Annotated in this window: 85 protein-coding genes, 4 tRNA genes and 2 pseudogenes (2 of these 91 only partly in view); 69 read left to right on the forward strand and 22 right to left on the reverse strand. The window is 57.8% G+C overall.

The window, feature by feature from the left end:
- The 13 genes from H8274_RS02775 to fdxA form a co-directional block, all read left to right on the forward strand.
- Positions 1-835, forward strand: partial view of a M18 family aminopeptidase gene (locus tag H8274_RS02775; RefSeq protein WP_185933778.1) — the 3' portion only. Its footprint begins 797 nt before the window's first position; the window shows 835 of its 1,632 coding nt (coding positions 798-1,632); its start codon lies beyond the left edge, outside the window; the stop codon is at positions 833-835.
- A 2-nt stretch (positions 836-837) separates the two neighbouring features.
- On the forward strand, positions 838-2,787 hold the full coding sequence (locus H8274_RS02780) for a class I adenylate-forming enzyme family protein (RefSeq protein WP_244924506.1): 1,950 nt from the start codon (positions 838-840) through the stop codon (positions 2,785-2,787).
- A gap of 264 nt (positions 2,788-3,051) precedes the next feature.
- On the forward strand, positions 3,052-4,023 hold the full coding sequence (locus H8274_RS02785) for an ABC transporter permease (RefSeq protein WP_049618957.1): 972 nt from the start codon (positions 3,052-3,054) through the stop codon (positions 4,021-4,023).
- Entirely contained in the window at positions 4,024-4,977 is a 954-nt protein-coding gene (locus tag H8274_RS02790) for an ABC transporter permease (protein ID WP_049618956.1), read from the forward strand.
- Positions 4,974-6,923, forward strand: coding sequence for an ABC transporter ATP-binding protein (locus tag H8274_RS02795; protein WP_244924507.1), 1,950 nt, complete (start codon positions 4,974-4,976; stop codon positions 6,921-6,923). The genes H8274_RS02790 and H8274_RS02795 overlap by 4 nt, the downstream gene beginning before the upstream one ends.
- Positions 6,924-7,237: 314 nt before the next feature.
- Positions 7,238-8,983: an ABC transporter family substrate-binding protein gene (locus tag H8274_RS02800; protein WP_185933779.1), complete on the forward strand. Its 1,746-nt coding sequence runs from the start codon at positions 7,238-7,240 to the stop codon at positions 8,981-8,983.
- A gap of 517 nt (positions 8,984-9,500) precedes the next feature.
- The gene (locus tag H8274_RS02805) at positions 9,501-11,246 is read left to right on the forward strand and encodes an ABC transporter family substrate-binding protein (protein WP_083078762.1); all 1,746 of its coding nucleotides are present in this window, start codon (positions 9,501-9,503) and stop codon (positions 11,244-11,246) included.
- 217 nt (positions 11,247-11,463) lie between these two features.
- Positions 11,464-12,072 carry a PH domain-containing protein gene (locus H8274_RS02810; protein ID WP_185933780.1) on the forward strand — a complete coding sequence of 203 codons (609 nt, stop codon included), beginning with the start codon at positions 11,464-11,466 and terminating at the stop codon, positions 12,070-12,072.
- Positions 12,073-12,430: 358 nt separating this feature from the next.
- On the forward strand, positions 12,431-14,449 hold the full coding sequence (locus H8274_RS02815; protein WP_185933781.1) for a GTP-binding protein TypA/BipA: 2,019 nt from the start codon (positions 12,431-12,433) through the stop codon (positions 14,447-14,449).
- A gap of 21 nt (positions 14,450-14,470) precedes the next feature.
- Positions 14,471-15,178, forward strand: a complete 708-nt coding sequence (locus tag H8274_RS02820; protein ID WP_185933782.1) for a hypothetical protein — start codon at positions 14,471-14,473, stop codon at positions 15,176-15,178.
- Between the two features lie 142 nt (positions 15,179-15,320).
- Entirely contained in the window at positions 15,321-17,876 is a 2,556-nt protein-coding gene (locus H8274_RS09870) for a VanW family protein (protein WP_276330071.1), read from the forward strand.
- Positions 17,877-18,048: 172 nt separating this feature from the next.
- Positions 18,049-18,246, forward strand: a complete 198-nt coding sequence (locus H8274_RS02830; RefSeq protein WP_185933783.1) for a hypothetical protein — start codon at positions 18,049-18,051, stop codon at positions 18,244-18,246.
- Positions 18,234-18,590: a ferredoxin gene (fdxA, locus tag H8274_RS02835; protein ID WP_049618952.1), complete on the forward strand. Its 357-nt coding sequence runs from the start codon at positions 18,234-18,236 to the stop codon at positions 18,588-18,590. Before H8274_RS02830 ends, fdxA begins: the two co-directional genes overlap by 13 nt.
- 221 nt (positions 18,591-18,811) lie before the next feature.
- Here fdxA and H8274_RS02840 read toward each other — a convergent pair whose 3' ends face one another.
- Both H8274_RS02840 and H8274_RS02845 read right to left on the reverse strand, forming a co-directional pair.
- Positions 18,812-20,092, reverse strand: coding sequence for a Maf family nucleotide pyrophosphatase (locus tag H8274_RS02840; protein ID WP_185933784.1), 1,281 nt, complete (start codon positions 20,090-20,092; stop codon positions 18,812-18,814).
- Entirely contained in the window at positions 20,089-21,798 is a 1,710-nt protein-coding gene (locus H8274_RS02845; protein WP_049618992.1) for a DUF885 domain-containing protein, read from the reverse strand. The genes H8274_RS02840 and H8274_RS02845 overlap by 4 nt, the downstream gene beginning before the upstream one ends.
- Before the next feature lie 203 nt (positions 21,799-22,001).
- On the opposite strand from H8274_RS02845, the gene H8274_RS02850 reads away from it, so the two are divergent.
- The 3 genes from H8274_RS02850 to H8274_RS02860 are packed head-to-tail and all read left to right on the forward strand — an operon-like array spanning position 22,002 to position 25,241.
- The gene (locus H8274_RS02850; protein ID WP_185933785.1) at positions 22,002-23,486 is read left to right on the forward strand and encodes an adenylate/guanylate cyclase domain-containing protein; all 1,485 of its coding nucleotides are present in this window, start codon (positions 22,002-22,004) and stop codon (positions 23,484-23,486) included.
- A 10-nt stretch (positions 23,487-23,496) separates the two neighbouring features.
- Positions 23,497-24,177, forward strand: coding sequence for a response regulator transcription factor (locus tag H8274_RS02855; RefSeq protein WP_065414880.1), 681 nt, complete (start codon positions 23,497-23,499; stop codon positions 24,175-24,177).
- Complete coding sequence (locus H8274_RS02860) at positions 24,177-25,241, forward strand: sensor histidine kinase (protein WP_185933786.1); 1,065 nt, start codon at positions 24,177-24,179, stop codon at positions 25,239-25,241. Before H8274_RS02855 ends, H8274_RS02860 begins: the two co-directional genes overlap by 1 nt.
- 103 nt (positions 25,242-25,344) lie before the next feature.
- On the opposite strand, the gene H8274_RS02865 is transcribed toward H8274_RS02860, so the two are convergent.
- From H8274_RS02865 to H8274_RS02875, 3 genes are all read right to left on the reverse strand, one after another.
- Positions 25,345-25,842, reverse strand: a complete 498-nt coding sequence (locus H8274_RS02865; RefSeq protein ID WP_185933787.1) for a GtrA family protein — start codon at positions 25,840-25,842, stop codon at positions 25,345-25,347.
- A 28-nt stretch (positions 25,843-25,870) separates the two neighbouring features.
- Positions 25,871-27,622 carry an LCP family protein gene (locus H8274_RS09715; protein WP_244924508.1) on the reverse strand — a complete coding sequence of 584 codons (1,752 nt, stop codon included), beginning with the start codon at positions 27,620-27,622 and terminating at the stop codon, positions 25,871-25,873.
- Positions 27,623-27,927: 305 nt separating this feature from the next.
- Complete coding sequence (locus tag H8274_RS02875; RefSeq protein WP_244924509.1) at positions 27,928-29,373, reverse strand: LCP family protein; 1,446 nt, start codon at positions 29,371-29,373, stop codon at positions 27,928-27,930.
- A 121-nt stretch (positions 29,374-29,494) separates the two neighbouring features.
- Between H8274_RS02875 and H8274_RS02880 the strand changes: the two genes are divergently transcribed.
- Positions 29,495-30,331: a glycosyltransferase family 2 protein gene (locus H8274_RS02880; protein ID WP_185933788.1), complete on the forward strand. Its 837-nt coding sequence runs from the start codon at positions 29,495-29,497 to the stop codon at positions 30,329-30,331.
- Between the two features lie 23 nt (positions 30,332-30,354).
- Here H8274_RS02880 and H8274_RS02885 read toward each other — a convergent pair whose 3' ends face one another.
- Positions 30,355-31,521, reverse strand: a complete 1,167-nt coding sequence (locus H8274_RS02885) for a nucleotide sugar dehydrogenase (RefSeq protein ID WP_065414882.1) — start codon at positions 31,519-31,521, stop codon at positions 30,355-30,357.
- A 280-nt stretch (positions 31,522-31,801) separates the two neighbouring features.
- Positions 31,802-32,491 carry a hypothetical protein gene (locus H8274_RS02890; RefSeq protein WP_185933789.1) on the reverse strand — a complete coding sequence of 230 codons (690 nt, stop codon included), beginning with the start codon at positions 32,489-32,491 and terminating at the stop codon, positions 31,802-31,804.
- 80 nt (positions 32,492-32,571) lie between these two features.
- Here H8274_RS02890 and H8274_RS09980 point away from each other — a divergent pair, with 80 nt between their 5' ends.
- Positions 32,572-32,808, forward strand: a complete 237-nt coding sequence (locus H8274_RS09980) for a hypothetical protein (protein ID WP_420807979.1) — start codon at positions 32,572-32,574, stop codon at positions 32,806-32,808.
- A gap of 238 nt (positions 32,809-33,046) precedes the next feature.
- Here H8274_RS09980 and H8274_RS02900 read toward each other — a convergent pair whose 3' ends face one another.
- Positions 33,047-34,270: a gamma-glutamylcyclotransferase family protein gene (locus H8274_RS02900; protein WP_185933791.1), complete on the reverse strand. Its 1,224-nt coding sequence runs from the start codon at positions 34,268-34,270 to the stop codon at positions 33,047-33,049.
- Positions 34,271-34,624: 354 nt separating this feature from the next.
- Here H8274_RS02900 and H8274_RS02905 point away from each other — a divergent pair, with 354 nt between their 5' ends.
- Positions 34,625-36,403, forward strand: a complete 1,779-nt coding sequence (locus H8274_RS02905) for a DUF2142 domain-containing protein (RefSeq protein ID WP_185933792.1) — start codon at positions 34,625-34,627, stop codon at positions 36,401-36,403.
- A 301-nt stretch (positions 36,404-36,704) separates the two neighbouring features.
- Here H8274_RS02905 and rfbB read toward each other — a convergent pair whose 3' ends face one another.
- The gene (gene rfbB / locus H8274_RS02910; RefSeq protein WP_065414887.1) at positions 36,705-37,697 is read right to left on the reverse strand and encodes a dTDP-glucose 4,6-dehydratase; all 993 of its coding nucleotides are present in this window, start codon (positions 37,695-37,697) and stop codon (positions 36,705-36,707) included.
- Positions 37,698-37,856: 159 nt separating this feature from the next.
- Positions 37,857-39,197: a polysaccharide biosynthesis protein gene (locus H8274_RS02915; protein WP_185933793.1), complete on the reverse strand. Its 1,341-nt coding sequence runs from the start codon at positions 39,195-39,197 to the stop codon at positions 37,857-37,859.
- A 93-nt stretch (positions 39,198-39,290) separates the two neighbouring features.
- Here H8274_RS02915 and H8274_RS02920 point away from each other — a divergent pair, with 93 nt between their 5' ends.
- Positions 39,291-40,151 carry a glycosyltransferase gene (locus H8274_RS02920; protein ID WP_185933794.1) on the forward strand — a complete coding sequence of 287 codons (861 nt, stop codon included), beginning with the start codon at positions 39,291-39,293 and terminating at the stop codon, positions 40,149-40,151.
- A gap of 273 nt (positions 40,152-40,424) precedes the next feature.
- Positions 40,425-41,315, forward strand: coding sequence for a glycosyltransferase family 2 protein (locus H8274_RS02925; RefSeq protein WP_082160107.1), 891 nt, complete (start codon positions 40,425-40,427; stop codon positions 41,313-41,315).
- 124 nt (positions 41,316-41,439) lie between these two features.
- Here the strand turns inward: H8274_RS02925 and H8274_RS02930 are convergent, their stop codons facing one another.
- Positions 41,440-41,847 carry a DUF2304 domain-containing protein gene (locus tag H8274_RS02930; protein WP_074663143.1) on the reverse strand — a complete coding sequence of 136 codons (408 nt, stop codon included), beginning with the start codon at positions 41,845-41,847 and terminating at the stop codon, positions 41,440-41,442.
- On the reverse strand, positions 41,844-42,602 hold the full coding sequence (locus H8274_RS02935; protein ID WP_049619909.1) for a glycosyltransferase family 2 protein: 759 nt from the start codon (positions 42,600-42,602) through the stop codon (positions 41,844-41,846). Before H8274_RS02935 ends, H8274_RS02930 begins: the two co-directional genes overlap by 4 nt.
- 142 nt (positions 42,603-42,744) lie before the next feature.
- Between H8274_RS02935 and H8274_RS02940 the strand changes: the two genes are divergently transcribed.
- From H8274_RS02940 to H8274_RS02950, 3 genes are all read left to right on the forward strand, one after another.
- Entirely contained in the window at positions 42,745-44,493 is a 1,749-nt protein-coding gene (locus H8274_RS02940) for a DUF2142 domain-containing protein (RefSeq protein WP_185933795.1), read from the forward strand.
- A gap of 397 nt (positions 44,494-44,890) precedes the next feature.
- On the forward strand, positions 44,891-47,797 hold the full coding sequence (locus H8274_RS02945) for a glycosyltransferase family protein (RefSeq protein ID WP_185933796.1): 2,907 nt from the start codon (positions 44,891-44,893) through the stop codon (positions 47,795-47,797).
- Positions 47,794-48,894, forward strand: coding sequence for a glycosyltransferase family 2 protein (locus H8274_RS02950; RefSeq protein ID WP_185933797.1), 1,101 nt, complete (start codon positions 47,794-47,796; stop codon positions 48,892-48,894). Before H8274_RS02945 ends, H8274_RS02950 begins: the two co-directional genes overlap by 4 nt.
- Here the strand turns inward: H8274_RS02950 and H8274_RS02955 are convergent.
- Together H8274_RS02955 and H8274_RS02960 are read right to left on the reverse strand one after the other, a co-directional pair.
- Positions 48,835-49,824, reverse strand: coding sequence for a glycosyltransferase family 2 protein (locus tag H8274_RS02955; RefSeq protein ID WP_082160109.1), 990 nt, complete (start codon positions 49,822-49,824; stop codon positions 48,835-48,837). The genes H8274_RS02950 and H8274_RS02955 overlap by 60 nt on opposite strands.
- The gene (locus H8274_RS02960) at positions 49,824-50,441 is read right to left on the reverse strand and encodes a dTDP-4-dehydrorhamnose 3,5-epimerase family protein (RefSeq protein WP_049619912.1); all 618 of its coding nucleotides are present in this window, start codon (positions 50,439-50,441) and stop codon (positions 49,824-49,826) included. The genes H8274_RS02955 and H8274_RS02960 overlap by 1 nt, the downstream gene beginning before the upstream one ends.
- Before the next feature lie 236 nt (positions 50,442-50,677).
- Here H8274_RS02960 and H8274_RS02965 point away from each other — a divergent pair, with 236 nt between their 5' ends.
- From H8274_RS02965 to H8274_RS03000, 8 genes are all read left to right on the forward strand, one after another.
- Positions 50,678-51,475 carry an ABC transporter permease gene (locus H8274_RS02965; protein ID WP_244924511.1) on the forward strand — a complete coding sequence of 266 codons (798 nt, stop codon included), beginning with the start codon at positions 50,678-50,680 and terminating at the stop codon, positions 51,473-51,475.
- Positions 51,476-51,477: 2 nt separating this feature from the next.
- Positions 51,478-52,776 (forward strand): ABC transporter ATP-binding protein, encoded by a 1,299-nt coding sequence (locus H8274_RS02970; RefSeq protein ID WP_065414893.1) that lies wholly within the window; start codon positions 51,478-51,480, stop codon positions 52,774-52,776.
- The gene (locus H8274_RS02975; protein WP_083078752.1) at positions 52,766-53,014 is read left to right on the forward strand and encodes a hypothetical protein; all 249 of its coding nucleotides are present in this window, start codon (positions 52,766-52,768) and stop codon (positions 53,012-53,014) included. Before H8274_RS02970 ends, H8274_RS02975 begins: the two co-directional genes overlap by 11 nt.
- On the forward strand, positions 53,011-53,844 hold the full coding sequence (locus H8274_RS02980; RefSeq protein ID WP_083330144.1) for a rhamnan synthesis F family protein: 834 nt from the start codon (positions 53,011-53,013) through the stop codon (positions 53,842-53,844). The genes H8274_RS02975 and H8274_RS02980 overlap by 4 nt, the downstream gene beginning before the upstream one ends.
- Complete coding sequence (locus H8274_RS02985) at positions 53,844-55,943, forward strand: glycoside hydrolase family 99-like domain-containing protein (RefSeq protein WP_185933798.1); 2,100 nt, start codon at positions 53,844-53,846, stop codon at positions 55,941-55,943. The genes H8274_RS02980 and H8274_RS02985 overlap by 1 nt, the downstream gene beginning before the upstream one ends.
- A gap of 184 nt (positions 55,944-56,127) precedes the next feature.
- Positions 56,128-57,009, forward strand: a complete 882-nt coding sequence (gene rfbD / locus H8274_RS02990; protein WP_049619919.1) for a dTDP-4-dehydrorhamnose reductase — start codon at positions 56,128-56,130, stop codon at positions 57,007-57,009.
- Positions 57,010-57,019: 10 nt separating this feature from the next.
- Complete coding sequence (locus H8274_RS02995; RefSeq protein WP_185933799.1) at positions 57,020-58,147, forward strand: glycosyltransferase family 4 protein; 1,128 nt, start codon at positions 57,020-57,022, stop codon at positions 58,145-58,147.
- Between the two features lie 229 nt (positions 58,148-58,376).
- Positions 58,377-59,378, forward strand: coding sequence for a lysylphosphatidylglycerol synthase transmembrane domain-containing protein (locus H8274_RS03000; protein WP_244924512.1), 1,002 nt, complete (start codon positions 58,377-58,379; stop codon positions 59,376-59,378).
- Positions 59,379-59,453: 75 nt separating this feature from the next.
- Here H8274_RS03000 and H8274_RS03005 read toward each other — a convergent pair whose 3' ends face one another.
- A complete protein-coding gene (locus tag H8274_RS03005; RefSeq protein ID WP_420807969.1) occupies positions 59,454-61,730 on the reverse strand; it encodes a DUF7657 domain-containing protein in 2,277 nt (758 codons plus the stop codon).
- 144 nt (positions 61,731-61,874) lie between these two features.
- Between H8274_RS03005 and H8274_RS03010 the strand changes: the two genes are divergently transcribed.
- From H8274_RS03010 to H8274_RS09990, 3 genes and pseudogenes are all read left to right on the forward strand, one after another.
- Positions 61,875-63,070, forward strand: a protein-coding gene (locus H8274_RS03010; protein ID WP_185933549.1) for an IS3 family transposase whose coding sequence is annotated in 2 segments (ribosomal slippage) — positions 61,875-62,157 and positions 62,157-63,070 — 1,197 coding nt in all. Because the reading frame shifts where the segments join, the coding sequence is not laid out codon by codon here.
- Positions 63,071-64,276: 1,206 nt separating this feature from the next.
- Positions 64,277-64,651 (forward strand): annotated as a pseudogene (locus tag H8274_RS09985) (family 78 glycoside hydrolase catalytic domain); the annotation flags it as partial.
- 45 nt (positions 64,652-64,696) lie between these two features.
- Positions 64,697-66,013: an alpha-L-rhamnosidase-related protein gene (locus H8274_RS09990; RefSeq protein ID WP_420807980.1), complete on the forward strand. Its 1,317-nt coding sequence runs from the start codon at positions 64,697-64,699 to the stop codon at positions 66,011-66,013.
- A 470-nt stretch (positions 66,014-66,483) separates the two neighbouring features.
- Here H8274_RS09990 and rfbA read toward each other — a convergent pair whose 3' ends face one another.
- Positions 66,484-67,374, reverse strand: a complete 891-nt coding sequence (gene rfbA / locus H8274_RS03020; protein WP_049619923.1) for a glucose-1-phosphate thymidylyltransferase RfbA — start codon at positions 67,372-67,374, stop codon at positions 66,484-66,486.
- Between the two features lie 378 nt (positions 67,375-67,752).
- On the opposite strand from rfbA, the gene H8274_RS03025 reads away from it, so the two are divergent.
- The 4 genes from H8274_RS03025 (at position 67,753) to H8274_RS03040 (ending at position 74,632) form a co-directional block, all read left to right on the forward strand.
- Positions 67,753-68,808, forward strand: a complete 1,056-nt coding sequence (locus H8274_RS03025; RefSeq protein WP_244924513.1) for a bile acid:sodium symporter family protein — start codon at positions 67,753-67,755, stop codon at positions 68,806-68,808.
- A gap of 321 nt (positions 68,809-69,129) precedes the next feature.
- A complete protein-coding gene (locus H8274_RS03030; RefSeq protein WP_049619943.1) occupies positions 69,130-69,411 on the forward strand; it encodes a WhiB family transcriptional regulator in 282 nt (93 codons plus the stop codon).
- Positions 69,411-72,884, forward strand: a complete 3,474-nt coding sequence (locus H8274_RS03035) for a glycosyltransferase (RefSeq protein ID WP_185933803.1) — start codon at positions 69,411-69,413, stop codon at positions 72,882-72,884. Before H8274_RS03030 ends, H8274_RS03035 begins: the two co-directional genes overlap by 1 nt.
- Positions 72,881-74,632 (forward strand): DUF5719 family protein, encoded by a 1,752-nt coding sequence (locus H8274_RS03040; RefSeq protein WP_185933804.1) that lies wholly within the window; start codon positions 72,881-72,883, stop codon positions 74,630-74,632. The genes H8274_RS03035 and H8274_RS03040 overlap by 4 nt, the downstream gene beginning before the upstream one ends.
- 109 nt (positions 74,633-74,741) lie before the next feature.
- Here the strand turns inward: H8274_RS03040 and H8274_RS03045 are convergent, their stop codons facing one another.
- The 3 genes from H8274_RS03045 to H8274_RS03055 all read right to left on the reverse strand — a co-directional run bounded on the left by H8274_RS03045 (position 74,742) and on the right by H8274_RS03055 (position 77,875).
- A complete protein-coding gene (locus H8274_RS03045) occupies positions 74,742-76,088 on the reverse strand; it encodes a ribokinase (protein ID WP_221884762.1) in 1,347 nt (448 codons plus the stop codon).
- Between the two features lie 313 nt (positions 76,089-76,401).
- Positions 76,402-77,358 (reverse strand): uridine-preferring nucleoside hydrolase UriH, encoded by a 957-nt coding sequence (gene uriH / locus H8274_RS03050; RefSeq protein WP_049619929.1) that lies wholly within the window; start codon positions 77,356-77,358, stop codon positions 76,402-76,404.
- Positions 77,359-77,440: 82 nt separating this feature from the next.
- Positions 77,441-77,875: a metallopeptidase family protein gene (locus H8274_RS03055; RefSeq protein WP_049619930.1), complete on the reverse strand. Its 435-nt coding sequence runs from the start codon at positions 77,873-77,875 to the stop codon at positions 77,441-77,443.
- Positions 77,876-78,079: 204 nt separating this feature from the next.
- Here H8274_RS03055 and H8274_RS09905 point away from each other — a divergent pair, with 204 nt between their 5' ends.
- The 15 genes and pseudogenes from H8274_RS09905 to H8274_RS03125 all read left to right on the forward strand — a co-directional run bounded on the left by H8274_RS09905 (position 78,080) and on the right by H8274_RS03125 (position 91,887).
- The gene (locus tag H8274_RS09905; protein ID WP_185933805.1) at positions 78,080-78,748 is read left to right on the forward strand and encodes a DUF3499 family protein; all 669 of its coding nucleotides are present in this window, start codon (positions 78,080-78,082) and stop codon (positions 78,746-78,748) included.
- Between the two features lie 87 nt (positions 78,749-78,835).
- On the forward strand, positions 78,836-79,552 hold the full coding sequence (gene mtrA, locus H8274_RS03065) for an MtrAB system response regulator MtrA (protein WP_049619945.1): 717 nt from the start codon (positions 78,836-78,838) through the stop codon (positions 79,550-79,552).
- A 92-nt stretch (positions 79,553-79,644) separates the two neighbouring features.
- Complete coding sequence (gene mtrB / locus H8274_RS03070; RefSeq protein WP_276330082.1) at positions 79,645-81,486, forward strand: MtrAB system histidine kinase MtrB; 1,842 nt, start codon at positions 79,645-79,647, stop codon at positions 81,484-81,486.
- A pseudogene (locus tag H8274_RS10080) lies at positions 81,483-81,791 on the forward strand (LpqB family beta-propeller domain-containing protein); the annotation flags it as partial. The gene mtrB and the pseudogene H8274_RS10080, both read left to right, overlap by 4 nt.
- A 216-nt stretch (positions 81,792-82,007) precedes the next feature.
- Entirely contained in the window at positions 82,008-83,453 is a 1,446-nt protein-coding gene (locus tag H8274_RS09995) for an LpqB family beta-propeller domain-containing protein (RefSeq protein ID WP_476692236.1), read from the forward strand.
- Positions 83,454-83,651: 198 nt separating this feature from the next.
- Entirely contained in the window at positions 83,652-84,812 is a 1,161-nt protein-coding gene (locus H8274_RS03080; protein WP_185933808.1) for a hypothetical protein, read from the forward strand.
- Positions 84,813-85,021: 209 nt separating this feature from the next.
- Positions 85,022-85,669, forward strand: a complete 648-nt coding sequence (hpf, locus tag H8274_RS03085) for a ribosome hibernation-promoting factor, HPF/YfiA family (protein ID WP_049619947.1) — start codon at positions 85,022-85,024, stop codon at positions 85,667-85,669.
- Between the two features lie 300 nt (positions 85,670-85,969).
- Positions 85,970-87,331, forward strand: a complete 1,362-nt coding sequence (locus tag H8274_RS03090) for an FAD-dependent oxidoreductase (RefSeq protein WP_185933809.1) — start codon at positions 85,970-85,972, stop codon at positions 87,329-87,331.
- 18 nt (positions 87,332-87,349) lie between these two features.
- Complete coding sequence (locus H8274_RS03095) at positions 87,350-88,399, forward strand: lipoate-protein ligase small subunit (RefSeq protein ID WP_049619934.1); 1,050 nt, start codon at positions 87,350-87,352, stop codon at positions 88,397-88,399.
- A gap of 439 nt (positions 88,400-88,838) precedes the next feature.
- Positions 88,839-88,920, forward strand: a tRNA-Tyr gene (locus H8274_RS03100).
- A gap of 74 nt (positions 88,921-88,994) precedes the next feature.
- Positions 88,995-89,070 (forward strand) — tRNA-Thr (locus H8274_RS03105).
- A 22-nt stretch (positions 89,071-89,092) separates the two neighbouring features.
- Positions 89,093-89,166 (forward strand) — tRNA-Met (locus H8274_RS03110).
- Between the two features lie 54 nt (positions 89,167-89,220).
- Positions 89,221-89,391 carry a 50S ribosomal protein L33 gene (rpmG, locus tag H8274_RS03115; RefSeq protein WP_049619935.1) on the forward strand — a complete coding sequence of 57 codons (171 nt, stop codon included), beginning with the start codon at positions 89,221-89,223 and terminating at the stop codon, positions 89,389-89,391.
- A 145-nt stretch (positions 89,392-89,536) separates the two neighbouring features.
- Positions 89,537-90,724 carry a UDP-N-acetylmuramate dehydrogenase gene (locus H8274_RS03120; protein WP_231583141.1) on the forward strand — a complete coding sequence of 396 codons (1,188 nt, stop codon included), beginning with the start codon at positions 89,537-89,539 and terminating at the stop codon, positions 90,722-90,724.
- A 305-nt stretch (positions 90,725-91,029) separates the two neighbouring features.
- On the forward strand, positions 91,030-91,887 hold the full coding sequence (locus tag H8274_RS03125) for a hypothetical protein (protein WP_185933810.1): 858 nt from the start codon (positions 91,030-91,032) through the stop codon (positions 91,885-91,887).
- A 121-nt stretch (positions 91,888-92,008) separates the two neighbouring features.
- Here H8274_RS03125 and H8274_RS03130 read toward each other — a convergent pair whose 3' ends face one another.
- Complete coding sequence (locus H8274_RS03130; RefSeq protein WP_185933811.1) at positions 92,009-93,049, reverse strand: adenosine deaminase; 1,041 nt, start codon at positions 93,047-93,049, stop codon at positions 92,009-92,011.
- A gap of 526 nt (positions 93,050-93,575) precedes the next feature.
- Between H8274_RS03130 and H8274_RS03135 the strand changes: the two genes are divergently transcribed.
- Together H8274_RS03135 and H8274_RS03140 are read left to right on the forward strand one after the other, a co-directional pair.
- Positions 93,576-94,832: a hypothetical protein gene (locus H8274_RS03135; protein WP_185933812.1), complete on the forward strand. Its 1,257-nt coding sequence runs from the start codon at positions 93,576-93,578 to the stop codon at positions 94,830-94,832.
- 428 nt (positions 94,833-95,260) lie between these two features.
- The gene (locus H8274_RS03140; protein ID WP_185933813.1) at positions 95,261-96,745 is read left to right on the forward strand and encodes a phosphotransferase; all 1,485 of its coding nucleotides are present in this window, start codon (positions 95,261-95,263) and stop codon (positions 96,743-96,745) included.
- A 26-nt stretch (positions 96,746-96,771) separates the two neighbouring features.
- Here the strand turns inward: H8274_RS03140 and H8274_RS03145 are convergent, their stop codons facing one another.
- Positions 96,772-97,989, reverse strand: a complete 1,218-nt coding sequence (locus tag H8274_RS03145) for a pyridoxal phosphate-dependent aminotransferase (RefSeq protein WP_185933814.1) — start codon at positions 97,987-97,989, stop codon at positions 96,772-96,774.
- A gap of 22 nt (positions 97,990-98,011) precedes the next feature.
- Positions 98,012-98,182 carry a hypothetical protein gene (locus H8274_RS03150; RefSeq protein ID WP_221884763.1) on the reverse strand — a complete coding sequence of 57 codons (171 nt, stop codon included), beginning with the start codon at positions 98,180-98,182 and terminating at the stop codon, positions 98,012-98,014.
- A 276-nt stretch (positions 98,183-98,458) separates the two neighbouring features.
- On the opposite strand from H8274_RS03150, the gene H8274_RS03155 reads away from it, so the two are divergent.
- The 13 genes from H8274_RS03155 to fusA all read left to right on the forward strand — a co-directional run.
- Positions 98,459-98,531: transfer RNA gene (locus H8274_RS03155), tRNA-Trp, on the forward strand.
- Between the two features lie 49 nt (positions 98,532-98,580).
- Positions 98,581-98,817 (forward strand): preprotein translocase subunit SecE, encoded by a 237-nt coding sequence (secE, locus tag H8274_RS03160; RefSeq protein ID WP_049618717.1) that lies wholly within the window; start codon positions 98,581-98,583, stop codon positions 98,815-98,817.
- A gap of 26 nt (positions 98,818-98,843) precedes the next feature.
- Complete coding sequence (nusG, locus tag H8274_RS03165; RefSeq protein ID WP_049618710.1) at positions 98,844-99,848, forward strand: transcription termination/antitermination protein NusG; 1,005 nt, start codon at positions 98,844-98,846, stop codon at positions 99,846-99,848.
- 138 nt (positions 99,849-99,986) lie between these two features.
- Positions 99,987-100,421, forward strand: coding sequence for a 50S ribosomal protein L11 (gene rplK / locus H8274_RS03170; protein ID WP_049618709.1), 435 nt, complete (start codon positions 99,987-99,989; stop codon positions 100,419-100,421).
- A gap of 105 nt (positions 100,422-100,526) precedes the next feature.
- Entirely contained in the window at positions 100,527-101,228 is a 702-nt protein-coding gene (gene rplA, locus H8274_RS03175; protein WP_049618708.1) for a 50S ribosomal protein L1, read from the forward strand.
- A gap of 292 nt (positions 101,229-101,520) precedes the next feature.
- A complete protein-coding gene (locus H8274_RS03180) occupies positions 101,521-102,894 on the forward strand; it encodes a glycosyltransferase family 39 protein (protein WP_049618707.1) in 1,374 nt (457 codons plus the stop codon).
- A gap of 440 nt (positions 102,895-103,334) precedes the next feature.
- Positions 103,335-103,865, forward strand: coding sequence for a 50S ribosomal protein L10 (gene rplJ, locus H8274_RS03185; protein ID WP_049618706.1), 531 nt, complete (start codon positions 103,335-103,337; stop codon positions 103,863-103,865).
- Between the two features lie 91 nt (positions 103,866-103,956).
- On the forward strand, positions 103,957-104,343 hold the full coding sequence (gene rplL, locus H8274_RS03190) for a 50S ribosomal protein L7/L12 (protein WP_049618705.1): 387 nt from the start codon (positions 103,957-103,959) through the stop codon (positions 104,341-104,343).
- A gap of 436 nt (positions 104,344-104,779) precedes the next feature.
- Positions 104,780-108,274: a DNA-directed RNA polymerase subunit beta gene (gene rpoB / locus H8274_RS03195; protein ID WP_049618704.1), complete on the forward strand. Its 3,495-nt coding sequence runs from the start codon at positions 104,780-104,782 to the stop codon at positions 108,272-108,274.
- Positions 108,275-108,368: 94 nt separating this feature from the next.
- Positions 108,369-112,382, forward strand: a complete 4,014-nt coding sequence (gene rpoC / locus H8274_RS03200) for a DNA-directed RNA polymerase subunit beta' (protein ID WP_185933816.1) — start codon at positions 108,369-108,371, stop codon at positions 112,380-112,382.
- A 265-nt stretch (positions 112,383-112,647) separates the two neighbouring features.
- Positions 112,648-113,019, forward strand: coding sequence for a 30S ribosomal protein S12 (gene rpsL / locus H8274_RS03205; RefSeq protein WP_049618702.1), 372 nt, complete (start codon positions 112,648-112,650; stop codon positions 113,017-113,019).
- Between the two features lie 2 nt (positions 113,020-113,021).
- Positions 113,022-113,492 (forward strand): 30S ribosomal protein S7, encoded by a 471-nt coding sequence (rpsG, locus tag H8274_RS03210; protein WP_049618701.1) that lies wholly within the window; start codon positions 113,022-113,024, stop codon positions 113,490-113,492.
- 49 nt (positions 113,493-113,541) lie between these two features.
- Positions 113,542-115,343 carry the 5' portion of an elongation factor G gene (fusA, locus tag H8274_RS03215; protein ID WP_074661395.1) on the forward strand. The gene runs 331 nt beyond the window's last position, so only the first 1,802 of its 2,133 coding nucleotides appear in the window; its start codon is at positions 113,542-113,544; the stop codon falls past the right edge of the window.

The raw sequence follows: 115,343 nt of genomic DNA on the forward strand, positions 1-115,343 counted from the left end.
GCCGGCCCTGAATGGGGATTACCTTTCCGGCCCCCGGCAAGACAATCTGGTTTCCGTCCACGCTTCTTTGCATGCTTTCTTGCGCTATGCGGCTAGTTCGCAAGCTCGGGAAGCGGATTTTGTGGCCGTGTTTGCTGCCTTCGACCATGAAGAAGTTGGTTCGGGTACTACGAGCGGCGCCGCCGGCCCGATTTTGGAAACTGTTTTGCAACGGTGTGCGATTTCGTTGGGCGCCAGCCCCGAAACGTACGCGCAAATGCTTGCCGGCTCCATTTGTATTTCCGCCGATTCCGGCCATTCGATGAACCCGAACTACGCGGAAAAGTATGACCCCGATCAGTACCCGGTAGCCGGCCACGGCCCGATGCTCAAATTCAACGCCCAGCAGCGGTACGCTTCCGATGCTGTTTCCGTGACCGCGGTATTGCAGGCCGCCCGGGCCACCGGCACCCCGGTACAAAACTTCGTTTCCAATAACGCGGTGCCCTGCGGAACCACGATCGGCCCGCTCACCGCCACCCGGCTCGGAATTTCCACGGTAGACGTGGGAATTCCTTTGCTTTCCATGCATTCAGCCCGGGAACTGAGTCATAATGCAGATACGTACTGGTTGCGCCGGCTCATAGAAGGCTTCTGGCTGGGCGAGGCGGCTCGCGAACCCGCGGCGCTTACTGAGGTGCCCGAGAACGCGGCGGCTACTAACGCACCCGGAGTAGCAGGTGCTGAGGTATCCGCGGGTGCGGCTGCTGGGGCAGCACCCGAGGTAGCAGCTGGCACGCCAGACCCATCCGTCGCAGCTACATCTGCGCCCGCACCGGCCGGGGAGGGCCAGTAACTATGGATATGGAATACTCGCCGATCTATAATTTCGCGCATTCGCTAGACCGCGCGGTTTTCGTACGTCCGGAAGCACCTTCGATCACCTACGGGGAGCAAACCTGGACGGTGCGAGAAGCCGCGGATACTTCGCGCCGGCTCGCCCAACTTTTGGTGCAGGCCGGCATTACCCGTGGCGACCGGGTGATGATGGTGGCGCGCAATTCGCCCTACCATTTCTTCCTGGCGGTGGCGTGCGCGCGGATCGGCGCTGTATTCGTTCCAGTTTCTTTCCGCCTCACGCACGTGGAGTTGCAGCGCCTCGTCGATTTTTGTGCTCCGCGCGTGATCGTGGTGGAACCGGAAGTGGGAGCCGCAGGTCCCTTCTCTTCACCGGGTACTTTGCTCAGCTTCGTGATCGACGACGACGTCCAAGCCCCACCGTTCACTCCCGCCCTCAAAAATGGGTACATCGCACTGACGGCATCGTTTGCCGGCTTTTCGGCAGATTTCCTTTCTGATGGTAAGCGCGGACTGTCGGCACTGAACACGAATGGTTACCCGGAAGGGGTGGCCGTTATGATGTTTCGTCCGGCCCTGCCGGAAGCTCCACGCGCGATTGAACTCACCTACGAAAACCTGTGGTGGGCGGATCGTAACGCCCAAGAATCCTTCGGCATCGGCGTCGACTCGGTGCTCCTACTCGCCTCTACCTGCTGTTCGATTGGCGGGCTGAACGGAGGGACGATTTTCCATTTCGCGCGCGGCGGGCACACGATTATTACGCGGAACTTTGAACCGGGCGGGCTGCTCGATGCGATCGAAATGCATGGCGTTAACAGTCTTTTCGCGGTTCCTACGGTTTATATGCTCATGTTGGAACACGAATCGTTCCTCCGCCGCAACCTAAGTTCTTTACACACCCCGCTAATCGGGGGTACGCCGGTGCAACCAGCTTTGCTGGGCCGGCTCGACGCCGCTGGAATTCATGCCATCAACGTGTGGGCGAGCGCGGAAACCGCGGGCCCGGGTGCTTTCCTGCCCTCGCGCTATTCGGCAGAAAAACCCGGTTCGGTAGGCCGGGCGGTGCCCTATCTAGAGGCGCGGATTACCGGCCGAGACGGCCACGAAGTAGCACCGGGAGAATGCGGGCATCTGGAATTTCGCGGCCCGGCAGTTTCGGACGGTTATTGGCATGGCGAGGCTTACACGGAAAAATCTTTCCACGACGGTTGGTTCCGCTCCGGCGATCTAGCGGTAATTGACCGCGACGGTTTTATTTCCCTGCACGGGAGAGTAACTTCCACGATTAAGTCCGGTGGAGAAACCATTTACCCGGAGGAAGTGGAAGATGTGTTACGGCAATATCCGGGCGTAGCCGAGGCCGTGGTATGTGGCGTCCCCGATGCCCTGTGGGGTGAACGGGTAGCGGCCGCCGTCAAAATGAATACCGGGGAGTATCCCGCCACCGGGCAGATACCTGCTTATACGGGTCAGATCCCGGTGCAAACCGGGGAGCGCCCGGTTTACCCAGGGGGAGGGGATCGCCCGGCATACCCGCAAACCGGCCGCATACCAGCCCAAACCGGGGAACGTCCGGTGCCTACCGGAACGTACCCGGCACCTATCGCCACGGGTTCCATAAGTGTTGCTACCGGCCCGGTGCGAATTCCGCGTTTGCGCGCTGAATATCACGAGGATGCAGGGCAGAACATTTATGCAGAACCGCAAGAATGTGGGGAAAATGGCACTCCTGCGAGCCTGGCAACCGCCTCGCATCCGGTAGAAGGGGTTAAGATTCCTACCTTGGAAGATATGCAGGCTTTTGCCGGTAGGATCTTGGGGCGGCACAAGTTGCCGCGAATTTTGGCCGTTGTCGATTCCTTACCACGGGATAGTAAAGGCAGGCCATCGCGCCAGGCCGCGCGCGAATACTTGCTAAAGCTCCGTTCGGGTCACCCTTCCGAATGAGTGGTGGAAGCTAGTAGCACTGAGAAAGCGCAAGTGATTAACCTGACCTCCCGTAGCGGAAGTTGAGTAAGTGCGCGAGCCTATAGGTAATCTTTACGGTTGCCAGGAAGATTCAATGCACTGCGCCACGCAAAGCTTCGAAATTTTCGCGGTAGGTGTAATCTTCCATGCATGGCTTTTGCGGGTCTTGGTTCTTTTGAGCTCACCCGGTTCTTTGAACTAACCCCGTGAAAGACTCAGGCCCGTAGTACAGGGGGAAACCGAGTGATTAGATACATAATCCGGAAGGTCGGATCCTGGCTGGTACTCGTGTTCTTAGCAGTGAACATGACGTACTTCATGGCATCCGCCTTCCTCGATCCAACATCGAATTATTCGGAAAGGCGTCCTCCGATTCCGCCGGAGCAAATCCAGCGTTATTTGGAACCGATGTACCTTTCCGATAACCAGCCGCTTCTCACCAAGTGGTGGCACTGGCTCACGTCCATTCTCACGAAGTGGGATTGGGGTGAAGGCTTCGTCGGCACCGGCGTGGTAAATGAGGAGATCGCTAACCGTGCCGTAGTCTCCGCGCAACTCTTGCTGGGCGCCACCATTATTGCGGTGGCTCTGGGCGTTGCTTTGGGCGTCTATACCGCGTCCCGCCAGTACAAGCTTGTGGATCGCGTGATTATGGGCTTCTCTGTGGTTTGCATGAACCTGCACACCGCAGTGGTTTCCGTGGTTATCGTTATGTTCGGCGTGTGGCTAAATAAGACCACTGGCACCACGGTTTTCTATGTCACCGGGGCCGCCGGGGGAGATGTGTCCTTCCTCGAATTCTTGCAGCGAGTCACGCTACCAACGCTTTCGCTCGTCATTATTAACTACGCGAGCTACCACATCACCCAGCGTTCGCTGTTGCTCGATAACATTGATCAAGATTATGTGCGTACTGCGCGCGCGAAGGGCCTTACCCGTAACCAGGCCATTCGCAAGCACGCTTTCCGCACTTCCCTCATCCCGATTGCCACCTCGGTTGCTTTCGCGATTCCGGGTATCTTCACCGGCGCAGTTGTGACCGAATCTATTTATGCCTGGCGTGGCATGGGCCAGTACCTGGTGCAAACGATCGCGAAGAACGATATCCATGGCGCGGTAGCTACGGCCGCCTTCAGTGCGGTGCTTACCGCTGTAGGTGCCATCCTTTCGGATATCTTCATCGTCATTGCCGATCCGCGAGTGAGGGTGAGCTAAATGAGCACTATCGATCCAAACTTAGGCACGTCTACCGGCGTCGCCTCGCGGCCGGCCGATGCCGCTTCCTATGAAGAATCGGCGATGGTGGAAATTACCAGCATGAAGAAGACGACCCTGTACCGGCGTCGTTTCATGCGCAATAAGCCGGCTGTATTGGGCGTCATTATCTTCGTGCTCTTGGCCCTGTTCGCGATTTTCGGGCGATACACCACCAAGTGGACCTACTACGAAGTTGATACCGGGCAGTTTTCGAAGCCGCCCAGCGCGGAACATTGGCTCGGCACTACCATGGCCGGCAATGATCTGTACGCGCAGCTCATTCACGGGCTCGGCCGTTCCATGGCAATCGGTCTTTCGGTAGCTATTTGCACCACGATCATTGCCTCGATCGTGGGTACGGCTGCTGCCTACCTGGGTGGCCGGTGGGAATCGGCGATTTTGACCGTGTTGCACTTCCTCTTGGTGATCCCGAGCTTCCTGCTTACCGCCCTCGTGGTGGCTAACCGCGGTGGTGACTGGAAGATCCTCACCGTGGTGCTCATACTTTTCGGGTGGATGTATAACGCCCGAGTCATATGGTCGCTGGCACTATCCGTGCGCGAACGCGAATATATTAAGGCCGCGCGTTTCATGGGTGTGCCGGGCTTCAAGGTCCTTACCCGCCATATGATCCCGAATATCGGTTCGCTCCTCCTCGTTTACGCGGTGCTCGGCGTGATTTCCGCCGTAATGTCCGAAACCTCGCTTTCCTTCCTCGGTTTGGGCGTGAAGCTCCCCGATGTTTCACTCGGTAACCTACTCGCCGACGGCGCCGGCTCCTTCCGTACCGCCAGCTGGGTGTTCTGGTTCCCCTCAATTACTTTGGTTCTTCTCACGGTGTCTATGCAGCTCATCGCTGATGGCCTGCGCGATGCACTAGACCCGAATTCTTCGGCTGGAGGTCGCTTGTGAGCACTGAAACAAATCCGCAAACCGCAGTAACCGCCGAGGCGGCGGCTCCTAGTGGACTGCGCGGGCACGCGGCGCGTATCGCCCCGCACACCCCGCACCCGCCTCTCGATCCGGAAAGTGCTGCGCGGTATGGCAACCCGGTGCTTTCGGTACGCGACCTCAAGGTGCGTTTCCCTTCGGAAGCGGGCGTTGTGCACGCCGTCAACGGGATGGACTTCGACCTTTACCCGGGCCGTTCCCTCGGTATCGTGGGTGAATCTGGTTCTGGAAAGTCCGTGACCTCGCTGGCGATTATGGGCCTGCTGCCCGAATACGCCTCCGTGGAAGGTTCGGCGCGTTTGGGCGATGCGGAACTTATCGGCCTGACAGATAAGGAAATGTCGCGGCATCGCGGTGCCGATATTGGCATGATCTTCCAGGATCCGCTTTCCGCGCTCACCCCGGTGTTCTCCATCGGTTACCAGTTGCGTGAAGCTCTGCAGGCGCACGACCGCAAGCTTTCTGACCGGGCCGCCAATGAGCGGGCCCGGGAACTGCTGGAACTGGTGGGTATCCCTAATCCGGAACGCGGCTTGAAATCCTATCCGCACGAGTTTTCGGGCGGTATGCGCCAGCGCGTGGTAATCGCGATTGCGATTGCCAACAATCCGCGCGTGATTATTGCTGATGAGCCGACGACGGCGCTAGATGTGACCATTCAAGCGCAGATCCTCGAGATTATCGCCAAGGCGCAGGAAGAAACCGGTTCGGCCCTGATTATGATCACCCACGATATGGGTGTGGTGGCCGGGGTGGCCGACGACGTCATCGTGATGAAGAATGGCGACCCGGTGGAGCGGGGCACGGTGGAAGATATTTTCTACCACCCGCAAAATCCGTACACCATCAAGCTGCTTTCGGCAGTACCGCGTATTGACCGCAAGTCGAACCAACCGCTGGTCACCTCGGAAGAAGAAGCGGTGGAATACCGCCGCCGGCTGGAAGCCGGTGAATTTGACGAAGAAACCGAAGCTACCGGCCCCAAGGATTTCTCCCAGGAACCGGTGGTTTTGGAAGTCAATCACCTCACCAAGAAGTTCCCAATCCTCAAAGGTGCGTTTATGAAGCGCCGTATCGGGTGGGTACACGCGGTGAATGATATTTCCTTCAACCTACACCGCGGAGAAACCATCGCGATTGTGGGCGAATCCGGGTCCGGTAAATCCACCACGCTCCTGGAAATCATGGACATGGGCGCGGGTAAGGATCTGGAAGGCGAAATCATTATCGCCGGCAAGGATGTGACCAAGCTGAGCCGGCGGGAACGGCGCAAGCTGCGCAGCCACATCCAGATGGTGTTCCAAGATCCGATGGGCGCACTCGATCCGCGCCTCACCGTCAAGGACATTATTGCCGAACCCCTGCAGTCGCTGGGTTGGGAAGGCGATATTGATAAGCGTGTTTCCGATCTGATGCACCTGGTGGAACTGCAACCGGAAATGATCGACCGGTTCCCAGCCGCTTTCTCCGGTGGGCAACGCCAGCGCATTGCTATCGCCCGTGCCCTAGCTACGGAGCCGGAAATTCTGGTACTTGACGAACCGGTTTCCGCGCTTGACGTGACGATCCAAGCGGGCGTGCTGAACCTATTGGAGAAGCTCAAGGTAGAACTTGGGGTTTCCTATGTGTTCGTCTCCCACGATTTGGCAGTGGTACACCATATTGCCGATAAAGTGGCTGTTATGTATTTAGGTGAGTTCGTGGAAACCGGACCTACCGAACAAGTATTCGCTAATCCGCAACACCCGTACACGCAGTCCTTGCTGTCCGCGGTGCCGATCCCAGATCCGAAGATCGAACGGCATCGGAAGCGGATCCACTTCGAATCGGACGCTACGAACGTGGTCTACGACGAAGGAAAAGAGCCTTCGGCTTACTTGGAAGCTAAGGCGAAAGCGAATAAGTAGCAGGCTCGCAAAGTAGTAAGCTACGTAAATAAGCTACGTAAAGTAGCAAGCTGGCAAACTAGTAAGCTCACAAACTAGCAAGCTCGCAAAGATGCGGCTACGCGGATTATCTCTCGAAGGTCCGCGTAGCCGCTGTCCAATATATGGGCATTTTAAAGTGAGAAAATGAACTTTAAGCGATCTGGCCCGCACTGGGCACTCACCTATGCTTATTGTTTAAACATTCTGACGCCCGGCGATCGTTCGAGCGTTAGGCCATGGGAATCCGCGGGTGGGTCCGCGGGGTGTACATGGCACTTATGAAGGGAATCGGAATGAAGAAAACTGGATTCATTGGGGCGCTCGCCGCAGTGTCCGTGGTCCTGGCCGCCTGCTCTGGTGGTGGATCGGGAAGCTCCAAGGCTGCCGATGGCGGAAATAAGGATGCCAAGGGCGCAGCTGAAGTGGTAAACGCAGATGGGGTGCAGTACCTCAAGGCGAACTACGCGGACCTCAAGCAGGGTGGCGCACTACGCCTCCCGCTCGGCGAACTCACCGCGCAACAGAATCGTTTCCAGCAGGAAATGACGGCAGATACCGATACGCTATGGGATTGGTACAACCCGCAGATTAGCGGTTTTGAAGCAAATGGCGAATTTGCTCCGAACCCGAACTATCTCGAATCTGCTACTTCGGAAGTTGTTGACGGAAACACGGTTGTGAAGTACAAGCTCAACCCGAAGGCGAAGTTCAACGACGATACACCGATCGATTATCAGGCATTCCAGACCACCTGGAAGGACAATAACGGTACCGATGAAGGCTTCATCGTGAACGGTACCGATGGTTACTCGCAGATTAAGTCCGTGGAAAAGGGCGATACGGATCAAGACGTCGTCGTTACCTTCGATGGGGCTTATCCGTGGTGGCAGGGTCTGTTCAACAGGGTTTTGCACCCGGCCGTGAATACGCCCGATGTATTCAACAATGCTTACAAGAACAATGTGAAGCCGGAGTGGGGCGCGGGCCCGTACAAGGTGGAAGAGTACAGCTTCCAGAACGGTACGATCTCCTTCGTACCGAATGAGAAGTGGTGGGGCGAAAAGCCGAAGCTGGACAAGGTGACTTTCCGGGCCATGGATTCCCAGGCCACCATTAACGCCTTCACCAATTCGGAAATCGACGTGGCCGGGGTTTCTACCGCTGAAAACTTGGCCGCAGTGGAACCGATGAGCGACATCAATATCTACACCTCGATGCTTCCGGCTAACTACATGCTTACGCTGAACTCGGCTTCGGATGCTTTCAAGGATCCGAAGGTGCGCGAAGCCGTGATGATGGGTGTGGACCGTTCCGCGATTGCGGACGTACGCTTCCAGGGCACCGGCTACAAGGAAGATCTTCCCGGTTCCTTCATTCAGTTCTCTACCCAGCCGGGCTATGAGGATAACTTCAGCGCTGTGGTAAAGCACGATCCGGAAGGGGCGAAGAAGGTCCTCGAGGAAGCCGGCTACACGAAGAATGCTAACGGCGTCTTCGAGAAGGATGGCAAGCCTCTTTCCGCCCGTTACGTTATTTTCGGTGATAACCAGACCACCAAGGCTATGGCCACAGTGGTTCAGCAGCAGATGAAGGATCTCGGCATCGATTTGCAGATCGATTCGCGCGCTTCTGCGGACTTCTCTTCCACGATGAAGAACAAGGACTTCGACATGGTGTTCTCTGGCTTTAGCTCCACCGATCCCTTCGGTGTGGCTTACTTCGGCCAGATCTTCTACTCGCCGGATGCTCCGCTCTTCTCTGGTCTGAACAAGTCTGGCACCGGTACACCTGAACTGGACGCTAAGATCGACGCTTTGGCCAAGATTTCTGATCCGAATGAACAGATCAAGCAGGGCAATGCGCTCGAAAAGGAAGCTTTGGCACAGTACGGCCTGCTCCCGGTTCTCAATGGCCCGGCGCAGTCGGCAATGAAGCGCGATCTCGCGAACTTCTCCACCGGTTCCTTCCGCACCAATTTCGTCGAGAACGTTGGCTATGTGGAAAACGCTCCGGAATGGAATGGCACGCAGCAAAAGTAATTGCTAAGCAAGCCTTATAGGCAGCCATAAAGCAATAAAACCCCGGTGCCCCGGCGGTAGTGATACGTAATTATCACGACCGCCGGGGCACCGCCATACCCGCCTAATAAAAGCCGCTCTCGTGCAATACCTGCCCACGAATAATATTCGTTCCCATACCGTGACCGGTTCCCATACGGTAGCCACTCGTGAACCGTAGGTTCCCTCACGCTGTAGCTGTTCGGACACGTGACTACTCACGAACCGCAGGCTCCCTCATACCGGCGCCATTCCCGTACCGCAGCCGCAGGTAGGTGTCGATTTTCCCCGAAATCTTAAAGATACGTGTCCAGTATGTGGACAAAAGAGATGAGAAAGTAAACTACAGGTAACGTATTCCCTCAATGGGGCTCACCTATACCTAATACTTACTGAATGGACATTTAAGTGGCTGGGAATATTCCCCTCAAGTCGCAGGTAGCGCGCTGCAAACCCGCGTTATTGGCTGAGACCCAAAACTTTCATGAAGGGAATCGGAATGAAAAAGACAGGATTGATTGGGGCCCTGACTGCGGTAACCCTGGTCCTTACCGCCTGCTCGGGAGGCGGATCGGGAAGCTCGAATGGCGCCGAAGGTGCAGGTAAAGGCACCGGCGGCGTTGAGATCGTAAATGCTGATGGCGTGCAGTATCTCAAGGCCGACTATGACTCTCTCAAGGAGGGTGGCGTACTGCGACTCCCGCTGGGTGAGCTGACCTCGCAACAGAACGTCTTCCAGCAGGAAATGACCTCTGATACGCGTGACGTATGGCAATGGTACAACCCGCAGATCAGCGGTTTTGAAGCAAATGGTGACTTTGCTCCAAACCCGAATTATCTGGAATCTGCTACTTCGGAAGTCGTTGATGGAAACACGGTTGTGAAGTACAAGATCAACGAGAAGGCGAAGTTTAACGACGATACGCCGATCGATTACAAGGCTTTCCAGACCACTTGGAAGTCGAATAACGGCTCCAACAAGGAATACATCGTCAATGGCACGGATGGCTATTCGCAGATCAAGTCCGTGGAAAAGGGTGATACGGATAAAGACGTCGTCGTTACCTTCGATGGTGCCTACCCGTGGTGGGAAGGTCTGTTCAACGATATCCTGCACCCCGCAGTAGATAGCCCGGAAGTTTTCAATAACGCTTACAAGAACGAAATCAAGCCGGAGTGGGGCGCGGGTCCGTACAAGGTGGAAGAGTACAGCTTCCAGAACGGTACGATCTCCTTCGTACCGAATGAGAAGTGGTGGGGTGAAAAGCCCAAGCTTGAAAAGGTAGTTTTCCGGGCCATGGAATCCCAGGCCACTATCAACGCCTTCACCAATTCGGAAATCGAAGTAGCTAGTGTGTCTACCGCTGAAAACCTGGCCGCGGTGGAACCGATGAGCGGCATCAATATTTACACCTCGATGACGCCGGCGAATTTCATGCTCTTCATGAACTCGGAATCGGATGCTTTCAAGGATCCGAAGGTGCGGGAGGCCGTATCTATGGCTGTGGATCGTTCCGCGATTGCGGACGTCCGCTTCCAGGGCACGGGCTACACGGAAGAGCTGCCGGGCTCCTTGGTGTATTACTCAAATCAGCCCGGTTACGAAGATAACTTCAGCGCGGTTGTGAAGCACGATCCGGAAGGGGCGAAGAAGGTCCTCGAGGAGGCTGGCTACACGAAGAATGCTAACGGCGTCTTTGAAAAGGATGGCAAGCCCCTTTCGGCCCGTTACGTTATCTTCGGTGATAACCAGACCACCAAGGCTATGGCCGCGGTGATCCAGCAGCAGATGAAGGACCTGGGTATTGATCTGCAGATCGATTCGCGTGCTTCTTCGGAGTTCTCGTCCACGTTGAAGAACAAGGACTTCGATATGAACTTCTCCGGGTTCCGTTCGAGCGATCCCTTCGGTGTGGCTTACTTCGGCCAGATGTACTACTCGCCGGATGCTCCGCTCTTCTCCGGCCTTAACACCTCTGGTACCGGTACGCCGGAACTGGATGCCAAGATCGACGCATTGGCGAAGGTCTCTGATCCGGACGAACAGATCAAGCAGGCTAATGAGCTCGAAAAGGAAGCTTTCAAGGAGTACGGCCTCATTCCGGTACTGAATGGCCCTTCGCAGTCGGCCATGAAGCGGGAATTGGCGAACTACTCCACCGGTTCCTTCCGTACTAATTTCAAGGAAAAGATTGGTTTCGTAGAGAACGCTCCCGAATGGGACGGCTCGAAGCAGGGCAAGTAACGCCTTGCAGAAGTAAGGCCTTGCGGAAGTAACGCCTTGTGCAAGTAAAGCCTAGAGCGCTCTTAGAAACGCGAATCTAATAACCTGAACGAGTGCCCCGGCGGGCAGTGACCAAAAGATCACGACCCGCCGGGGCACTCGCCTGTGGGAAAGAAGGTGGTGGCCTTCGGCATGTAGTGGTAGTCAGCGGCGGGCCGGCTGTGGAAGGATTACGGGCATGTCCTCCACCTATCGTCTTCGCTCAGCAACGCAAAAAGCGGCCGCTATTGGTTTCATCGCGGTGGGAATCTTGGCCGTGGTGGCACAGATCTTTTCCGGTTCGGGCTGGAAATACGTGCCTTCTACCGCCATTTTCGGTATCGGCATGGCCGTTTTGGGGTGGGCCGGATTCTGGTTGCCGGCAGTGACGATAGACAACCAAGCGGTGAGCTTCCAGAATACTTTCCGCACGGTACGGATACCTTTTTCCCAAATTAGCAGCGTCGATTCTCGTTTTGGCCTCACCGTAACGGATGTGCGCGGGCGGTCTTTCCGCTCGCGCTGCTTCGGCGCCACTGGCGTGGGGGCGCGTTTCAAAGCCACCGGAGAAGACGTTCCCGTCACCGCTTCCGGTCACATCGATATCACTACCTCCACCCGGTCGGCATTCAACCTCATCGAAGATCTACGCGATACCTTCCACGAACTTACGCGTAATTCTGCCGGCCAGCGCATTACCAGCAGCCCGGCCTGGGACCGCATTGCCGGCATCCTCGCCGGCCTGGCCATCGCGGGTTTCGGAATCTGGTGGACTAGCGCCCTTTCCCTGCAGGCACTGCCGCTGTAAAAGTGCTACCGGCGCGCGGTACGGCGTCGTACCTGCGGCTAGCGCGCCTGCCCGGAACCACCGCATCTTGCGCGCCTGCCCGGAACCGTATCCCGCGCCCGGTACTTTTACGCGCCCGGTACTTATACGCGCCCGCTACTTTTACGTACCGAGCTTTCGTGTACGGGATTTTTACGTGCTGGAAGCGGAAAATCAGGCTGCGTAACGCGTACGGTTGTAGCTGCGTAACGCGTATGGCAGTAACACTGCTAACACTCGCCGCCCGGGGCTTGCCGCATACGAGTAACATGGCCTGGGCGCTTCCCTCGGCACCGCGCCGCTTCTAGTGGAAGCAAGTGGAAGCAAGAAAGGCACATTTTTGAGCACTCGTAAAGATCTTCGTAATGTCGCGATCGTGGCGCATGTTGACCACGGTAAGACCACCCTAGTGGACGCCATGCTGTGGCAGGGCGGGGCCTTGGGGGATCGCGCGAACCCGGAAAAAACCGGTACGCGCGTGATGGATTCCGGGGAACTGGAACGTGAAAAAGGAATTACGATTCTGGCTAAAAACACGGCGATCCATTACCGAGGGCCTTCCGCTAGCGAATTTGGGGCACCGGACGGGGTAACGATTAACGTGGTCGATACGCCCGGGCACGCGGATTTTTCTGGAGAAGTGGAACGCGGTTTGTCGATGGTCGACGGCGTTGTACTCCTGGTGGATGCTTCGGAAGGGCCGCTTCCACAAACGCGGTTTGTACTCCGCAAGGCCTTGGAAGCGCACTTGCCGGTGGTGACGGTGATCAACAAGGTGGATCGGCCGGACGCGCGGATTGCGGCAGTGGAAGAGGAAACGGCGGACCTGCTTTTGCAGCTGGCTACGGATTTGGACAATCCGGATGAAGAAGCCCTGGAAAAGCTTTTGGACGTTCCCGTGATTTATGCTTCGGCGAAGGCGGGTTATGCGTCGCTGCAGCGGCCGGCAGATGGCGAACTTCCCGATAACCCCGATCTCGAACCGCTGTTCAAGGCGATTTTGGAATACATTCCGGCTCCCGAATTTGACGAAAACGCGCCTTTTGCCGCGCAGGTAACCAATCTGGACGCCTCGCCCTTCTTGGGCCGGCTCGCATTGTTGCGTATCTACTCCGGGCGGCTGGAAAAGGGTGCCACGGTAGGGTGGGTACGCCACCCGCAGGCAATTGTGGACGGTATTGAAGAACAAACTAGCGCGGAAGAACACCACGCGGAAAGTAAAGCTGCGGCGGCCGGCACCAACGGTACCGCCCCGCAGATTTCTTCCGTGCGGATTTCTGAGCTATTGGTAACCGAAGGGTTGGAGCGCCGCCCGGCACAGAGCGCTTATGCGGGCGATATTGTGGCCGTGGCTGGTATTGATGAGATTACGATCGGCGATTCTTTGGTGGATCTGGAAGATTCGCGCCCGCTCCCGCCCATCCACGTGGATCCGCCCGCAATTTCCATGACCATTGGTATTAATACTTCGCCTCTGGCTGGCCAGGGCGGGAAGGGCCACAAGCTCACCGCTGGGCAGGTAAAGGCCCGCCTGGAGCAAGAAACCGTGGGTAATGTTTCGATTCGGGTTTTGCCTACCGACCGGCCGGACGTGTGGGAAGTGCAAGACCGCGGCGAACTCGCGCTGGCGATTTTGGTGGAACAGATGCGGCGGGAGAATTTCGAGCTGACCGTGGGTAAACCGCAAGTGGTGACTCGCATGATCGACGGTAAACTCCATGAGCCGATGGAGCGGACCACGATTGATGTGCCCGAAGAATTCTTGGGTACCGTTACCCAGTTGATGGCGGCTCGCAAAGGACGCATGGAAACCATGGCGAATCATGGGAGCGGCTGGGTGCGGATGGAATTCGTGGTTCCGGCGCGCGGCATGATCGGTTTCCGTTCCCAGTTCCTCACCCAAACTCGCGGTACCGGTATTGCGGCTTCCATTTCTGATGGGTATGCGCCGTGGATGGGGGAGATCGAATCGCGCGCCACCGGTTCTTTGGTGGCCGACCGAGCCGGTCAAGTTACGTCTTATGCTCTGTTGCGGCTGGAGGATCGCGGTACTTTCTTCGTTTCCCCGGGCGATGAAGTGTATGAAGGCCAAGTGGTGGGCGAAAACCCGCGCGATGAGGATATGGACGTGAACGTGGTGCGGGCCAAGGAAATGACGAATATGCGTTCGGCGACGGCGGACGTGATGGAAGTCTTGCAGGCACCCCGGCAAATGACCCTCGAAGAATCCATTGAGTTCGCTTCCAATGACGAATGCATTGAGGTAACTCCGGAGAAGATCCGCATCCGCAAGGTCGAACTATCCGCGGTGGAACGCGGCAAGCTGGCTGGCCGGCGCAAGCGTGCCGCGAAGAAGTAGGGATTGGCTAGGCTGAGACCTATGACCTTTGGTGCGCATACACAACCGCCTGCCGGAGACTCGCCGGCCGGAAACCCGCCTGCTGGAAACCTGCCTGGCGGGGCCCCGCATCCAGGAAACTGGCCGAGCGGGGGCCCGCAAGCGGGAAATCTACCGGCCAGAAACCCGAACCTGCCGGCCGGCGTGCCGGTGGGCGCCGGTGTACCGGTAGAACCGGGGTTCCCAGCAGGCTCCGCCGTGCCGGCAGCCAATTCGGCCTTGCCGGAAGATCCATACGCGCGGAGTAAATCCCAGCCGGTGTGGTTGCGGGCTCTTATGGGCGCAATTTTGGGTGCCTTTGCGGGCATTTTGGGTGTGGTGACGCATGGCGGAATGGCCGGCCTACCCGGGTTGACTCTCAATATGATGTGGGTAGGCCCCATCATCGCTTTCGCGGTGCTCGCCACGGGCGCCTGGTATGCGCTCGATACCTGCAAGAATGCGGGCTGGTTGAGTTATTACGTGGTGGCCGAAGCGCTCACCTTTGCTTTTATGTGGCGGGCGCCCGCGAACGACGTCGTCTTGGTGAACGCAACGCTGGCAAATATTTGGCTTGTGCTTGCGCCCATCGCGGGGGTGGCACCGCTGGTGGTATATGCCGTGCGGCGCCGCCGCAATCTTCGGCGAGAGCAGCGCGAGTTTTACCGGCAGCAGGAAAACTCCGGCGCGAATATGGCAAAACAGGGCTAATAAGAAGCAGTACGCGAGTGCGCGGTGGCGTCTGCAAGGTGCGCCGCGCCCGCCCCTGCGCGCCGCGAGATCCAGGTGCGTGGGAACGGGGGGAACCGCGGCGTAAAAAGGTAGAATCTGGCGCGTAGCAGAGGGAGTTGAAGTGGCAGATTTTGAAAAAGACGGAAACCTTCCGCACTCGGTGCCCGAAAACCGGCCGGAAGCAGCCGCTGAAACGAGGGGTTCCGCCGCACAAGGGCATATAGCTGTACCAGCAGGAGCCGCTGCGCAAAAGCCGACCCCGGAAGCTGGGGAGGGTGCTACTGCGCAAACCGAGAGCCTGCCCGAAGCACGGCCAACCCCCGAAGTAGAGCGTACTTCTGAAACACAGCGAGCCCCCGAAGCAGGGCGCACCTCCGAAACGGAAAATGCCGCAACGCAAAAGTCGGCTGCTGAAACACCGGCTGCGGAAACGCCTGCTGCTGAAACATCGGCTGTTGAAACACCTGCTGCGGAAACGATGCTCCTTCCGGAGCCGCAACCAGCTGCCGCACCAGAGACCGGGCCGGCGGCAAAGCCAGAGGCGGCCATGCAAGCGGCGGCAATGCCTGAGGTAGCCACGCAAGCGGCGGCAAAGCCAGAGGCAGCAACACAAAAACTGCCGGTGGTTTCTCCCTACGCTAGCCTGAGTAGCGAAATTCGCGCGCAGGCCAACACCGAGGCCACGCAAGCTTTACCTGTTGCCGGTATTACCCCTGGGGCCGGCGGCGCGGGCACCGCGCCAACTGCCGCTTATCCGGCCGCGGCCTATCCGGTTTCCGCAACGGGCAGCGCGGGAGCCCCAACTGCGGCTTACCCGAATGCCGCTTATGCGAATGGTGGCTACCCAGCACCAGGATTGCAAGGGAACGCAGCTCCGGGAGGCGGCGCTCGCCCAGTTCCTGCATCCGCTTCGGCATCCGCGCCCGCCCTCTCGCCCGCACCCGCTCCGGCACCCGCTCCGGGATCCGCGCCCGCGCCGGCACCTGCGGTAGCAAATGCGCCTGCGCGGCGTTTGCGCTGGCCGTGGGTAGTGCTCACGCTGATTATCCTGCTGGCCGCGGCCTATACGGGCCTAGCATATTATGCTTCGGGCCGGGTGAGTCAGAATACGAAAGTTGCCGGTATTGAAATTGGTGGCCTCGATCCCGAGGCGGCGCAAGCTACCCTCACCAGCGCGTTTACAGAACGGCTCAATCGGGACGTTACCTACCTGGTAGATGGCCAGGTTTATACGGCCAATCCGGCAAGCTACGGCTTGCAAGTAGACGTGCCGCAGACTTTGCGGGGCTTGACTGAATTCTCTTTGGATCCGCGCCAAGTGTGGGCTCACTTTGTAAGCGAACATGAACTTGCGCCCGTATACACTTTTGACGAAGCTCAACTTGCCGCGCACACCGAAGAACTCATGGCGAGCACCGGCACCCCGGCTGTAAATGCCACCTTGCAATACGAGGGGATTGCGCCGATGATCACGCCCAGCCAGTCGGGGGCGGCCGTGCCGGCGGATGTTGCCCGGCAGGCGCTATTGGATGGCCCGCTACAGGGTCAGGAAAACGTGGAGCTGGCGGCCCAGCGGAGCGAACCGCAAATTACGGATGCCCTGGCCACCCAAGCGCAAAACGAATTAGCCACACCGCTGGTTTCCGGAGATGTACGGGTCAAGGTGGGAGAAGCCCAAGCCGTGCTCCAACCTGCCACCCTCGCCCAGGCGGCAAGCTTTGCTCCCGGTGAGGCGGGCCTGCAACTCCAACTTGACGGCAAAATCTTGGGAGATGAAGTGCGCAAGCAACTGCCGGATGCTTTGAAGCCGGGTGAAGACGCGCGCATCGAGATCGTAGACCACACCACGCCCACGATTATTCCTTCCGTGGACGGGCAGACGATTGACGATGCGGATCTGGCAGCCCAGGTTTCCCAAGTGGGAATCAAAACGGTAGCGGCGGAACGGGAAGCAAAACCGAAAGTGGAAGCAAGTCCGGCGTCGTTCACCACGGAAGATGCCGAAAAGATGGGGATCAAGGAAGTGGTGGCAGAAATTTCGACGCCGCTCACTAGCGATTCGGTACGTACCACGAATTTGCGGGTCGGTTGCCAGAAGGTAGCGGGAACGCTTGTCAAGCCGGGCGAAAAGTTCTCGCTCTTGCAAACTTTGGGGCCGATTACGCACGCGAATGGTTTTGTGGATTCGGGCGTGGTGGCCAACGGCTTCAATGACACAGCGCTGGGCGGCGGGCTGTCCCAGCTGTCTACGAATACTTTCAACATTGGTTATTTGGCTGGTATGGAAGATATTCAGCACAAGCCGCATTCGAAGTATTTTGAGCGCTATCCGATGGGCCGGGAAGCCACTTTGTGGGAAGGTTCGATCGATATGGTGTGGGGCAATCGCACGCCCTATGGCGCGGTGATTGACAGCTATATCGCGAACGGCCAAGTGGTTACTAAGCTTTGGTCCACCAAGTATTTTGACGTGAAGACTTCGACTTCTGCGCCGCGTAACTACACCCAACCCACGATGGTGCAAGATTCTGGGCCGGGTTGCGAACCGCAGGGCCGGGGCGGGCCTGGTTTCACCGTCACGGTGGCGCGGACCGTTACCGACCCGGAAGGGACAGTGGTTGAGGATTCTTCGTACAACTGGACTTACCAGCCCGTCAACGGGCGCACCTGCGACTAAGGTGAGGGGTGTGCCGAGCCCGCGAAATCAGCTAGGCTAACGCGGACAGCCGTGTGACTTGCACGGAAACCTACTTCGCGTTTGGTACCAAGCGCAGGAATACTGGGACAGCTGCGGTGTTTGCAAGAAACGCGAGCAGCATTGCTGCTCGCAGAAAACGTAGGCAGCCGCGTTGCTTGCAGACGGCACGGCCAAGTTGCTTGCAGACGGCACGGCCAAGTTGCTTGCAGACGGCACGGCCAAGTTGCTTGCAGGCGACACTGCCGAGAAACACAAGTATCCGCGCGGTGAGCTAACCGTAGTAGAAGAACTAGCCTTAGTAGTGAGTGAAAAAGTAGCGAGAAGGGAAGTGGACCGGTGGCTTATGTAATTGCGATGCCGTGCCTCGACGTCAAAGACAAAGCATGCGTCGATGAGTGCCCGGTGGATTGCATCTACGAAGGTAACCGGATGCTCTATATTAATCCGGAAGAATGCGTGGATTGCGGGGCGTGCGAACCTGTGTGCCCCACGGAGGCTATCTATTACGAAGATGACCTCCCCGCAGAGTGGAATGTGTTTGCAGAGCTCAGCGCCGAATTCTTCACTGATTTGGGCAGCCCGGGTGGGGCTCAAGAAGTCGGGCCGCAAGATTTCGACCCGCCCTATATTGCCAACCTGCCGGCAGACGCGAACGCGGAAATGGTCCGCGCCCACGACGCCGGCGAACTATAGCGCTCACGCGACGCCGGCGAGCTATAGCGCTCACGCGACGCCGGCGGGCTATAGCGTCCACAATGCCGGCGGGCTAGAGCGCTCATGTCACCAGCTTTTGCGCCCGCCCGGTAGGCGTGCATTGCCCGGTAGACGTGTACTGTGCGCCATAGCCGGCCGTAGCCGCCCAATCAACCGGCGGCTACGGGGTTCATACGGGGTTCACACACCATCTAGCCGGGCTAGATTTTGGCCGCGAGGGCGCGTACCTGGTGCCAGGAGGCTGCAAAGGACGGTAGCAGGGGCAGCGATTCGACGGCGTCGATATCCACCCACTGCAAAGCAATGGATTCAGCGTCGGGTACCGGGCTCACGTCGCCGTCTATCCGTGCCACGAAAGTGGTGTATTGCCAATCACCGCGATCTGCCACGTGCTTGGCGCAAATAGAGAGCGCACTAGCTGGGATCCCAGTTTCTTCCCCGAACTCGCGCAGAGCGCCCTCGCGCGGCGTCTCATCCCATTCAATGGCACCGCCAGCTACCGCCCAGGTTCCGCCGCCGTGCGACCACTGCGAACGGTGCTGCATTAAAAGTTCTAACCGGCCGGCCGCGGTGCGCCGGAACGCCGCCACTCCAGCCGCGCCTTTCATACCCCAATGCCGCGTGCCGTCCTGGCTGAGCATAAACCCGTCCGCGCCGTGGCTGTAGCGGCCCTTCCGCGTGGAAGCCAAAAGTTGCGCCGTCCACGCGGGAAGAACCCCGCGGGCCGGGGTTGCCGGAGCGGCCCAAAACTGGGTGAAAGAGAGCCCATATTCAGCGGCCATGCGGCGCAGTAGCGGCAAAGAGAGACCGACGACGCCGTGATAATCGCCGTCGATCTTTTCAATATAAGGCCCGCCCCGGCCATCGGTAGTAAAAGAGCCGGCCACTTCGAGCGGTTCCCCGGTGGCAATATAAGCGTCGATTTCCGAATCGGAGAGCGGAGCAAAATGCACGCGAGCATGGGAAACGGCACCCAAAGAACGCAAAGTTCCGGCATGCACCAAACAATGCCCGGTATGTAAAACCCCAGACTTGCCACGCATTTGCCGCAACCGTTCTCGCGCCACCGCAGGAGAATGGGGTTTGCCGTGCACTTCGCCCGCAAAATCAAACATAGAATCGCAACCCAGCACAAAATCGGCGGCCGGCTGTGCCGCTGCCGGCAAAGCGCCAGCTACAGCACGCGCTTTAGCGGAAGCTAGGGCGAGTACTTTTTGGGCCGGGGAGGCCCCGCCGCGTTCCAAACGCGCCAGCAAGGCCTCCTCATCCACATGTGATACCTGTACCAGCGGTTCCACGCCCGCGGCCTGCAAAGTAGCGAGGCGGGCCGGGGACTGGCTGGCTAAAAGCAACTGCAAACGCGGCAATACCGGGCCGTCCGCAGGGCCGGGCCCGGCCGGGCCCACCCCGGGGAAAACATTTGCCCGGTCTTTAGGTGGGCGCGGGGGAGTAGTTTCGGGTGCTTTTTCTTCCTCGCTCATGCGAGCTCCTGCCGCAAAACGTCGAGGCCCACACCGCCCAAAGACAGTGCTTGCATATGCCAATCCTTGAGATTGAAGGCGCTTCCTTTTTCTTCGCGGGCATGATCGCGCAGCTCATTCCAAATCCGCTGGCCGATCTTGTAGCTGGAAGCTTGGCCGGGCCAACCCAGGTAACGATCCAACTCGTAAGCAAGGAAGGATTCTTCCATCGCCACGTTTTCGCGCAAGAATTCCCAGGCACTGGCATGATCCCAGGGCTTGCCGGTACGGGCGGGCTCGTAGGCAGAACCGGCCGGTTGGACCGCGAACTTGGCCCAATCCCCGCTGTCTTTACCCAGATGCACGCCCATATCAACGATAATCCGGGCCGCCCGCAGCCGTTCCGAATCCAAAACGCCCATGCGGTCGCCCAGATCAGATTGGAACCCAAGTTCGGCCATGAGCTGTTCGGCATACAAAGCCCAGCCTTCGCCATGCCCAGAAACCCAGTAGGCTTGCCGCCGCCACGTATTGAGCATGCCCTTCAAATAGACCGCCAAGCCCAATTGCAAATGGTGGCCGGGCACGCCTTCGTGGAACACCGTCGTCTTCTCTTGCCACGTGGAGAACTTGGTAACCCCGGTAGGCACTGACCACCACATGCGGCCAGGCCGGGAGAAATCATCGGAAGGTCCCGTGTAATAGATTGCGCCAGAATCCGAAGGGGCGATCATGCACTCAATCGTCCGCATCGGTTCGGGGATATCGAAATACTTTTGTACCGCTTCCATTGCTTCGTCCGCGGTTTTTTGCATCCACGCCTGCAGTTCTGCCACCGAGTTGAGGGTGTAGCGCTCTTCTTGGTCGAGGCGGTGCATAGCCTCTCGCACGCTCACCCCATCGCCATACAAATCTTTGGCGATCTTGCGTTGCGCCCGGTCGATGCGGCGCAATTCGTGCAAGCCCCATTCGTAGGCGGCATCCAGATCCACCGTAGCGCCTAAGAATTCGCGAGAGTGGAGGGCGTAACGGTCGCGGCCGACGGCGTCGTACGTAACTGCGTGCGGGGCGATCCGTTCCCGTAAGAACTGGGCAAGCTCCCCGTAAGCGCGCCGCGCCGCTTCCTCCCCGGCCTGCAAAGCACGGGCGGTATCCGGCTGGGCCGCCATGCCCGCCTCGCGTAATTTCGCGAAGGAACCCGTGGGGCTCGCTGCCTGTTCGGCCTGTTCAATACAGCGCGTTACCTGCCGTAAGGGGAAAACCGGGCCTTTTTCCAGGCGGAGGCTAAGCGAGGTCTGATATCCAGCTAGCGCCCCGGGCACGGCCTGCAAACGCTGCGCGATAGTTTCCCAATCCTCCCGCGTTTCCCGGGCCATCACATCAAAAACTTCGGAAATACCCTGCACGGGAGAAGCCAAATTGTTCAGCTCGCCCACCGATTCGCCAGCTTCGAACAATTCAATTTCCAAGCCCAGCCGTTCGCGCAGTCCCGCCGCCGTCACGCGGTCGGTAGCGTCCGCTTCCGGTAAAGTAGCAAGCTCGCGCAAGGTGGCGCGGGCCAGGTCAACCTGGGCAGCGATTCCGTCTGGCGAAACATCATCCAGCTGGGTTTCCGGAGCGCCAGCAATGCCCGTATACGTTACGGTTTCTGGCGAAGTATCCAGCTTTTGCTGATAATAGCGTTCCGCAAGCGCATCAATTGCGGTAAATTCACGTTCTGTCTGCACTCCTTTACAATAGTCGTTCCGCTTCGCTTTGGCTTGTGGGGCTTGGCAGGTAGGGCTTAGCGGGTGGGCTTGCAGGTAGGGCTTGCAGGAAAAATATGAACCGCTAAAGTAGTGTGTGATGAGTACCACGGCGTGCTAGGCTTTTCTAGTAGAACTCAGCAGTAAACATTCTGAAGACCAACGTGTTTGAAGGGAGGAGTGCTTTGCCGGAACAATTCGCGTTGCCGCAAGGTATAGCCACGCCAGCCGCAGCAACGCATACAGGGCATACACCTTCAGAGCATCCGGCGCCCACCGCGCAGCCAGCTAACACCGCGCAGCCAGCTGCCGCCGCACAAGCAGTGCATGCGGCACCCTCCGCAAGTACTACTACGGGTGCGCAGGCGCCGGCAAGCCCCAAATTGGTTTCCCCGCAACGTTTGATTGACGAAGTGATGGGCCCGGGCCCCGCGAACGGTGCAGAGGCGCTCAAAAATGCGGGGAAAACGGAACATTTTGCACGTTTTGCGGAAAAGGAGCGCCGCCGCGCTACCCGGCCCGGCCGTTTGCACACCACCGATGTTGATGAATCGGCACGGATTGCTAAAAGCCAAGTTGAAGCTTTTGAAGATGGTGGTGTGCTCGATGAAAAACACGGCGGGCCGCGTTCGGAACGGGTGCGCCGGCACGTGCGTCAATTGGAAGGCGGCGAACCTACCTACACTTTGCGGGAAGCTGGCGAAATCACGGGTATGGGTGCGGAAGCCGTGCGCCGCATGTGGCTGTCTCTGGGTTTCCCCACGATTGCTGACGAAAACGAGCGGGTTTTCACCAATTTGGACATTATGGAACTGGCTCGCTGCGCGGAGGTTATCGAGGAAGGTTCCCTCAACCAGGTGGCGGTGAATGCACTTTTGCGGGCCAGCTCCCACACTTCAGACCGGCTGTTGCAGTGGCAGCAAGAAACTTTGGTGGAACTGGCCGGCCGCGAATACGGGTTCACGCCGGTAGAGGCCCGGAGCTGGGTGCTCGACCATTTCATGGACTACGAGCGCCTGCTCCAAGAAATCCTTACTTATTCATGGCGCCGCCAGCTAGCGGGCTTGCTGCGCCGCTCCGAAGCCGAACTTTCCCAACTGGAAACGGCCAATGTGGATTCCCTGGAGCTGAACCGCGCCGTCGGCTTTATTGACCTGGTGTCCTTTACGAGCCGTACCGAAAGGCTCAACCCAGGCGAGTTTATGGACCTGATTGAGGCCTTCGACTACACCTGCCGAGACGTTATCGTCAGCGGCGGAGGGCGCGTGGTGAAAACCCTCGGCGATGCCTTCCTGTTTATTGCCGACGACGTCGTTACCGGTGCAAACGTCGTCTGCGACGTGGTAGACGCCTTGGGGGCGATACCCGAAATGCCGGCCGTGCGTGCCTCGCTCACCTGGGGGCCGGTATTGGCCCGCTTCGGTGATGTTTTTGGCGCGCCGGTGAACCTGGCTTCCCGTTTGGCGGATGTGGCCAGCCCGGGCACGATCCTGACTTCCAAGCAAGTGGCCCAGATTTTGCAGATGGTGGCCGAGGGGCAATTTATGGCTATCGGTGTGGGTTCGCCGGAGTTGCAAGGCTTGGGGGAAGTGGCAGTAGTGGAGTTGCGGCGCGTGGCCGCGGCTGATGAAGACTTTGCGGATACTGATTTTCAGCCGCATCTGCCTTAGAATTGACCATGTGACGAACCTCTTGTTAGTGGAAGATGACGCGGCTATCTCGGAGCCGCTTTCTCGCGCTTTATCGCGCGAAGGATATACCGTTCGCCTGGCCGCAACTGGCAAAGAAGCCGTGGAAGCCATGGGGAAAAGTACGGATTTGATGGTGCTCGATTTGGGCCTGCCGGATATGGACGGCTTGGAAGTGGCCCGGTATGCTCGCCAAAATGGTTTCACTTTCCCCATTTTGATTTTGACGGCTCGTAGCGAAGAAGTCGATATGGTGGTGGGCTTGGATGCCGGAGCCGATGATTACGTGACCAAACCCTTCCGGCTCGCCGAACTTCTGGCTCGCGTGCGGGCACTCTTGCGCCGCACTGATCCTCCCGAAACGGCGCCGCACGAATTAGCTGCTCAAGACATTGTGATTGATACGGCCGCTTACCGGGTTACCCAAAACGGGAAAGAACTTCCGCTCACCAGCAAAGAATTCCACCTGCTTTCGGTACTTATTCGTAACGCGGGCAATGCGGTTTCCCGTGAGGAACTCTTGCAAGAAGTTTGGGGCCCGGAAAACGCCGAATCCACGAAGAAGCTCGATATGCATATTTCCTGGTTGCGGCGCAAACTCGGAGACGACGTGGACCACCCGCGCTATATTTCGACCGTGCGGGGAGTGGGTTTCCGGTTTGAGGACCGCTAATGCGGTTACGCGCAGTATTACTCTGCGTCACGGTGGCGGGCGTAGCGGGAGCGTGTACAGGTATACCGCTCCTGCTGCTTCTTGACCACTATTCGCGTACCGGTTGGGACCGGCCCACCGCCGTGATCGGCCTGGCCATCGGTCTTTTTCTGGTGAGTCTGGTGGTGGGCGGGCTGTTCGGCGTCGTCGTGGCACGCCGCGAATCGCGCAAACTAAGCGCCCATCTGATCTATTTGGCAGCCGCCGCGGAACAGCTCGGTGCCGGGCAAACCCGCCCGCGCATGAAACCTTCCCGGATTGAAGAAATAGATCTTGTGTACCAGGAAATTCAGCGTGCCGCCGACCGTTTCGCGGGGCGTCTTTCCGCCGAACGCCAGTTTTCGGCAGACGCTTCGCACCAGTTGCGCACACCCCTCGCTTCGCTTTCCATGCGGTTAGAAGAAATTCAGTATCTTTCCGACGACGCCGCGGTAAGCCAGGAAGCTACCCAATGCCTGGAACAAATAGAACGGCTCACGCAGGTTATTGACGATTTGCTGGCCCGTTCCCGGCAGGAAAGCGCGGGCACGGAAGCGGTGGCGCTAGAACCGGTTTTCGCGCAACAAAAAGCGGAATGGGAACAGGCTTTTGCGGCCGCGGGCCGGGAAGTGGAATTCGTGGCGGCCAGCCACGGCCCGGTTTTAGCCAGCCCCTCCGGGCTTTCCCAAATTATTGCCACCCTGGTAGAAAACTCCCTCAAATACGGAGCGGGAACCACCACGGTGAGTTCGAAAAATGTGGGCCAAGGTGCCGTAATCAGCGTGGCTGACGAAGGGGAAGGGGTGGCCCCAGAAATTGCCGAAGCGGTTTTCACGAAAGGTTTTTCTACCGGCGGCTCTACCGGGATAGGCCTACCGCTGGCTCGCGATATGGCCGAAAGCTTTGGCGGGCGGCTGGAACTAACACAAAAACAGCCCCCGATTTTCACGCTCTCGCTCCGTGCCCTGCCCGAAGAACTAGATCCGCGGCGAGTAATGCCCAGCGGAGGCGTGATTTCTGTGGGCGCGCGGCGGCGACGCTACTGAACGCCTGGACAGCCTGGACAGCGTGGCGGGTGGTGCGGAACCCCTGGACGGTGTGGCCGGTCGGTACTGAGGGGCGGTACTGATCTGTGGCAGGTGCGGGGCGTTATTTATCTGTGGCGGGCGTGGCCGGCGCAGCGAAGACCACGGTTTTATACATGACGTACCGGAAGGCAGTGCCAAGCACCAGGCCAACGATATTGGCGGAAATATTATCGGCCAGGGCAGAACGTAAGCCCAGCACGTAACGCGAAAATGCCAGGCAAACCAAGGCAATCAGCATCCCACCAATATTCACGAGCGCAAATTGGGTGAACTCGCGTGGTTTATTGTTAGTGCGCACCTTCCGGAAAGTCCAGAAACGGTTGGCCACCCAAGAAAAAATTACGGAAACGCTGACGGAAATAGTTTTCGCCGTCATGGACGGATCACCGGGAAGCTGCACGATACCGGCGTGCGCGAGCAGGTTGAAGAGCCCTACATCTACCACGTAGGAAGCGAGCCCAACCGTGCAAAACTGCAAAAACTCGATGAACCACTCACGAAAAGACTGGCCTTTAAGGAACTTATCGACCAGTTTCTGGAGACCTGCGCTAACTGCCACGGCTCTCAGTGTAAGCGAGCCGGAGAGGTTAGGGCTGGATATCGATACCTATGGCTTCGGCCTGGGTGATCGTACCTTGGCGTACCTTTTCGAAGAATTCGGGAGTGCGCTGCGGGTCGAGCAACACATTGGATTGCCCGTTGGCACGGTAGTTGAGATCCGCGATGGGTGGCACTCCGGAAACCCCGGATTCGCCGAGCACGGAACGCAAGGACAGGCCCGCGCGGCCAAGGTCTAGCAGGGAGCTATCTTCATCGGTGGTTAGCGCACTGGCCGCCGCACCTACGAGGTCACGTTGCCGCTGGGGATTTACGAGGGTAGAAGCGGAAGCGGCCTTGGAAATCAGCTTCGAAATGACTTGGCGTTGCCGGTTGGTCCGCCCAATATCGCCCAGCGGATCAGATTTACGCATACGGGAAAATGCGAGGGCGGTGGAACCATCCACATCATGGCAGCCGGCCGTCCATTCCATCCCGGAATCAACATCCGAAACATCGGCGTCGTAACACAGGTTGACGCCGCCTACCGCATCTACCAGGTTCGCTACTCCGCCCATCGAAACCTGAATGTAGTGATCAATATTCAGGCCCGTAAGGTTTTCGACCGTGGCCACGAGAAGTGGTTCCTCACCCAGCGCGAAAGAAGAATTGAGTTTGCCATGCCCGTGGCCGGGGATTTCCACGTAGGAATCACGCGGCAAAGAAATCAGGGAAGTGGTGCCGGAGGCGGGGACGTGCAAGATCATGATCGTATCGGCACGGTGGCCGCTAATCGCCCCAACCGCGCCGGCACCATCTACATCCGAATCGCCTTCCCGCGCGTCCGAACCCACAATTAGGTACGTGGTGCCGGGAGTGTTGCCGGAATTGCTAAGCGCGGCCACATGGTTCATTTTTCCCGAACCATAAACGTACAAATATGCGACCCAAGCCACCACGAGCGCGATTACCAACAAAAAGACCAGCAAAACGCGCCGCCCCCAATGCGGCCGGCGGCGAGCTGCCGCTGCCCCAGGGGTGCCGACGCCGGAGCCCGCGCCACTACCTGCGCTCGGCCCGCCGCTGTAGCCCGCGCCATAGCCTCCGCCGTAACGCCCGGCAGCGCTGGCACCTACGCCGGCGTTTTGGCTCGCCCGCGGGTGGGAGCTGGAACTCGCGCCGGGGCCAGCGCCGGGCCACCCGTGTTCACCCGGGCCACCTGCCCGCTGCGCGGCAGCATCGTCTGCGCGCCGGGCCGCCCGGCCGCCCGGGAGGAAAGCCGGTGGTTGCGAGCCGGCATAGCGTTTGCCCGCAGCGCGCGCATCAGCCTGGGACAGTCCAGCCGATGCGTCTTCGCCCGGCTGTGCACTGCCGCGCCGGGAAGGCGCATAAGCATCGCCGAAGAATTCCGGATCGCCGTAGATATTCCCGGGCGTGGCGTTCGCGTTGTTTTCGCTCCCCATAATGGAAGTGCGCCGCACCTGACCAGCGGGCCGGCGCGGGGCGCCGGCCCGCTGCCCGGCTGCCGTGAGATTTTCTTCCATTTGCGCGCTGGGCCGCCATTCTGCCCGCGGGCTGGGGGCCTGTTGCCCGCGCGGATCGGGAAGCTGTTCGCGTGCTAGTTTTTCTTGCCGGCGGCGCAGTTCTTCGCGCCGGGCGGCCCGTGAAGCGCCAGGGTTACCGCCAGCATTCGCAGCGCCAGAATTAGCAGCTGCCCCGCCGCGCGCGACCCGTTGGGCGCCCGCCTGGTTAGGCCGCGGGCGGCGCCGCTTAGGTTCAAACGAGGGCGGTTGCTGATTCATGAGGGACACCTGCTAGTTTGCTAATTGTTTCTACAGTTGTGGTTAAGGATAGTGTGGCGATCTCGCGATGCGCGGGGATCTCTTCCTACGTTTATACCGTATATGGCAGTAATATTCTCTCTTTAACCTTGCCGCAATTCTGCCGCCTTGCAAACCTGCCCGCGCCGGAAACTTGCCGGGCCAGAAATCCGTTTGCGCCGGAAATTCGCTCGCCTTGCAATTCTGCCACCTTGCAAATCCGCCGCCGCCCCAATTCCGCAGGAGCAGCAAATCCGCCAGCGCCGCAAACCCGCGGCGGCGGTTACCTATTTTCTGGGGATAGCGTTTTCCCGTGTGCATACCGGAGTAGTGGGGGAAGGCTGCGGCTCAGTTTGGCCCGCCTCGCCGGCTCCCGCACCACCGGCTCCCGCACCACCGGAACCCGCCTCGCCGGCTCCCGCGTCAGTTCCGGCGCCGGTTGTACCTTCGTTCGTGCCGGGTTGCAGGCCGCCTTCGTGCCCGCCCGGAGTGGAAGAATTGGCAGCCGGTCCGGATGCCGGGTTGCCTGCCTCAGCTCCCGCGCCGGAATTATCCGTGGCGGGGTTAGCGGCGTCGTACCCGCCACCGGCAGGAAGCGGTTCCCCGTTGTTATAACCTGCCGGTTCGTAGGCACGCGGTTCGTTGGCTTCCTCATACATTTCGAAGGGGACGTCATTGTTAATTGCCCACCACACGTATTTCGCGGACTTATCTATTACCACCCGGTTGCCCGAATACTGGAAAGGCATGGTAGCAAAATGGATATTTTTCGGGTCTATTCCGCGCACCGAATTAGCTAGGCCGGCGATTGTGGAGATTTGGCCCAGCCCGGAAGAAACACTCACGGATTGGGAAACGGCGTCTACCACGCGCAAAAGCTGCGGCGCATCTGCCAGCAAGTTTGAGCTGAGCACCTCGTTGGCCACGGCCATCACCAGTTCTTGTTGGCGGCCGATCCGCGAAATATCGGAACCGTCCCCGATCTGGTAGCGGGCACGGGCCAATGCTAGAGCCTGCTGACCGTCCAACAACCGGCAACCGGCCTCAATATCAAGACCAGCTTTTTCGTCGTGCATAGGTTCTTCGAAATACATGGGCACGCCGTTAATTGCGTCCACGCTGGTAATGAAGGAAGCGAAATCTACTACCACGTAGCCGTTGAAACGCAGCCCGGTTTCTTCCTGCAAAGTTCGCATGGTACAAGCCGCCGCAGAAGCAACATCACCGGTTTGCCCGCCGGCCGCAAAAGCGGCATTGAAACGCACATCCGTCATAGCTTTCGTAGTGGTGGTTTCTTCGCTATCCGGGCCTTTCCGGATCGTGCAAGACGGCACATCCACCGCGGTGTCGCGGGGAATGGATACCACGTCAACGCGGCTACGATCAGCCGCAATATGGACGATCATGGTGGTATCGGAACGCATGCCTTCTACTTCGCCGGCCGCCCCCGACCCATCAACATCCGAAGCCCCGGATCGTGCATCCGAGCCGAGCACCAGGAAAGTGAGGGGCTGGCCCGCGGCAATGTCTTGGAGTTCGTTCTCCTTAGTTTCAGGTAAGAGTTTCGTAATATCCGCGCTATCGATATTGCCTTGCACGCGCGACCACAGGTAGCCAGCGGCGCTCCCAAAAGCTAACAGGAGAGCGAGAATAATCAGGCCGAAAATACGCATGATGCGAGGGCCTCGCCGCTTGCCGAGGAGATGTACTGGGGCCCGGTTACTATTCGCCACGCGTCCATCATAAAGGCCTGGAACCAGAAAACGGCGGAAGAAGGGCAGTCTGCAAAGCGATTTTAGAGGAGGGCCACGGTGATCTTGACCGCACACGGATATTTCCAAGTAGGCTAGGCGCGTGGATATACGAGTGGTAACCGTGGCCTATAACTCTGGTACACAACTTGCAGACTTTGTGGAATCGCTCCCCGGTGCTTTTAGCACGCCCTACGAACTGGTGATTGTGGATAACTCCGGGTTCAATGAGGACGCTTTCGCGCTGGCGCGGCGCCATGGCGGGCAATACATTTGCCCGGGCGATAACCTCGGCTATGGGCGAGCCGCGAATCTGGGGGCTGCCGGGTTTACCGGCCGGTGGCTGTTCGTAGTAAACCCAGACGTAGTATTTGCCCCCGGAAGTGGGGACGCCATGATTTCCGGGGCGCGCTTGTGGCCCAAAGGTGGCGCTTTCGGCCCGCGCATCGAAACTCCAGAAGGCGAGATTTATCCTTCCGCCCGGCGCTTCCCACGCCTAGGTTCGGGCATCGGGCACGCCCTTTTTGCAGACGTGTGGCCTAATAACCCGTGGAGCCGTGCCTACCGAGAAAATGCGGACACCCGCCATGCCCATACCGTGGACTGGTTGAGCGGTGCCTGCCTCTTGCTTCGCCGGGAAGCTTTCGCCCAGATCGGTGGTTTTGACGACGCCTATTTCATGTTCTTTGAAGACGTCGCACTGGGGGAAGCACTCGCCCGGGCCGGCTGGCAGTCAGTGTTCTTGCCGCAGGCACATATCTCCCATGAGCAAGGCACTTCTTGGCGGGAACGCCCCGCGCGCATGATCCGCGAACATCACCGTTCCGCCGCGCACTACCTCGATGAGGTTTACCGCGGCCCGCTCTATGCTCCGTTGCGCGCCGCTTTGCACACGGGTTTGCGCGCCCGGGCAAATATTCTCACTCGCGGGAAAGCATAGGGCAGGGGAAAGCATAGGGCGGTTTAGTCGCGGGCGAAGACGTCGCGCGTGAGGACGGGTTTTTCCGTGGCTGGCATGTTTGGATCGCGCCGGTTGGTGATTATGGCTTCCACCTTGCCGGTGAATTCTTCCCAATCCTCGAGTACTGGTAAGCCGTACAATTCGGGACCGGTGAGGGCGGGATCGTAAATATAAACTTGGACGCCCCGAGCAGCGATTTTCTGGGCCAGTTTTACGGTCGCCGAAGCTCGATGGTTATCGGAGCCCGATTTCATGGCTACCTTGTAAATACCAATGGTCTTGTAGCCGGCTTTCGCTACCCGATCTGCCAGGTAGGTAATCCGCGTTTCATTCGAATCCACGATCGCCGAAATCAGGTTTTGGGGCACGCCTTCAAAATCGGCGCGCAGTTCCTTCGTATCCTTGGGTAGGCAGTAGCCGCCGTAGCCAAAGCTCGGATTGTTGTAATGGGAGCCGATACGCGGATCGAGCCCCACGCCGTCGATAATCTGCTTGGTATCGAAACCGTGCGTGAGCGCGAAAGAATCCAACTCGTTGAAGAAAGCCACCCGCATCGCCAGGTAAGTATTAGAGAAAAGCTTGATGCACTCGGCTTCGTTCGTATCTACGTGGAGAATTTGAACGTCCGGTTGAAGTGCCCCTTCCGCCAAGAAGTTACCGAACTCGGTAGCGCCTTCCTGATATCCGGAAACTACGATCCGGGACGGGTTGAGATTATCGTAAAGGGCTTTGCCTTCCCGCAAAAATTCGGGGCTGAACACTAGTTTCGCTGCCGGGTGGCGGGATTGCTGGGAAGCGGTATAGCCGATGGGGATGGTCGATTTGATAACGATCACGGCCTGCGGGTTATGTTCCATCACCTGCATGATCGTGGCGTCTACCGAACCGGTGTCGAATTCGTTGCGTTCTTCGTCGTAATTGGTAGGGGTAGCGATAATAACGTAATCGGCCCCGGTGATTGCTTCGATGTTATCGGTGGTGGCCCGGAAATCGAGTTCCTTTTCGCGCAGGTACTCGGAAATTTCGGCATCCTTAATTGGGGAAATCCCGGCGTTGAGTTGGGTAACCCGTGCTTCGTTTAAGTCCGCACCAATAACTTCGTGCCGCTGTGCCAAAAGTACTGCGTTGGCAAGCCCGACGTAACCGAGACCAATTACCGCTATCTTCATTTCTCTTAAAATCCTCACTCGTCCGGTATTTTCCGAGTCTAGGGCGAAAAGAACCGCAAAACTGTGATTCCTAGTGCAGCCGCTGCTCGTTTTCGGATACTATCAGCGCTCTTGCCCAAAAAAGTGTTTTGTGGGCACGGGGTGGTTTAAACAGCCGCTATGCCGGCACATGACGACGTTTCGCCAGCGGTCCCACACGGTGGCGTTCCGCCGCCCAGTAGCGTTGCAATGCCAAGAGAGCGCTAACGCGTTCGGTCACTAGTTAGCAACGGGCCACTAGCTAGAACGCCCAGCGCCATCCCGAACCGGGCACTCCGAATGGATTGTAGTGAAGATAGCCGTGTTCCGTATCGGTATCGAGGGCAAGCTTTCCCGCAACCGCTTCGCCGGGATTTACGAAGGGCTGGATTGCTTCCGCATCGCCGAAGCATTCGTAGCTCTTCACGCTCAGCGTGCCCTCCTCGATCACCCCGGCCGGATTTGTAATGTACCAAACGTCACGGTCCAAAGTGAGGAAGGGGTACTTGGGATCTTTCGCCGCGTATTCGGGGCTCATCTGTGCGCTCAGATCAATTACGAGGAAATTATCTTTACTGGGATGTACCGCGCTGCCGTCTAGTTTCGAAGGGCAAGTGGTCTGCTGCGTAATACTGTTGACAGTCAGCTCAAACACCGAGGTATTCCCACTGTCTGCGGCAAGCCCGATCGGAGTGCCCACGGTAGCCTCCACATCCCCTTCCGGAGAAGTTGGTACCGTGCTCGGTTCTTCCCCCGCGGAAGCAGGAGAAGCGGAAGCTTGCGCGGAAGCTGCGGGGGCGGCGTCGGCACCGGGCACGGCCTCGCGACCAGGTGCGGCGCTCGCTACCGGTACCGGATCAGGATATGGATCTGCGGCCTGGGCGCTCTTGCTACAGCCACTCAGCCCGCACAGCCCAAAGGTAGCTAAACCGAAGGCCGCGCCTGCTGCCACAGCTTTTTGGAAGAACGCGTGGCGGAAAGCTTTGCGGAAGGAAGGTTTCCGTGAGGAAGGGTTCTGGAAGGAAGGTTTCCGTGAGGAAGGTTTCCGTGAGGAAGGTTTCCGTGAGGAAGGTTTCCGTGAGGAAGGGTTCTGGAAGGAAGGTTTCCGTGAGGAAGGTTTCCGTGAGGAAGGTTTCCGTGAGGAAGGTTTCCGTGAGGAAGGTTTCCGTGAGGAAGGTTTCCGTGAGGAAGGTTTCCGTGAGGAAGGGTTCTGGAAGGAAGGTTTCCGTGAGGAAGGGTTCTGGAAGGAAGGTTTCCAAAACAATGTAGTGCGGTGCGGGGCGAGGCCGCGTTGCCGGGTGCCTTGCGAGTTATTGCTAGCTGTGGGTGCGTGTGTCATTGCTTCTGTGCCTCTCTTGCTGGGTGCTACTGCCGTCCCTTAGGGCCTGCTCAGCTTTACTGGGTGCTACGCCGTCCCTTAGGGCCTGCCAAGTTCTGTGGGGCCGCCGCTTGCTTCTTGTTGGCTTTAGCGGGCTGCTTTGCCTGCATTGCCTGGTTCTGTTTTCTTTTAGTAACGGGTGAAATCTCCATCGGGGAGGAGCACGCCGTGGGCGCGGGCCTGTGCCTGCCGCCAAGGCGTGGCCACGTAAACATAGGCGGGCCCCAGATTCGTATCCACGATTTCGCGCGTGTAATTCATCCGGTTGAGGGAACGCCCCGGTACAAAACCTTCCCAACGGTCCAGTTTGCGGATCATCTGGTTGTAGTTCGCGGGCCCGAAGGTGAGCACTTCTCCAACCAACCCGTGATTTCCAGGTACTGCCCACGGCCACACCCCGCGCAACGGATTACCGTTGGTCACCCACAGTTCCGCCCACGGTGCCCGGGCAACTCGCTTCGAGGTATAGGTACCATTCACCACGAAATCTGCTTCCTGCCCGGTACGCAAAGTGCCGTAGACCATCACCGGTATACCTGCCGATTCCGGTTCTGCTTCCATCCGCCGCACCATGAGCGTATCGCGGCCGTCCCCGTTCCAATCGCCGGCGTAAACGGCGTCGATATTGATTCCGTAAGCGAAAACCGTTTCCGCTATGCCGGTTTTGAGGTCGTTTTTCACGAAATATTGGTTGGCGCGGCGCACCGCTAGCGTATCGACGCCGTCGCCGTCCCAATCGCCTACCAGCACAGAGTCGTTTGGGTTACCGTAAGTAAACTCGTGGTCGGCGATTCCGGTTTCTAGGTTGTTCTTTACGTAGTACTTGTTGGCGCGGCGCACCGCCAGCGTATCGCGGCCATCTCCATTCCAATCACCTACCAGCACGGTATCGCCCGGGTTGCCGTAGACGAAAACTTGGTCCGCCACACCGGTTTTGAGGTCGTTTTTCACGAAGTATTGGTTACCGCGGCGCACCGCTAGCGTATCGACGCCGTCGCCGTCCCAATCGCCTACCAGCACAGAGTCGTTTGGGTTACCGTAAGTAAACTCGTGATCTGCTATGCCGCTTGCCAGGGAGTTTTTGACGAAGTATTGGTTGGCGCGGCGCACCGCCAGCGTATCGCGGCCGTCTCCGTTCCAATCACCTACCAGGACGGTATCGCCCGGGTTGCCGTAATAGATCGAAAAGTCGGCCACCCCGCTGGTCAAAGAGTTTTTGAAAAAATACTGGTTGGTAGCCCGCACCGCAGGCGCGAGCGGCAAATTGGGCAAAACTGCCGGCGCTGATCGCCCGGTGGCCGGTGCACTAGCGGCAGGATAGGCAACCTGGGTGGCGGTAGAAGTTGCCGCCACTGTTCCAACTTGGTTGGTGGCAGAAGCGGCAGGCATAGCGCCAAAAGTAGATGCTCCCAAAAGTAGCGCGGCGAATCCGGCGCCGATTCTGCGCCTTCTGCGCGTTCTTCTCGTAGTTGTTCGCGCAGCTGCTCTCGTGGCTGTTCTGAGGGGTATTGCAATCCGAGTTTCCATGGCTAGCACAATCCGATCTGCTCGGTGGTGAGTGGCGTTAGCACAATAGTAGATGAAAAGTAGCGGTTAGAAGGGAAAGTTGCCCTTGCGAAATCGGTTGTGCACTGAGCTCTTTTACACCCGGTAAGCTTGCCTTGCATATCACCAAAACAAGTACGGCCAAAAGGAAGGTAGACCGATATGGGTAAGCGCGGGCGTTGGGGCCTCATCGTTGCTTGGTTTTTACTGTTGGGCACTGGTATCGGATTGATTGTTCCGGCTGATGGTGGGCCAGATGAGATGGCACACCAGGTCTATGCCTACGCCGTCGTTTCTGGGCAAGCACCCATGGACGCCAAAGGCACGGTAGAAGTCCCGACCTACGTAAAAACCGACGAATCGGACTGCTGGCGTGATTCCGAGGTTACATCCGCACTATGCGCGCAGCAAATCGAGGGGCGTGATTCCACAACCATGGTGGAGGCGCGTTCCGCCGCCGCGAACTATCCTCCGCTTTACTATGCGATAGTCGGGTGGCCGTTACTCTTCCTCAACGGATGGCCGGCTTTATTAGGCGTGCGTATCCTCAGCGTATTGCTGTTTAGTTTGCTGGCCGGCACTGGTATTTGGAAGATATCGCGAGAAGGGCGCGATATCCCAACCTTGCTGCTTACACTTGCCGTCACCACGCCCTCGGTATTTGCAATCGTAGCGGGGGTTAACCCGCAGGCCCTTGAAATTGGAGCGAGCATCCTCTTTGCCGGTTATGCATGGAATTGGGTGCTTTATCGCGGGCAAAATAGGATACCTTGGCCCGCTCTTACCTTCGCGGCGGTTTTGATGATCCTTTCGCGCAGTGTAGGCATGTTGTGGGCGATAGCGCTGAGCCTCGTATTTCTGGTTGCGATGCCGTGGCCGCGGTTGCGCCAGGAGCTTGCCCGCCGCGGGCTGTGGACATATGCCGGGGTATGTGCACTAGCCTGCGTAGCTGTTTTATCGTGGGGCTTACTGTTCCCACAACCGCTACAGGATCCGGAGCCCCAATCGATCGGCGGGGTAGGCCCCATCGTACATTTCATGGGAAATCTCCTTCCGGAATGGGTAACCCAATACGTGGGTGTAATGGGTGGTGCACATACCGCGCGCATGCCGCAGCCTTTCGTCTACCTCTACTTGCTGATCCCTCTCGGCCTGCTTTGGTGCGTGCTGGTGCATGGTAAATGGCGGCAAAGGCTGGTGCCGATTCTCGGAATACTATGTGCTGGTGCGCTTTGCCTGGTAATCGTGATTACCTTGTGGCCGCGTACCGGCCCGATGTGGCAGACGCGCTACGCAATGCCGCTCATTATGCCCATTAGCCTGTACGTTGCCGCTTTGGCAAGTAAAATCTATGGCCGTATCCGCCTGGCACCATCTGGTACGTATCGCCCGGATAGTTCCAAGGTATCCGGGGCAATATCCGATAAAAGTGCGCTGGTAGGCAGTGAACTGGTAGGTAGCGAAGCTGCCGGTGCAACCACCGGAAATTCTGCGAGTGGAAGCGTTACTGTAGCGGGTGTAGGTTCTAGCGCCGTTCGCGGGCTTTCTTGGCAACGGCTCGACGCCGTGGCCGCGCGCTTTGCCGGCGTTGTTGCAGTTGTGTGTTGGCTGTTCTTCTTGCGTGAATCTGCCGCGCGGTTCTGGCAGGGCGCTAGTTGGAGCCTTGACGTACTCAGTTTCTTGTATTCAATGCCGTGGTCAGCCCGCCTGGGAATAACACTTGCGGTGGCAGCGCTCGTTGCTGGCCTAGTGTTGTGTTTCTACCTCATGCGGAAGTCTCGTGGCGAGTTTGCGCCATCTACAAGTGACGCCGAAACATTGCCAAAAAGCGAACCTGGTACGCAAGCAGCTGATACGCAAGAACCTGGTACGCAAGCAGCTGATACACAAGAAGTAGGAGTTGGCGCGCGAGATCCGCAAGAAACTCCAGCAGAGCCGTAAGGTACCTCAGCAGAATCGAAGTTAACAGGAACAGAAAATACGCGGTAGGTGCGGGATAAACACAAAGTTCCCGGCACGGCAGTTAGCGCTAACTACAGCGAAATTGCTCTGAAATTGCCTCGAAATAGTGAACTGTTGGGTAGCTGGCTACCAAATGAGGATAGCTAGCCGCTAAATGCTTGGTTCGAGAGAGAATAGTTAAACTAATGGCCGCGCGAAACCCTGAGTGTTTCGCGCGGCCATTAGTTTGCTAGAGCCTTACGGCTCCGTGTTAGCCTCCGTGAAGCCAGGCTAGGAAGTTTTAGTGGCCGGCCTTGCGGTACTTGGCTTCTACTTCTTCCTTGGCCGGGCGCCACCAGTCTTCATTGGCCTTGTACCATTCGACGGTCTGGTGCAAGCCTTCCCGGAAGTTCTTATACTTCGGCTCCCAGCCGGTTTCTTCCACCAGCTTGGAGTTGTCGATGGCATAACGCTGATCGTGGCCGGCACGGTCCGCTACGCGATCGTAATCATCGGCGGCCCGCCCAAATTCTTCGTTGATCATCTTGATCACTTGCAGGTTATTGAGTTCACCATCGGCACCGATCAGGTAGACCTCGCCAATACGGCCCTTATTGATGATTTCCCAGACGGCCGTATTGTGGTCGTACACGTGGATCCAATCGCGAACCTGGGCACCATTACCGTAAACGCGCGGGCGGATACCATCGATCAGGTTGGTTACCGTACGCGGAATGAATTTCTCCACGTGCTGGTAGGGCCCGTAGTTATTCGAGCAGTTCGAAATCGTGGCCTCCACGCCGAAGGAACGTACCCAGGCATGCACCAGCAGGTCCGAAGAAGCCTTCGAAGCCGAATATGGGGAAGAGGGCACGTACGGGTCACCTGGCAAGAAGCGCCTATCTTCGCCAATCTCCAGATCGCCATACACTTCGTCGGTCGAAACGTGATGCAAGCGGGTGCCGTGGCGGCGGCAAGCTTCCAGAATCGTGTAGGTACCAACAATGTTGGAACGAATGAATGGAGAAGGATCGAGGAGCGAGTTATCGTTATGCGATTCGGCGGCGAAATTCACCACTACGTCCGCATCCTTAACCAGCGGATCAACCGTATCCATATCGGCAATATCGCCCACCACGAGTTCCACCCGGTCCAGGCCTTCGATCGACTTCGGGTTGCCGGCGTAGGTGAGTTTATCAAGCACCACTACTTCGGCATCCGGGTGTTCTTCCACCGTCTGATGAACAAAATTAGCGCCGATAAAACCGGCTCCACCAGTTACGAGTACACGCATGGGATTCCTTTCCATAAAGTTCTGTGAGCGCCGTGCGGTTCCGCGCATCTTTCTGCGCAGGCACGAATCCGCCCACATCCTTTCTTATACTTCACGCTACCAAGCCTGGCTGAGCCGAGCGAGCACGCAAGTGCGGGCCGCGTGAAGTTTCACCACGTTCTAACGTACACGAGCGCGGGCCTGTAGTGCGCGGTAAATCGCCGAGAGATGCACGGCAGAACCGCACAGAGGTCCGATCATGAGCGCAGAAATAGTGCGAATCTCTAAAGCGGCTGGCATAAACATCAGCGTTACAGAAATAACGACGGCGAGGGCCCAGCCGGCCATATTCCAGCGATGTAGATCTAAAGCCAGCGCAATTGCCCCGCCCAGCATGAGCAAGGCCAAACAGGCCGCTGCGGCTACCAATAGCCCCAACACTAAGCCCGGGACCACATAGTCCGGTCCGTAAATGAAACGCATCAACCACGGGCCCAAGAAATAAGCGGCCACGCCGCCCATCGCGGCCACACCGGCAATCCCGGCGAGTAGTTTCACCAAGGCACTTCCGGCCTTTTCCGGCCGGTCTACAAAAGCGGCGATCACCATGGACTGGAAAGCTACGAGCGGCATGAGCAACGGCGCCCTAGTTACCGAAACTGCGGTAACTAGGGGAGCGGCCGCGCTATAAACCGCCGCGTCACTAGTCAGGCTCATAAGCATCGGGAAGCCGTTAATAAGTACCGCGGAGAAAGCCGTAGCGGCCATGGCCTGCGCCATACGGGAAAGCAATTGGCGGAAATCGAGGCTAGCTTCAGCCCGCCAAGCTCGGCGTACCGGCTGCAGGCAACCGAATCCGGCCCAGGTGAGCGTGGCCAGGGTAACTCCTACATACAGGCCTGCCAGTTCGGTACCGGCCAGCCCGGCCACTCCGGCCAGCACCAGCCGCACCGTTGGTTCAGCAGCGGAAAGAACCGCAAAGAGGTTCCAATTGTTCTGCCCGGCCAAAGCGCCCACGGTCCCGAGCTGGCCCGGGTAAGCGAAAGCGACGAGCATCAAAGTTGGCACCATGAGTTCTAGTGGAGCTTGGGCACCGAAAATTGCGCGCCAGGCAGGCCACAGCGCGGCCACCACCAAGGCAGCCAGCACCGCTATCAATCCGATAGCCGCAAACACCCGCGTGGTTCTCCTATTCGGCGTAGCTGGCTTCGAGTGTGGCGCAATATGGTCCGTACCTGCGGGCACACTGTCATTGCCGGTATGGCGAGCGGCTCGCACGGCGCGCGTCGTCTCATTTTGGATCCCGGAAAGCACCGCGGTGATAGCGGAAAACGCCGACCAAAAAACCAAAAAACTCGCGTTATCTTGCAAGCTAAGCACGCGCGCGGAGACCACGGTGAGGAAGAAACCAGCGAGACCAGAAACGATCGCACTGGCCGCAACCGCCACCACATTTGAAGTATTCGCAGCAGCGGAAGCGTGCGGGGTGGCCGGCGGGCGAGAAGGGGAGGCTGTACTCACGAGAGCCTTTCGAGAATCATGGGCAAAGCCCGTATAGAGTTGGATGTTGACGAAAGTAACCTTACGCGCCAGGGAGCGCAAGATCGGGGCAGTATGGCAAGAACGAGCGTGTGTATGGCCACCTACAACGGGGCGGAGTTTTTGCGCGAACAGCTGGATTCGATACTTAGCCAGCTGGATGCGGATGACGAAATCGTGGTGGTCGATGACTGTTCTACCGATGCCACGCCTGAAATCTTAGAGGAATATGCGCAGCAAGATAAACGCGTACGGGTGATTGCCCGGCGCGTGAACTTCGGGTACGTACGTACTTTCGAACAGGCCCTGCGCGAAGCTCGCGGCCAGTATCTACTTCTTTCTGATCAAGATGATGTGTGGACTACCGACCACGTAGAGGTGCTGCTGCAGGCGCTCGGAGCGCGGGAAGATACTTTGCAAGCGCAGAACGCGGAACAACCTGGCGTGGAGGTGCCGAGCGGGAAAGCCGCGAACATGGTTTCCCAGGAAGTGGTTCCGGTGCGTGTAGCCGCTACCAATTTGGGTACTTTAGGTGGGCCGCAAGCTTTGCGAGGGCCATACGGGCAAGCCGATTGGCATTTGCGGGAAGCCGATTCGAATCGGGGCGCGCGTAATATTGCCGGTATTTTGGCAGGAAATATGCCTTATTACGGATGCGCCATGGGAATCACCGCGACTGCGCGGGATGCGGGCCTCTTGCCGTTCCCGGCTTTCCTTTCCGAATCGCACGATCTGTGGATTGCACTGTGGGGCAATGTGCACCAAGTAATGCAACATCGGGAGGAACGCACGGTATTGCGCCGTTTCCACGCGGCTAATGCTTCTCCCTCCAAACCGCGCGGAGTGGGAGCGGCCCTGCAATCGCGGGCCATGTTGTTGCGCTGCTTGCGGGAAATTCGCCGGCGGCAAAGCCAGAGCCGGCCGGGCCGTAACTAGTACCGGGCCGTAGCTAGCACCGGGCCGTGACTAGTAAACAGTGCTGCTAGCGCAGGCACACCCGCAAACCGTGCTAGCGCAACCACACCCGCAAGCCGTGCTAGCGCAACCACACCCGCAAACGCTGTTAACGCAGGCACATCCTGCGAACTTTCGAAACAGCTGGGTTTTTTGAGATAGCCCGCCGTCTTTCTTAGGGAGAAGTGGGTAATTTTCTCCGCGGAGAACGGGGGAAATTTTCTTTAGCAAGAATTGGATAATAAGGAGTAGCCCGTGAGTTTTGACATTATGTTGCCCTTCTGGGGAGAGCCGAAATATCTTTTTGAAGCCGTGGAATCCGTTCTGGCACAAGATAGTGAGGATTGGCATCTCACCGTGATTGATGACCGGTACGGTGATCCACAAGTACCGCAGTATTTAGCGGCCCTTGACGATCCGCGTATTACCTACCTAGAAAACGATGAAAACCTGGGCGTGGCAGGTAATTTCCGTCGTTCTATTGAACTGGCCACTTCGGATTACCTCATGGTGATGGGTTGCGATGATGTGCTCTTACCGAACTACGTTTCCACCATGCAACGGGCAATCGCTACTAATCCGCAGGTCGATATTATCCAGCCGGGTGTGGAAACTATTGATTCGGCCGGGAAAATCCGGTGGAACCTGGCCGATCGGATTAAGTACAAACTCCGGCCTAATACTGCGGGCGGACCGCAAATTCTGACCGGAGATAACGCCGCTTCGCGGCTTTTGGTGGGGGATTGGCTGTACTGGCCTTCGCTCACCTTCCGGCGCGAGACCATCGCCGCTACGCCTTTCCGGGAAGGGTATGAAGTGGTACTGGACCTCGGCGTCGTGATCGATATCCTCATGGGCGGCGGAAAGCTATTGCTCCTTCCGGAAGTAACTTTCCGGTACCGGCGCCACGACGAATCAGTTTCTTCCGTCAAACTCCTGGACGGTTCACGGTTCGCGGAGGAACGAAGCTACTTCGCCCAGGCGCGGCAAGCAGCGCAAGCACGCGGGTGGAAGAAAAGCGCGCGGGCCGCAAACACCTATCTAACTTCCCGGGCACACGCTTTGGCGCTACTGCCGCAAGCCATAAAACACCGCAATAAAAACGGTGCGAAAACTTTGGTGCGGCACGCATTTGGCCGCTTGTAGGCGCGCTCGCGGGAGATTCTTGTAAGCACGCTCGCGGAAAATCTGCGCGCGGGAAGTGGCGCGCGGGAAGTGGCGCGCACGCGGAAAATCTGCGCGCGGGCAATCTCTGGTGGTTAGTTTTCTGTTAGTTTTCTGCGCGGTGAGCGGCGGGCGCAGAAGGATCGATTTCGCTAGCCGGGAGGGAAGATTCCACGCGCCCCAAGCGTGCTTCCAAGATTGCTACTTCTTCGGTGAGCCGGCGGCGATCCTCTTGCAGGGCAGAAACTGCCGCCGAAAGTTGGATCGAAATAACCAGGAGGATAAAAGCGGCGGCCACCAAAATCATATTGGAGGCACGCTGGAAACCGAGCAGATCAGAAACCCAGAACAGCAAGGGCGGCCAGATCGCGATCACGAGCAAGCCGATACCGATAATGAACCAGATATATACGTAGGTTTGCTTCAGGCGCCGCGAACGCAAGAGCCACCACAGGTAAAGCAAAAAGCACAGCGCCGCAATCACCGGCAGTAGACGTACCATCCAGGCGCTCATTGGCGTCCCTCTTCTTTCTTGTTGAGCTCTTTTTCGCGTGGGCGAGTAGCAGCCACCGCCATTGAAATCAGCCCGCGCAGCAAAAACTTTGCGGATTTCCACACATTATGCGATGGCTGGCCGGCGATGCGTTCGCGCATTTCTACGCCCACCTGTGCCACGCGCAGATTGTGTTTAGCTGCGATCACCAAAGCTTCGATCGTATCGCCCAGATATTCGGCCGGCATTTCCTCGGCCAGCACTCCAATGGTTCGCCGGTTTGCGAGTTTGAAACCGGAAGTGGTGTCCGTGAGTTTCACCTTGCAAATCCGGGAAAGGATCCCGGAAAGCAAAGACATTGCCCAGGCGCGCGGGCCGCGCACCTCGTAGTTACCCACCCCCGCAAAACGGGCGCCGATCACGAGGTCAGCCCCGGTTTCCTGCATGGTTTGCACGAGTTTGGCAATATCGGCAGGCCGATGCTGCCCATCCGCATCTACCTGAATAGCCATCTCGTAGCCGGCCCGCCAGGCGTACCGGTAGCCGGCGCGCATCGCGCCACCCACCCCGAGGTTGAGGGGGAGCGTTAGGGCAGTGGCTCCGTGTGCTCGCGCCACTTGCGAGGTGCTATCCCGAGAACCATCATCAATCACGACGACGTGTGCTTGCGGCACATATTCGTGAATCTCCGCCAGGACCGCTGGCAAAGCTTCCTCTTCATTCCACGCCGGAATGAGGATCGCCAGCCCGGTGCCATCAAAACTGCAACTTGCCACGCCTATAACTCTAACTGCTAACCGCACTGCTTACAGGTAGGCGCCGCGCGCCGGTGCACGCCGGTAGAGTGGCAGAATCACGCTGGGAAGAAACCGTAACATCTACGTAAAACGCAGCTGCCTGAAAAAGGAAAGGGAAAGCATGGAAAAAACTCGGGCTAAACATGCTGGTGCGGCGCGCAGTAAAGGCCGGGCCTCAGGCCAGCACCGGTGGTTTTTCCCGCGTTGTTTCGCGGCCCTTTTCGCCGTGGTTTTCGGGCTGTCTTTATTGACGGCGCCTTTTGCCGGGCCCGATGAACAGGCACATTTCCGCTACGGCTACGCGGTGGTGACCGGGCAAGCACCACTGGAATCCGATACGGTACTTGTTCCGCGCTACCTGGCCGCGGCAGATATGCAATGTTGGAATGATCATCCAGAAGACGTGCGCACCTGCCCTGCCGCTAATTTGCACGCGGGAAATACAGAAATTCGCGTGCCAACGACGGCGGCTAACTATCCTCCCTTGCACTATTTGCTCACGTGTTGGCCTTTGCTGTTCACCCAGGGGCCACTAGCACTTATCGCGGTCCGTTTCCTTTCCGCCGCGGTATTTTCTATGCTCACCAGCTACGGACTTTCGCAGCTTTCGCGGGCCGGCCGGCGTGGCCGGGCGGCGCTGCCAATATTTGCGGCGCTTTTGTTCCCCACCTGCCTGGCTGTTGGGAGCGTGCTCAATCCGCAGGCTCTGGAACTAGGATGCGCGATTGCTTTTGCCGGCCTCTGTATACGTTTGTTGGGCAGCGCTGCGGCACCGGCGGTAACGAATTCTCCTGGGAAGGATTCTTCCCGAGCAGATTACGCGCAATCTAATTCGCCCTCCGCGTCTGCGATTGCGGCAATACCCAGTGGGCGTATCTTGCTGGCAATGGCACCAATTTTGGTGCTCTGGATTCTGGCCCGGCCGGTAGGTCCCTTTTGGGTAGCCGTAGTAGCGGTTGTTTTCGCCCTGGCGCTGGGCTGGCGCACCTGCCTCGCGCTTTTGCGCCGCCGGGAATCATGGATCGCTGCGGCAAGCGCTTTCGCCGCCTGCCTGGTATGGCTATGGTGGCGCTACCTGAGCGCAGCAACCGTACCAGTAGCGGGGAACGTGGACTACGGCGAACTACTGTTACAGGTACTCAGCAAGCTGCAGCTGCATCTTTCTTCCGTGCTGGCCTGGGTATCGGTTCCGGTTCCCAATTATTTGCGCTATCTAGCCGAAGCACTTCTTATCGGCACCCTCATTATTGGTATTTGGCGAGGTAACAGACGGGAAAAAATCGCGCTCGCGGCCGGAATAGTATTCTTCCCGCTTACTATCTTGGTCGTGAACGGGCAGGTTTATGCCGAAGCCGGATACATGTGGCAACTGCGCTATAGCTACGCTCTCCTTATGCCCATTCTCATGCTTGCTTGCTATGCCGCAGCGAACAGAAACCAAGAACCTGCCACGCAAAGAAATGGCGGCATCGCAGAGAAGAAAAACAATACCGCGGGAGCCCGCAACAGCGCGGTGCGAACAAAGAGCGCGGTTAGAACCAACAGCGAGGTACGAACAAATAGCGCTAACGGCGTCGAGAATGTTTTCCGCGGCATCTGGATTGGCATGTGTTTGGTGCTCTGGATCGGGTTCTTGTGGAATTTCCCGCAACGCATGTGGCTTGGCACCGCGCGTATGAATCCGAGCTTGTTACCTGGGATGGTAATAGCGGCCTGGCTGTTTGCGGCTGTGGCAGTGTTTTGTTGGTTCTGGCTCATCGGCCACTGGGAAAGGAACTTAGACACTGAGAGAGGGAAAATGTACGCGCGGAAACCCGTGTTTGGCACCATAAAGCGAAAGCGTACTGCAAAACTTGCGAGGAGAAGCTAAGGTGTTCCGAAGGCAATATTTCGGAGGCGGGAGCACTCCGGAGGCTCTGTGAAATCCAGACGATTCGTAGAGTCTGCAAAATCCTAACGAAACTGAAAACCAAAACACGCATACATTCACGCCGCGCAATGAGTTGTGGGGGCGGGCACCGGAAAGGCACCGGAAAGCTGCCTAGTGCAGGGCCTTTGCGCACCGAGTACTGTACTGGGAATGGGTGTATCACGTGGAGGATAGTAAGGCTGTGGGGTTCTACTCGAAAGCTATCCACTGCTGATTCAACCGCGCGATTTAGAAAGCCGGAATTTCTGCCGGCGTGCTCATTGCGCCAAATGCCGCCCAAGTTCCGTACTGTGGGCCGGTGGTGCGAGTAACACGAGAAAAGGAGTGAGGGAAGCGTATGCCGCGCGTAGACACTGCCGGGAACCTTCCGCAGGAGGAAGTATTGAACGCGGAGACCCCGGTTGCTTTCGAAGTACCGGTAGGCACTCCTACGCGCACGCGCTGGGGCCGGATTTGCGATTTTTTCCGATCCGCAGATGGTATTGCCAGCACGGTGCTCTGGCTCTTCCTTTTCGGATTTTTGGCGGTCACGGTTTTACCGGGGATGACTTCTAGCAAGGTTTTTGGGCCAACGGGCCTCCTGCAAATGGCAGACCCGTGGCGGTGGACGCTCGAATCTGAAAAGGATCAGATCCCAAATAGCGGGCAATGGGATGTATACGATAGTGTTATTCCCGAATCCATTTTCATTACTGAGTCCGCGCGCGCTGGGCACTATCCGCAGTGGAATCCCAACCAAGTTGGAGGTACCGAAGGTGGCGCGGTGCCCAATGTGGCGCTTCTTTCCCCACTCTCCTTACCCTGGTGGATTATGCCCGCCGCCTACGCTCCGGCAGGCGTAAAAATATGCGAAACGATAGCGGTAGCGCTCGGATTCTTCCTGTTGCTCCGGCGCCGATGGAAATTCGCTAATTTCACGGTACCATTGGCCACCCTCATGTACATGAGCTCGGGATTCATGCTCGCTTGGACGGGGTGGCCGCAAACCCGGGTAGCGGCCATGCTGCCCCTCTTGCTATGGAGCGCAGAAGCGCTGGTGAGCCGCAGAAAGTGGACAACTAGTGCCTGGTTCGGGCTGGTGCTAGCTTCGCTACTGCTGGGCGGGTTCCCCGCGGTGGCGATTTACGGGTTATACCTTGCCGGCGGGTTTTTCCTTCTACGTTTTGTTACCGAATGGCAGGGGATACGCGAAGCTCTCCGTACGCTTGCCCGCGGCCTCCTCGGGGGCATGCTAGGCCTGGGCCTTTCCGCTATACAAATGCTCCCGTTCCTAGATTTCTCGAGAACCTACGTTGATTTTGAAACACGGCAGCGAGGCAGCGGCCCATTGCCGAAAGAGGATTTAGCTACCGCCCTGGATCCGTCTATCTTCGGAGTTGATTTTGATTTGGCTAAATGGCCTACACATTGGGTGGAAGGCCTGTCTTACATAGGTGCCACAACCTTGGTTTTAGCCGCAATCGGAGTTTTATTTGCATATACGGCAAAGCGCGGTATCGCAAGCTATTTTGCGATAGTAGCGGTTCTTCTCCTTACCGGACTATACGGTGAGGACATCGTGACTCATTGGCTTCTCAAGATGCCTTTCTTGGCTAGCTCTTTCCTGGGCCGCGTACGGGTAGTCATGGACCTGGCATTCGTTGTGCTGGCCGCGATAGGTGCGCAAACGCTCTACGGGGGCGCGCCTCGCTGGAATGAGGCGCGCGAGCGCTTGCAACAGCGTTGGTACCCGAGGATCCGCACGATTTTCGCCGGGGCGGTGATTGTATATTGCGGCTACCAGTTGCGCGATAGTGAGAATCTGGCGCTGGAAAAGCTTGCAGAAGACTACCCCTCCCAAGTCATTCAGCACGGAGTGACCATGGGGTATGTGGTAGGTACTTTACTGGCGGTGCTGGTAATTATTGCGTTGTGCGTGACCTCCAAAGAAGAACGCACCCGGGCGCTGGCCCTCGCAGCTTGCGGCGGGCTAGTTGCCGGGCCAGCTACAGCGACCGCCCGCACGTGGTGGCCGCAGTCCAGTACGGAAAGTTTCTACCCTCCTACCGCAACACACGACTTTCTGGCAGCTAATTTGGGGCAGGATCGATTTGCGCCCGTATCTATAGCAATGCTTACAGGATCGCAAGATGCATACAACCTACGAAGCATGAATGGGCACAAGTTTACGGATCCGAGATATGTGGAAATGCTGGAAAGAATTGATCCAGATGGAAGACTCTCAGCTACTTATTCGTTGACGAGCTGGAAGGGACTGCGCGGGGCTGCGGAGCATGGAATCTACGACAGATTGGCCGCACGCTACTTTGTGACGGGCCCGGAAGACCTATCGTTGAGCGTTTCCGGTGCAGTAGAGGATATGGAGCCAGTGGTATCGTATGCACTCAGCTCCGGTGGTGATACTGTTACGAGCGAAATTCAGCAAGGGCCGTTGGATGCCCTACTAATTCGTTCCTTTGGCGATGAAGGATTGAGGCAAAATAACGGTATTTCGCACCTGCAGATTACAGACTTGGAGGGCAACCTCCTAGCAGAAAGCCGCATTCCCTTGGACGGTATGATCGATCCGATGGTGTTACCGATTGATGGCACTGCGATCCCGGAAGATCAAATGTGGCAAGCTCAGCTCAGTCTTGAAGATACCGATGCGCAGGCTACCGTGGGCGTAAATGAGACAGGAAATCTCGTCAGCAAGCCGCTTAGCTTCATGGAAGAGCTGGGGATGGAACTTGCTTTCTATGACGGCACGTTTATTTTTGAGCGGCCGGGAGCGCTCCATCGCATCCGCTGGGCAGATGAGCAAATCGTAGCCACAGATCCGCAGGAGCGGTTAGACATTATGGACGATCCGGAAACGCCCGGAGAAGCGGTGATTTTGGAATCTCCCGATGTCGTACGTGCGGAACCTTTAGGTACCGGGGAAATTACTAATATTGATACACCGAACCCGGATGATACCTATATTACGGTGCGCTCCAATGGCCCGGGCTGGGTAGTAGTAGCTGAAAATCTGCGGCACAAGGGGTGGCAGGCTAGCCTTGATGGGCAGAGCACGGAAATTGTGCCGGCAGAGTATTTCGCGGGAGCAGTTTTTGTTCCAGATGCGGGCGAACACGTTATTACTTTGAAATATCGGAATCCATACTTCGAAAAGGGCAAGTGGGTTTCCCTGCTTTGCCTCCTCGGAACCCTCGGTATCCTTGGCGGAGCGGCGATCAGTAAGCGGAAAGGTAAAAATAAGTGAAGGTATTCGTGCAGATCCCGTGCCTGAACGAAGAAGCGACCCTCGGGACGGTGATTGATTCAATCCCGCGGGAAATCCCTGGTGTTTCCGAAGTAGAAATCTTGGTTATCAACGACGGCTCCACCGACCGCACGGTCGAGGTAGCAAAAGCACACGGGGTGAAACATTTTGTGCACCACGCCGGCAACCAAGGGTTAGCACGTTCTTTCCGGGACGGTACCGATTACGCTTTAGCACACGGTGCCGATATCGTGGTGAATACCGACGGCGATAACCAATATCCACAATCAGAGATCATTCGCCTCGTGGAACCACTGGTGCGTGGAGAAGCCGATATTGCGATCGGGGATAGACAAACCGCCACGATCAAAGAATTCTCCTGGTTCAAACGGAAGATGCAGGCCTTTGGATCTGCCGTAGTAAACCGCGCCGCCGGCACGAAGCTACCGGATGCCGCCTCGGGCTTCCGGGCGTATTCGCGGCTTGCTCTCTACCGTCTGAACGTGATCACGCAATTCTCCTACTGCATGGAAACAATTATCCAGGCAGGAAATAAGCAGCTGCGAATTGCTTCCATCCCGATTACCACAAACCCGAAGACGCGCGAATCGCGTCTCTTCAAAAACATTTGGCAACACATGTTTAAATCCGGGTGGGCGATTATTCGTTCCTACCTGATGTTTAAACCCCATGTGCCCTTGGGACTTACTGCCATACTAACGGGAATCATTGGGCTCATCCCCTTCATCCGCTTCCTGGTTTTCTACTTGATGGGTTATGGCGCGGGGCATATCCAATCTCTAATTTTCGGCTCGGCGATGCTCGTGGCCTCGATCATTTCGGTAACGATTCTGATCGTTGCGGATCTGCAGAAAACCAACCGCACTCTCATAGAAGACAATTTGGAACGAACCAAGGAGCTGCTGTACGGCCCGCCGGCCCCGCAGCAACGCCACGAGCCGGCACCGCAAAAACGCAGCGAGCCGGCGCCCCAACAAGGCAGCGAGCCGGCACCGCAACAACGCAGCGAGCCGGCGCTAACTGATACCGCGCCGGCCACGCCGCCCGCGCACGGCGTCGCGGATACCGGCGAATAGTTCACGGCGCCTTTCCGGGCCCCGATCAATGAGGAAACCATTGAAGGCCACATATTTGCCTGCCCACCAGGTGTAACGAATCCGCCACCGGGTGGGCATTAGGGCCCGGCCGTGCCGCACCAAATCAAGAGTGTTACGCACAATGTAGTAATTGCGCATGGGGGAGTGCACATGTACGGGCTGTGCCCGGCCGGGAAGCATCACCACTTCATCGCCAAGGGAGTGGTGCAAATGCGCGGCCGGCACGCAGATCAATCGCCACTTGCGGGCATGGGCCCGCAAACCCCATTCCAGGTCCACATGGTCGATAAACATCGCGGTGTTCATATCACCGACGTCGTCTAAACACTCCACGCGGATAAGGCATCCGGAAGCAACCAGAAATGCCACGTCTAAAATCTCTTGCGCCAGCTCTTCCGGGTAGGCGCGCTTAGGCGCCCAGCGGCGCGCTACATATACCAACTGGTCGGCCCCCGCGCGATCTTCTGCGGGAAGTGGGCCGGCTGCCCCGATCCGGGGATCGGTCTCCAAGCCGGCCAATAAAAGCGAAACCATATCGGGCGCCGGCACAGAATCGTGATCGGAAAGCAAAATATGGGTGGCTTCGAGCTCGCGGGCCCGCGCAATACCTAAGTTCTGTGCGGCTGCTATCCCCAGATTGGTACCGGTGGCCAGAAAATCAGCGCCGGCGCGCGCGCAGAGTGCCGAAAGTTCGCGCACAGTGGCACTAGCAGAGCCGTTATCGACCACGACGACGGCCGCTACCTGTGCGCTCAGCGCTTCCAATAAGGCAGAAAGCGCCGGCGGGTTGTACGTAACGACTACTGCTACCACCCGCGGCGTTTCCCGCCCTGCGACGTCTCGGTCTGTAACTTCCTGCCCTGCGGCTTCCGGGTGGGTAACTTCCCGATCTGCAAACTGTGTTCCCACTAGGCGCGCAAACCTGCCTGGAACTTTTGGTAATCGGCGTAGGTGGGGAGAAGACCTTGTGCCTGGGCTTCACTAAGGCCGGGGGCGGCGGTGTCTTTCTCCGAAAGCAGCAGCTCGAGTTTCTCGCCGTTGCGGCCGGTCTCGGGGTATTCCAAACCAATTTCTTGGCACCGCGGGTTGATGCCGTGTTCGCGGCCGGGCGCGTATTCGGCCGAACACATGTAAAGCACCGTGGAATTATCTTCAAGCGCCACGAAGCAATGGCCCAAGCCTTCGGAAATGTAGATCGCCTTCCGGCTCTCATCATCCAAAAGCACCGAATCCCACTGCCCGAAGGTGGGGGAGCCCACTCGGATATCCACCACAAAATCCAGTACGGCGCCGCGCGGGCACACTACATATTTGGCCTGCGAAGGCGGGATCTCCGCAAAATGGATACCGCGCACGGTTCCCGCCTTAGAAACTGAAATATTCGCCTGGCGCAGATCGAGCTTATGGCCCACCTTTTCCGCAAAAAGGCTCGACTTATAAGCTTCGAGGAAGATTCCACGTTCATCGGGGAAATGCTTGGTAGTAATTTCCCACGCACCCTCGATTTTAAGTTCCTGGATTTCCATGTTGAGCACGCCTTTCTATATGCGATACCGCCTCGGCCACGCAAGCTGAGCAAGTATCAGCAATCTATGATCTCGAAGCATATGGTACGTCACCCGGTACAAAAGAGATGCATAGAGTAGACTTTCCGCTTAGATTGAGTGAGGAAAAAGTGGACCCGGAGAAGCCAGGTTCACTCATGTGACGTAGGCGGGAGGTCCGGAATTTGGCCAAAACCAACGTCCGGCAAAATCGATCATTGTCTCAGATCCGGACGCTAATAACTGCATTCGGGCAGCGTGATCTGAAAGCAAAATTCAGCGGTACCGCATTGGGCTGGATTTGGTCGCTCGTGGTGCCCATGGCCACCCTAGCGATCTACACCCTTATCTTCGGCGGGCTTTTCCGCATGGTTCCGCCCGGGATAGCTTCCCGGCACGAAGGCATTGGGATCTTCGCGGTCTGGCTTTTCGCCGGGCTTACCGTATGGGGATTTTTCCAAAACTCTGTGAACGCTGGCATTAACGGCCTCCTTTCCTCTGGAGGTCTCCTGCAAAAGGTGTACTTCCCCGCTTACGCGCCGGTGCTCGGTGCCGGCTTTGCTATCGGCGTACAGTCCCTTATTGAAGTGGGTATCTACCTGGCAGTTATGTTGCTGCTAGGAAATATTTCGTGGACTTGGCTCCTCATTCCTTTCGCGCTCGGGTTGCTAGTGATCTTCACCTGGGGAGTGGCTACCGCCATCGCTATTTGGAATATTTACGTGCGCGATCTAGCCCATCTGGTTGGAGTGTTCCTGCAACTGGCTTTCTATGCCACACCGATTATTTATACCTCCACGATTGTCCCGGAGAGTTGGCACGGTATTCCGTTGCGCTGGATCATCGAATCTTCCCCAATGGCTGAATTTATCAATCTCTTCCGGGCCCTTACCTATGATCTGCGAGCCGGAACCTGGGAAGAATGGTTAGCCTGCCTGGCTTGGACCGCACTCGCGGCGCTCCTTGGCGCCTGGGTATACAGGAAATGGGGAGCGGACTTGGGAGAACGGATCTAAAGATGCAAACACAGGGAAACCAAGGTTCCGAGCACGATTCGGAATATGCGATCGTCGTCGAAAACGTGACGAAAAGTTTCCGCATGCAATCGGATCGCCGCGATACGTTCAAAGAACGTTTCGTGAAGGGGCGCTCCAAGCACGTCCACGAATTCCGCGCGCTAGATGACGTTTCCTTCAAGATTAAGAAGGGCACCACTTTTGGGCTCATTGGCCACAATGGTTCCGGTAAATCCACCATGCTAAAAATTTTGGCGGGAGTTTATCGGCCTACCTCGGGAAAAGTTCTTGTGGAAGACAAAGTGGACGGTCTCTTGGAGCTAGGCGCTGGATTCCACGGTGAACTTACCGGGCGGGAGAATATTTATCTCAACGGGGCAATCCTGGGCCGCAGCAAAAAGCAAATCGAAGACACAATGGACTGGATCATCGATTTTGCTGATATCGGACGATTTATCGATGAACCCGTAAAGGTGTATTCCTCCGGTATGACGGTCCGGTTGGGTTTTGCGGTAGCAGTAGCTATACAGCCCACAATTTTGGCGGTGGATGAAATCATTGCCGTGGGTGATGAAGAATTCCAGCGCAAATGTTTTGAACATATGCGGGAGTTGCGGGAAGCAGGCACCACTATTGCCTTGGTTACGCATTCGCTTTCTTTAGCGAAAGAAATGTGCGACGAAGTAGTTTGGCTCGAACATGGAAAAGTCCGAAAAATAGGATCTGCTGATGAGACCATTTCCGCCTATGTCTCTGCTGTTAACGCGAAGGAGGCAGAGGCACGCATTCGGCAGAACCAGGAAATCGGTGATGATGAGTTCAAGATGAACCAGGGAAGTGGGGAACTTCGCGTAACTGGTGTGGAAATTATTGATGATGCCGGTAATCCCATGCCTTTCTTGAAATCGGGCGAGCCGGCAACGTTGCGAATCCATGTGCGTGCTGTAGAAACCCGGTACCGTGTGGAAGTTGGCCTGGGTTTTGCGGTTGCGAATGGAGTAACAATTGCGGGGCCCAATTCGCGCGTGGCGGGTAATTTGTATGATTTCGAAGTTGGCGAAACCTTCGTAGACTATCGTATGGATCACGTCATTTATGAACCCGGGGTTCTTTGGCTAACGGTATCCCTGGTGCGAGATGGGCATATTTTTGACTATTCAGATAGGCAAATTCAGCTCACCGTCCGCGCGGATTCGGTATCTGAACAGCCCGGTGTGATACTGATGCCACCAGGGCAATGGAGTAGTGCAGCGGGGTCCCCGATAGAAATATCTACGCAAAGGAGTGACTGTGACCGATAAGGACGCACAAAACGCTAGCGAAGAGCTAAGGCAGTTACGCGCCGCGCTGAGAGCTACGCAAGGTCAATTAGCCCAGGAGCGGTTGGCCCGGGAGGAAGTGGAAGCGCGTCTGCGCCGGTCCGAGCGACTACTTGACAATGCGTGGGAACAGTTGGCAACCTTGCGCAATTCTGATTCCTGGCGCGCAACTGCACCGCTGCGCTTGGCTAAGCGCAGGTTCGGAGCGCACTTGCGATGAGGGTATTCCACTGGAAAAACGGCGAGCTCGTCTCCGAAGCATCGCGCGGGCAAGTACGCATAGAACGCGGAGATATTGATGCTCTCGAATATTCGGAGCGGGTAGCCTTGATCGCCCAATACTCGGTTGGTGAAGCCCAACCGCGTTCCCTTTCCCGGTATTTGGAAGAACTTGCGCGCAATGATTTCCTGCCGGTTGTAATTTCGGTGGCACCATGCACTGGGAAATTAGAGTTCCCACATGGTTTACCGGAACAGACGATCATTATGCGCCGGCCGAACATTGGCTACGATTTCGGTTCCTGGGCTACCGCCCTCGGCGTTTTGCCACGGGTACGGGAAAAATCCGTGGTACTCCTGACGAATGATTCCATGCTCGGCCCCTTCGCCCCGCTCGCAGAAATCTTGAGTTGGGCGGCGCAACCCGGCATTCCAGATATTCGTGCACTAACCAGTTCATATCAATTTGCGCGGCATTTGCAAAGCTATTTCCTGTGTTTCCGGGGTGGCATTCTTGCCGATGACCCGTGGGTGGAATTTTTCAACTCTATTCGGGTACAACCCGGCAAAGACGATGTGGTGCTCCAATACGAACTCGGGGTGTCTCGCCTGGCTTTCGCGGAAGGATACTCCACAGAAGAGTTCGTGGCGGGCCCGGATTTAGGGGTGCCCTACGGTAACCCCACTATTGATGGGTGGAAGAAAATGCTGGATTGGGGCGTGCCCATGCTCAAGCGTACGATCATGACGCATCCGGCTACAGAACAAGAAGGTGCTGAAGCGCGTGCCTATATCGCGCGGAAATTCGGCGAGAATATTTCGGAGTGGTAATGAAGGACCGACGCAAGAACGCTATTGAACGCCGCCTTTCCTACACGGTGGCCCGTGCCCGGAACGCGGGAGCAAACCTACTCCGCTGGGGAAGTATTCATGGTTTGCGGACGGAGCACCCGGCCGATTTTGTGGAATACGTGGCCCGGCAGGGCGGGCGGCAAAATCCTGGTTTCCCGGAACAGTGGCGGCTAGACCCGCAGTTTGAGATAGCTAACCCAGCGCGGGTAGCAGTGGTTTTGCATTGTTACTACCCAGATTTACTTCCGGAACTATTCGCCCACCTAGTGCACATTCCGGTGGAATTCGACCTGTTCATTACCAATGCCAGCGGGCAGGAACTGGATATTCCGGCTCAAATTAGCCAGCAGCATTGCCATACCCTCGTGGTCGAAGTGGAAAACCACGGGCGGGATATTTACCCGCTGGTACAGCTCGTCAATTCAGGAGTTCTCAACCCGTATGAACTAGTTTTGAAAATGCATACGAAGAAGAGTGCTTGGCGGGAAACACATGCCACCTTGGAAGGCAGTGGGCAGGCGTGGAAAGATCAGTTCCTTACCGATCTTGTGGGGTCTGAAGAAACCGTTCGTGGCATTCTAAATGCTTTTGCCGCAGATACTTCCCTAGGTACCGTTACCGCTCGCGATTCCATTGTGGGTAGCGAGTATTGGGGTGGTGACCAGCGGTTGGTGGAACAGCTGCTGTGCCGTATTGAGCTACGAATTGATCCGGATAAGTTGCGTTTCGCTTCGGGATCTATGTATTGGACGCGCGGTTTCATATTGCAAGGTTTGCGTGCCTTTAATCTGCAGCGTCTAGATTTTGATGAGGAAGCCGGGCAAATTGATGGAACGACGGCGCACGCCGTCGAACGCATACTCGGGATTGTGACCGAGGAGGCGGGCCTCACGCTGGCAGAAACCCCGCAGCTTTTGGAGGTATCTGCGACCGATACCGAAACCGGAAAGGAAACAGACCATGCCGCTACCCCCGCGGATAATGGCTGGCAACGTTATGCGCGCGATGCTAGCCGGCAGGCACGGGCGCGGGTTATTCCTTTCTATTTGCCACAGTTCCATGATTCTCCGCATAACAACCGCTGGTGGGGGAAAGGCTTTACGGAGTGGACTAACGTAACTTCGGCGGTGCCTGCCTATGGCGGGCACTACCAGCCGAAAATCCCCACAGAACTCGGTTTTTATGATCTAGCACGCGATTCGGTGCGCCAGGCACAGCAAGAACTTGCCAGCGCGCACGGCATCGCCGGTTTCATGTACTACTACTATTGGTTCTCCGGAGAAAGGCTTTTGAACCTGCCGATTGAAAAGCTGCACGCTTCGGATATTCAAACCCCATATTGCATTATGTGGGCGAACGAAAACTGGACGCGGCGGTGGGACGGGCGTTCGCAAGACGTCCTCATCGGGCAGGATTATGATCGCGTTCCCGCGGAAGATTTCATTGATGACATTATGGAATTTCTGGCGGACCCGCGCTATATGCGTTACAAAGACAAGCCAATTATCGCGGTATATCGGCCCGGGCAGATGCATAATTTCCCGGAAGTAGTAGCCGAATGGCGCCGCCGGGCGCGGGCCGCGGGCGTGGGAGAACTGTATGTGCTGGCCGTAGCAGTAGCGAAGGATTTCGATTCTCTGGAAGGCACCGTGGAAGAAAACGGGCTGGATGGCACGCTACAATTCCCACCCCATAACCTGCCGTGGGTAGCTGGCCCGGCTGCGGAAGTGGGATTGGATTCGCGTTGGCGTGGAAACTTTATGAGCTATCAGGGTTCTCTGGAAGCGTCCATTGCGCAGGCACCGGAGCTGGAGGATCACGATTATCCGGGAGCTATGGTCACTTTTGATAACACCGCGCGGCGCCAGTGGCGAGCAGATACTTGGTACGGATCTAATCCCTACTCCTTCCGCCGCTGGGTGGGTGCCTTAATGGATACCTTGGCCGCGCGCGAACCAGCAGATCGAATGCTCTTCATCAACGCTTGGAACGAATGGGCGGAAGGTGCCGTACTGGAACCCACTACCCGATTCGGGAGGACTTACTTGCTCGCTCTTCGCGATGCGATCTACTCCTAGAGATAGGAGCCAGTAGGAGTACCCTGGTAATTAGCCATTGGTTATCTTTTATTTAGTTGCTAGGTATGCCCCGCGCGTTCGGCCACATAATCGGTGGCATGGCGCGCGGGGCAATAATCAGCGCTAAACTTTCAGGAATTGTGCAGGTATAACGCTGCGCACCCTCGATCAAAGGACATGTTGAATGCGTTGGATCATTACCGGAGCGAAGGGAATGCTCGGTCAAGACCTCGTGCAGCGAGTGCTACGCGAGGAACATGATGTGGTTGCGCTAGATCGCAACGAGATTGATATTACCGATCCGGCAAGCGTACGGCAGGTAATTAAAGATGCGGATGTGATCGTTAACGTTGCCGCATACACCGCCGTCGATAAGGCAGAAGAAGAGGAAGCGGCAGCTTTCACCACGAACGCTACCGGTCCGGAAATCCTCGCCCGCCGGGCTGCCGAAATCGGGGCGAAGCTCGTGCATATTTCCACGGACTATGTTTTTTCGGGTGACGCCGTAGACCCTTATGAAGAAGATGGTCTTCTCGCCCCGCGTAGCGCATATGGCCGCACAAAGGCTGCCGGAGAGTGGGCGGTACGTACAAACACGGATGACTACTACATTATTCGCACTGCCTGGCTGTATGGCGCGCATGGCAACTGCTTCCCGAAGACGATGGTCCGGCTCTCCCAAACTCACGATGAACTCACCGTGGTTACCGATGAAGTTGGCCAACCTACCTGGACTTGCGATCTGGCGGATCTGATTGTGCGGCTGGTTGCTGCCCAGGCACCTTCCGGGATCTATCACGGCACGGCTTCTGGAAAAACCAACTGGTGGAATTTCACTCGGGAAATCATGACCTCGATCGGGAAAGACCCAGAAATCGTCAAGCAGACCACGGCTGCCGCTTTCAACCGTGCCGCTCCGCGCCCGCATTTCTCGGTGCTCGGCCACGACGCTTTGGAACGGGCCGGAGTGGAACCGATCGGTAACTGGTTAGAACGTTGGCGAGTAGCCGCTCCGGAAGTACTCGCGGATGTATTGCCGGCACCGGCATCAGAAACGAACAAGTAACGGAGTGTGTATGAGGGTTCTCGGCTTTGGTACCTACGATGTTTCTTCCCACCCGCGGGTTGGTATTATCCTCCGCGGCCTGGCCGAACATGGGGCAACGGTGCGGGAACTCAACGTACCACTCGGTATTGGTACCGCCGGGCGGGTGGATGCCCTACGTAATCCACTCGCTGCGGCGCGTTTCGGGGGCCGGCTCGCCTCCTGCTGGGGGCGCCTTGCCCGCCAGGCACGGCGTTTTCGCGGTGCCTGGCGGCCCGACGCCGTAGTGGTTGGTTACCTGGGCCACTTTGACGTGCTCTTGGCGCGGCGTTTATTCCCGCATTCGACGATCGTGCTGGATCATCTCATATTTGCCCGGGATACCGCGGCGGACCGGCAACTTGATGGGGGCCTGAAAAATACGGCTCTGGGAGCGCTCGATACGGCGGCTTTACGCAGTGCCGATATTATCGTGCTTGATACCCCGCAGCATCGGGAGATGGTTCCCACCGAGTTGCGGGAGCGCGCAGTGGTAGTACCAGTAGGTGCTCCCGAAGAATATTTCGCGGCTCGCCAGCAACGGCGAACTAGTGCGGACATAGCTGCCCGGCCACCACGAATTGTTTTTTATGGTTTGTATACGCCGCTACAGGGCGCGCCGCATATTGCGCGGGCTTTGGCACTTTTGGGTGAGGCCGGATACAAGGCCGAAGTAACCATGATCGGGGATGGCCAGGAACGCGGCGAGGCAGAAAGTATTTTGGGCGCGGGCGTGGGAGATGTGCGCGTCACCTGGGAAAACTGGGTGGATGCCGCAGAACTGCCGGCGGTTATTGCCCACCACGATATCAACCTGGGTATTTTTGGCACTTCGGCGAAGGCTTTGCGAGTAGTGCCAAATAAGGTTTATCAAGGAATGGCGGCCGGCCTCGCCACCGTTACCTCGGATACGGTTCCGCAGCGGGAAATGCTCGGGGAGGCGTGCCTGTATGCCCAGCCGGGCAATTCGGAAGCTATCGCAGAAGCGCTTGCGGAACTTTTGGATAGTCCGCAAGTTTTACAGGATATGCAGCTTGCGGCTAGCCAGCTTGCCGATAAGACATTCCATCCGGCAAATGTGGCCACGCCTTTGGCACGCCGGCTCGGTTTAACCAGGTAGGTTTGTAAAGGGCCGGTAAACGGGCCCAATGGTAGGTTCCCAGTGGAGCGCAGCACCCCGTGCGCACAGCAGTGGCGCTAGCGGAGTAAACAACGCTAGCTGCGCAAGCGGCGCGAGCTAGCAAGTAGCGCAAGCGGCGCTAACCGTGCAAGTAGCTCTAGCTAAGCAAGTAACGCTAGCTGCACAAGCCACGAGGGACGTGCCTAAGCGCGGCAGAAAAGGAGTAAGCGTGGGTAATGCAATAAAAACCGCGGGCCGGAAAATAGTGGCATTCCTGCGCGGCCCAATCTTCCGGACGGGTTTTATGGTTTTGGCGGTGGTCGCGGCTATCTGGGCAGTGGTTGCCAATTGGGAAGAAGTGGTAGCGTCCGCCAGCCAACTCACGCCGATCACCCTTGTTTCGGCCTTCCTAATGGCGGTGCTCTACGTTCCCGCCACCATGCTTTCGTGGCGGGCGGTTATAAACGATATTGGGGAACCGGTGCCGCCGCGGGTGGCCCGCCGAATTTTCTTTTCCTCCCAGGTAGCAAAATACTTGCCCGGTGGGGTATGGAATTTCGTGGCCGCCGCGGAAATCGGGCGGGACTATAAAATCTCTGGCCGCCGTTCCTTCTTCGCACTCCTGATATCGATGGCAATATCAGTGGGAACCGGCCTAGTTTTCGCTCTTCTCGCGGTTATTTATGGGCCGGCAGAGATAATGCGCGAACATATATGGGTGCCTTATTTGCTCCCGATAGCACTGATTTGCCTCACCCCGTGGGTACTTAACCACCTGGTCAATATTGCTTTGCGGATCCTGGGCCGCGAACCTCTAGAACGCCCATTATCTGCCAGTGGTACTCTTCATGCAGCCGGTTGGGCTTGTGCTTCCTGGCTGATCATTGGCCTGCAACTGTGGCTTATGCTCATCGAATTAGGCATGGCCACCAGCATGGAAACTTATATTCTCCTGGTGGGCGGCTATGCCCTCGGGTGGATCGCTGGCTTCCTGGTCTTCTTTGTACCCGCCGGCATTGGCGTGCGGGAAGTTGCCCTTGCCGCAGTGCTTTCCACCGCGGTTGGCTACGGTGAAATTGTGGTGGTGGTGCTCCTTTCCCGCGTTTTTACTACCTGTGCAGACCTGCTTTTGGGGATCACCGCTTCGATGCTCATGCGTAAAGACAAGCACGCGCCGCTAACGCCCGGCCAAACCGGAACAGCCGATACCGGGCCGCAAAAGGCGCAGTAGATAAGCGGATAAAAGCGGCCGCCCCGGCAAGGTTTTTGCCGGGGCGGCCGCTTTCTCCGTTGGTGAGTCTACGAATTACTGCTCGCGCACAATCTTGTAAATGTATTGCTGATTCTTTCGCGCCCGCTCCTTTACGTTTGCCTCTTCGAGAAGGGTACGCGTTGGTGTGCCGGATTTAACCGTGGGCGTCGGGGTAGGCGCGGCGCCTTCTGCAGGAGCAATCGTCTGCGCCGTAGCTTCTGGTTCTTCTGGTTCGAAATACTCGGCCGGGGTGTTGTGTTCTGCCCAACGTTCAATTGTGAACGTCCCCGCGGGTTCCAGGCACTTAAACCCGCGTGTGCCCAAGTATCCGTCAGAAAGGTTGCGGGTGGAAACAATAGTCGTCAGATTTGGGAATCGTTGCGCTAATTCGCACGGACTGAGCAGTACTTGCACCACATCGTAATTCGGGTTGCTGAAGATCGGCGTCGAATAACGAGACCAATCAAAGAAGATATACCCGCCACCACGACTCCAGTACTTCTTATGGCTATTATCCGGATCTAGTTTTTGCCATTCGGAATCTACCGGACCGGAACGCAGAAGCCCCGAAAGTGTGGGCACTCCGTTTGCGATAAGTAGTGCATTTCCGGCCATCGAATCGGCTACCCACAATTCGTCATTAGCACGCGCTTCCTTTCCTGCTTCACGCAACATATTAGAGGCGTCTGTACCGCGGAAAGAGCCCAGTCCGAGCTGAATTGGTGGAGTTGCGGCAATACTGGAAATTCCAAGTGCCGCGGCGACCGCTGTAGTGATAGTCCGGCGTGGCCTATACACGAAAATGAAGGTTACCGCGGTGCCAATAAAGGCCCAGAAAATGACATCTTTATAGGAGAACCGGGGTAAATAACGAACCAAGAGTTCAGACCCGGAATGCATCAGTAGCAAGGCTACGGTGGCGGATGCCGCTAATGCCGTGCCTAGGTGGCGCTCTTGGATTTTGCTCAGTGAAAGCATAAGCCAGACGGAGATAAGCGCCCCGACGACTTCTACGGTTCGAGCCGCAGGTACGGAATTGAGGAGCGGAATCTTTACGCCAAATCCGCCCGTTCCTACGAAGGACCAACCGAACCAGATTAGACACCAAATGCCGAGCGCGATTTCAGGAAGTCGATCAGTAATTTTTTGCCGCTGATAAACCAGCACTAAGACGAATGGAATAATGATAAGCAGGAAATTCCATGATGTTGCTAGCTCACTAATGTTACCGGCATAGGAGCCGGGCATCGGGACCGGTTTGACGTGTGTCCGGTTCAAACCAAAGAGGAAGTTGGCAGAAAAAATCCAGCCCATATCAAGAGCTTCTCCGGTGGTGAGCCGCTGGCCGGGATATACAGCGCTGGAAAGCGCGGCCATGCCTCTGCGCCCTTCCCATAAAATGGCAACCACGAGCGCCATGGTGAGAATGGCAGTGCCGCCCAAATTCGCCAAGGAACGCCGGTTCCACCGGGCAAGTATTTTAACGCCGGAGGTCAGTAACAGACCTCCACCTAAAATAAGAGACCAGACGAGGTAGCGACTGGCAATACCAGCCAATAGAATCGCGGCTAAGACGCCTAAGCCCACGGCGGGTTTCCAACTACGCCGCTCCGCGTAGCGCGCCGCGAGAAGTAGGCACACGCAACCAAGCACAGTGAAGCCCATTTGGTCGGAAATCTGGTGAGTCCACCACCAATTCGCGGGTGAGAAAACAGCAAGAAAAGCCGCTGCCCAACCTAGGTTCCACCTCCCACCCATGAGAACTATCCAGTAGGGCAAAGCCAGCAACAAAACTAATGTAGAAAGCCACCAGTTTGCGGCGAAATGTTGTGCATCCGGAAGGAAACTAAAGACCTTTAGGAGAGTGGTATCCCAGAAAACGAGGTGCTGAACGGGCCCTATCGGAATCCTTTGCACGATCGAAGATTCTTCGGAAAGCGGGCCGGTGGTGGGCATGTCGCCGGTTTCCATCATGGAAAGTTCCATCGGCGTTCCGGCCATGAATTCATCTGAACGTAAGGATTGTGGTGGACCGATTGTTACCGAGTCCGGTCCGTTTCTAAATTGGTTGCCGAGCGAAGAAGTAGTTACCGCAAAAACCGACAAAAGTATATAAACCGCGATAACTACAACCGTCAAACGCCAGTGCCAGCGCGGGGCAGGAGGAATGGTCCACTCGGTGTTGCGCCAAGAAGAGGTGCTAGAAGGTGCTGGCTGCTTCGGCTTCTGAGACCGGCTCAGAAGTGATGGTGCTTGCAGCGCCGCAGATCGTCCCGAAGGTCCAGTTAACGTAACCACAGCAGTCCTCTCGCTCTCCTCATTCTTTAGCACCGAAAAAGTTTAGCAACTATTGACCAGGAAAAAGGGTCTGCATATGTGCAGGTGCTCATTTTCTGGCGCTGTGTCGGACCTGACCCCCTGTTGGTGGACATAGGCTAGCCCCGGCGTTCAGCCGGAGAAAGGTAGTCTTCTACCATGTCCCGTAAAACATATTCCGCGCAGTTCAAGAAAGACGCGGTAGCCGCGTACGAGTCCAGCGAGGCTTCAATGGCGCAGGTTGCTTCTGATCTGGGAATTAATCGTAATTCGCTGCAAAACTGGGTAAACCAGTTTGGCACCGGGGTGCGGGCCAGGCGGCGCAAAGAAGCAGAGGCGGCGCGGGTCTTATCTGAAGCAGAGAGAATCCGACAACTCGAAAAGGAAAACGCGCTTTTGAAAGAAGAACGCGATATTTTGCGCAAGGCGGCGCAGTATTTCGCGAAGGAGATGGGCTTGTGATCCGCTTCAAGTTCATCGAGGACCACCGTACTGAGTTCTCAGTCAAGCGGATGTGTACCGTACTGAAAGTAAGGCGTTCTTCCTATTACAAGTGGGCCGCAAATGCGGCCCGGCGCGAGCAACAGGTATACGCTGACGGGCTGCTAGGGGAGCGAATTCGGATCGCTTTCGAGGCGGAAGGTGGCTTGTATGGTGCTAAACGTATAGCCGCGTTGCTTACTGCGCAGACCCCGGACCAGCCGGTAAATCACAAACGCGTAGCACGGGTGATGAAAGCTCTCGGGTTGGCAGGTTTTACGAAAAAACGTCGTGTTCGCACTACTGTCAGTGATCCACATAAGCGGGTCTTTGATGATCTTCTCGAGCGTGATTTCACCGCGGCCAGGCCTAACGACAAGCTTGTCGGGGACATTACATATCTTCCCCTTGCCGGGCAAAAGAATATGTATCTGGCTACTGTGATTGACTGTTTCTCCCGGAAACTGGTCGGTTTTGCGATTGCAGATCACATGCGTGTTGAACTCGCCCGAGAGGCATTACTGATGGCCGCAGACCAGCGAGGATCCTTGCGTGGAACGATTTTCCATTCTGATCACGGCAGTGTATACACCTCCTCTGTATTTCAAGAAACATGCCGCCAGTTGGGAGTACAACAATCCATGGGAGCTGTAGGCAGTAGTGCCGATAACGCGCTGGCAGAGTCATTTAATGCAACGCTCAAACGAGAAGTTCTCAAAAATGCGAAGGTTTTCCCCAACATGCTCTCCTGCCGCCGGCAGGTCTTTGCGTGGTGTACTCGGTATAACACGAAACGATTGCACACCTGGTGCAATTACCAGGCCCCAGACACCTTCGAAAAACACGCGTCAGCTACACTTGACCTTGCAGCATAAACACCACCCCCATGTCCACTTTCCGGGGGTCGGGCCCGTCTGTGCATGGTTTTCGCCTGGGTAAATAATAGATGTTGTTTGACCCGCATTCTGTCCCTGAATATAGTGCTGAGACAATATTTCACTTACATGAATGCCGCTTTGTGCTTTCTGGAAACGATTTTTACCTATTTGTGCGACATGGGAGGTTTTGCGCATGTCTACTCGGTTTATTCGTTCGGTTTTGGTAGGAATGCTAACCATCGTGTTAATAAGTTCGGTGGTGGGATGTTCGGGAGCAGATACTGGGCAGGCGCCAAAGATAGTCAGCAAGTCAGATTTTTGGGAACCTGATTATAGCGGGGGGGGGTGAGGCGGAATACTGACGGCAAACCCGATGAACTACGGGTTAATCTGTTGCGCTACGCAAAAAATGCCCCTAAAGAAGAGATTGCTTTTAGCTGGACCAATCATGCAACACACCGGCAAGAAAGCGCTAATATCTCCATTTTTCAGCGCGTAACAGATGAGGATCCGCTGGTTACCTCTGGATGGATCGACGGCCCGCGCCATATTTCCGTTTTTTCGGAAACTATTAGCCAGGCCTTGCAGGATGGCGAACTTTATTACTGGACCGTGACCGTGAAATATGCTGATGGATCAGAAATGACTTCTGATCGAGTTCCCTTCGTCACTGCTATTGGTGAAGAATGGCAGGGAACGGATCTGGCCTGGCTACCCGGGGCAAAGGGAACACTGACCCGGGCAGAAGTAAACGCCGATGAGACCATAGAAAGAGCAATTCTTTCTGTAACCGGGTTTGATACCGAAGCGCAACTGCGGCATCTTTTCACGGCATATGTCAATGAAACCGAAATTGGGGTCGGGCCAACAAGGCGGCAAGGATCTAGCGTTTTCTACAACACCTGGGATGTAACCGCGGCACTTCGGAAAGGTACCAACGTGCTCGGTCTTTACAGTTATAGTGAAGCGCCGGAAGCGGGGATCCTAATGCAGCTTACTTATTTCTACAAAGATGGGTCACGTAAAGTCGTATATAACTCTTCTCGCGATCGCCAAGCCACACGGATGCATTCGCTAGATACTTCCGTGTATAGAAAACCGGATGCGAGTATTGGCACTTATTATTTCCATGAGTTGGCGCAGAATGTAGATCTTGACCGATACCCAAATCAGTGGCTTGAGCCAGGCGATGGAAATAAGGCCATGTGGCAAGAACCCACGTGGAAGCCGGTAGCTTACGAGTTGCGTCCCTCTATCGTCGAAAACACGCAGCGCCATAAGAAAGCCCCGGTAAATATTACAAAAAATGCGGAAGGAATCTTCACTGTCGATTTTGGGCAAGTGGTGCTCGGCGATATCGAATTGCGCGTACCGGAAAGAAAAGCAGCCACAGTTCGCGTTGATCTATCCGAAGAATTGTTTGAAACAAAGGCGCGGGTACCGATGCGAACAGGTAACGCATATTCTGAAGAATGGACCTTTACTGGCAAAGCCAACTGTTTTTCCGGGCAGTCATTGAAGGCCTTCCGGTATGCGACGATCACCTTCTATCCAGGGGAGCTGACTACTGAAAACGTTAGCGCCTTGGTGCACAAAAATCCGGAGGCTACCTCGATTGCGCAGATGTCCACCGAAAATGCACTCCTAAACGAGATTTTCGAGTTAGGATCGCGTACTTCGGAAGCAACTTCATTCGACGCCGTTGTGGATTCAGTTTCGCGTGAGCGGCGCCCCTATGAAGGTGATGAGTTGGTTGCGCAACGTATGCGCGAACTGATGAGTAATGATTATCTGACGGGGCGCAATACCTGGAACTATCTGATGGAAAATCCTACGCAATACACCGAATACAGGCTGATGACCATCCTGGGAGTAGCGCGAGATTACCGCCATACGGGCGACCTTCGGTATATAGAAAAAGTTTACCCGCGGTTACAAGAACTGAGTGAGACAGTAGAGTTTGATTCCGATATTGGGCTGGTGCGCGCAAGCGGAGAGACCATTGATCTCGTGGATTGGCCGCGCACGGAAACTCCCGATTTTGATTTTGACGAAACTAGGTACAAAACAGTTATTAACGCAGTGGCTGCTGCTAGCTTTTCCGAGCTTTCCATGCTTGCCGATAATCTGGGCAAATCGTACGACGCCGCCCACTATGCGCAACTTAGCGAAACTATCCGCAAGACCGGAGACGAAAAACTATTTGATCCTAAGACCGGGGGATATCGGGATGGCCTCGACATTAATGGTCAGCCACTTCCGAACTATTTGCGGCAAAACGACTACGTGGCTCTAGCGCTCAACTTTCCCAGTTCAGAGGAAATTGCGGCACGCATAGCGGAATCAGTTGCGGCAGATGCCGGCCAATCGATGGGAAGCATTTATATGGGCTACTTCTATTACACAGCATTGGTTGAGTCAGGGAAAACACGTGAGGCCTTAGAAGCGCTGTCGAACCCAGACGAAACAAATATGCGTTCCTACGCTCATGTGCTGAGAAACCTGGGAGCTACTTTGGCCCCGGAGGCATGGGATCCCAGTACAAAAGAAAACATGACTTTTTCGCATGCCTGGGGAACTGGTGGTTCGATTGGGCTCATGCGGGCCGTTGCCGATGTTAACTATGATCCCTTACAGTCAGTAACCCATGTTTTCCTTGGGGAGACTCCAGAAGGGAAATACTCGGTGCAGGTGCCAACACTGGGAGGTAGTGTTCTAGTCGAGACCGAACGGCGTGGCGAAAACGTTTCGGTTAACATCTCCAGCCCGTCGGACAGTGAGCTACGGCTTTCGCTACCAAGCACCGCCACCTCGATGGTGCTGGACGGAACAACGGTTCCGGAAAGCGGAACGGCCCCGGAAAGCGGAACATCGCTGGAAAGCAGGGGCGTAGAGACGGTGGGCGGTGATCACGAACTTACCTACACGCTTCCCCGCTAATTTGCCATCGCGATGAACCCAGTTAGAACTAAGCTGTAGCGCTGACACTCATTTCAAACTAAGTTGTAGCGCTGATGCTCATTTCAAACTGATTTATCGAAATGATTCCAGTTCGATCGGAGCTGGCTGATACTCATTTCAAAATGCACAATGCGGAGTAGCCATTGCTTCGCATAGAGCAGCTCCTACGCGATACGGCACTTAGTGATAGTGCGAACAGCTGGCGATAGTTCCGAAGTTCCAACAGCTGGAAAACCAGCACACTTGAAAACCAGAAACCAGTGGCCGGGAGGCGAGATGTTTCTTGCCTCCCGGCCACTGCTGTCTAGAGAGTATTTCCCAATATTTGCTTAGCGGATTCGCCTTCCCGCCGCCGCGCTTAGCTCTTTTAGTAAGCACCGCGCGGGAGAGAAGCGTTTCTTTTCGTGCGCGCGCCGCTGGGCTCCTTTCACGCGCGCTGCGCTGGGTTCTTAGTAAGCGCCGCGCGGGGTATTCGACCCGGTATCGAGGAGTTCGAGCAGGTAGGCCCCGTACCCAGACTTGGCGAGTGCTTCCCCGCGAGCCCGTAGTTCGTCGTCGGAAAGGAAGCCCTTGCGCCAGCCGATCTCTTCCGGGCAACCCACGGAAAGGCCCTGGCGGGCTTGAATCGTGCGCACGAAGTTCGTGGCGTCGGCTAGGGAATCGAAAGTACCGGTATCCAACCAGGCGGTACCGCGATCCAATACCTCTACGGAAAGCTTGCCCGCCTCCAGGTAAACACGGTTTACGTCCGTGATTTCGTATTCGCCGCGTGCCGAAGGCTGCAAAGTCTTCGCAATTTCCACCACGTTATTGTCGTAGAAATACAGGCCGGGTACCGCATAGTTCGACTTCGGATGCTCCGGCTTTTCTTCAATCGAAATCGCGCGGAAATTCTCATCGAACTCCACAACTCCGTAGGCACGCGGATCGGAAACATGGTAGGCGAAAATAGCGCCTCCATCCGGCTGCACATTTGATTGCAAAGCCCGGCCCATGGTGGGGCCATAGAAAATGTTATCGCCTAGTACCAGCCCAGCTGGCTGATCGCCAATGAAGTCTTCTGCAATCACGAAAGCCGTGGCTAGGCCATTGGGCACTTCCTGTACGCCGAAGTGCAAGTTCACGCCGAATTGGGAACCATCACCCAAAAGCCGGTGGAACTGCGGGGCATCTTCCGGGGTCGTGATGATCATAATGTCCTGAATTCCCGCCAGCATGAGCGTGGAAAGCGGATAGTAGATCATCGGCTTATCGTAAACCGGCACGAGTTGCTTTGACGTCCCCAGGGTAATGGGGTGTAACCGCGTACCCGAACCTCCAGCAAGAATAATTCCGCGCATAAAAAGCGTCCTTTCCTAAGTTGCCGTTTTCTATTGGTGGCGAGCCTATCCCACCAGTTTTCACTAAGTGGCGAGGAATCCCGCCACTTTAACTCGTAGGCGAGCCCGCTTTAACTCGTAGGCGAGCCCGCTCGCCCCGCAGGGCGAGGGAGCCCGCGCCTTTGCGAGCTCGGCTCGCCGTACTGTTTGCGGACCGGTTCTCGTAGCCCTACGTTTCAGTTCGCGTAGTCCTACGCTCCAGTTCGCACGCCTGTGGTACACGATACCTTCTATAGCGCCGCTTGGCCCGAACTTGGCGCGTGCGTAACGTGCGGCACATCCGGTTCAGCATGTGGGACACCGCGGGAAACCGCACGAAAAACCATGAGGATGACTGCTATGTCCAAGAAAATGAAGCTAAATGTGCGTAGTTCGGAAGATCGCTCCGCGCTTATCGCGGTCACCGTATTTCCGCTCATTATCCTCGCGGCCTTCTGTTGGGGTTTCTTCGCCCCGGCTTCCGCCGCACACTTTTCCCCGTATACGAACATTCTTCTTGGGGTAATTATGTTCGGTATGGGGCTCACCTTGAAGCTTGCTGACTTCAAGTTAGTATTCACGCGCCCCATCCCGGTATTTATTGGGGTTATTGCGCAGTACCTCATCATGCCGGCAACGGCCTGGGCGATTACCGCCATCCTGGATCTGCCTCCGGCCGTTGCCGCTGGCGTCATCCTGGTGGGATGCGCGCCGGGCGGGACGTCGTCGAACGTTATTTCCTACCTGTCGAAAGCTGATGTGGCGCTTTCCGTTACCATGACGTCCATTTCCACGCTGCTGGCTCCGATTATGACGCCGTTGCTGACCACCTGGCTGGTGGGGGACCGGATGCCGATCGACGGAGCGGGTATGGCCATTTCCATCGTAGAAATCGTGCTCATTCCGGTGGTTTCCGGTTTGGTGATCCGCTACCTGGCAGACCGCTACTGCGAACGTTTCTTCACTTCTTACGTACTTCCGGTGCTGCCGTGGATTTCCACCTTCGGAATCGCCGGCGTGGTCCTCGGGGTGGTTTCCGGTTCGGTAGACGTGATCCGTTCCGCCGGGCTTATCGTTTTTGCCGCAGTTATTTTGCACAATCTGTGCGGTTACGGTTTTGGTTACCTCTTCGCGCGCCTGTTCCGGGTACGCAAGCGGGCAGCGCGTACCACCTCGATTGAAGTGGGAATGCAGAACTCGGGCTTGGCTGCCGGACTGGCGAGGACTTTCTTCGGTCCGGAAGCTGCCCTGGCTGGCGCGATCTTCTCCATTTGGCACAATATTTCCGGGGCGCTGCTTGCCATGTACTACCGGTGGACGGAATCGCGCATCGATGATGACCCGGTGATTATTGACGGCCGCTACGTAGAAGTAAGTCAGCTGGCAGAAAAAGGTGAAGAACACTCCAAAAACTGAGCCCAAAGTCCCGTTTGTGGGACGACAGCGAAAAATGTCCACAAACCGTGAAATGGCTTTTTAGGTGGTTTTTGGGCGGTGGAACACCAGGTTTTTCTTAGCGTTTGATGTTGTATAAGGCTTTTACGCGTTTTTCGAACACCTAAAAATGCGCCAAAATCGCAAGGGTGCAATATACATCCCTGGCTTGACTTTAGGGGAATGACACGCGTGTAATTTAGCCAGACATCTGGGAAATGAGGAGGACCTGTGCGATCACGAAAAGACGAGCTGCGGCTCGCCGATAACACTGAGCTTACCCGGGAGGAAGCGCAGCGTTTGATGCTCGACATTTTCGACCTCGGGTACGAAAAGTCGGACGGCGAGTCCGCCCACTGGCAAGAATACGCGCTGTGTGCGCAAACTGATCCGGATCTCTTTTTCCCGGAAAAGGGTGGTTCCACCGCCCCGGCAACCTCCATTTGCCACCGTTGCCCGGTGCGGAGCGAATGCCTGGAATACGCGCTTGACCACGATATTCGGCATGGTATTTGGGGAGGCATGTCCGATAATGATCGGCGCCGGATCACGCGGGAGAGGCGGCGCCGCGCAGGCGGAGAGTAATGTCCGAATCCCACACCACGCGGGTAGTGGAGGATGTTGCAGCCTTTATTGTGACGCGGCCGGCCTCACCCACGCTTACCTCCACTCTTACCGCGGCCCTACTAGGCGAATGCGTGCCCGCCACCATAACCATTCTGGAAGCTACCGGCGCAGCGGAAACTGATATTTCCGCCGAAAACCGCGCCGGTATTAATAATGCGCTAGAACGCGTGAGCGGCGCACTGGGCGAAATACCGGCTGGCGTACAAATAACTACCCAACCGGTACTAGCCAAGAACCTGGGCCAAGCCATTAACCGTTACTGCGCCCAAACCGCATCCGCAGGTAGCGCAGGCGCGGCCGGCACACTCGCCGATAACGCCGCGTGGCTGTGGATTCTGCATGAAGATTCCGCCCCGGAACCTGGGGCTTTAGCCGCCCTATATCGCCGCGGTTCATCCTCGCGGGCAATTGCGGCCGTAGGCACTAAACAAATTGGGTGGGACGACCGCCGCGAACTGCTCGAAGTGGGGATTCGCGCCACGCGCTCGGCCCGCCGCGTACCCGAAATCGAACCGGGGGATAAAGACGGCGGCCAACTCGATGGTCGCTCAGACGTGCTCGCGGTTGGTACGGCCGGCATGTTGCTACGCGAAAGTGCCTGGCAAGAAGTGGGCGGCTTCGATCCAGAACTCGGCCCCTTCGGGGACGGCCTGGAAATCTCGCGGCGCTTGCGCGGCGCGGGCTGGAGAGTCGTCGTCGAACCGAAAGCGGCAGTGCGCCACGCGCGCCTGGCTTTCGGCACCTCGCACCGCAACTCCTACCGGGCGCGCCGGCTCGCACAAATCTATAACGCGGTATTGGCCGCGCCGGCCGGTTTAGCCCCCGTACTTTTCATGTGGTACGTACTCGCGGCCCTGCCGCGCTGCCTGTGGCGTTTACTCACCAAAGAACCACGCCTTGCCCACGGGGAACTAGTAGCGGGCCTGCAACTACTCGGAAAAATTCCGGCTTTGGTGCGCGGGCGGCAGCGCCACCGGAAGAGCCACACCATAGGCCGAGCCGGCATAAAAGACCTAGAAGCAACCGGGGCAGAAGTGCGGCGCGCCAAAAGGCAAACCCGGCGCGCCGAACGCGAAAGAATCGCACTGGCCGCCACTCCCGATCCCCTCGCTTTGCGTGATCAAGCCAAGTGGCGCCGGCGCACTCGCACCGCCCGCGGGGTGGCGATCTTTATTGGCCTGGCCCTCAGCTTAGGCTTCGCACTTCCCATGATCGGCGCGGGCACCGTAAGCGGGGGTGCTTTCCTGCCAGATTCGTGGACCGGATCAGAGATCATTCGCGGCGCCGCCCATTCGTGGCTGGCCGCAGGCGACGGCGGCCCGGGCCGAATCGACGCGCTCTGGTTACTTCTCGCTCCACTCGCTTTGCTCGGCGAACCGTGGGGCCTCAACTTTGGCACGGTTTTACTCGCCGTGCTTTACACGTCATTCTTCTGGGCCGCGCTCGCTGCGTTTTGGGCGGCCGGCACGCTCACCCGCTCGCCGCATATTCGCGCGCTAGCCGCCCTGGGCTGGGCGGCCGCACCTCCGCTTGTAGGGGCGGTGACCGCCGGTAGCGTAGCTGGAGCCGTGTTCCATATTGCTCTTCCGGTAGCGCTCGGCGCGCTTGCCGGGGTGGGGGCTGCCGCTTCCGCCCGCGCGCGCGAAACTCGCAGCGTCTCCCGCCGGCGCGGCCGTACCCAACCCACTGAAACCTCCACCGTGAGCACCGCCGCGGCCACCACCGCGACTAGCCCCACTACCACTGCAAACACTCCCGCGGCCACCACCGCGCACGAGCCGGCGCCTGTAACCTCAGCTTTCCCGCCGTCTGTGGCGGGGCTAGGCGTATGCGCGCTGGCTTTTGTATTCCTCGCCGCCGCAGCCCCGGTAATGCTCCTGGTCGCAACCGTGGTGGCACTGGCTTGCCTGTGGCGGTGGCGCCAGTTGCGAATGCTGTGGATAGCGGTGCCCGCCTGGGTGCTCATATTGCCTACCCTGAGCCCAAACTGGCGTTTGCTGTTCGCGGTTCCGGGGATGCCCGTGCCCAGCCAACCCACCTGGTTGGGGCTACTAACTTTCTCGCCCACCCTGGGCCGTTCGGCTACCGACATTGCGAAATTGTGGCGCGATAGCGGCCTGGCCGTCCCGGCGCGGATCACCGAGTTTTTGGGTGACGTGCCATTGGCAATCCCGGTACTTGCCGCCCTGCTCGTGTTGGTGGCCGCAGCGGCATGCCTGTTGCGCCGCCGGCATTGGCGGCGGATTCGTGCCGGCTGGGCGCTCGCGGCGGCTGGTTTATTGTGGGCGGCGGCCAGCACCCGGGTGGTTACAGGGCAGTATTTTGTAGGGTCGACGGCGTTTCCCGCCTACGGTTGGGCCGGTACCGGGCTGTCCTTTGCGCTGCTGGGCCTTTTTATTGTGCTCGTCTCCGGTGGGGATGGGCTGCGCACGGATATTTCGCGCCGTTCCTTTGGCCCGCACCAGTTGCTCGGGTTAGGCTCGGTGGGTTTGGTGGCCCTAGCCGGCCTACTTTCTGGCGGGTACGGAATTTCGATGGCAGTTGCCGGGGTAGGAGCTTTGCAACCGGTATCCGGGCCTGCCATCCCCGCGATTGCCGTGGCCGATCAGGCTTCCGGAGCGCGCGGACGCGTACTCGCCCTGCACGCGGATAGTAACGGGGTGCGGGCCGAAATATGGCGAAGCGCCGGGCTCAGTACGCATGAAGTTACGATGGCGCGCCAAGCTCAAGCTGCTACCTGTTTGGCCCAAAATCGGGCCTGCACGGATCCGGCCAGCGCAGATCTAGCTGCCGCGGTTGCAAACTTGTTGGAAGGCAATACGGGTGCGGCGAATAGTTTGGCCGCGCATGCCGTAAGTACCGTTTTGATTCCCACCGGCGAATCTGATGCCGTGGCCGGAGCTCTCAATGCGGCTCCCGGTTTGGAATACGTTACCGAAAACGAATCTGGGAAATTCTGGCGCGTAGTGGCAAGCGAAGGCGAGCCCGCCCGTTTACGGATAGACGGCCAGGCAATACCTTCCGGCCGGCACGGCGCGCACGTTGAAATCCCAACTGGCGGCCCCGCCGAACTCAGCCTGGCCGAAAGGGCCGACTCCGGCTGGCAAGCCAGCTTAGACGGGCACACTCTGCCCCCGGTAACCAGCGAAACTATCAGCACCGGTGCGGGCGCGAGCGCGAATTCCGGCACCGGCCCGGAAAATAGCGCGGCCACGGAAAACGGTGCCGGCGCGGAAGCGCGGGAAAATAGCGCGGCTGCGGGTAGCTGGCAGCAAAAGTGGGAGTTGCCGGCTCGCACCGAACCGATGATGCTCACGGTAGGATATCGGCCCGGCACTGATGTTTTGATTGGCCTTGCCCAAGCCCTGTGCGGGCTGGTGGCAATCGTGGTTGCCATTCCGATTCGGCGGCGAAAGGTGGTAGCGGCATGAGCGAAGAACAAAATCCCAAAACTCCCGCTCCCGGTGCTACCTCGCCCGGTGCTACCTCTCCCGGTGCTGTTACGCCCGGTGCCACTATGCCCGATGCCGCTACACCCGCTCCCGATGCTACCTCTCCAGGTGCTACCGCACCCGGCGTTACTGCGCCTAGTGATGCGAAACCCGGGGTGGCTATGCACGGCCGGCGGTTTACCAGCGCGGTGGTAGTACTCGGGTGTTTTGCCCTCTGTTCCGGCCTCGCACTATTCCCGCGTGAAAGTGCTGCCCCGCAGTTCCCGCTCGTGGTGGAAACCGAGACCATGCCCGCCGAGGTTAGTTGCGGGCCCGGGTTCACACGCACTTTCAGCGCTGGCATGGCGGTAGACGAAAACAGTGATGCCAAAGTAAGCACATCCGCCGTCGATATTACGGAGCTCCCTTCGGGCAGTATTAGCGTGCGGACGGGGAAACCGGCAGCCCCAGAAATCTTTACGGCCGCGGTTCCGGGCCCGGCAGTTTTGGCTGGCGCGCAACGCTATTTGGCAACGGATGGGGACGCGCGCGGTTTGGCGATTAATTCCTGCCAGTTAGCGGTATCGGAGGGGTGGATCGTGGCCTCGCATACGGGCGTTGACGTTTCTAACGTGCTGCTCGTAACGAATCCCGGGGTCAATCCGGTACGCGTCCAGATTTCTGGTTTGGGAGCGGCTGGCCCGCTTGAGCTTGGCAAGGCATCGTCCGTCGTCGTAAAAGGTGGCGCTACGCAGAAGCTACGTTTGGACGGTTTAGCGAGCGCCGATACCCGCATTGCCCTGCACTTGCGTTCCGATTCGGGTACCTTCGGGGCCACTTTACAAACTCACGAACTGGCGGGGGCGAAGAGCGCCATGGTCGATTTTGCGAACCCGGGGCCGGCCGCGAGCTCTTTGGTGATTCCCGGGGTCGTAGTGGGAGCGGACGCGGAGAAGGAGGCGCCCACCTTGCGGATTGCGAATCCGGGGGAGGAGACGCGGGTGCAGGTCACTTTGTACGGTCCGGAAGGAGCGCAACCGGTTACGAAAGAACCGCTCATGGTGTCTGCCACGTCGGTGCTTGATTTGACGTTGGGTGGTTTTGCGCCCGGCACCTACGCGGTGGGAGTGGAAACGGTTCCTGCGGAAGAAACTGTGGCGGGGCTAGAAGCCGAACTGCCGGCGATTGCCGCGGGGGTGCGTATGGGGTCGGATACCGATGGTACTTGGGCTGCCGCGCAACCTTTTGCCACCCACCAAGCACTTGCGTGGGGTGAGTTTGTGAGTGAACCGGAAAAGGCAGCGGCCGTGCAAACCGAAACCGAAGCGGGAGCCGGCGCCGAAACCGATAACGACGCCGCTACTGCGGCAACGGAAAACCAGGAAACCAGCGATACCGAGAAAAGTAATGACGACGCCGAAGATGCGGACTCTGCAAGTACGCTACCCGTGGTCGGCCGGCCGGTGGTGGCTGTGGCTGGGGCAGGCACGGTAACAATCCAACCTGTGGATGCGGACGGTAAAAAGCTTGATCCGGTGGTAGTGGATTTGGGGGAGGCCCCGGCCATTGGGGTGCGGGCGGTGGAGTTGCCACCTGCCGCCGTGGCCGCCACCATGGAAGCTACCGAGCCGGTTGCCGCGGCCGCGGTTAATGTGGAAGCTCTGGCCGGTGGTAAGGCGACGGCGTGGGTGCCCGCACTTTCTTCCAGCACCGAACGTGTTAGTAGCCGCATCCTCGCGGTGAACTAAAACTGCTTGGCCGGTAGCTAGGCCGGGCAGTTTGGCCAAGGCTAGGCAGGTGGTTAGCCCGGTAGCTAGAGCGGTAGCTAGGGCGGTAGCTAGCCCGGATGAATTGCTGCTACTGCAACAGTGTGTGCAGCTCCATGCCGGTGGCGTAGCTAGCTTGGGCACCTAGGCTAGTGGCGGCCACCGCGGATATGAAACTAGCGGCGAGGGCAGCCTGTTCTAAGGGCACACCGGCCGCGTGCAAAGCGAGCAGACTCCCAAAGTAGGAATCTCCACATCCGGTGGTGTCTACAGCGGCGGCTCGCATGGCCGGGACTACCGTCGCGGTGCCCGCAAACACTACCGAACCTTGGGAACCCAAAGTCACGATCACCCGGTGTAGGCCGCGTTCGGCCAGGGCCTTGCCCACGTGTTCGCGCGCCTGCGCGCTAGTGGCAATCTGGCCTAAACTCGCGGCCAGCGCGCCCGCCGGCGCGGAAGTTTGCCCGGCGGCGGCCGCCGCGCGGGTTTTCGTATCTGCCGCATTTGCGCCGGCTACTGTATCTGCCGTAGCCGCTGGATCTGCCGCACCTGCTGTAGCCGCCGTATTCGCGGTATCCGCCGCCTGTTCCCAGCCGAGCATACTTGCCAGTTCACCTTCATTGACCACGAGCACATCGGTGAGTTCCAAAAGTTCCGCGGGCACGGTTTCAAAAGGAGAGGGGTTGAGGAACACGGTAGTTCCCGCTTCCCGGGCGATTTTTGCGGCCGCAATCGTGCCTTCCATGGGGATTTCAAAACACAAACCCAAAACGGCGGCACCGGTTATGGCCGCCGCTTGCTCTTCCACAAAAGCTGCGGTTACTTCCGCGTTCGTGCCAGGGCTGATCACGATCGTATTTTCAGCCTGGCTATCAACCGTGATTACCGCACAGCCGGTAGGCGCATCAAGTTTTGCGCAAGCCGTCAAATCCACACCGGATGCGGTCAAAGAATCCCGCAGTAAATCGCCATTCGGGTCGCTCCCCAAAGCACCCACGAAAGCCACGGGTGCACCCAAACGCGAAGCTTGCACCGCCTGATTGGCAGACTTACCGCCGGGCAGAATTTGCAGGGGAGAACCATGCACGGTTTCACCCGGGCGCGGCAAACGATCCGTCTGAATTGTCAAATCTGCATTCGCAGAACCAACCACGCACACCTGGCCCCTTTGCCCGCCCGCCGGTTCGGTAGCCGCTACCTGCGACAGAGTGTCAGTATCTGCCGGGAGCAAAGCTTGCAGTGCTTCCCGGATAGCCGGAAGGGAATCCTCCGGTATTTGTACCGGTACCGAGGATGCTGGCACCGAAGGGGCCGGCGCCGAGGGGGATGGCGCCGAAGTAGCGCCGGTTGCCGAATTGGTTGCGAATTCTTGCGGAGCGCCAGGCATGTGGTCTTGCGGTGAACGTGGCGTGGAAGATGCGGAGGAAGATGCGGGCACGAGAAACCTCTTTGTTTTATACGTATATAGGTGTGTAGATCTAGAAGTGGGCATAGAAGCCGGTGCAAATGCCGGTGCTAATGTCGGTGCGAATGCTCGTGCCATTGCCGGTGCAAAAGCGGATATACACCATGCCCGGGCAAGAAAATCTGTACCCGGGCATGGCGATAGAGAAACGACGCTATAAAGCAACAAACAGCGGACGATGAACAAACCGTCTACATGTGAGGCTTTAGCGGGCGGCTGCGGGTGCGGGCACGAGCGCCGGCTTTAGACACCGGTTTGAGCCACCGGCCGCGAGCGCGCGCCGAGCTTAGTTGGCCGCGGTTTTCTGGCCCAGCCGATCGATTGCATCAATGGTCATATCCCAGAACTTGTCGAAGTCCAGGTCCATTGCTGCCTGGGTGGGGCAGTCTTCTGGAATGTGTCCGTAACGCAGTTCGGTTACCGTCATGCCAAGGGTATGCTCACCTTTGGTTTCCACATGAATCGGGGCCTTCACCGTGGTCACTACGCTCGGGTCAATCACGGCGGCTACGGCTACCGGATCATGCACGGGCGGGTAGTCGAAACCTTGGGAATCTTTGTAGGCCTGCCGGAAGAAATCGAAAAGCCCGAGCACAAACTCGGAGAGGGGCGTATCCAAAGCGCGGATCCGGGCGCAAACCTCATCGGTTGCCAGTGCCTTATGGGTTACGTCCAAGCCGATCATGGTTACCTTCCAACCGGCGTCGAACACTACCGCAGCTGCTTCCGGATCAACCTTGATGTTGAACTCCGCTACGGCCGACCAGTTCCCCACGTGCACGCCGCCGCCCATGAGCACGACTTCTTTCACGCGGTCGATAATGCGCGGTTCCTTGCGGAGCGCCATCGCAATATTGGTTAGCGGCCCGGTGGGTACCAGGGTTACGGTGCCCGGTTCGTTTTCCATAATCGTGTCAATAATGAGGTCGACGCCGTGGCGCGGGTCCAGTTCCGTGAGAGGTGCGGGAAGTTCGACGCCGTCTAGCCCGGATTCGCCGTGTACATCGGGGGCAATTTCAATATTGCGCAGGAGTGGGCCGGCACATCCGGCCGCAATCGGCACATCCGTGATTTGTGCCATGGCCATCACGCCTTGGGCGTTGCGCGTGGTGCGATGCAGTTCCGCGTTGCCGCCAATCGTGGTTACCGCGAGCAATTCAATTTCCGGATTTCCGGCCGCAAGCATGAGCGCAATCGCATCATCATGCCCGGGATCGCAGTCGAGGATAATTTTCTTTGCCATAAGATTCTCCTTTGAAATGGTGGCCGATAGTTCTTATTCTCCCATAAAGGTGCTTCGTTAGGGATCAGCGCAGCGCGGCTTTTTAGCGCAGGAGGAAGTCGATATCCTCGGGAAATTCGCCCAGGGCGCTGGCAAGTTGCTGCGTTACTACTTGATGAATGAAGAGGTGGCAGTCGGGGGCGCGGCGGGCGCTTTGCAAAATAGCGAGCCGATAGAAAATAAGCCGTCCGGTGATTTCCCCGCCTGGCTCAAAAGGTAGATAGCGGGCGAGGGGAATCCCATCTTCCCAAGGGGCCGGATCTTCGCTCGGCACGTCGAGGATCCCAAAATCCAGGCCGTCCATTTTTTCCCCGAGCACCATGCGGTAAGTGGCAAGTTCGTAGGCGATAACGTCGTCGAACTTTTCCGCCCGGGTACGCCAGGCCGGCAAAGTGAAAGGTAGGAAGGGGCCGCGGATCCCGCGCCCGTGCCGATCGCGCCGCCGGCCTTGGGAGCGGAGCGGAAAGATTTCTGACATGCCGCCCATCCTAGCTGTGCCGCGGCCGCGGCTTCGCGAACCGCCGTGCGAGCGGTTTGTGTGCTGGGCGGGCGGTTTGTTTTCTATGCGGGAGGTTTGTCTCTGAGTGGCGGGCGGTTGGTCTTTGGGTGGCAGGCGGTTTGTGTGCTGGGCGGGCGGTTTGTCTGCGGCCGAGCCGCGCCAGCCGTGGTACCGTTGCTTGGCGTGAGCCACGTACGGAAGTGCTCCCGAGTGGGATGCGAGAATGCAGCGGTTGCAACCATGACCTATGGGTATGCGGATGCGACCGCCGTTATTGGACCGCTCTCTCCAAAGCCGACTCCGGGCGGTCTTGACTTGTGCGCGCGGCACGCAGAAGCCGTAACGGTACCGCGCGGGTGGCAAATGATTCGTTTGCGCACCGAATTTGAACCGGCCCCGCCTTCCGAATCTGACCTTATGGCGCTGGCGGATGCCATCCGGGAAACTTCGCAGCGCGAAGCTCCCGCTCCCGAACAGGCCGATAGGCGCGCGCGCCGGGCCAGCGATGTGCCCAATTGGAAAACTGGTTACGGGAACGAACGCCGCCGCCCGAATCTGCGGGTGGTGCCCGACGCCGTTTCCGCTCCCGAATCTGCTTCCGCGCCGGTGGCTGGCTCCGCGCCGGTGGCTGCCAGCGCGCCAGAATCCGGTTCGGGGCTGCGCGTGGGCAGGGCGCCATATTCTGCTTCCACCGCCGGTTCCGGAAATAGTGCCACTAGTGCCCCGAGCGCACCAGAAAGTGCACGGGAGATTACTCTGGAACGTGCACTGGAAAGCGCGCCGAAAAATGCGGCGGAAAATGCTCCGGGAATTATGGAAGCCTGGAAAAAAGGCCGCAAGGGCCGCAAGTAGATACACCGCGTGGCCGCGCGCGGCTACGCGCGGTGCATTGCGGCGCGGTCCGGAGAAAAAGTGCGAATTTCATGAAAAGATATGTTTATGAGTACGCGCATTCTCGTGGTTGATGATGATCCGGGCATTTCGGAAATGGTGGCCATTTTGCTGGAATCGGAAGGCTATGCGGTAACAGTGTGTGCCGCAGGCAATAATGTGCTCCCGATTTTCCGTGCCGAACATCCCGACCTTGTGCTCTTGGATGTGATGTTGCCAGGGCTGAGCGGGGTGGAAGTAGCCAAGCAACTGCGGGAAGAATCCGATGTACCCATCATTATGATGAGCGCGCTTACTGATTCGGTGGATGTGATTGCCGGGCTGGAAGCTGGCGCCGACGATTACGTGACCAAGCCTTTCGAAAACGCGGTGCTTTTGGCACGTATTAAAGCGCGTCTGCGGCGCCAGGAACCCGAAGCCGATATTTTGCGCGTTGCGGACCTCACCATTGATCTGCGTGCTCACCAGGTGCTCCGCGATGGCGAAGATTTGCGGCTCACTCCGCTCGAATTTGATCTTTTGGCCTGCATGGCGCGCAAGCCCTACCAGGTGTTTTCACGCGAGGAACTGCTCGAACAGGTTTGGGGTTACCGGCATCAGAATGCTGATACACGCCTGGTCAACGTGCATATCCAACGTTTGCGTTCCAAGGTGGAAAAAGATCCGGACCATCCGCAGGTGGTGATTACTGTGCGCGGGGTGGGATACCGGGCCGGGTCTGTGCAGGATAGTAACCAAAACTCCGCGAGGGCAGAGGCCCGGTGATCCGCGTATTCACTGATTCTGGCGTGTACTCCGGATTTGGAAGCCGAGTACGCCGAATCCTACTGGAGCTTGCCGAACATTGGCGCGGAAGTATGATCGCCCGCGTGGTGGTCACAGTATTGCTCGTGGGAGGCTTGACGGCAGCTTTAACCGGTGCGGCCGTTGCCAACCAAACCCGAGACCGTTTATATAGCGGCGCGGTAAAATCTTCCACGGAACAATTCGAATCCACACGCGCGCAGGCCCAATCTACTTTTGATGCGCAATCGGCGCCCACCTCGGGGCAACTCCAGCAAATCGCCACCGCTTTGGTCCGCTCCCAGTACGACGCGCAAATCGGCGTCGTCGGCGCGGCACTTTTACGTACCCCGGGGCAAACTACCGGTACTTACGAAGTGGCGGAAGTTGCCACTCAGGCACCCGCAATCGGCGAACTAATCAGCAAAGAAATGCGCACTTCCGTACCGAAAGGCGATGGTGTGTACTACCAGCCGGTGGCGATTCCAAAACCGGGGGAAAAGGGGGAAAGCTCGCCGGGAATCGTGGTTGGGGCTCCCGTACGCCTGCCCAATGCTGGTAACTACGAGTTTTATATTCTCTACTCTTTGCAAAACCAGGAAGATACGGCCCGCATGGTCACGCGGATTCTCACTACCGCGACCGTGGTAATGCTACTTATTGTGCTGATCTCCTGCGTGGTAGTGGTGCGTTTCGTATTGCGCCCGGTGCGAGAAGCTTCGCAAAACGCGCGGCGCGTGGCGGCCGGCGTCTTTGACGTGCGAATGCCGGAAGAAGGGGAAGACGAAATCGCGCAACTGGGCCGTTCTTTCAACCAGATGGCGGAATCTATCGACGACCAGTTCACCCGTTTGGAACGGCTTTCGCGCGTGCAACAAAACTTTGTTTCCGCAGTTTCCCACGAACTACGTACGCCCGTCACCACGATCCGCATGGCCGGCCAGCTTATTTACGATAAACGCCACGAACTGCCAGATAGCTTGCGGCGCACCGCCGAACTCCAACACGACCAGCTTATTAACCTCGATACGATGCTTTCGGATCTGTTGGAGATATCCCGGTACGACGCCGGTGGCATGAAACTGAGCGCAACCCGGGCAAACCTTACGGAAATTGCTCGCAAGGTGGTGGAATCGCAAGTCCCGCTCGCCATTGACAATGGGGTGCGGGTGCAGATTGTGGAAGAAGGTGATCCGCACGCGAAGGTGGATGCGCGGCGCATTGAACGTATTATTCGCAACCTGGTGGTCAACGCGATTGAACACGCGGAAGGCGGCCCGGTGCGGGTACGCGTGGCCGGTGGGCCCACGGCGGTAGCCGTAGAAGTTTCGGATCGTGGCATTGGGCTTTCAAAAGAACAAGCCAGCCACGTTTTTGACCGTTTCTGGCGGGCCGATACTTCCCGGGTCCGCAAATCGGGCGGCACGGGCCTGGGCCTAACTATCGCCCGGGAAGATGCGCTTTTACATAATGGCCGCCTGCAAGCAATTGGGGAACCGGGCGTGGGGTCCACTTTCTTGCTCACCGTGCCCCGCGAACAGCACGCCAGTTGGGCGCCCGTGTTAGAACTGCAGGTCGCGGCTGCTGAGCCCTGGCCGGCCCCCGCGGGCGAGATTTATGGGGCCCCGCTACCGGAGCCGGCCCCGGCACCGGAGGTCCCGGCTGCGGCACCGCAAGCTCCGGCCTCGGCACCGCAGGCCCCGGCACCGGTGCTTCTCTTGGAAGCCCTGCCGCCTGAAGGGATGGCACCGGAAGGACTAGCACCGGAAGGAGTGGCACCGGAACAGGCCGCGCCGGGAGGAGTGGCACCGGAACAGGCCGCGCCGGGAGGAGTGGCACCCGAACAGGCCGCGCCGGAAGCTGGCCGGCAGGATGCGGTACGCGGTCCGGCTCCGGATCGGAGGGAGGAAGAATGAAACGCCTGCTTGGCGTACTCGTGGTAAGCGCTTTGGCTTTGACCGGATGTGGTACCTTGCCGCGCAGTGGCAGCGTAGAAGTGGTTAGCCCTTCGCCTACGCAGGATAGTTCCGTCTCCCTGGGGGCAGCCCCGCCGGTAACCGATGCCTCCCCGGAAGAAATAGTGCAAGGCTTTATCCTCGCGGCTGGTGCGGGAACGGATGGCGAATACGCGGTAGCCCGGCAGTTCTTGACCGATGATGCAGCTTCGCACTGGAATCCGCGTAGCCAAGTGCGGGTCTACCCGGATAACCAGAACGTAGACCCCACCGAAGTTAAAGGTACTAGCGCGCAGCCTGGTGCTGCGCAACCCGGTGCCGCGCAGCCTGGTACCGCACAATCTGGTACCGCGCAGTCGGGCGCCGCCCAGCCGAGCACTGGAAATGCGGATGCTGCCCAGTCCGAAGCTGCGTCAGCTGATAACCCAGGCGTAAAAACCGGCGGTGAGGTAGCAGGCGTGAAACCCGGCGGTGAGGCAGGTGTGAAAACCAGCAATAACGCGGGGGATACCCCTGGTGATAAAGGGGACAAAAGCAGCGCGCCCGCAGAAAACTCCGGGGAGGTGAGTACCGCTACGGTGAAATTGTCTCTCACCTCGGTGGGAACCTTAACGGAAAATGGCCAATACCAGGAATCTTCCGTAGACGCGGTGATCAATAGCGAGTTCGGTCTGGAGCGCAACGCGGACGGGCAGTGGCGGATTTCCCGGCTCGACGACGGCACGATTATGTCTGAGCATTTCTTTTCGCAAAGTTTTGTGGCCACGCCGCTGTATTTCCTCGACCGTACCTCTCACTATGCGATCGCAGATTTGCGCTGGTATCCGCGTGCTACTTTCACCACTTCAGCACTGCAGGGCCTGTTTGCCGGTCCCACAGGATGGCTGAAAGATGCTGCCCATTCGGCGATCCCGCGCGGCACCCAACTCAATGGTGCACCTACCGTAAAAGACACCACGATGACGGTGGATCTAACCGCGGAAATCCTTACCGAATCGATCTCCAACCAGGCCTTAGCCGTCGCCCAAATCCAAGAAACGCTTACCGCAGCGGATTCGGAAATCCAGGCGGTGAAGGTAACTGCCATGGGTATGGAACTCGATGTGGGAACGATTCCCCGCCCGGAAGTTTTTCCCTTTGGCAGCTATCCGATAACCACTCTCCAGAAGGGCAAACCTCGCTATGTGGAAAAGGATCGCACGATTTCCGCGCTTTCCCCCGAGCTGGAACAGATGGTCGATTTTGAGAGAATCGCCGTCTCCTACGAAGATTCCAAACCTATCTATGCGGGGCTTTCGCGCGGCGGGCAAACGATCGACATCGTAGACAGTAAAACCCGCGGCGTGGTTTCCGTGTTTACCGGTAATCGGCTCGTAGCCCCTTCTATTGACCATTACAACTGGGTGTGGTCCAGCGAACAGACCAATGGGGGCAACCTGGAAGTTGCCACCGCTGACGGCCGCTGGGTGTCCCTCCCAAGCGCCTGGCTAAAAGGCGCCACCATCCGTGACTTGCGGGTATCCCGAGAGGGTTCGCGCCTCGCCGTCCTTGCCGAAAGCGCCGGCACCATGATGCTCTACATTGCGGCAATCACGCGCGACGATTCGCATACTCCAAAGGCCCTTGGAGAACCGATCCAAGTGGGGCAAAGACTATCCGATGCCAATTCGATCGCGTGGATCTCTTCCACCGAACTTGCGGTGCTCGGCCGCGCCTCCGCCGGTGCCGATACCTCCATCTACCAGGTGCTGATCGGCGGTCCAATGACTCGCCTCGCCACCGTGTACGACGGCGCCGCCCGGCTCACCGCCGGGCGGTCAGGCCAGTCCGTCACACTCATAACCGAAGGGGGAATCGCGGTTTCCCGCAATGCGGGAGCCTGGCGCACCATCGCCACAGGCGTAGAAGACATCGCCTACCCCGGATAAGCGGGTGGCTCCGGCTGGCCTGAGAAATGCATAAGCCGCATAGGCGGTACGAAATGCAGTACCGGCAGGCCCCGGCTACCTGGAAAACCAGCCCTTGCCGGCCGGGAAAATATGTATCTGCCGGCCTGTGGAAACGGCTCTGCGGTGGGTTGTGGATGCGAGCTTGGCGGGCAACCTGTGCCCTGGCACAGTAGCCGCATGGCAATTTTCGAAGATATCGCAGACCTCTTCTTTCCCCGCTGGTGTGCCGGCTGCGGGGCAGAAGACGAAACCCTGTGCCGAGCCTGCCAAGAAAGTTTCATGAGCGGCCCAATTCGAGCTACCGAACGCGCTCCCTACCTCATGCGCGTGGAAGCCAATGGTGATATCGCGGAAAGATTTCCGGTTTTTGCCGCGGCAGAATATACGGGCCGGGCCCGCCGCGCCATCATCCGCTGGAAAAACACGAATGACTCCCGCCTGCACGCTGCCATGGCCGCGGTTTTCGCCGGGATATGCCAGCGCCACCTGCCCAAATTCCTGGCCGAAATGAAACTTGCACCGCGCCCGGGGAGCGGCCGGGCAGATACGCCGCTCGGAAACGTCGCAGAACCGGTAGGGCAGTTTACAACCGGCCCGGCAGCCCCGGCTTTGGCAGACCTGGCTTTGGCAGACCTGGCTTTGGCAGACCCAGCTTTGGCCGCCCCGACCCCGGCAAGCGCAAACCCGGCCGGGCCGATATTGTTTGTGCCCGCACCTTCCCGGTGGCGCCGTACCTTCGAAGGCAGATTCGTTGCCGGCCTACTGGCCGAAGCCGCCACCCAGAGCGCCAAAACTCTGGCCGTTTCCGCCGCAAGTTGCCAAGTGCTAGCCCAATCCCAGCTACTGGCTCGTACCCGGCGGAAAACCCAGACCGTCCCGCACGCGCAAACTCAGCTACCTTCCCAAACTCAGGTATCTGCCCAAAGCCGTATCTTGCCCGGGCCCGTTACTGCCTTGCAGCGGGGCCCGGCATTGAAATGGGGCCGGCTGGCCGAAGCAATCCCGGCCTTATTTGCTGCCAGTTCGGCGCGCGGCCCGCAATCCGTGGGCCGGCGCGGTGCCAAAGCCCGAAATATTTATGTGCGGGAAAACCACCTGGCCCGGCTCAGCCTCAAGCTCGCAGGTAAGCAAGATACCCCGAAGAAAAGCGGCCGGTACGGCGTCGTACTGATAGATGACGTGGTAACTACCGGAGCAACTTTAGCCGGGTGTGCGGACGCACTGGAAACCTACCGCAACACTCCGCACCTAAAACTGGAGGTAGTGGGGGCTATCACGTTAGCGGTAGCTCCGGATCCGCGCCGGCAGAAATACTTCCACAGGCAGCAGCCTAAGTAGCACACTTAGTATCTTTGTCAAAACAGTAATTACGCTGGTGGCGGCGTAAAACTAATCGCACCAGCAGGTGATATCGCCTACAATTAAGGCAACCCGAAAGTTACGGGAACCTGAACGTCCTGGAAAGTGAGGAGGTGTACATCTCCCTAACGCCTGAGAAGCGGAAAGAAAAAGGGGCCGCATGGCCACTCGAAAACCAGGAGGATATCGTGGAAATCGTTGTTACAGGCAGAAACAGTGAAGTTTCGGATCGCTTCCGCGAACATGTTGAAAATAAGCTTTCAAAGGTTGAACTGTTTGCACCACGAGCACAACGCGTTGAAGTGGTAATAACCAAGGAAAACAATCCCGCCCAAGCCGATACCGCCAAAACGGTAGAGATTACCGTACATGACAAAGGGCCGGTAATTCGCGGCGAAGCCTCAGCGGCGGATCAATATTCAGCGCTTGATCTGGCATCCTCCAAGCTTTTTGAACGCTTACGGCGCGCTCGCGATCGGAAGAAGGACCATCGCCGGGGTGGTAAGCCCCAGGAAGTCGAGCCGCTGAATCTGCGTCCGGAAGATGTAAACGTGAAACCGGATGCGGAAGAGGAACACCCGGAAGAAGCACGCCACGCACCTACCCATTTGGGAGAAACGGTGGAAAGCCAGCTTGGCGATTCGCCGGTGATCGTGCGAGATAAGCTTTATGAGGCCGAACCAATCACGGTAGATGAAGCTTTGTACCAGATGGAGATGGTGGGGCACCCCTTCTTCATCTTCATCGATAAGGAAACCAAGCAGCCTTGCGCGGTATACCGCCGCCACGGCTGGACTTATGGCATTATTCGCCTCGATACCGTAACGCAGGCCTAAACAAAACTCTAATTGCGGGCCCGCACTCATAACGATTACTCATGTACAGCGCAATAACGCACGTACATAGGGATCCGAGTGCGGGCCCGCAACGCATATAGGCGGGCGGCGGTGTGGCGGCGAGGCGTGCGCCAGCCGGACTGCCGCACAAGCTGGGCTGTCGCACAAGCTGGGCTGTCGCACAAGCTGGGCTGCCGCACAAGCTGGGCTGCCGCACCGGCGGTTTTTGCCAGGCGAGAGAAACTGTGCAGAAAGCTGAGCTTTCGTAGAATCGGGGAAGGAAAACAAGGAAAGGAAAACATGAGTGATTCACTTCAGGTGGTCATTATCGGCGCTGGGCCGGCCGGAATTTACGCGGCCGATCTTTTGCTAAAAACGGAACATAAGGTGAGCATTGATATTTTTGATGAGCTCCCTGCTCCGTATGGCCTGGTGCGGTATGGGGTGGCCCCAGACCACCCGTATATCCGCTCCATTACCAATGCGCTTCACAACGTGCTCAAGCAGGATAATCTCCGCTTCTTTGGCAACGTGAAAATCGGCGAACACGTAACCGTGGCGGAACTGCATGAACACTATGACGCGGTGATTGTAGCCACGGGTGCTAATGCTGACCGCAGCTTGGGAATCCCGGGCGAGGACCTGCCGGGTAGCGTGGGCGGCGCGGACTTTGTGTCCTGGTATGACGGCCACCCGGACCACCCGCGCACCTGGGACCTTTCCGCTCAAGAAATCGCGGTTGTCGGCGTCGGTAATGTGGCCCTGGATATTACACGCATGTTAGTGAAAGATCCGCAAGCCCTGGAAAGCACGGATATCCCGCCGAATGTGGAAGCTGGGTTGCAGGAAAACCAGGTGCGTAAGGTACATATTTTCGGCCGGCGCGGGCCTGCGCAGGTCAAGTTCTCACTCCAGGAATTGCGCGAATTGGCGGCTTGTGACGGAGTGGAGGTGCGGGTAGTACCGGAAGATATGCAGTACGACGCCGCCTCTACGAAGACGGTCGAAACAGATCGCATGCAGCGGCAGGTCGTAGAAGAACTCGAAAAGTTGGTGCAAGCCGAACCGGCAGAGAACGAAGCACCGCGCCAGGTAATTATCCACTTGCTTTCCGCTCCCACGGAGATCTACGGGGACGGCAAGGTAGAAGGAATCCGGGTGGAGAAAAACCGTTTGCGCGGCGATGGCCAAGTAACAGGCACCGGGGAATTTGTGGACTATCCGGTACAAGCGGTTTACCGGGCGATTGGCTATGCTTCCGCGCAGGTTCCGGGCCTGCCCTGGGATGAAACAGAAAAGGTTATTCCCAACGCGGCGGGGCGGATCATGCACGACGGCGCTGCCCTGCCTGGCTACTACGTGACCGGGTGGGTGAAGCGCGGCCCGGTGGGATTGATTGGTTCCACCAAATCGGATGCGAAGGAAACCATCACTTGCCTCACGGAAGATATCGAGGCGGGCAAGGTGAAGGCTACGGGCGCCGGAGACGGGGGTGAGGGTATTCTCAATCTGCTTCGCAAGCGTGGCGTTCGCTGGACCACCCGGGAAGGGTGGGAAAAACTTGATGCGTACGAAGCGCAGTTGGGCGAAGCGAAGGGGCGGGCCCGCACCAAGGTTGTGGACCGCGAAACCATGACGGCCATCGCGCGCGGCGAAAAATAATGATGGAAAGGTTTTCTAATGCATGGCGAGTATAAAGAGCTCGGTCAAAAGATGGTGATCGTCGATCTGGATGTGATCGATGGCCACATGCGCAATGTGAGGATTTCGGGAGATTTCTTCCTGGAACCGGATTCGGCACTGTGGCGGATTACCGCAGCGGTGGAAGGGCTCCCGGCGGACACCAATTCGGCGGGTATCCAAGAAGCCGTGCAGGCCGCGGTTTTACCTTCCGATAATCTCTTTGGCCTCACCCCGCTCGGGGTGGCCACGGCAGTACGCCGCGCTTTGGGCCAAGCTCTGGACTGGCACGATATTGATTTCGAGGTGATCCACACCCCGGTCATCCATCCCGTGCTCAATATGACCATGGACGAAACCTTGCCCGAAGCCGTAGCGGCGGGCAAACACAAGCCCTTCATGCGGATTTGGGAATGGGATCGGCCCCTCGTGGTGATGGGCTCGTACCAGTCATATTCCAATGAGATAAACCAGGCCGGGGTGGACAAGTGGGGGATCACGGTCGGCCGGCGGATAACCGGTGGTGGCACCATGTTTATGGAGCCGGGTAACTGCATCACCTATTCGCTAGTGGTCCCCACCGCCCTGGTAGATGGCATGAGCTTCCAACAGTCCTACCCGTTCTTGGATGCCTGGGTAATCGAAGCACTTGCCCGCGTGGGCGTGAATGCCAAGTACGTGCCGCTCAACGATATTGCTTCCGATAAAGGCAAGATCGGGGGAGCAGCCCAAAAGCATTTCGCCACCGGGTACATGGTCCATCACGTCACGATGGCTTATGACATCGACACCGACAAAATGATGGACGTGTTGAACATGGGCGATGCCAATAAGAAAAACCGTGGGCATCGCTCCGCCAACAAGCGTGTTGATCCGATGAAATCCCAAACCGGCATGCCCCGCGATGAGATCATCAAGGTATTCATCGAAACCTTCAAGGAACGCTACGGCGCTACCGAGGGTGAAATCACTGCGGAAGATATCGCCATTGCGGAAGAGCGTTACCGCACCAAGTTCTCCACCGAAGAGTGGATCAAGCGCTTGCCCTAAAGGCTGCAAGCACCTTCCTTAAGGGCTGCGAGCGCTTGCCCTGTTGCGACGTTGGGTGTGTTGCCAGTGGCGGCCTTCCCTAGGGCTGCAGGTGCGTGCTCTAAGGACTGCAGGTGCGTGCTCTAAGGGGTTGGTGGCAAGGCCGCGAAGTGGTGCCCGGGCTGTAAACCCGGGCACCACTTGGTACAAGCCCGTGTGTTAGCCCGTGCGCCACTTGGTACAAGCTCGTGCGTGATTGCCGGAGGTGATCCGGATGCTGTTGGGCACAAGCCCGGGCTGTACCGTTGTGTCAGCTCGTGTGGCGCCGCCGGGCCGGGCCGGCCGGCGGCGGCCGGGATTGCGAAAAAGTGTAGCTCGCCACGTAAGGGGTAAATAGTTTGACAGGGGTGGGGGAGGGCCTGGTACTCTCATCTGGTGCCTCCGGGAGTACGGAGCACATGGCGGGTTTCCCGAGCGGCCAAAGGGACCTGACTGTAAATCAGATGCGTTACGCTTCGTAGGTTCGAATCCTACACCCGCCACGGACGCGAAAGCGCCTGGGATACCCAGCGCGGAAGCTAGGAGCTAATCCTGGTTTTTGTGCGAGCATCCCTTAGCCCCGATAGCTCAGTCGGCAGAGCGTTTCCATGGTAAGGAAAAGGTCGAGAGTTCGATTCTCTCTCGGGGCTCCATCACTGCCTAGCAGTGATACGCGGCGGGGTAGCTCAGATGGTCAGAGCGCACGACTCATAATCGTGAGGTCGCGGGTTCAATCCCCGCCTCCGCTACTACTCAAGATTTAGAGTCGCTAAGTCGTCGGAAAACTCGGAGGAGCAAAGGAAATGGCGAGCAAGTCTGCTGATGTGCGCCCGAAGATCACCCTTGCGTGCACCAACTGCAAGGAGCGCAATTACATCACCAAGAAGAACCGACGCAATACGCCGGATCGGCTGGAGCTGAAGAAGTACTGCGCCCGGTGCAACGCATCCACGCCGCACCGCGAAACCCGCTAATACTTCACCGTTCAGGCGGAAATAACAATATAGCTTGGAACCACAGAGTTCCGTAAAGTGGCGAACTGCTCGCACAAACAACAGTGAGCAGGCCGCCACTTTTTTGTGCCCCAGAACCAGCCCGCTACCGAGTAAGCTGGGCGGTGTGACGTGCGAAATTCCTGAACCTGAAATGAACGCCGCGGATGGGCAGGCGGCACAAACCCCGCTAGTACCGCCGGTGCAATCTACCCGAATCCGGCCCGGTGCGCGTACTTTCGCCGAGCTCACTACGATTGGCGTGGGCGGGCCGGTGCAAGAAGTCCGCGCGGCGCATAGCGAAGCGGAAGTAGTAGAAGCTGTACGCGAAGCCGATGCCCAGGGCACCCCGGTGCTGGTTTTAGGGGGTGGCTCCAATGTGCTCGCCGACGATGCTCCGTGGAACGGCGTCGTCGTACGTGATATGCGCCGCGGTATTACGCTCCAAAGCGCTAACGCCTGCGCCGGCGCGAATTTCCGCGTGCTCCCCGGCACGCCTTGGGATGAATTCGTGGTGGAAGCGATTAAACGCGAATGGACCGGAGTGGAAGCGCTTTCAGGGATTCCCGGTGTGGTGGGTGCAGCGCCCGTGCAAAATATTGGTGCATACGGGCAAGAAGTTGCGGCCGTGGTAGCCAGCGTGCGAGTCTACGACCGCGCCACCGGTAACATCCGCACCCTCTTTTCTGCCGATCTCAACTTCGGGTACCGCAACTCCCTCCTGAAAGAAACCTTGCGTACGTGGGGCCCCAGCCCGCGCTACATCGTGCTCGCCGTTGATTTCCAAACCGGTATTTCCGCGCTTTCGGAACCGATCCGCTACCAGCAACTAGCCACCACGCTGGGTGTTGAACTAGGGGCACGGGTACCAATGCGCGAGGTGCGAAGCGCGGTGCTAGAGGTGCGCCGGGCGAAAGGCATGGTGCTCGACGACGCCGACCGCGACACCTACTCGCTGGGCAGTTTCTTCACGAACCCGGTGATGACCACCGCACAAGCCGCGAAACTGCCGGAAACAGCGCCGCGTTACGAAGTCCACGACACCGAAAAAACTACTTTCAACACCGGAGCCCCCGTGCACCCGGGCCTCGTGAAAACCTCTGCGGCCTGGCTGATTGAACACGCCGGGTTTGGCAAAGGCTACGGGCAGGGGCAAGCCCGGCTATCCACGCGCCACACTCTCGCCTTGACCAATCGCGGCCAGGCCACCGCTGCTGATATTCGCGCCCTGGCGCGCGAAATCCAGGCGGGCGTAGAAGCTCGCTTCGGTGTTCATCTTGAACCTGAACCAGTGGTGCTCGGCGGGGAACTATAAAGCGGCGGGCGTACCAGTTACAGTTCCGTAACGAAATCGCATTTTTCTTCTCGGTGGGTTACAGACGGCGTTACGCTGTCATCAGGGTCGGGGGATAGGACCGCCCCAACACAGAGAGGTGTGATTACCCATGGGCAAGAAATACACCGGTTTTATAGCGTGGGTGAGCGTCATAGTTTTTGCCGCGGGACTGGGCGGTTGTAGTAAAATCGGCGGCTCAAATTACTCTACCCAGCGAACTGGCACCGCGCGATGTTGTTTGGCATAGCGCGCACGAAAACCACACGCTTTACAGCTTAGAAGGTGTGAGCAGTATTGTAGGCGCGCGCGGGGATGGGCGCTACTTGGCGATTACCGATACGGCCTGGCAAACGGAACCACAAAATGCTAGTCCCCTGCGGCTCCAGCTTTGGGATCTAGAACAGCTGGAGAAAGGGCCGCGAGTACTGGTGGATGCACCCAGCATGGATACGGGGGAGAGAGGCAACTATATCGCTGATGCGATGGTATTTATTGGTGACTGGTTCTGGTTCGCCTATTCAGATGCTAACGGTACCCACCTGGACCGCCTGCAACTATCTACCGGAGAACGTGAACATATCGCCGATGGTCTTTCCTACTCCGGCGGGAATCTAGCTTTCTGGAACGGCACCGTGGTGGCCACGGTCGACGCGCAAGGCCCTACCGGGAATACCGCAAATGCCGCCGGAAGCGCCGAAAACGAGGCGGGAACCAAAACTCGTGGGGAAAAGCTTCAGCAGTTCGACGCCAGCAGTGGAGAAAAGCTTCCCCTGGATGAAAGACTGGCCGGCCTGAACTTCGTAAGTAGTTTTGTAGCAACCCCGCATGATCTCGGCCTGAACTCCGCGCGTAGTTCCAAAGCAAGCCCAGAATACCTGGTGGTTACCGAAAGCGTGCTTTCAGAAGGCAGTGGGGATGTGCAATGGATAATACCGGCCACGGGCGAAGCGAAATATGTGGACCCGGCCGCTTCACCCGCTCCCGAGGGGTGGAAGATCGGGCAACCGGTAGGCGAATACTTACCGGTCGCGGTAGAAGAAGGAACAATGGCACTGCACTTGCCGAGCGGAAACTGGTGCAAGTTGGACGCCAAAAAAATTGGCGAAGGCCTACACGGCCCATTGCTCACCGCACAAAGCTAGCCGTTGCAACAATAAAGCTAGCCGTTGCAATAATGCGGTGCCTTGCGGTGGCACGGTGCCTAGTCCGGACGCCTTGTACTGCTAGTTTTCGGTGCTGCGGTGGGTGTATCCTTCGGCGGGTTTAGCCCTCGGTAGGCTTAGTATTTGGCGGCGTTTTTAACCAGTCATCGACCTCGGCCAACCAGGTGCGTTTCGAGTTTTCGGAAGCGAAGCTGGCCCGAATAGAACGCCGCGCCAATTCCGCGAGTTCCGGATCCGAAAACCCTAGCCGCCGTGCCATTTCGTATTGGTCAGTGAGCCGGGAAAGGAAGAGGAGAGGATCGTCGGCGCCCAGGGCGATCTCGGCTCCGGCGTCGTACAAAGTGCGTAGCGGTACTGCCGCTTCTTCTGGGTACACCCCGAGGGAAATGTTCGACGCCGGGCACACTTCCAAACTGATTCCGGCCGCCACGATTTGCTCCAGGAGGGCAGGATCTTCCGCCGCGCGCACGCCATGCCCCAAACGGTCCGGATGTAAATATTCGATAGTTTCCCGAATTGCCCGCGGGCCGCGCAATTCGCCACTGTGCGGGACGGATTTCAAACCCGCACGGGCCGCAATTCGGAAGGCTGGGCCCCAATCGGCCACATTGCCGCGCCGCTCATCATTAGAAAGACCAAAACCGATCACTTCGCCCGGTCCATCACCGGCATAGCGTGCAGCTAAACGGGCGAGCGTGCGCGCATCCAGCGGGTGGCGGATGCGGGAAGCCGCCACGATCACTCCCACCTCCACGCCGGTGCTGGCCTGCGCCTTTTTAGCTTCGTCAAGCACAATTTCCAAAGCCGGAGTAATCCCGCCTACGAACGGCGCATAACTCGTGGGATCAATCTGGATTTCTAAGCGGCGCGAACCTTCGGCTGCATCAGCGGCCGCTGCTTCGCGTACGATTCGCCGCATAGACGCTTCGGAACGAACAACTGCGCGGGCGGCGTCGTACGAACGCTGGAAACGGAACCAGCCCCGCTGATCGGCAGGCACATGCAAGGCCACATTGTCCGTGAGGTTTTCCGGCAAACGCCGCCCTTGTTCGCGGGCCATACTCGCCAGCGTGGGCACACTCATCGAACCAGTGAAATGCAGATGCAGATGGGTTTTCGGAAGAAATTGTAAATCTCGCACCTCCCCATCATCGCATTATCCAGGGAGGAACGTGGAATGGGCGGGCGAACTGAAATTAACGTTGAGGGTTGGTTCTGAATAATCTGCGGTAACAGTTTGGTAACAAAGAACTAAGTCGGGTTAAAATCTGTTCTCTAACGGTAAAATAATTGTTGCAAGTCACAATGGTGGCGCGTAGCGCGTTGGGTGCACGACTTGTGAGTCATTGCCGTCAAGGGTGACGGAATCTTTTGAGATCAGACTCGGGCCAGGTTAAGGTCACATGCACCCGTGAATGGGAGGATGGAAAATGCGTAAAACAATTCGGTTTTCCTCGGTTCCTCGTAGTCACATTTCGACCTTTAAGAACAGGGTAAATGCTGACCTCACGAAGGGGCCACCCTCTAGCTGTAAAAATGTCAATTCCGGCTGGGGTGGACTATTCCCCGAAGGGGTATCCGGCAGACCGGACGATCGTGCGCCATATGGCGGTTATGGGATATAGGGGTTCTCTATGGTAAATCGAGGGGTGTATAAAAGTATATCGTTGGGTTTGGCGCTGTGTCTGGGCCTCGGGCTTTCGGCCTGCAACCCGAAAAGCGAGAAGAACGCGGATATGACTGGCCATAGCGCCACGCCCTCGGCGTACCCCTCCGAAGCCTATGTTGATGGATACAATCCGCCCCCGGAGCTGAGTGCGGAGCAGTTGCGCCGCTTCCGCGAAGCACCCATCTATGAGATGCAGGAAGTATCAGTTCCGGAGCAATATACGGATTCCGCGGTGCAGAAGCGTCCTGATTGGGCAGCTCCAAACATGACGGATAAAGATGTTATTTGGGCTGATGATTCTGGATTTTTGGCCGAGGTCCCCTTCAACCTCGATGAGGTAAATAAGGCCGATCGTGAAGGGCGACCTCCTTCGCTTCCAACGCGTGATGTTGTATGGCATGGTGCCGATGGGTCCGAGCGGAAACTCTTAACGCTGGAAGGTATGGATCAAATTTGCCATGTAGTGGGGAATGGTCGTTTCCTGGTTATTGCTTCTTCCATAGAGGGGAATCTGGCTCCGGCGGAGCCCGTCCGTGTGCGGTTATGGGATTTACAAGCAGGTGGTGATCCGGTTGAGCTTGTAAGTGCGCCAGAAAGTAATGCATTCGAGAATGGCAGTTTTCTCTATAAGTCATTTTTATTCGATGGTGACTGGTTGTGGTTTGGTTACTCACAGCGCGAAAAGTCCAATCTCGATCGGTACAACCTTCATACTGGCGAGATCCAACACATTGGGGAAAGTGTAACGGGATCCCTCGCCAAGTGGAATGGAACCGTAGTGACTACGGCGCTTGGCACGCCGGGTACAGATCAAGTGATACTGCGTCAGTATGACAGTGAAACTGGGGCGCCTGTACCTCTTGATCCGCGGTTAGAACCAATGAATCGAGTTGATGATATAGCTGCTACTGCGCATCATTTGTTCGTGTCGGAAACTATATATCCAACCAGTCCTTCCTACCCTACGTGGGTGGTTCCGGAAACCGGCGAACCGCAGATAACCGATCTGCAAAGTGAGCGGGGATCTGATTTCTGGTGGCTAAAGCGATCTGCTGGAGATTATCTTGCCGTGAGCGCTAACGAGGGAGACTTCGTTCTGCACGCCCCGAGTGGGAAGTGGTTTACTGTTCCGAGAGTGGATGTGCCGGCTATTCGGGGATTCGTGGTGGGGCCCATGGTCTACGAGCCGACAATGATAAACAAAGACATACCCCGCGGGGAGGTGGACCTATCGAAATTGCCGCCCAGTTTGTAGATAGCTACATAGTGGCAGCGAAACTGGACAGGCAAACCTGAAGGGCCTGTAAAAGGGCGCTTAAAAGGCTATAAATATAGTTAACAGAAGCGGGCCGGCGCGGGCGGTAATTACTGCCGTGTCGGTCCGCTTCTGCCGTGCCTGCGCATTTTTGCCAGCCCAGGCCTGTCTTTGCTAGCGCCGGCCCGCTTATGCTGCCGGCCAGTTTCTGCAGTGCTTTCCCATATGTGCCAGCGCCGGCCCGCCGAATCTGTTACCAGCGGAGTTGTAAATTCTGCTGGAATCTCGCATATGCACACTTACATGTACAAACTTCGGTCCCACCAAAGCGGAGCTAATTTATGCTCTATTGCCTGGTAGCGGCAAGAAATGGGAGGCGCGCCCCGGGGCATCGACGTCGGTTCTGAAAGTTGGGGCACAATATATGTATGGCGATAACGGACGGTGGTGAAGCACAGGCTCTCGCCTTGCTTACAAGCGGGGAAGCAGGGGCTATGCTCGCCGTGGCGTACGCTCCTCGTGCCGTGCATAGCTGGACCGTCCACTCTGTACATCACCGCCCGGGTGCAGGCGTTACCGTGGGATATCAAGTGGTAGTGACAGCGGAAGTGGGATATGCCGCGGGGGCTAATCCTGGCGCAAGTATGGGCACTGCCGCGAGAGGTCTCCCGAAAGTTCCAACAGGGGCGGCCGTACGTTCCGGTGCGAGTAATAATTTCGCGGGTGGGGCAGGACCTTCCGCAGCAGCTACCGCAACCGCTACGGAAGAAAAATATGTGTGCGCCTCCACGGCACAATTAAGCCGCCCGGATTTACCTTTCCTAAAACATATGACGCATGGCGGGCTGCAGGTAACCCTGTGGGAATACCCTTATGATCCAGAATTACCTGCCTTAGCGGTAGCGTGTTCCCCGCGAAAGATGAGTGAACTGTTGGGGAAGCGGGTCGGCGTCGAACTCAAAAGCTACCGGCCTACCCGCCGCGCGGTAGTACGCGTGGTAGACGAAGCCGGAAAGGGTGCTTTCGCTAAAGTGCTCAAACCGCCGGCCGCGGGATCATTGGCAAAACGCCACCATATGCTCACCGCCGCCGGCGTGCCCGCTCCGCGCGTGCTCGCAGAAAATGACCAGGGCTTAGTATTGATTTCTCAGCTTGCCGGTGAGCCTTTGGCCAATGCGTTGGGGCGCGGGCTGCTGGGGCAGGCACGCGCGGTGCTCGATAGTTTGGAGGCAACCCTAGACGCACTACCGGATTCGGTGATGCAACTATCTCGGCGTGCGGCGTGGTCAGATCGGGTGGAACACTATGCGCACGCGGCGGCCACGGCCTTACCGCAAATCCGTTCACGCGCCGAAGCCGTTGCCCACGGGGTGCGGCAAATCCTTTCCACCGTGCCGGCCGGCCCTCTCCAACCGGTACATGGCGATTTTTACGAAGCCAATATTTTCTTGCGGAATATTCCCGAAACTACTGCCCCCGCCTCTCCAAACACAACGTCCACGCGGCCGCAGGGGAGAATACAGGAGGGAACACGGGGGAGAGTGCAAGGTGGCCGTCTGGAAGCCGGGATTATCGACGTCGATTCCCTGGGCCCGGGTTATCGCGTGGATGATTGGGCGTGCCTATTAGGCCATATGTCTGTGCTCCCGCATTTGGCTCCGGCGAGCTATCCCCACATTCGCCACGATTTGGAAAGTTTTTGCCGCATGTTGGAATATCGGGTTTCCCCGCCGGCGCTGTATGCACGATGCGCGGGGGTAACCCTTTCCTTGGTGGCCGGCGCGGCCCGGGTGGATGGCACGCCCTGGGAAGAAGACGCACTCGGCCGGCTTACCGAAGCCGAAAACTGGCTCCGCCGTGCCCAGTCTTTCCTCGGTCCCGTAGATCCGCGCCAACCCCGCAAGCTGCGCTAGAACTTAGAAACAAATTGCGCTGGAACTTAGAAAGCAGTGCGCAAAAGCTTCGTAATGCGCGCGCATCCTTCCTCCAGATCAGCATCGGAAAGAGAATAAGAGAAGCGCAGATAACCGGGCGCCCCAAAAGCTTCCCCGGGTACCAGAGCCACCTCGGCGTGCTCCAAAAGCAAATCGGCCAGTACCTGGGAACTGGTGATCGTTACCCCGCGCAGTTGGCGGCCGATCCAGGCTTGCACGCCCACGAAAACATAGAAAGCGCCCTGCGGTTCAATCACCTCGAAGCCCTCGATTTGCCGCAGGAGTTCCACGAGCCGCAAACGCCGCCGATCAAAAGCCTGGCGCATATTTTCGATCTCGTCCCGCGGGCCTTCCAAAGCGGCGATCGCAGCGCGTTGCACCACATTGGCCACATTCCCGGTGAGGTGGCTGTGATAGTTCCGGACCGCCTGCATTGCTTCGGCCGGGCCGTACAACCAGCCCAAACGCCATCCCGTCATTGCATAAGACTTCGAAACGCCGGAAATAATGAGCGTGCGCTCTTGCATTTCCGGAACTTCTGCGAGCATATACGCCATGGTCGTATCGCCATACACCAGGTATTCGTAAATCTCGTCAATTACTAGCCAAACGTCATGACGTAGCGCCCAAGCCCCAATTTCTCGCAATTCGGCCGCGCTATACACCGCCCCGGTGGGATTATTCGGCGTGCAGAGCAGCAAGGCGCGGGTGCGCGGCGTCGTTACCGCTTCCAACTGTTCCACCGTAATCTTGTACCCATTTTCCGGACCCGCAAATACCTCGACCGGCAAGCCACCATAAAACTTGATGGTTTCCGGGTAGGTGGTCCAATAGGGGGCCGGCAAAATAACTTCGTCGCCGGGATCGAGTACCGCTGCCCAAGCTTCGAAATTTGCTTGTTTAGCACCGTTGGTTACCACGATATTTTCCGGATCGATAACGACGCCGCTATCACGCTTCGTCTTCGCCGCGATTGCCGTGCGCAATTCGGGCAGGCCCGGGCCCGCGGAATAGCCGTGATTGCGCGGATCAGCCGCCGCTTCTTGGGCGGCGCGGACCACGAAATCGGGGGTGGGGAAATTCGGTTGGCCCACCCCAAAACTAATCACCGGCCGCCCCTGCGCAAGCATGGCTTTCGCCCGCGCATCCGCAGCGAGCGTAGCGGAACCCTGGACGGCAGCGAGGCGGCGTGAAACTCGCCGGCTAGAACAGTTCTTCGTCATGCCCCCATTACATCACTTCTGCTCAGATATCTGTGCCTTCTTCCGAAAAATCACCACTGGCACCAGAAACATCACGGTTGGCTCCCGAAAAACCACCACTGGCTCGCGAAACATCACGGTTAGTTCCCGAAAAATCACCGCCGGCTCGCCAAACGTCACCGCTGGCTCCAGAAACATCACCACTGTTTTCCACAAAGCTCGAAGCACGCTTCGTTCTGCGAAGCACGCCGCGTTTGCGGGAAACGCGCGGGTAAAATTGCGGGGATTAGGGCCGGCGATACCCCGCGGCGTTGTGAGATGGCTCGCCGTAATTCGACGAGCGGGCGCTGAGTGGGTAGTATAGGGCGAGTTGTGGCAAGTAATTGTCATGCCATCCGCATCTGTGAAGCGTAAGCTCGGCACGGAAGCATCTATACTGGATGTTGAAGTGCTGGCATAAGTAGACAGTGCGAGTGGAAATATCCAACCTAGGGTAGTGGCGCAATTGGTAGCGCATCGGTCTCCAAAACCGACGGTTGGGGGTTCGAGTCCCTCCTACCCTGCGAACCGGCCCGCGGGCCGGGTGGTAATGATCGAGGAGAAGGGCTACCGGTGAGTCAAACAGCTGCCGCGTCCAAGCGGGAATCCGCAGACAAGAAAGGCGTATTCGCCCGCCTAGCTCAGTTTTTCCGGGAGATCTTTAGCGAGCTGAAGAAAGTTCAGCGCCCCACCCGCGATGAGCTGTGGCAAATGTTCATTACCGTTTTGGTTTTCGTCCTTGCGGTGATGGTTTTCGTAGGTATTTTCGATCTCTTATTTGGCCAGCTAACCTTCTGGATCTTCGGTTAGCTTTTGCCGAAGGAAAGTAGGGAAGCGTGGCTGAGGATAACCGCCAGCAGAATGAATTGTTCAGCGCTGCGGAAGAAGTAGAATCTCCGGTTGCGGCAGGGCAGGTCGCGGAAGAATCCCCAGCTGAATCGGCCACGGCTACGGCCAGCGCGCAAGCTGCCGAAATTTCCTTTAGCGACGCCGATACTGAGGCTCCCGGGGCTGTAGAACCTGCGGATGCTGATTCGGCTACCGAATCCGCAGAAGTTGCCGAGCAGGAAAATGAGCCTGCCACCGCAGAAGCAGAAGCGAGTGCTGCGGCAACTGCTGCCACAGATGGCACCGCCGCCGCTACAGACAACGGCGCGGCAGAGGCTGCGGAAACGCAAGCCGCGGAGGAAGTGGAAGCGGAAGCGGCGGATAAGAAACAGGGTGAAGTCGGTACCGTTACCGAAGAAGAGGTGCGCGAACGGTTGCGGGGCCTCGAAGGTAAATGGTACGTACTGCATACCTATTCGGGATATGAGAAGCGGGTCAAGCAAGATCTGGAAGCCCGCTTGGTCACCATGAACATGGAAGATTACATCTTCCAGATTGAGATCCCGATGGAAGAGGTCTACGAAATCAAGCGTGGCCAGCGTAAATTGGTACAGCGCGTGCGGATGCCCGGCTACGTGTTGATTCGGATGAACCTCACCAATGATTCCTGGCGTGTAGTGCAGGCAACGAACGGAGTTACCGGCTTCGTTGGCTCTGGTCGCGAACCCGTGGCACTCACTTTCGATGAAACCGTGAACCTGCTAACTCCCGTGGTGGAACTGGAAGCAGCCGCAGAAGCCAAGGCGGCGGGCGCACCTACCGCCGAACCGGAAACTGTTTCCCCGTTCGAAATTGGCGACCAAGTTACCTTGACCACCGAACCGTGGGCGGGCATGCCGGCAACGGTTTCCGCGGTGGATCCGGCCAACCAGCGCCTCACCGTAATGATGACTCTGGTAGGCCAAGAAACCCCGGTGGAGCTGGCCTTCACCCAGGTACACAAAGAAGAGTAAAAGAGAAACAAAAAGAGGCCGGTGGCGTGCGTATCACATGCTTCCGGCCTTTTCAGTTTGTGCCTGCTCGCGTAAAGTAGGTAGGCGTGCCATCGCTAGCCATTGCGATGGTTTTGATCAAGAAGAAAAGGACCCGATATGGCACCGAAGAAAAAGGTTGCAGGCTTTATCAAGCTGCAGATTCCTGCCGGCCAAGCCACGCCGGCCCCGCCGGTTGGCCCGGCCCTGGGCCAGCATGGTGTGAACATTGTGGAGTTCACCAAGGCTTACAATGCGGCCACCGAATCGCAGCGTGGAAACATTGTGCCGGTGGAAATCACCGTCTACGAAGATCGTTCATTCACCTTCGTACTTAAGACGCCGCCGGCTGCCCAGCTTATTAAGAAGGCCGCTGGGGTAGACAAGGGCTCTGGCCGTCCGAATACGGAAAAGGTGGGGCACCTGACGGCAGATCAGATTCGTGAGATCGCCAAGGTTAAGGAACCGGATCTCAACGCTAATGACCTCGAAAACGCTGCCCGTATCGTCGCCGGCACGGCGCGTTCCATGGGCATCACCACGGATGAAATCTAGGCCTTAGAGCCGAACATACGCGAAGCCGAAAAACGGCGGCGCGTCCAAAAGAGTGGAAGGGCCCGCGCAGGCCCGGGTACCACAACTGCAAAAGGAGAAGCAGAAATGGCAAAGCGCTCAAAGGCATACCGCGCAGCCGCGGAAAAGATTGCCCCCGGCGTGCTCTACACGCCTCGCGAGGCTTTTGAACTCGCAAAGGAAACCACCGTTACGAAGTTCGATGCGACGGTGGAAGTGACCTTCCGGCTCGGGGTTGATCCCCGCAAGGCCGATCAGATGGTCCGCGGCACGGTAAACCTGCCGCACGGCACCGGTAAGACGGCACGGGTCGTCGTCTTCGCCCAAGGTGCTCGCGCCCAGGAAGCTATCGACGCCGGTGCCGATGAAGTCGGCGACGACGAACTCATCGCGAAAGTGCAAGGCGGCTGGACGGACTTCGACGCCGCCGTTGCCACCCCGGACATGATGGGCAAGGTCGGCCGCTTGGGCCGCGTGCTCGGCCCGCGTGGCCTCATGCCGAACCCGAAGACGGGCACGGTCACCATGGACGTGGCCAAGGCCGTTTCCGATATTAAGGGTGGCCGTATCGAATTCCGCGTAGACAAGAACGGAAACCTCGCCTTCATTATTGGCAAGGCTTCCTTCAGCGTGGACCAGCTGGCCGATAACTACGCCGCCGCGCAGGAAGAAATCCTGCGTCTGCGCCCGGGTTCGGCCAAGGGCCGTTACATTAAGAAGGCCACGGTATCCACGAGTATGGGTCCCGGCATCCCGCTGGATTACTCGATTACCCGCAAGGATCTCTAAAAACGAGGCCTGGTAAATGGCCTCTCAGATCCCCATGGTTTGAAGGCCAGCGGTTTTAAAAGATCCGCATAAAACTTATATCCGCCCCGGTGGCGGTACGCGTGGCTCTGCTATCCCCAGCGTGGTGATAGCAGAGCCACGCTTTTTCTCTGCGTAGGCTAAAACTTAGAATTACCGGCAGAATTTAGAATTACCGGCACAGTGCAGCGCGCTTGCCAGCGGCGAGTATCCGGCGCGCGTATTCCCTTGCTCGCCGCTCTGCCAAACCACAGCAAGAATCGGAGAACGGGTAGTGGCACGTAGAAACAACCAGCGCGGCAATAATCTGCGCACAGACATTCGCTCCGGCCTGGGGGACGGGCTGTGCGCGGCGCTGCTCTTCTTGCTCGTCGCGGTCTGGGCTGGCGTTGCCCTAGCCCAACATCCCAGCGTGCACTCTTCGGGCGAATGGACCTATATCGATTACGCAGAAAAAATCTCGCGTGGCCACATACCCGTCCAGGGTGAAAAACTTGGCGAAGTAGCCCAAGAAAGCTGGGCCTGCAATTTTTCCGGTGTTACGGAAGGGGTCGTCGTGCCCCCAGACTGCGAAAACTGGCGCACCACGCCGATTGAAGAATGGCCCTACCGCGGCGAAAACTATAATGCCTTCCACCCGCCACTCTATTTTTGGGTGGTCGGCACCCTTTCCCGCGCCATAGAACCACTCACCGGTAGCTTCCTACTCGGTGCCCGCCTCGGTTCGGCACTACTCACCGGGCTGGGCATCGCCGCCCTCTTCGCCGCCATCCGCATGTGGAATGTTTCCCGCCCCGCCGCTTTCGCCGGCTCCCTCCTCGTCCTCACCGCGCCAGTGATTGCCGGCCCGGCCGTGCTCGTACATAACGACGCCGTGGGCGTGCTTGCCGGCGCTGCCGCCGTGTGGATGGGAGCCCGGATTTTCCAAAAAGGAAACTATTCGCCCTGGCTACCTGCCCTGGCCACGGCCGCAATCTGTTGCGCGCGGGTAATGGCCGTTTCCGGAATCGTGGTGCTAATGGCCTGGCTAGCGCTGTGCCTGCTCTGGCCGGCAGTAGGCGGGCTGGAGAAAAACTCCCGCCTGCCAGTTCTGCGCTATCTCGTAGTGCAAGCCGTGGTCATTATTGTGACCTATGTGGGCTGGTCGGCCTTCCAAAATCGGCGCGTACCCGAAGGCTACGTACCGGCCATTAGCGGCGTATCCACCGCGCCCCTGGACGGCATTTCCCTCGGCACCTGGTTGCATACACTCACCCAGCCGTACGGACTGAGCAATCCGCAAGGCGCCTGGCATATGTCCCTTGAGCTGTATGGGCCAAGCACGAAAATTTGGGGCACCTGCATTTTCGTGCTGTTCTTAGCGGCGCCCTTCCTGGCCTTGCTTTTGCGTATCCGGGACGTTCGCGACCGCAACCTCGCCGTACAAGCCGCAACCGGCCCGCTCGTAGTAGCCCTGCTGGTGCAAGTGCGCGAAGCCATCAATAACGGTGCCTATTTCACTTTCGTATTCCGCCGCTACGGAATTGCCAATGTGCCAGTTATAGGCGCCTCTCTCGCCGCCGCCTGCGACCGCCCTCGGTGGCGGGCCGCGCTGCAAATAGTGGCCTGGGTAGGATTCGCCGCCATGCTCGCAGGAGCACTGAGCTAAAACCTGTTTCGTGCGCCCGTATTTCCTCGTGCGCGGCCACACTGATTTTCGGTTTTCCACGCGTGGCACTGCACCGAGCGGGGAGGTACGACGTCGTGAACGTTAGGATGCACACAGGTACTGGCACGTACGGCGGGTAGGCGATATTCTTACTTACTGCCAAAGACCGCAGGTCCCGAAAGGGATAATCTCGCAAGAGGCCAGCGCAGGTAAGATACAGAGCTTAGCTCACTGCATCGGAAGTAGGCCGGTAATAGCCTGCTCGGCACGTACCGCGCGGAGTTTCCGCCGGCCAGCCGCAATCCTAAGGCAACTATGGCATCAGTCATGGAAGTGCGCGGGAAGCCAGATGCGTGGAATTGCCAAGCCCCGTGCTACCTGCACGGGGCTTTTTTGCGGGCCTTTCTGGATCATGCGGGGTTAGACCGAAAGGAGGCCCCATGTCGCGGAAGGACAAGGACGCAGTCATTGCCGAGCTCAAGGGACTGTTCGAGAGCTCCAGCGCTGTACTGTTCACCGAGTACCGTGGCCTGACGGTCGGCGAAATGAAGGATCTTCGCCGTTCGTTCAAGGGTGAGGCTGTCTATAAGGTCGCTAAGAATACGCTAGTGAAACTCGCCGCTGAACAGGCTGGCATTGAGCTTCCTGATGAACTCCATCAGGGCCCAACCGCCATTGCCTTTGTGCAGGGTGAGCCGCCCGTTATCGCCAAGGCGATGCGTACTTTCGCCAAGGAGCACGAAGCTCTGCAGGTGAAGGGCGGATACATGGACGGTCAGCATCTCGATGCCGACGGCGTGAAGACCCTCGCGGATCTCGAATCTCGCGAAACTCTTCTCGGCAAGTCTGCTGGCGTGCTCAAGGCGCTCCTCTACCGGACTGCCTACGTGCTCGATGCGCCGGCTTCCAAGGCGGTACGTACCGTCGAAGCCCTGCGCCAGAAGAAAGAAACCGCAGAAGCTGGCGCCTAAGCGGCCGGCATTTTGCTAATAAAAAACCACAGCAATGTTGCCCCGAATGGGCGCAGATAATCGCTCACACTGAGCGGGAAGGAAGGCCACCATGGCTAAGCTCTCTACCCAGGAGCTCATCGATGCTTTCAAGGAGCTCACCCTCGTTGAGCTCAACGACTTCGTCAAGGCTTTCGAAGAAGAATTCGACGTTACCGCTGCGGCTCCGGTAGCCGCTGCTGCTCCGGCTGCGGCCGGCGGTGAAGAAGGCGGCGCTGCTGAAGAGCAGACCGAATTCGACGTCGTTATCGAAGCCGCTGGCGATAAGAAGGTCCAGGTTATTAAGGAAGTACGTACCCTGACCTCCCTCGGCCTCAAGGAAGCCAAGGAACTCGTCGATTCCGCGCCGAAGGCCGTGCTGGAAGGCGTGGACAAGGACGCCGCCAACGCTGCCAAGGAAGCTCTCGAAGCTGCTGGCGCCACGGTTACCGTCAAGTAACTTGCCGGTGGGATAACCACCCGCACATGTTTTCCGCGAAGGCGGGTCTGCTACTAGTAATTTGGTGGCACACCCGCCTTTTGCCATCCGGAAGTTTGGTGGCAGACCCACCTTTTGCCATCCAGAGGGGCGGAGGGTAGGAACACATCACGTATGTAGCACTTGCTAAACTAGGGGAGAATGTGCGAGAGTATCAGCGAACGAAGAAGTTCGAGTGATGCCCTCCACAGGTGTAGGGATTGTGCTTTTATGCGTTAACGGGGTACTGTAGATATTTGCGATGACACTCCTATGCCCGTAGCCACTTCAGCCCGTTGATGTAGCTCCTGACGTCCGGTATTTAACAGACCGGCCAGGTGAGCACCCTAGAAAATGGTTGAAGTCGCCGCACCGGATTGGATTGTCTCCACATAGCTACGTCAGGGAAGGATCCACTTTGGCTGCTTCGCGCACATACTCGCTCGCCGCAGAAAACGGCAAGCCGGTAGTTGACCGCGTTTCTTTCGCAGAAATTCATGAGTTGCTCCAGGTACCCAACCTCTTGGGCTTACAAACGGATAGTTTCGGATGGCTCATTGGTTCTCAAGGATGGGCGGAAGAAAATCCCGGGGCAAAGTCTGGCCTCGAGGAGATTTTTGAGGAAATTTCCCCCATTGAAAACGCTGCCCAGACTATGGGCTTGGTGCTTTCGAATCCGCATCTGGAAGAACCGAAATACTCGATTCTTGAATGCCGCGAACGCGATCTTACATATTCGGCTCCGCTCTACGTGACGGCCGAATTCCAGAACTATGAGACCGGCGAAATCAAATCGCAAACCACCTTTATTGGCGATTTCCCGCTCATGACGGACCGCGGCACCTTCATCATTAACGGTACTGAGCGAGTGGTGGTATCTCAGCTCGTCCGTTCGCCGGGAGTCTACTTCGAACGTACCCCGGATAAGACCTCCGATAAAGATATTTACGGCGCGAAGTTCATTCCTTCGCGCGGTGCCTGGCTCGAATTCGAAATCGATAAGCGCGATCAGGTAGGCGTGCGTATTGACCGGAAGCGTAAGCAACCGATCACCGTCTTCCTCAAGGCGCTCGGCATGGAAGAATCCGAGATCAGTGAAGAATTTGCGGACTATCCGGTCTTGCTCGATACCCTGGAGAAGGACACCGTCCACACCCAGGAAGAAGCCCTGCAAGACATGTACCGCAAGCTGCGTCCGGGAGAACCGCCAACCGCAGAAGCTGGCCGGGCGCTGCTCAACAACTTCTACTTCAATCCGAAGCGTTACGACACCGCCAAGGTAGGACGCTACAAGATCAACCAGAAGTTGGGACTCAGCGATAACACCGAACGCCAGCTCACCCTGGAAGACATCGTGGCAGCCATCAAGTACATGCTGGCTCTGCACCAGGGCTTGGACAAGATGGACGAGAACGGGCAATTCCCGGAAGTGCTCGTGAGCGAAGATGGCAAGCCGGTTCGCATTTCCACCGACGATATCGATAATTTCTCGAACCGTCGTGTGCGTGCGGTAGGGGAGCTGATCCAAAACCAGTTCCGTACCGGCCTTTCCCGCCTGGACCGCATGGTCCGCGAACGCATGACCACGCAGGATGCGGAAGCAATCACGCCTTCCTCCCTGATCAATATTCGGCCGATCGTAGCCGCGATCAAGGAATTCTTCGGCACTTCGCAGCTGTCCCAGTTCATGGACCAAAACAATCCGCTGGCTGGCCTTACCCATAAGCGGCGGCTTTCCGCGCTGGGCCCGGGCGGCCTTTCGCGTGATCGCGCCGGCATGGAAGTGCGAGACGTGCACCCGTCCCACTACGGCCGGATGTGCCCGATTGAAACCCCAGAAGGTCCGAACATTGGTTTGATCGGCTCCCTGGCATCCTTCGCGCGCATCAACGCCTTCGGTTTCATCGAAACCCCCTACCGTAAGGTAGTTAACGGGCGCGTTACCGATGAAGTGGAATACCTGCAGGCAGGCGACGAAGATACCGTCAATATCGCCCAGGCAGAAACCCCGCTAGACGAAGAAGGCAACTTCCTGCAAGAAGAAGCCCTCGTGCGTCTGCCCGGCGGTGAACCGGCCCTGGTTCCGGTGGAAGAAATCGACTACATGGACGTTTCTGCCCGCCAGATGGTGTCTATCGGTTCCGGGATGATTCCCTTCCTGGAGCACGACGACGCTAACCGCGCTCTCATGGGTGCGAACATGCAGCGCCAGGCCGTCCCGCTGATCAAACCGGTTTCTCCCTACGTGGGTACCGGTTGGGAAATGCGGGTTGCCGTGGATTCGGGTGATGTGACTACTGGCGCCGCTCCCGGCGTCGTCACCGAAGTAGATGCGGATGCGGTACACGTTGAACAAGACGACGGCCGCCACGTTATCTACAAGATGCAAAAGTTTGAGCGTTCCAACCCCGGCAATACCGTCAACCAGAAGGTACGGGTTTCGGAAGGTGACCGCATCGAAGTCGGCTCGCTGATCGCGGATGGTCCGGCCACCGAAGGTGGGGAACTGGCGCTCGGCCAAAACCTGCTCGTGGCCTTCATGGCCTGGAACGGTTACAACTACGAAGACGCCATCATTCTTTCCGAACGGTGTGTGCAAGACGATCTGCTTACCTCGATCCACATTGAGGAACACGAAATCGACGCGCGTGACACCAAGCTCGGCCCCGAAGAAGTAACGCGCGATATCCCCAATGTTTCGGAAGATATGCTCGCGCATTTGGACGAACACGGGATTATCCGGGTAGGTGCGGAAGTACGTTCCGGCGATATCCTCGTCGGCAAGATCACCCCGAAGGGTGAAACCGAACTGACTTCGGAAGAACGGCTCCTGCGCGCCATTTTCGGCGAAAAGGCGAAGGAAGTACGCGATACTTCCCTGCGCGTTCCCCACGGCGAAACCGGGATTGTGATTGGAGTCCGCCAATTCACGGCGGAAAACAACGACGAGTTGCCCAATGACGTCAATGAAACCGTGCGCGTTTACGTGGCCCAGCGCCGCAAGATCACGGTGGGCGATAAGATGGCCGGCCGGCACGGTAACAAGGGTTGTATTTCCCAGATCCTGCCGGTGGAAGATATGCCCTTCATGGAAGACGGCACCCCGGTTGACATCATCCTCAACCCGCTCGGTGTGCCTTCCCGTATGAACCTCGGGCAGGTATATGAACTGCACATGGGCTGGATCGCCTCGCAGGGTTGGGACGCCACGGAAGCACGCGAACGCGGCGAAGAATGGGCACTCTCCCTGCCGGAAGAAGTTATCAAGGCGAAGCCGGAGCAGCGTATCGCTACCCCGGTGTTCGACGGCGCAACCCCGGCCGAAGTTGCCGGCCTGCTCCAGAACACTTTGCCCAACCGGGATGGAGATCGGCTCGTCGATCAATACGGTAAGGCCCGCCTCTTCGACGGCCGTACCGGCGAACCCTTCCCGGAACCGATCGCGGTGGGCTACATGTACATGCTGAAGTTGCACCACCTCGTGGACGATAAGATCCACGCCCGGTCAACCGGCCCGTACTCGATGGTTACCCAGCAGCCGCTGGGCGGAAAAGCTCAGTTCGGTGGGCAGCGTTTCGGAGAAATGGAAGTGTGGGCGCTGGAAGCTTATGGCGCCGCGCATACCCTGCAGGAAATGCTGACCATCAAGTCTGACGACACCGTGGGCCGCGTCAAGGTCTTTGAAGCGATCGTCAAGGGAGATAACGTTCCCGAACCGGGAATCCCCGAGTCCTTCAAGGTACTCATGTACGAAATGCGTTCGCTGTGCCTGAATGTGGAAGCACTCGACGCCTCCGGCCAGGCCATCAGTCTGGAAGACGAAGAAGATCGTTACTCCGCTCCCGTGCAAGACGCGGAAGGCCAGGAGCTTGCTACCGGCCTGGAAGATCTTTCCACCGGAGCCGATTTCTAAGAAACACATCACCGGTAGGCCGGGCGTGCGCCCGCCCGGCCTACCGCGAATCAGCTGACATCAATGGTGCAAAACTCTTGAGGAAGTAGGAATCTTGCTCGACGTTAATCGTTTTGACCAGATCAAAATCGGTCTTGCCACCTCCGACGAGATCCGTTCGTGGTCACACGGCGAGGTAAAGAAGCCGGAGACCATTAACTACCGCACCCTAAAGCCGGAAAAGGATGGCCTTTTCGGGGAACAGATCTTTGGGCCTACCCGCGATTGGGAATGCGCCTGCGGTAAATACAAGCGTCCCCGTTTCAAGGGCATCGTGTGCGAACGGTGCGGGGTAGAAGTAACCCGTTCCAAGGTGCGCCGCGAACGCATGGGTCATATTGAACTGGCCGCACCCGTTACCCATATTTGGTACTTCAAGGGTGTGCCCTCCCGTTTGGGCTACCTGCTCGACATCGCCCCGAAGGACCTCGAAAAGGTCATCTACTTCGCGGCGTACATGGTTACCGAGGTAGATGAAGAAGGCCGCCGGGAAGATATGCCCTCCCTGCTCGCCGAATACGAACTGGAACGCCAAGCGGTAGAAAAGCAGCGCGACGCCGATCTGGAAGCTCGCCACCAAGAGCTCGAACAAGAGCTCGCCACTGCCGAAGCAGAAGGCCAGGGCGGCCCCGAACGCGCCCGCATTAAGCGCGCCGGGGAAAGCGAGCTGAATAAGATCCGCCGCAAGGCAGATCGCGATCTGGAACGCCTGGCCGCCATGTGGGATCGCTTCACCAAGCTCACCGTAGGCGATCTGGAAGGCGATGAAGATCTCTACCGGGAAATGGAATCCCGGTATGGCGATTACTTTAAGGCCGCGCGCGGAGCAGAAGCCATCCAGGCCCGCCTGCGCACTTTCGACCTCGAAGCCGAACACGACAAGCTCGTAGAAGAAATCGAAACCGGCACGGCCCAAAAGAAATCCCGGGCACTCAAGCGCATCAAGGTAGTGAACGCCTTCCTGCGTTCCGGCACCAAGCCGGAAGCCATGGTGCTTGACGCTATCCCGGTAATCCCGCCGGATCTGCGCCCGATGGTGCAGCTGGACGGGGGCCGTTTCGCCACCTCCGATCTCAATGACCTGTACCGGCGCGTGATTAACCGGAACAACCGGCTCAAGCGCATGCTCGATCTGCACGCACCGGAAATCATGGTCAACAACGAGAAGCGGATGCTCCAAGAATCCGTGGACGCCCTCTTCGATAACGGCCGGCGCGGCCGCCCCGTGCAGGGCGCGGGCAACCGTCCTCTGAAGTCCCTGGCAGACATGCTCAAGGGCAAGCAGGGCCGGTTCCGCCAGAACCTACTCGGTAAGCGTGTGGACTACTCCGGCCGTTCCGTAATCGTGGTGGGCCCCACCCTGAAGTTGCATCAGTGTGGATTGCCTACCGCCATGGCACTCGAACTGTTCAAGCCGTTCGTACAAAAGCGGCTCGTAGACCTCGATATCGCCAAGAACATTAAGGCAGCCAAGCGCCTGGTGGAACGCCAAGATCCGCAGGTGTGGGACGTGCTCGAAGAAGTCATTCAAGACCACCCGGTCTTGCTCAACCGTGCTCCTACCTTGCACCGTTTGGGCATTCAGGCCTTCGAACCGAAACTGGTAGAAGGTAAGGCAATTCGCTTGCATCCGCTGGTGTGCGGCGCCTTCAACGCCGATTTCGACGGCGACCAGATGGCCGTGCACCTACCCCTTTCGGTAGAAGCACAGGCAGAGGCACGCATCCTCATGCTCTCCTCGAATAACATCCTCAAGCCCTCTGACGGCCGGCCCGTAACCATGCCTTCGCAAGACATGATTATTGGCGTCTACGGCTTGACGAAGGTCAAGGAAGGTAAGGCGGGCGAAGGCCACGCCTTCACCTCCACCGGGGAAGCACGCATGGCTTATGACCTCGGCAAACTGGACCTGAACTCCCTGTGCAAGATCCGTTTCGAAGGCGACGTCGAACCGCCCCTGGATTGGGAAGCACCCGAAGGTCACGAACCTGGCGAACCCTTCATTCTGGAAACCACGCTGGGCCGCACGATCTTCAACAATGCGCTGCCCACAACCTTCCCGTTCGTAAACGAAGTGGTCGATAAGTCGGCACTGGGCCGAATCGTTAACCACCTCGCGGAACGTTACGAGAAGGACGATGTGGCCGCCTCGCTCGATGCGATTAAGAACACGGGCTTCTACTGGGCGGGCCGTTCCGGCGTCACCATTGCGGTTTCTGACGTAGTGGTTCCCGATGAGAAACCGGCAATTATTGCGGAAGCGGAAAAGAAGGCTGCCGTAATTGAAAACCAGTTCCTCACCGGCCGTATTGAAGACGAAGATCGCCGCCGTGACCTGGTGGACCTGTGGTCCGACGTCACCGACGAAATTGCGCACGTAATGCGGGATAACTTCACTCCGGAAAACACCGTGAACCAGATGGTTGTTTCCGGGGCCCGTGGTAACTGGGAGCAGATGCGCCAGATCGCGGGTATGCGCGGGCTGGTAGCAGACCCGAAGGGTGCGATTATTCCGCGTCCGATTATCTCCTCGTACCGCGAAGGTCTTTCGGTGCTCGAATACTTCTCGGCTACTCACGGTGCCCGCAAGGGCCTGGCCGATACCGCTTTGCGTACCGCCGATTCGGGGTACCTGACGCGGCGTTTGGTAGACGTTTCCCAAGACGTAATCGTCAACGAATTCGACTGCCAGACCAAGCGCGGGCTGGCCAAGGAAATCGCGCAGCTTGTGCCGGCCGGCAAACCGGTTCCGGCGGGCGCGCTCGGTTCCACGGTTTACGTGCGTTTGGCCGAACCGCGCGGCGAACAGCGCTTTGCCCCGCAAGTACTGGAAGCTCCGGAAAGCGGCGAACTGCTCGCTCCGGCAGATCTTCTGATCCCCGAACGCACGCTCGACACCTCGGTGTACGCACGTACCTTGCTCGCGGACATTACCGATGAAGAAGGTACCGTGCTCGCCCAGGCTGGTGCGGATATCGGCGATGAACTGATCGAACGCTTGTTGCGGGCTGGCGTCACGCAGGTGCGGATCCGTTCCGTACTTACCTGCCAAGCCAAACATGGTACTTGCGCCCTGTGCTACGGCCGTTCCATGGCCACCGGCAAACTGGTGGATCTGGGCGAAGCCGTGGGTATTGTGGCCGCACAGTCTATTGGCGAACCGGGTACCCAGCTCACGATGCGTACCTTCCACACCGGTGGTTCGGCCTCCGCGGACGACATCACCCAAGGTTTGCCGCGTGTGCAGGAACTCTTCGAAGCCCGTACCCCGAAGGGGGAGGCGCCGATCGCGGAAGCGGCCGGTACCTTGCGGATCGAAGACGGCGAACGTATGCGCCGGCTTATCGTCGTGCGCGACGACGGCGAAGAAGACCTCGTCTACCAGGTGTCCAAGCGGGCCAAGCTGTACGTGCCAGAAGGTGGCCGCGTACAGGTAGGCCAGCAGCTCGTGGAAGGCTCCGTGGATCCCAAGAAGCTCTTGCGGATCTCCGGCCGCCGTGCGGTGCAAGAACACATCGTCAACGAAGTGCAGGCCGTGTACCGCTCGCAGGGTGTGGATATTCACGATAAGCACATTGAGATCATCGTCCGCCAGATGTTGCGGCGCGTGACCGTGCTCGATTCGGGAACCACCAACCTGCTACCGGGCGAACTGGTAGAAGTACCCCGCTTCGAAGAAGAGAACCGGGCCGCGATGGCCGAAGGCGGCAAACCCGCTGCCGGCCGGCCCGAACTCATGGGTATTACCAAGGCCTCTTTGGCCACGGATTCCTGGCTCTCCGCCGCCTCCTTCCAGGAGACCACGCGCGTGCTCACCGAAGCCGCGCTGGAGGGCAAGTCCGATCCGCTGGCCGGCCTGAAGGAAAACGTGATCTTGGGCAAGCTGATCCCGGCAGGTACGGGCTTCGAAGCGCTCAAGAGCGCGAAGGTAGAACCCACTACGGAAGCGAAGATGGAATTCGAGAAGAACAACGGCTTTGCGGCGCAAGGCCTGGATCCCTTCGACGATTCCTTCTCCTACGGCGATTTCCAGTACTTCGATCTGGGCGCCGGCTACGGGGCCTTCTAGGCCGGGCAAGGCCAAGGAAAACCGCTTCCGCGGGGCAAAAGCTGTGTTTCCTACCACCGCAGGGCCTTAACCTTTGACGTAAATCCCGTGTGGCCGCTAATCTTGGTAGGGTTGCCTGTTCGCAGGCGCGGCCACACGGTATGTCCACACCGAGGTAACCTGATAAAGGTACGCCCCGGGTGAACTACTGCTAGCGCGGATAAGCGGTGTGTATCCCGCCGCCCTGGCGAACGATAGATATTCATTTTTCAAAACAGGAGAAATAGTGCCTACTATTCAGCAGTTGGTCCGTCAGGGCCGCGCGAAGAAGAAGCGCGCCTCCAAGCGTCCTGCGCTCAAAGGAAGCCCGCAGCGGCGAGGGGTGTGCACCCGCGTATTTACAACTACCCCGAAGAAGCCGAACTCCGCGCTCCGGAAGGTAGCCCGTGTTCGCCTTTCCTCGGGTATTGAGGTCACGGCCTACATCCCGGGTGAAGGTCACAACCTGCAGGAGCACTCGATCGTGCTCGTGCGCGGTGGTGGCGTAAAGGACCTCCCCGGTGTTCGTTACAAGATCGTGCGTGGCGCACTCGACACGCAAGGTGTGCGCGGCCGCAACCAGGCCCGCTCCCGTTACGGCGTGAAGAAGGAGAAGTAAGCATGCCTCGTAAAGGTCCAGTCAAGAAGCGCGAGATTATTGCAGATCCGATCTACAACTCGCCGCTCGTCACGCAGCTGGTAAACATCGTGCTCCGCGATGGCAAGAAGGCGAAGGCCCAGTCCATCGTTTACGGCGCGCTGGAAGGCGTTGCTGAAAAGTCGGAACAGGATGCCCTCACGGTGTTCAAGCGCGCCCTGGATAACATCAAGCCGCAGCTGGAAGTCCGCTCGCGGCGTGTGGGTGGCGCGACCTACCAGGTTCCGGTAGAAGTCAAGCCGGCCCGCTCCACGGCACTCGGGTTGCGCTGGCTGGTCCAGTATGCGCGGCTGCGCCGCGAACACACCATGCAGGACCGTTTGCTCAATGAAATCCTCGACGCTTCCAACGGCCTGGGTGCTGCTGTCAAGCGCCGTGAAGATACACATCGCATGGCGGAAGCCAACAAGGCTTTCGCTCACTATCGCTGGTAATTCGTTGCGTAAGAACGCAGCATTTCTAACAAGAGAGAGCTAAACAAACGTGGCACAAGAAGTGAAAGCGCTTACTGACCTAACCAAGGTCCGTAATATCGGCATCATGGCGCACATCGATGCCGGTAAAACTACCACTACCGAGCGCGTCCTCTTCTACACCGGCATCAACCACAAGTTGGGCGAAACGCACGATGGTGCTTCGACCACCGACTGGATGGCCCAGGAGAAGGAACGCGGCATCACCATTACCTCGGCGGCCGTTACCGCCTTCTGGAAGGGATACCAGTTCAACGTTATTGATACGCCAGGCCACGTCGACTTCACGGTCGAAGTGGAGCGCTCCTTGCGCGTACTCGACGGCGCCATCACGGTGTTCGACGGCAAGGAAGGTGTGGAGCCGCAGTCCGAAACGGTGTGGCGCCAGGCCGATAAGTACGGCGTTCCGCGCATCTGCTTCGTCAACAAGATGGATAAGCTCGGTGCCGATTTCGAATACACCCTTTCCACCATTCGGGACCGCCTGAAGGCTATTCCTGCGGTGGTAACCTTCCCGATCGGAGCGGAATCGGAACTGTCCGGCGTCGTCAACGTATTGACGATGAAGGCAGTACGTTTCCCCGAAAAGGACGATAAGGGTAACGACACCTGGGGTGCCGTGGTGGTAGAAGAAGATATCCCCGCGGAACTGCAGGAACAAGCCGAGCTTTACCGCAGCGAATTGATGGAACTGGCCGCGGAAGCCAATGACGAACTCATGGAGAAGTACCTCGAAGAAGGGGAACTGACCACCGAGGAAATCAAGCAGGGCATCCGCATGCGTACCATCGCTTCGGAGATTTACCCCGTATTTGCAGGCTCTGCCTACAAGAATAAGGGCGTACAGCCGCTCCTGGACGGCGTTGTAGACTTCCTCCCGGCTCCGATCGACATTCCGGCGATCAAGGGCTTCAAGCCCGGCCACGAAGAAGACGGCGAAACCGAAGAGCGCCACTCCACGGAGAAGGAACCGTTCTCCGCACTGGCGTTCAAGATCGCGGTACACCCCTTCTACGGCAAGCTGACCTACATTCGCGTGTACTCCGGCGCCATTAAGCAGGGCGAGCAGGTGCTCAACTCGGTCAAGGGTAAGCGCGAACGTATCGGCAAGATGTTCCAGATGCACTCCAACCAGGAAATCCCGGTTGATGTGGCGCACGCTGGTCATATCTACGCTTTCGTGGGTATGAAGGATACGACGACGGGTGACACCCTGTGCGCGCAGGACGCGCCGATCATCCTCGAATCGATGTCCTTCCCCGAGCCCGTGATTCACGTGGCTATTGAACCGAAGTCGAAGGGCGATCAGGAGAAGCTTTCGGTTGCGATTCAAAAGCTCGCGGAAGAAGATCCGACCTTTACCGTGCGCCAGGATGAAGAAACCGGCCAGACCGTCATCGGCGGTATGGGCGAACTTCACCTCGACATTCTGGTAGATCGCATGAAGCGGGAATTCAAGGTGGACGCCAATGTTGGTGCCCCCATGGTGGCTTACCGCGAAACGATCCGCCGCAAGGTCGAGCATGTGGAATACACGCACAAGAAGCAGACCGGTGGTTCCGGTCAGTTCGCACGCGTTATCGTGACTATCGAACCCTTGGATTACACGGCCGATGGCCAGACCTACGAGTTCGTAAACGCGGTCACCGGTGGGCGCGTGCCCAAGGAATACATTCCTTCCGTAGACGAAGGTATCCAGGAATCGATGCAGAACGGCATCATTGCTGGCTACCCGGTGGAAGGTGTGAAGGCAACTTTGGAAGACGGCGCCTACCACGACGTCGATTCTTCGGAACTGGCCTTCAAGATTGC

It is taken from the genome of Actinobaculum suis (assembly GCF_900618115.1).
Taxonomy (GTDB): Bacteria; Actinomycetota; Actinomycetes; order Actinomycetales; family Actinomycetaceae; genus Actinobaculum; species Actinobaculum suis.

Coding starts and splice junctions, on each gene's coding strand:
- H8274_RS03095 (WP_049619934.1), top strand. CDS start 87,350: ATGCATGGCGAGTATAAAGAGCTCGGTCAAAAGATGGTGATCGTCGAT.
- H8274_RS02945 (WP_185933796.1), top strand. CDS start 44,891: ATGCCGCGCGTAGACACTGCCGGGAACCTTCCGCAGGAGGAAGTATTG.
- rplJ (WP_049618706.1), top strand. CDS start 103,335: ATGTCGCGGAAGGACAAGGACGCAGTCATTGCCGAGCTCAAGGGACTG.
- rplA (WP_049618708.1), top strand. CDS start 100,527: ATGGCAAAGCGCTCAAAGGCATACCGCGCAGCCGCGGAAAAGATTGCC.
- H8274_RS03025 (WP_244924513.1), top strand. CDS start 67,753: ATGTCCAAGAAAATGAAGCTAAATGTGCGTAGTTCGGAAGATCGCTCC.
- H8274_RS02885 (WP_065414882.1), bottom strand. CDS start 31,521: ATGAAGATAGCGGTAATTGGTCTCGGTTACGTCGGGCTTGCCAACGCA.
- rpsG (WP_049618701.1), top strand. CDS start 113,022: ATGCCTCGTAAAGGTCCAGTCAAGAAGCGCGAGATTATTGCAGATCCG.
- mtrB (WP_276330082.1), top strand. CDS start 79,645: ATGATCGCCCGCGTGGTGGTCACAGTATTGCTCGTGGGAGGCTTGACG.
- H8274_RS02920 (WP_185933794.1), top strand. CDS start 39,291: ATGGCAAGAACGAGCGTGTGTATGGCCACCTACAACGGGGCGGAGTTT.
- H8274_RS03140 (WP_185933813.1), top strand. CDS start 95,261: ATGGCGATAACGGACGGTGGTGAAGCACAGGCTCTCGCCTTGCTTACA.
- H8274_RS03040 (WP_185933804.1), top strand. CDS start 72,881: ATGAGCGAAGAACAAAATCCCAAAACTCCCGCTCCCGGTGCTACCTCG.
- H8274_RS02930 (WP_074663143.1), bottom strand. CDS start 41,847: ATGAGCGCCTGGATGGTACGTCTACTGCCGGTGATTGCGGCGCTGTGC.
- H8274_RS02820 (WP_185933782.1), top strand. CDS start 14,471: ATGACCTTTGGTGCGCATACACAACCGCCTGCCGGAGACTCGCCGGCC.
- H8274_RS09715 (WP_244924508.1), bottom strand. CDS start 27,622: ATGAATCAGCAACCGCCCTCGTTTGAACCTAAGCGGCGCCGCCCGCGG.
- mtrA (WP_049619945.1), top strand. CDS start 78,836: ATGAGTACGCGCATTCTCGTGGTTGATGATGATCCGGGCATTTCGGAA.
- H8274_RS03055 (WP_049619930.1), bottom strand. CDS start 77,875: ATGTCAGAAATCTTTCCGCTCCGCTCCCAAGGCCGGCGGCGCGATCGG.
- H8274_RS03030 (WP_049619943.1), top strand. CDS start 69,130: ATGCTCGACATTTTCGACCTCGGGTACGAAAAGTCGGACGGCGAGTCC.
- H8274_RS03145 (WP_185933814.1), bottom strand. CDS start 97,989: ATGACGAAGAACTGTTCTAGCCGGCGAGTTTCACGCCGCCTCGCTGCC.
- H8274_RS02995 (WP_185933799.1), top strand. CDS start 57,020: ATGAGGGTTCTCGGCTTTGGTACCTACGATGTTTCTTCCCACCCGCGG.
- H8274_RS02960 (WP_049619912.1), bottom strand. CDS start 50,441: ATGGAAATCCAGGAACTTAAAATCGAGGGTGCGTGGGAAATTACTACC.
- H8274_RS02790 (WP_049618956.1), top strand. CDS start 4,024: ATGAGCACTATCGATCCAAACTTAGGCACGTCTACCGGCGTCGCCTCG.
- H8274_RS02970 (WP_065414893.1), top strand. CDS start 51,478: ATGCAAACACAGGGAAACCAAGGTTCCGAGCACGATTCGGAATATGCG.
- H8274_RS02940 (WP_185933795.1), top strand. CDS start 42,745: ATGGAAAAAACTCGGGCTAAACATGCTGGTGCGGCGCGCAGTAAAGGC.
- H8274_RS02985 (WP_185933798.1), top strand. CDS start 53,844: ATGAAGGACCGACGCAAGAACGCTATTGAACGCCGCCTTTCCTACACG.
- H8274_RS02840 (WP_185933784.1), bottom strand. CDS start 20,092: ATGAGCGAGGAAGAAAAAGCACCCGAAACTACTCCCCCGCGCCCACCT.
- rplK (WP_049618709.1), top strand. CDS start 99,987: ATGGCACCGAAGAAAAAGGTTGCAGGCTTTATCAAGCTGCAGATTCCT.
- rplL (WP_049618705.1), top strand. CDS start 103,957: ATGGCTAAGCTCTCTACCCAGGAGCTCATCGATGCTTTCAAGGAGCTC.
- H8274_RS02905 (WP_185933792.1), top strand. CDS start 34,625: ATGGGTAAGCGCGGGCGTTGGGGCCTCATCGTTGCTTGGTTTTTACTG.
- H8274_RS09990 (WP_420807980.1), top strand. CDS start 64,697: ATGTCCACCGAAAATGCACTCCTAAACGAGATTTTCGAGTTAGGATCG.
- H8274_RS03035 (WP_185933803.1), top strand. CDS start 69,411: ATGTCCGAATCCCACACCACGCGGGTAGTGGAGGATGTTGCAGCCTTT.
- H8274_RS02800 (WP_185933779.1), top strand. CDS start 7,238: ATGAAGAAAACTGGATTCATTGGGGCGCTCGCCGCAGTGTCCGTGGTC.
- H8274_RS02780 (WP_244924506.1), top strand. CDS start 838: ATGGATATGGAATACTCGCCGATCTATAATTTCGCGCATTCGCTAGAC.
- uriH (WP_049619929.1), bottom strand. CDS start 77,358: ATGGCAAAGAAAATTATCCTCGACTGCGATCCCGGGCATGATGATGCG.
- H8274_RS02980 (WP_083330144.1), top strand. CDS start 53,011: ATGAGGGTATTCCACTGGAAAAACGGCGAGCTCGTCTCCGAAGCATCG.
- rfbD (WP_049619919.1), top strand. CDS start 56,128: ATGCGTTGGATCATTACCGGAGCGAAGGGAATGCTCGGTCAAGACCTC.
- H8274_RS02805 (WP_083078762.1), top strand. CDS start 9,501: ATGAAAAAGACAGGATTGATTGGGGCCCTGACTGCGGTAACCCTGGTC.
- H8274_RS03080 (WP_185933808.1), top strand. CDS start 83,652: ATGGCAATTTTCGAAGATATCGCAGACCTCTTCTTTCCCCGCTGGTGT.
- H8274_RS03090 (WP_185933809.1), top strand. CDS start 85,970: ATGAGTGATTCACTTCAGGTGGTCATTATCGGCGCTGGGCCGGCCGGA.
- rfbB (WP_065414887.1), bottom strand. CDS start 37,697: ATGCGTGTACTCGTAACTGGTGGAGCCGGTTTTATCGGCGCTAATTTT.
- rpmG (WP_049619935.1), top strand. CDS start 89,221: ATGGCGAGCAAGTCTGCTGATGTGCGCCCGAAGATCACCCTTGCGTGC.
- H8274_RS02860 (WP_185933786.1), top strand. CDS start 24,177: ATGCGGTTACGCGCAGTATTACTCTGCGTCACGGTGGCGGGCGTAGCG.
- rfbA (WP_049619923.1), bottom strand. CDS start 67,374: ATGCGCGGAATTATTCTTGCTGGAGGTTCGGGTACGCGGTTACACCCC.
- H8274_RS02810 (WP_185933780.1), top strand. CDS start 11,464: ATGTCCTCCACCTATCGTCTTCGCTCAGCAACGCAAAAAGCGGCCGCT.